Below are 114,671 nucleotides of genomic sequence, written 5' to 3'. Positions count from 1 at the left end.
ATCAGGTTCGAGTCCTGAAGATAGCCGACCCGGATCGCGCAGTCATATCCCTCCGTGACGAGATCGACGAAGCGGTCCGTATAGCAGGTCTGGATCTGAATCAGGGGGTGACGCCGCGCCATGTCCGCCAGCACCGGCGCGAAATGCGTGGGGCCGAAGGAGAGCGGTGCAGCAACGCGCAGACGGCCGCGAAGGTCCCCTTCGGGCAGGATGGTTTCCCTGGCCACGTCGATCTCCGCACAGACCCTGGCGGCAGAGTCCCGGAATGTCGTGCCGGCTTCCGTAAGAGATGCCCCGCGGGTCGTTCGCGCCAGAAGCTGGACACCCAGTTCGGCTTCAAGTCGGACGAGACGCCGGCTGACCATCGATTTGGAAATGCCGAGGCGGAGTGCCGCGGAGGTCACTCCGCCTGCATCGGCAACTTCCACAAAGGTCCGTAGATCTTCGATGTCCAATTCCGCGTTCCCCATTCTGCGACACAGCTTGCCATAGTTGAGCACTACCGCACCGGGGACGGGAATGACAAGGTCCGTCGTGCAGGTAGCTGGCGCCCATCAGGCGCATGTGTCCTCGCAATTGAAACGCGACACCACTTAAAGATAGGATGTATTCATGACCTTTCGTAACGGCCTTGCGTCGCTCCTTCGCCCCGAAGACTCCGTCGTCGTCCTGATCGACCACCAGCCTTACCAGCTCACCAATGTGAACAGCCATGATCCGCAGATGGTCGTCAACAACGCGACGGCTCTGGCAAAGGCTGCCAAAGTGTTCAATGTTCCCACCATCCTGACAAGCGTGATCGCCGAGCGCGGCGGTCTTCTATTTCCGCATATCACGGACGTTTTCCCTGGCCAGGAGGTGATCGACCGTACGTTCATCAACACCTGGGAGGACAAGAAAGTGGTCGATGCCGTCAAGGCGACGGGTCGCAAGCAGTTGATCATCGCTGGCCTGTGGACTGAAATCTGCGTCGCGATGCCGGTTATCCAGGCCCTTGGCGAAGGTTGGGATGTCACGGTCATCACCGATGCTTCAGGCGCCGTTTCCGTCGAGGCCCATCAGGTGGCCATCCAGCGCATGATCGCGGCCGGCGCGAACATGATGACGTGGCTGGCGCTGGCGGCCGAATGGCAACGCGACTGGGCACGGACCGAGACCGCGTTCGCGCTGAACGACGTGATCAAGTATCATGCCGCCGGCAGCGGCATCGCCTATGCGTGGGAACAGCAACTGCTCAACACGCCGGTGCCGAAGACGACAAGCGGTCACTGAGACCTAGGCGGGATGGCGGAGATTGCGACGTCGCGCGAATGCGGACAGTGTGCCGATCTTTGTCGTCCCTTTTCCAGGCAAGCCGAAATATCTAAAGCGCCTGCCATAGTTGTGCGTGTGATGAACGTCAGGCGCGTCGCCGACGTGGACCCGAAAATGTGCAAGGACCTTCTATGGAAATCGGCATCGACAGTTTTGCAGCCATCCTCCCGGACCCGACGACAGGCAGGCTCCCTTTGGCCACCACGCGTATGGCTGAACTCATCGAAGAGGTCGTCGTCGCGGATCGTGTCGGGCTCGATGTTTTCGGCATAGGCGAGCATCATCGCGGCGAGTTCCTCGACTCCGCGCCGACCGTTATTCTGGCGGCGGCAGCGGCTCGGACCAGCCGGATCAGGTTGACGAGCGCGGTGACCGTTCTAAGCGCCGCCGACCCGGTGCGGGTTTTTCAGGAGTTTGCGACTCTCGATCTGATTTCCAAAGGTCGTGCCGAAGTCGTTGTCGGGCGAGGTTCTTTCGTCGAGGCTTATCCGCTATTCGGCCTCGACACGCGGGACTATGACGACCTCTTTGCGGAGAAGCTCGACCTGTTGCTCAGGCTTGGCGAGACGACCAACGTCACTTGGGAAGGTCGCTTTCGCCCGCCGCTTCAGGGGCAAGGTGTCTTTCCGCGTCCGCATCAGCCACAGCTCCCGATATGGATCGGTGTAGGTGGCACGCCGCAATCCTTCGCCCGCGCCGGTACGCTTGGCCTTCCATTGATGGTCGCGATCATCGGCGGGAGCTTCGAGCGCTTCCGACCACTTGTCGATCTTTACCGTGAAGCTGGCAAGCGCGCGGGACACAGCGCCGAGACGCTCAAGGTTGGCGTTCACGCGATGGGCTTTGTCGGAGAGACCAATACTGCAGCGAAGGACGCCTTCTTCCCTGGCTGGGCGCATCTGACAACGAATATAGGTCGTGAGCGTGGCTGGTCGCCGCCGACGCGGCAGCAGTTCGAAGCCATGGCAGGTCCGGAGGGCGCATTCCTGATCGGTGACCCGAAGACCGTTGCAGCCAAGATGTTGCAGGCCAGTGAGACACTTGGCGGCGTCTCACGCATGACCTTCCAAATGAGCACGGCCTCTCTCGACACCGCAGCGATGAAGACATCGATCGAACTTCTGGGCACGGAGGTTGCGCCAATCGTCAGGGCAACACGACGGGCATAGATCCCAAGCTGTGCCGCAAAACGGGGAACTCCGAGTGGACATCGAAATCTGCGGACTTTTGTCGAAGTTGCCGATGCCGCGGGCGTTTCTCCAGCAGCACGTCGACCGGGATCATTAAGTCAATGGGCGGGCTTGCGGAGCACCGCTCTGCCTTGCTCGCGTCGCCAAAGAAACTGGCAACGCCATTCCTCAAGGAGATCAACAGAATGCTGCAACGCCCTTCCGTCGAACACCATCGCACCGCGGTCACCGTCTTCTCCATAGCCCTCCTTGGCATCGCTTTATCGGGATGCGTGTCGGCTGAAGAGCGGCGGTACGCGGACGCAAATACCTGCCAGAGCTTCGGGGCGCCCTATGGCTCACCCGCCTATACCAATTGCATGCTCGAACAGCAGCGTCGGCGAGACAATGAGGAACTGGAGTCGCTCGAGCGGACCCGGCTGACGACCGAGATTGCGAGAGACGCTCAGATTATGGCCGATCGCGCGCGCAGGGAGCGTTGCCATCGGGATCCTGATCGGCGCGAGTGCCGTCGATAAGGAGCAACCGTCCGCTGATGCAACTATATGCCAAGCATCGCGTCAGCTATTATAGCCGCCGACTTTGCCTGTCGGGGCCGTCAGCGGACCGCAGCTCCATCAATGAGGTTTAGTCGGACGATGCGCCGTCGCGCGGTGGCATCTGGGCGGCGGTGTGTTCCGTTTATTGCGACACAGCTCACCGCGCCGCGCAGCTAGTCGTGACAGCGGCCACCCTTTAGTGGTCTCGCTCGAGATCCGCCGGGACAATGCAGTGGCTCCTGCGCACTACGCGGGTCCCGGATCTCAAGCACACAGGAGAGGTAAACACGCATGAGCTGGAACCCCGCAATTGAACCAGGTTATCCCGATGAAGTCGGCATCGACGCGATCGAAACCCTTATAGTGCCGAGGTCGCGCGACATTGGCGGTTTCGAGGTTCGGCGCGCTTTGCCCGCACCAAAGCGGCAGATGGTCGGGCCGTTCATCTTCTTCGACCAAGCCGGGCCGGCCGAGCTGTTGACCGGGCAGGGCATCGACGTTCGGCCTCATCCGCATATCGGCCTCGGCACGGTCACCTACCTTTATCGCGGTGACTTTCACCACCGCGACAGCACCGGGGCCGACCAGATCATCCGTCCCGGTGAATTGAACTGGATGGTCGCAGGGCGCGGTGTTTCTCATTCGGAGCGCACGACGGCAGCGGCCCGAACCGGGCCCAACAGCTTGTTCGGGATCCAGACCTGGCTCGCTCTGCCCGAAAGCCACGAAGACATGGATCCCACCTTTGAGCACCACGGCAAAGAGGTATTGCCGGTCATCGAGGACCAGGGCGCTTCTGTCCGCCTTATCCTCGGAAACGCTTACGGCGAGATCGCGCCCGCCACCATGTTCTCCGAGACATTTTACGCCGACGTGACCTTGGAACCAGGAAGCCGCCTGCCGTTGCCGGACAATCACGAGGACAGAGGCATCTACATCGTCGAAGGTTCGATCTCGATCGCCGGCCGGGACTACGAGGCACCGCAGATGATGGTTTTCCGCCCCGGCGACAAGATCACAGTCGCAGCGGGTAGCCGAGGCGCGCGTCTCATGATCCTCGGCGGTGCAACGCTTGCAGGGCCACGATACATCTGGTGGAACTTCGTAGCCTCTTCGAAGGAGCGTATCGAAGAAGCCAAAGAGGAATGGCGTGCGCAGAACTGGGGCAAGGGACGCTTTGACCTCCCGATCAACGACCGGGATGAGCACATTCCTCTTCCGGAGTGACAGCGCGGTACCGCATTCGCTCAAGCGAACTTGATTGATCCAGTGCGGCAAGCACAAGCTCGCATTTTAAATTCAACGAGATGGAGAAAGCGAATGAACAACGAATGGCCACGCCTCGATTATCTTAGCTGGCGCGAAACCTGTTCCGCCCTGCATCTTTACCTGCAAGTTGTCGGCAAGTATCGGCTGGCTCATACGCCGTGGCTCAACCATTCCTGGAACGCGACCTTCTACGTGACGCCTTCCGGCCTGATATCGTCCCCGATTCCCGATGGCCCTGGCATCGAGATCCTGTTCGACTTTCATGATCATGCGGTCGTGGGTACGAGCGGCGACGGCCGCCGGGCCTCTTTTGCGCTGGGGACATCCACGGTCGCGGAGTTTCATGCCAATTTCGCTCAGCTGATCTCCAAGCTCGGCGGTACCCCGGACTTCCACGGCCAACCCAATGAGGTGGCAGATCCTGTTCCGTTCGATGAGGACCATCGTGACCGCCCCTATGACCGTGATGCCGTTCGACGTTTTCATCAGGCGTTGATAGCAGTGGACGCGGTTTTGAAGGCGTTTCGGACGTCCTTTCTCGGGAAATCCAGCCCCGTGCACCTTTTCTGGGGAAGTTTCGATCTGGCCGTCACACGTTTTTCTGGACGGCGCGCTCCCATCCATCCCGGCGGCATTCCGGCATTGCCGGATAGCGTGACGCAGGAAGCTTATGATCGGGAGGTTTCCTCGGCGGGCTTTTGGCCCGGCGGCGGTGGCATCGATTATCCCGCATTCTATGCCTATGCCTATCCGCCACCAAACGGCTTTCGGGCTGCGTCCCTCCAGCCCGATGCTGCTTTCTGGCATGAAGGCATGTCGGAGTTCATCCTCCCCTATGATGCGGTTCAATCTGCCGCTGATCCTGATGTAGCCTTGATGTCCTTTCTCGTTTCGACCTACGAGGCTGCCGCCAATCTGGGAGGGTGGGACCGCGAACTGCTCGAGTGCACGCATGGACAGCGCGGCAAGGTTCGATTGCCGGACGCTGAGCGTCCGCAGAAGGCTGCGGCCAGCGAGACGGTTGAACGGGAGGATGGGCCCTCGAAGGGGCGATACCGCATCGTCGTCGATGGCGTCGAAGCGGAGATGACCTACAGTCGCGCTGGGAAAGAACTGATCATTATCGACCATACCGACGTTCCGGCCGCTTTGCGGGGCCGGAAGGTCGGTGAACGCCTTGTGCGCCAAGCGGTCGAGGATGCCCGGCGCGCAGGGGTCGCGATCATTCCCCTTTGCCCATTTGCCAAAGCCCAGATCGAGCGTCATCCAGAGTGGCAGGATGTTCTTCGAAAGTGACCAACCTGCCGAGCAGCGCTGCACCGGCATTTGAGGATAGCATGCAGAAAGAAACCTACCGTTTTCAGCAGGCAGATAAGGCCCTGTTGGCCGCTGTCGATGAAGCAATTGAGCGTGCCGTTGAGACTGCAGGGCATGAACTTCAGTCGCTCGGTGTGGGCAGATCACCATATGATTACTTTGCGGACGCCGCACTTCGTCACCTGTTTTTGCGTCTGTGTGGCGCCAATCCGGAAACCAATACGGGAGGAGATCCCGAAACAGCATGGAAAATTCTCTATGCGGGGCGCAATGCCGCGCGTCATTGGGAGAGGGAGCGCGGCGGTCAACCAGCGCTTCGGAAGAAGAAGGAACGCCGGGAGGATACCGAGAAAGATGCGAGTGAACGCCAGCAACTGGCACTCTCCGCACAGAATTTCGCGTTGAGAACTGTTATTCGCGCATTAGTCGACCACGCGCGCGCCTCGGATCCGCAGATCAACGACCGCCTACACGCGGCGATCGACGCTCGCCATGCGGGGCTTGGGAACGTATCCGACACCGACCGCGAGTTCGCACAGAAAGCAAAAAGCTATCTGTCGCTTCTCACCACCCCGCCAGAGTAGACGCAGTGGCTGCACAACCGGACACCTTCAAAGATTACGGAGTTAGTAGTGACAGAAAATTGCCCTGTTCTTACACCGGCTGAAAGACAGATCGCCGACGTCATTAAGCGTGCAGACAGGACGTTGGCTTCTGCGGTCTCTCTGGCTTTGGAAGAGGCGGCCAAACAGGTTGCCGAGGACATGCGAGCAATCGGTCAGGACGACGCCACGCCGGTTCTACAATATTTTGCAAGCGTCATTCATCAGCGAATGTACTGCCTGATGTGCGGTGCAGACCCGGACACTTTGAAGGAGGCAATCCGGATATCGCCTACCATGTCATCCGCAACAGTCAGACCATCGCCAAGCACTACTGGTCTGCGGATATCGAGCCCTACCCACCCAGGTAGTAGTGGGCTGTCTCGTGGCAGCCCGGCGCCGGCTGTTCAAGGGGCGCTAGTTCTGGATGAGCAAGGCGGGCAATGATGAGCGAGGGGACAAGTTGAGCACCGAACTGCCGACGGAATAGCGCTGATGCTTTGAGCTCAAGTTTCATAAATAGGCGTTATGCCTCGAGGTCCGATTTATCAAGCACTTGACTCACCTGAGTAAGGCGTCGCCGGTTCAGATCCTTCTAGAGCCTTTCCGGGTTAGATTGTAGTATTCTGTTGGCTCAAACGGAGCCGGCCGGTCGATCAGCCGGCCCGTTTCAGCCAACCCGAAGGGCCGGGCATCTTTCCGCCAGGATCAAAGGCGATCGGCTCAGACGTACCTTGGGGTATGCCCGTCGCCAATCGCCTTTGCCCTGACGAAAACCTGCTCCGGCAGAATGCTTCAATCTAACCCGGAAAGGCTCTAAAAGCTCGCTGCTGATCAGCGCATATCCTTACAGAACTGGGCTATGCGCGCGCAGCCTTCGCCGAGTTTCTCCATGCTGGTCGCGTAGGAAATGCGAAAGAAGGGGCTCATTCCGTAAGCCGCCCCTTGCACGGTCGCGACATGATGCTCTTCCACCAGCGCCATGACGAAATCGACATCGGTCTCGATCTTTCGCCCGCCCTTGCTGGTCTTGCCGATCAGCCCCGAGATATTCGGGTAGATGTAGAAGGCGCCTTCGGGCCTATGGCAGCGCAGCCCGTCCACTTCCGACAATCTGTCGAGGACGAAGTCGCGTCTTTCCTTGTAGATCGCGGCACGCTCCTTCAACAGATCCTGAGGCCCGTCCAGGGCAGCGGTCGCCGCAGCCTGGGTCAGCGTCGCGATGCCGCCGCCATTCTGGCCGTTGACGTTGCTGACGGCGGAGATCAGTTCTTTCGGCCCGGCGCAGAAGCCGAGCCGCCAGCCTGTCATTGCGTAAGCCTTGGAGATGCCGTTCATCGTCAGGACGCGCTCATAGAGCCTGGGCTCGACTTCGGCGATCGTGCAGAACTGGAAGTCGTCATAGACCAGGTGTTCGTAGATATCGTCGGTCATGATCCAGACATTGGGATGACGCAGCATAACCTCGGCGATGGCAGCCATCTCCGCCCGGGAGCAGGCGGCGCCGGTCGGATTGTTCGGGAAATTCAGGAAGAGCCACTTGGTGCGCGGCGTGATCGCCGCCTCCAGATCCTCGGGGCGCAGCTTGAAGCCGGTCTGCTCGTGGCAGGGGACGGCGACCGGGACACCGCCGGCGAACTTGACGATATCCGCATAGCTGACCCAGGAGGGCGTCGGAATGACGACCTCGTCGCCCGGATTGCAGGTTGCCAGCATGGCATTGAAAATCACCTGCTTGCCGCCGCCCGAGACGACGATCTGGCTGGCATCATAGTCGAGATTGTTGTCCCGTTTGAACTTCCGGATGATGGCGGACTTGAGCGCCGGCGTACCGTCCATTGGAGGATATTTCGTATCACCCGCAAGAGCGGCCGCATGGGCCGCCTCGATCGCGTGCGCCGGTGTGGGGAAATCCGGTTCGCCGGACGAGAGGCTGACGACCTTGATCCCTTTGGCGGCTAGTTCCCTGGCGCGCTGGGTCATGGCGGCGGATGCGGATATGGAGACGTTTTTCAGGCGGTCTGATATGGCGGACATCAAAATGGTCCTTCGATGAGGGATTGGAACGGGAGACCGCCAGCAGGCGATCAGGATTGTGTCAGTCGGCGAGTTCGGCAGCAGGCGCGAGCGTGGCGCCTGTGGCTTCGATCTCGCCGCGCACGATGCCGGCAAGCTCCAGGGCGCCGGGTGTGTCGCTGTGGACGAGAATGGAGCGGGCCGGCATCGCGATCACGGCTCCGTCGATCGTCTCGACGGTTCCTTCGAGGAGGAATTGTCGGACACGCGCTCGCACCAAGGCCTCGTCCTTGATGACGGCGCCAGCGAGCCCGCGCGCGACAAGTCTGCCCTCGGCATCATAAGCCCGGTCGGCAAGGAAAAGCGCCAGCGTCTTCAAACGCGCGCGGTTGGCCGCCTGCTGAATCTCGCTGCCATGGGTCACGAAGACGATGAGGCCGGCATCCACGGTGGCGATCGCATCCATCATCAGGTCGGCCAGCACAGGATCGCGGTTGACCATATTGCCCATGGCCGCATGGAAGCTGATATGGGAAACAGTGACACCCTCGGCCTTGGCGATCGCTATCAGTGCGCCGAGCTGATAGAGCATCTGCTGGCGAAGCTCATCTGCCGGAAACGGTATTTCGCGCCGGCCGAAGCCGAGTCGATCGGGCAAGCCCGGATGCGCGCCGATGCCGACGCCGTTGAGCTTCGCAAGCCGGACCATGCGCCCCATGATCTCGGGGTCGCCGCCATGGAAACCGCAGGCGATGTTGGCCGACGAGACGAGTTTCATCATCGCTTCGTCGTCGCACAGCCGGTAGGGGCCAAACCCTTCGCCCATGTCGGAATTCAGATCGATCTTCATCGGTTCCTCCTTTTGACGGCCTTTTGGGCGACACGCATTAGGCCATCGCCTTCAAGGCGCGCTTGACCATTCGGGATGTCTGCCTGACGTCTTTGACATAGCGGGCGACAGCCTGTTCCACCTTGCGCGCCTCCGCATGCGTCGAGCGAACGAACTTCAGGCGGGCGCCGATGCGGGCTTGCCCGAGCCGCCAGAGATCGCATTCGATCACGCCGGCGATCTTCGGATATCCGCCGGCGGTGTTGGCATCGCTCATCTGCACGATCGGTTCGCCACCGGGCGGAACCTGGATCACGCCGGGCACAACACCGTGGGAACGCATCTCGATGGACGCTGTCGGCGTGATCGGCTCGCCGGACAGGCGGTAGCCCGTCCGGTCGCTTCGGGAGGAAATCCTCCAGGTCTGGCTCCAGAAAGCTTCGCCATCGCCTGCGAAAAGATCGTGCTCGCCGGCCGGCAGGGCGCGGATCGGCAGCGTGCTGTCGATAGCAGCCGGGAAGACATCGCGCAGCGCCACGGACGGTTCGACGACGGCGAGACCAGAGGTCGGCAACATGACCATCTCTGCGTCCTCGCCGACCGCGATCCGATCGCCCTTCGCCAGGGGCCGGCCGGCATTGCCGCCGAAGCCGCCGCGGAGCGACGTGCTTCGCGAGCCCATGACAACGGGGATATCCAGCCCGCCTCCGACCGAGATATAGGAGCGCGCCAGCCGTGGAGGCTGTTTCAGTTCGAGAACCTGTCCGGGCTCCGCGACATGGGCGCACCAGGAAAGCAGTTCCGATCCGTCGAGATGAGGATTGCCGTCGGCACCGGTCACGGCAAAGACCACGCGCTGCTCGAAACGCAGGCTGAACGGGAAGGTCTGCACCTCTAACGCGGCGGCATTTTCGTCATTGCCGACGAGAATGTTACCGATCCGGACCGCCAGCGGATCCATCGCGCCGCTGGCCGATACGCCGATGTCGCGATAGCCGGGGCGGCCAAGATCCTGCACCGTGTTGAACGGGCCGCTTTCGATGATCTCGATCATAGCTCGATCCTTGCCGGCAGGAACCGCACCGTATCTCCCGGCGCCATCATGGCGGGGCTCGATGAGGCGGGGTCGAACATCTGCAACGTCACATAGCCGATGGAATTCCAGCCGTTCGGACCTGTGAGCATGGCGACGCCGGTCTGCATGCCGCCGATGGTCACGCAGCCCTTCGGCATCTTCAGCGAGGGCACGGTCTTTCGCGGCATGTAGATACGTGGATCGAGGCCATGCAGATAACCGAAACCGGGAGCGCTGCCCAAGGCGAAGACGCGGTAGGTTGCTTCATGATGGATGCGGACGACCTCGCGGTCGCTCAAGCCCGAGAGATCGCAAAGGGTCGGAAGATCCGTCGCATATTCGCCGCCATAATGGACGGGGATCTCGATGGTCTTGCCGTTGAGATCGATGCTGCGCGCATTCTCCCATGCCTCCAGCAGCCGGGCGACCACTGCATCAGGATCCTCGGGCGTCTCCTTGAAGATCACCAGCAGATTGGTCATGCCCGGAATGTTTTCCGCAAGGTCCGGCCAGCCCTCCACCGTCTGGGACAGAGCCCAGATCCGCCGCTGCGTGAGGAGATCGAAATCGCCTGGCGCCTCGAGCAGGAATGATCTGGCGCCGATCGAGGAAACCCGCGCCCGGCTGTTGGTGGCCGGAACGATCTCACGTTGCGATGCATGTCTGTTCGTCGTGGCGATCATGATGGGAGCTCGATTTCGAACAGAGGGTCGCCGAAGCCGACCAGTGCGCCGGGCTCGGCGAGCAGCCTGGTCAAAACACCGGAGCGGCCGGCGCGAAGGGGAAGCAGGATATGCCCTACCCCGACGAAGCCGACGATATCCGCTTCGGATACGGAGCGCGGCAGATTCTGCGGCGCGGCGGAAGCAGCCGGGTGTTCGATACAGAAGCGGCCTGCCATCGGCGCCGTTACGACGGTGGGTGCTGAGCCGGGAGCTCGTGGCTTGGCTTCTGTCGAACTGAGCCGAGCGCCGCCTTTTCCGGCGACGACGATGCGAAGCTGTCCATCCGGCCAGGAGATTTCGAGACCGTCCACACCGGCGGCCGTCAGCGCCTCGGTGAGCAATGCGATAGTCGCCGGATTGCTGAAATCGATCGTGCTCATGCTGCCCTCCGCAGCTTCAGCCATTGTTCGAGATAGTGAATATCAGTCTCGCCGTGCGCGAATGCGCCGTCCTCGAACAGGGCGCGCAGGAAGGGGATATTGGTGGAAATCCCCTCGACCTCGGTGCCGGCAAGTGCCTCGCGCATTCTTGCCATCGCTTCGGCCCGCGTCGGCGCATGGACGATCAGCTTGGCGATCAGAGAATCGTAATAGGGCGAGACCTTGTAGCCGGCATGAATATGCGTATCGACGCGGATGCCTGGCCCCGTGGGCAAAGCCAGATGGGTGACGACACCCGCCGACGGCAGGAAGGTTTCCGGATCCTCGGCATTGATGCGGCATTCGAAGGAATGGCCCTCGCATGTCACATCGCCTTGGGTGAGATCGAGAACGTGACCCTGAGCCGCCCTTATCTGCGCCTGGACGATATCGACACCACTCGTCAGCTCGGTGACGGGATGCTCGACCTGAAGTCGCGTGTTCATCTCGATGAAATAGAAAGCGCCATCCTCATAGAGGAATTCGAAGGTTCCGACACCCCGATAGCCGATCTGAAGGCAGGCCTGCACGCAGGCCATACCGACAGGCTGGATGATGTCGGGCGCGATTCCCGCCGCCGGTGCCTCCTCCACCACTTTCTGATGGCGGCGCTGCATCGAGCAATCCCGGTGGCCCAGCCACACGGCATTGCCGTGATCGTCGCAAATGACCTGTATCTCGATGTGGCGCGGATGCTCTAAGAATTTCTCCATGTAGAGCGAGGGTGAACCGAAGGCCTTGCGGGCCTCCTCCCGTGTCAGCGCAATTGCTTCACGGAGCAAATCGGCCTTTGGCACGACACGCATGCCGCGTCCGCCGCCGCCCCCGGCCGCCTTGATGATGACGGGGTATCCGATTTCCAGCGCTATGCGCTCGATCGTGGCGGGGTCATCGGGCAGCGCTGTATCCGGACCGGGAACGCAGGGGACGCCGGCTGCCATCATCGCCCGCTTTGCCGAGATCTTGTCGCCCATGATCGCAATCGAGGAAGATGTCGGACCAATGAAGATCAGCCCCGCCTTTTCGGCGGCGTCGGCGAAGGCGGCGTTTTCCGATAGAAAACCGTAACCCGGATGGATGGCGCCCGCGCCGGCGAGACGCGCCGCCAGAAGGATGGCATCCTGATTGAGATAGCTCTTGGCGGCACTCGACGGGCCGATGCAGAGAAAACTGTCTGCGGTCTTGCCGTAAGGCGCTTGCCTGTCGGCCTCGGAGCAAATGGCGACCGTCTTCAGGCCGAGCTCGCGGCAGGCGCGCTGGATTCGGACTGCGATCTCGCCGCGATTGGCGATGAGGACGGTATCGAAGCGGCCGGTCGCAGATTGTTCAGTCGTTTCCGGCATCAGCCAATCTCCGCCAGCAGATCGCCGGTCTCGACCTCGCCGTCGTCGATTTCGGTGAGGTGCGTAATGCGCCCTGATCGCGGCGCGGCGATCGTGTTGAAGACCTTCATTGCCTCGATGATGAAAAGGGTTTGCCCCTGCTCCACCTCGTCACCGATTGCGACGAATGGAGGTTCCCCGGGCGCCGGGGTCCGGTGCAGAACGCCGAAGACGGGTGCCTTCACCGCATAAGAGGTTTTCCCATCGCTTGAAGGCGTATCGAAGCCGGCATCATAGGCAAGGCTTGCGGGCGACCCTGCCTTTTGCGGGGGCTCGGCAGCAGCCTCCTGACCCTGCGACGTGCGGAAAATCCGAACCGTCACGTCCTTTTCAGTCACGATCAGCTCGGTAATGTTCGATCGTCCGACAAAGTCGATCAGCGTCTTGATCTTCGAGAGGTCCATGTGCGTGCTCGGAATTTCATATTCCACCGCGCATAGCTGAAGTTTCAGATCGCCCGGCGTTGTGATTTTCGTAGCACGACGCGCCGACTGATGGGGTCAGACGAAGTTTTGATGGAGCGCAATCGGCCTGCGGGAACCTATCGTCGGCGATGGCGTCCGTGTCAGAACCCTGCTTCCTTCTGATGCCGTACGGCGAGGATCGTCAAAATGTCGCCATCAATACGATAACGGGCGACGTATCCACTATCTCCAAAATCGATGAGCAACTCCCGGTATTGCTCAGGCAAGTCCTCGATGAGGCGTCCAATATGGGGATGTGCGCCGAGGACTCTCAAGCCGTTGAGGATAGTTTCGGCTGCGCGCTTCGCGGCGGATGGGTTTTTCAGCCGTAAGAACTCCCGGAGCCGCTCAAGGTCGCGGATTGCGGCGGGGGAGAACACTACTTGTGGCATTCGGGTGCGGACAACTCGTCGTCAGTTCCCCAAGTCGAAAGCCATTTTTCGACCTCGGCGCCCGTGACATGCAGTCCTGTCGCTTTAAATTCATTCCAGGCGTCAAGCGTCTCCTGTCGCAGTGCCTCACGCTTCTCTTCGCGCTCAACATACTGCGCAATAGCTTCACGCATGATCCAGTGGGACGAGCGGCGGCGAGCTTCGGCCAGTTGCTGAACGCGGCCCTTTAGCTCATCATCGAGCTTGAGCGAGGTTGGCGATGCCATCAGACCTCCTTAGTTAAAGGTATTACCTAGCGCTAACTTAAGCTTACCCGCGGTGTTTGTCTATGAATGCGTTCAACGAACGCACAATGCTTTTCTGACGGATCATGGCCGTTACGAGGCTTTCCGACCGTGAACTAAAGGATCGGTGACATCATTGACCGCGGCATGCGTTCCCATGTCCCCCTGTGCGTAGCCGGTTCCGGCTCCGTCAGCTCTTCGGAGCGGCGATGCTCTCCCTCGGGATCAGGTTGCTGCGGATGACGGTGCGAACCGCCGCCGTATTCTGCCTATGGCCAATGGCGTCGAGCAGGAGATCCACCGCCGCGCGCCCCATCTCTTCCACCGGCTGTTTGATCGTCGAGAGCGGCGGCGAGCAGAATTCGCAGACCGGGGAGCCGTCGAAGGAGACGACGGACACGTCACCGGGAATGCTTAGGCCCGTTCGCTGGATACGGCTGACAAAAGAAATGGCCATGTCATCGCTGGTCGCGATGACTGCTGTCGGTTTCTCGGTCAACTCGGCGAAGTCATCCGCCGCCTGGACACCAATGTCGAAGCCATGCTGATAATCGAGATGACCACCCGAGCGATGCACCGAGTCCTCGGACAATCCTGCCGCCTCGAGCGCCTCAAGCACGCCGCCGTAACGCTCCACATCATGATAATTGCCTTCGGGCCCTGCCAGATAGAAGAACCGTCGATGACCCAATCGGATCAGTTCGGCCGTGACGTCGCGCACGGCTTCGCGGTCGTTCGTAACGACGCTCTGCAGGCCGGCATCGCTCATATCGAGCAGCATTGACACGATCGGCAGGCCGGAATTGGCCAGCGAGCGCCCGTCCACCTCTGGAAGCTTCGACGACAGGATGATGGCGCCGCGCACGCTGCCGCCGAATGCCAGGTCGAGAATATGCCGTTCGGAAATCTCGTCGCGATCGAGGTTGGCGATCATCAGGTTGTAGCCGCCCTGGATCAGCGATTTATTGATACTCTGCAGCACCTGCGGAATGACCTGGGAAGCACCATAGTAGAGCGATCCCGGCAGAATGATCATGATGATGTTGGATTTTCCGACCCTGAGACCGCGCGCCATCGCGTTTGGGGTATAGCCCAGTTGCTTGGCCGCGGCATTGATCTTGGCGCGCGTCTTCTCGTTGACACGTCCGGGATTGGCGAGCGCCCGGCTGACTGTTGAGATCGCAACGCCGGCGAGCCGCGCGACATCGGCCATTAACGCGCCCGATGGCTCCTCTCCAGCCACATCCTTGTTTTTGTTCATGTTTATTTAATTCTCCCGGATGTTTCGAATTGCAACTTTAAGGCAGGGAGCGATTTATAGCAAACGTTTGCCAAAAATCGCTTGCTTAAAAAACCGGCTTGGCTATTATCTAGCCATGGCAAACGATTGCCATTTCTTAATGCATTGAAAATCCATGGCTTATTGGATGCGGAACTCTCCTTCCGCACGCGGGTAGGTCATGCCTCGAGAAATGGATAGGTTATGGCTACTGGCGACAGGCTGCGCTTCGGCGTCGATCTCGTGACATTCTTCCATCCCGGCTTCTGGGGTGTCGACAGCCATGATGCGATCGTCGACTATGCCCGCGCCGAGCCGCGAGCCTTCTGGGACAAGATTCTCGACGGCGTCCAGGCCTCCGGCGTTACTGGCGTCGAGCTGACCTTCTCTCCCTTCAACTGGCAGGACGCCATCAAGACCTACGGCTCCGTCGACGCCTTCGCAGCCGAACTGGCAAGACGCGGCCTGACGCTGTGCAGCGGCTTCTTCGCGGAATTGGAGGCGGCCGGCGATTTCGCTGAGCCCGAAGCCCAGCGCGCGCTGATCGACAAGGCGGAACGATATGCCGACTTCCTGAAAGCCTGCGGCAGCGACATCATGGTGACCGGCGCTCCGCTTCGCCAGACGCTCGGCGCCCAGCCGGTGCAGTTCCATGATTTCGACCGCGCCAAAGTGATCGCCGATTTTCTGAACCGACTCGGTGCGACCCTCTATGCCAGGGGCGTACGGCTGGCGCTGCACACCGAGGCGCACTCGATCTTTGCCGCCGCGCGCGATGTCGATCTGATGATGCTTCTCACCGATCCGGCCTATGTGCACATGTGCCCGGACACGGCCCATATCATCGTTGCCGGCTCCGATCCCGTCCAGCTCGTCGATCGCCATCATGAGCGCATGATCATCGCCCACTGGAAGGATGCGATCGGCCCCATGCCCGCCGACACACCGATCGACAAACATATCCATGAACGCCACCAGCCCTATTTCTGCAGCTTCGGCCTCGGACGGGTCGATTGGCCGGCCTGGATCCGGCTGCTGCGCGACCGGGCCTATCAAGGCTGGGCCATCCTCGAACTCGATGCCGCGCCCGATCCCGTCCGCGACATCGCCAACGGGCTCACGCTCGTCCGGCAGGCGCTCCTGCCGATCTATCGCTGACTGTCAGCCCTAAGACAACAAACGCCCCGCAAAGAGGGCATTTCAAGAGGTGGAACAATGAAGAACATGATGAAGCTTTTTCTTGCCGGCGCAGCAATCGTCGGCCTCTTCGCCTCGGCCCATGCCGAGGACAAGCCGACGATCGAGATCATGTCGTCCTGGACGTCGGGCGGCGAAGCGGCTGCCCTCAACGTCATCAAGACCGAGTTCGAAAAGCGTGGCGGCGTCTGGAAGGATTCCTCGATCGCCGGCTTCGGCGCGGCCGATGCCGCCTTCCAGAACCGTATCGTCGCCGGTGACGCGCCTGGCGCCAAGCAGGGCGTCATCGGTCTCGCTGCCGCAGATTTCATCAACCAAGGCCTGTTCAATCCGATCGACGACGTGGCCGCCGCCGGCAAATGGGCCGACGCCTTGCCGAAATCGATCCACGATCTCATCACCTATGACGGCAAGGTCTATCTTGCGCCGACCGGCGCCCATGGCGAAAGCTGGCTCTTCTATTCCAAGGAAGCCTTCGAGAAGGCCGGCATCGCGCAAGAGCCCAAGACCTGGGACGAGCTCTTTGCCGATCTCGACAAGCTGAAGGCTGCCGGCATGGTTCCGGTCGCCTGGGGTGGCCAGCCCTGGCAGCAAACCAAGGTCTTCAACATGATCCTGCTCTCGCAGGTCGGGATCGACGGCTTCCTGAAGATCTATGTCGACAAGGACAAGAGTCCGGCATCCGTCGAAGGCGTGAAGAAGACCCTTGAAATCCTCGGCAAGCTGCGTGGCTATGTCGATGCCGGTGCTGCCGGCCGCAACTGGAACGACGCGACCGCCATGCTGATCACCGCCAAGGCCGGCGTGCAGTTCATGGGCGACTGGGCCAAGGGCGAATTCACCGTCGCCGGCAAGGAACCGGGCAAGGATTATGGCTGCATGATCGTTCCGGAGTCGAAGGGCATGGTCTACATCGCCGACGCCCTCTGGTTCCCCAAGACCGGCAAGGCCGAGACCGACAAGGCACAGAAACTTCTCGCCGAAGTCGTCATGGATCCGGCCGTCCAAGTCGAATTCGCCCTCAAGAAAGGTTCGGTTCCGATGCGCGCCGACGTCGACAAGTCGAAACTGGACGTCTGCTCCCAGAAGGGCGTCGAGCTGATGGCAGCGGGTGCGATCGTGCCGGATCAGGCGATCGTGCTGACGCCCCAGCAGGTCGGCGCGCTCGACGACTTCGTCGACGAATACTGGAGCGGCGGCTCGAACGATACGGCCTCCGCGGCCGAGAATTTCTTCGCCGTCTTCGAGTAGGATAGTACCCGTGGCGCCGGCCTGATGTCGACGCCACGGCTGCCGGCTGCCGCCTCGCGCGGCGGCGCGAGCCCTGCTTTCCACTCCGTCAACGAGCTGGCCGATGTCCATCAAACGCAAGCCCAATCTTTCCGCGACCATCGCCCTTTTGCCGACCTGGTTCGTCGCGGTCGTGGTCTTCATCGGCACCATGGCGTGGTCGATCCGCCTGTCCTTCACCAATTCGACGCTTTTTCCGTCCTCGACCTATGTCGGCTTGGCGCAGTATTCGAAGCTCTTCTCTTCCGCCAAGTGGTTGGCATCGCTGCAAAACGTGTTGATCTTCGGCGTCCTTTACGTCGCAGGCTGTTTGCTGCTGGGCTTCCTGCTGGCAGCGGCGCTGGACCGCAAGATTCGCTTCGAAAGCGCCTTCAGGACCATATTCCTCTATCCCTACGCCATGTCCTTCGTGGTGACCGGGCTGATCTGGCAATGGATGCTCAATCCGACGCTCGGCATCCAGGCAAGCGTGCGTTCGCTCGGCTGGGAAAGCTTCGTCCTCGACTGGGTGGTCAATCGCGACATGGCGATCTATGCGCTGGTGCTTGCCGGCGTGTGGCAGGGCGCGGGGCTCGTCATGGTCATTGCGCTCGCCGGCATGCGCGGCATCGAGGCCGAGCAATGGAAGGCGGCGCGGATCGACGGCATTCCGGTCTGGCGGATCTATGTCTCGATCATCCTGCCCCAGCTCGGGCCGGCGCTGGCCGCGGCCGGTATGCTGCTCGCCATGGGCGTGATCAAGACCTACGACATCGTCGTTGCCATGACCAATGGCGGCCCCGGCAATGCGACGGAGGTGCCGGCGAAATTCATCATGGACAATCTGTTCGGGCGCCAGAACCTCGGCCTCGCCACGGCCGGCGCGACGGTGCTTGTCCTCGGCGTGATCATCGCAGTCGCCCCGTTCCGCTACGCGATGCACATGCGTGACAAAGCAAAGGGGGCCGCGTGATGGCCCGTCCTCCTCATCCGAACGGCCCGAAGCCGGCACAGATCACCGCCGGGCGCATCGGCCTCTATGCCTTCCTTTTCATCGCCGCGCTTTTCTTCCTTCTGCCGCTCTACACCATGGTCGTCACCTCGCTGAAGTCCATGGACGAAATCCGGCTCGGGCAGATCTTTGCCCTGCCGGCCACGCTCGATTTCTCCGCCTGGGCTACCGCCTGGTCCGGCGCCTGCATGGGAACCGTCTGCGTCGGCATTCGCAGCGGCTTCTGGAATTCGGTGGCGATCACCCTTCCCTCGGTCGCACTCTCGGTCTTTATCGGCGCCGTCAACGGCTATGCGCTATCGCTTTGGCGGCCGCGCGGGGCAAATCTGCTTTTTGGTCTGCTGATGGCCGGCGGCCTCATCCCCTATCAGATCTTCCTCTATCCGATGGTCCGGGCGATGGCGAATATCGATCTCTATAATTCGCTTGCCGGCATCATTCTCGTGCATGTCATCTTCGGTCTGCCGCTGGTGACGCTGCTCTTCCGCAACTATTTTGTCAGCGTGCCGGAGGAGCTCTGCAAGGCGGCGCGCGTCGACGGCGCGGGCTTCTGGCGTATCTTTTTCGAGATCATGCTGCCGATTGCCGTGCCGATGGTCGTGGTGGTGTCCATGCTGCAATTCACCGGCATCTGGAACGACTTCCTGCTCGGTCTCGTCTTTGCCGGGCGCGACAACCTGCCGATGACCGTGCAGCTCAACAATATCGTCAACACCACGATGGGCGAGCGAACCTACAACGTGAACATGGCGGCGACGATCCTCACCGCCATCGTTCCGCTCGCCATCTATTTCCTGTCCGGCCGCTGGTTCGTGCGCGGCATCGCGGCCGGCGCAGTCAAGGGGTAACGCTTCCATGCAATCTGCCGTCTCCGTCAAGGACCTGAAGATCGCCTATGGCGACCATACGGTGATCGAGAAGATGTCGATCGATATCGCGCCGCGGGAGTTCCTGGTGCTGCTCGGCCCCTCCGGTTGCGGCAAGTCCACGCTTCTGAACGCCATTGCCGGTCTCCAGGACATCACATCAGGCGAGGTCTGGATCTCGGGCAAGAACGTCAGCTGGGAGGAGCCGAAGGACCGCGGCATCGGGATGGTCTTCCAGTCCTACGCGCTCTATCCGCGTATGTCGGTCCGCAAGAACCTCTCCTTCGGCCTTCGCGTCGCACGCCTGCCGAAAGCCGAGATCGAGGCCCGTGTCGCCCGCACCGCCGCCCTCCTCCAGCTCGACAAGCTGCTCGATCGGCGTCCTGCCGAGCTTTCCGGCGGCCAGCGCCAGCGCGTCGCCATCGGCCGGGCGCTGGTGCGTGAAGTGGATGTCTTCCTGTTCGACGAACCACTGTCGAACCTCGATGCCAAGCTGCGCAACGAATTGCGCGTCGAAATCAAGAAACTGCACCAGCGCCTCGGCAACACCATGATTTACGTCACCCACGACCAGGTCGAGGCCCTGACGCTGGCCGACCGCATCGCCATCATGCGGGACGGCGTGATCCAGCAGCTCGCCCGGCCGGCCGAGATCTACCGCCGTCCGGCCAATCTCTTCGTCGCCGGATTCATCGGCGCTCCTGCGATGAATTTCGCCGAGGGCCGGATCGAGCGCGGCAACGGTGCACCGGTCTTCAGGAGCAAGGAGCTCACTGTCGATCTCTCCGGTTATTCCTTCCGAGCGGACGCAGCGGAAGGACCTGCAACGCTCGGCTTTCGCCCGGAACATCTTGTGCTCGATGGGGCTACAGACGACCTGCCCACCATTCCGGGCCGCGTTTCCGTCGTTGAGCCGATGGGTTCGGACGCCGTTGTCTGGTTCGACTGGACGGACCAAAGCCTCTCGCTCCGGCTCATGGGGGATGTCACGCTTGAGCCCGGCGACGCCGTGGCTCCCGGGCTCGATATCGCCAAGGCATCCCTCTTCGGCGCTGACGGATCGCGGCTGTGACGCGCATCCCTTTGTTTTCCCGCAATTCCTGACGCGCTCCGCGCCGTTTTGAGGATTGCTCCAGGACAGGATTTGAAAAGACATGTCTGAGATCGTCTATGATGCGCTGGTGATCGGCTCCGGCGCTGCGGGTTCCTTCGCGGTAAAAGAACTGACGGCACAGGGGCTGTCGGTGCTGCTGCTCGAGGCCGGCCCAGCCGTCGGGCCGAAGGATTTCGATCCCGCGCGCAAGAAAGCGCCGGCAAGCAGCATCAATATCTGGGAGCGCGCGCGGGCCACCCTCAAGGGTCAACCGATCCAGGCGCGCGCGGCGTTTTTCACCGAGCGCTTCAGCCATTTCTTCGTCAACGATCGCAAGAACCCCTATACCACGCCGAAGGGCGAGCCCTTCCTCTGGATCCGTGGCCGCCAGGGCGGCGGGCGCCTGCACAGTTTCGGCCGGGTGCTGCTGCGCTGGACCGATGACGATTTCAAGATCCGATCGCGCGCCGGAAAGGGCGTGGACTGGCCGGTCTCCTATGAAGAGTTGGTGCCTTTCTACGACGAGGTCGAGGCCTACCTCGGGCTCTACGGCAACAAGGACAACGTGGCCACGCTGCCGGACGGTATCTATGCGAAACCGGCAAGCCTGACGCCCGCCGAACAGATCTTCAAGCAGGCGATTGAAAACCGCTGGCCGGAAAGGCGCGTCGTCTCCTGGCGCTACATCGCGCCTGACGCCGACCGGATGCCGCGACCGCTGCGAGAAGCAAAGGAGACCGGCCAGCTGACCATCCGCTACGACGCCGTCGTTCGCCGCATCACCACGGATGAGAAGACCGGCCGCGCCACCGGCGCGGAATACATCGATCGCAACACGGGCGCGGTATCGACGGCTCGCGCCGCGACGGTGGTGCTTTCCGCCTCGCCGATAGAGAGCGTGCGGCTGCTCTTGAATTCGGCTTCGGCGAAACATCCCGATGGGCTCGGCAACAGCTCGGGCGCTCTCGGTCGCTATTTCATGGACCAGCTGCCGTGCCTCGCCTTCGGCTCCTTTTCCAAGGCGAAGGGCTGGGCGCCCGACGAATCCGCGCCGACCGACTCGTTTTACAATCCGTCGGGCGGGATCTTCATTCCCCGCTTCGGCGAGGGTGACGCCGCCCGCGGCGATTTCGACTACCAGGGAAGCGTCGGCCGGGCGCCGGTCTCCGGGGACAGAGATGCACGTCTCGCCTTCTTCGGTTTCGGCCGCATGCTGCCCTATGCCGACAACCGCATCACGCTCGATCTGAGGCGCAAGGATGCCTGGAACATTCCCGTGCCGCATATCCGCTGCGTCATGCAACAGGAGGAGCAGGCACTGCTCAAAAGGCAGGAGGAGACGCTGATCGCGATGATCAAGGAGATTGGCGGCGACCTCGAATTCATCGGCTCGCCCACCGGCCTCAAGGAAATGGGCAAGGGCGCCTTTCCCGAAGCCGATGCCTTCAGCCGCTTCATGTTCCGCAAATGGTTCCGCAAGACCATGTGCATGGGCGCGGCAATCCATGAGACGGGCGGCGCGCGCATGGGCGAAACTCCTGAGGCTTCGGTGCTCAACCCCTACAATCAGGTCTGGGATGCCCCGAACCTCATCGTCACCGACGCCAGCGCCTTCCCCGGCAGCGGCATCGCCGGCACCACGCTCACCGTCATGGCTCTGACGATCCGCGCCTGCCGGAATCTTGTCGACCAGTACCGGACGGGACGGCTATAGGCGCAGTTCAGCGGCTGAAGCGCATTCGACACCGCAATCATCGGCTTAAGAGATCGAGACGTCGCTGTTCCAGCTTTCGGTTAGCCGAACCGTCACACAAACTTCGCAGTGACATGCTCCTGTCAAAAAAAGGCAGGAAGGAAAAGCCCATGACTCAAACACCTCAGGACCAACTCAGCCGTATAAAGGCCGAAATCGCCGACAGCTTCGATGAAGAGCTGGAAATGCAGATGGAGGAAGACCGGCTCGACGATCTGGTCGCCGAAGGAATGTCGGAACCGGCGGAGCAGACGCTCGAGCGAAAGATCTACTTCCGGGAGCTTTTCCGGTTGCAGCACGAACTGGTGCGGCTGCAGGATTGGGTTCAGCATAAGAAGCTGAAGGTGGTGGTGCTGTTTGAAGGCCGGGATTCGGCCGGCAAGGGAGGCGCGATCAAGCGCGTGACCCAGCGGCTCAATCCGCGCGTCTGCCGGACGGTCGCGCTGCCCGCCCCTACCGAGCGGGAACGCCATCAATGGTATTTCCAGCGTTATGTCCCGCATCTTCCGACCGCCGGCGAGATCGTGCTCTTCGACCGAAGCTGGTACAATCGCGCCGGTGTAGAGCGCGTGATGGGGTTCTGCACCCCTGATGAACTCGAGGAGTTCTTCCGCTCGGTGCCTGAATTCGAGCGGATGCTTGTCCGCTCCGGAATCGTGCTGATCAAATACTGGTTTTCGATCACCGACGAGGAGCAGGAATTCCGCTTCAAGATGCGTATCCACGATCCGCTGAAGCAATGGAAGCTCTCACCGATGGATATGGAAAGCCGCGTCCATTGGGAGGAATACACCAAAGCCAAGGAAGAAATGCTGGCGCGTACGCACACGGAAGATACACCCTGGTGGGTGGTACAGGCCGTGGACAAGAAACGGGCGCGGTTGAACTGCATTGCTCATCTTCTCGAACAGATCCCTTACGAGGATGTTCCGAAACCGGAGATCCAGTTGCCGGACCGCATCCGTCACGCCGATTACAACAGGGCGCCGGTTCCGCCTGAAATGCATGTGCCGGAGCGCTATTGAAAGCATAGTCGCAACCGGCGGCGGGCTACCGCTTAATTCCCTAAATCGGAATCGATTTAGGGATTGCTACGCCACGCCGCGCAAGAGCGTGGCGTCGGATCGCCGGCGACCTTCAGGCGGCGACATCTGCCATGCGGTTCAATTCCGAAACGGCGTCATCCGGCAGCACGAGCGCGGCGGCGGCGAGGTTCTCCCTGAGATGGCCGACGGATGAAGTGCCGGGGATCAGCAGGATATTTTCGGCGCGACGCAGCAGCCAGGCAAGCGCCACCTGCATGGGCGTGGCATCAAGGCGTGCGGCGACATCGGACAGGGTGGACGACTGCAGCGGGCTGAACCCGCCGAGCGGGAAGAACGGCACATAGGCGATGCCGGCGCGCGCGAGGTCGTCGATCAGCCTATCGTCGCCCCGATGCGCCAGATTGTACTGATTTTGCACGCAGACGATATCGGTGATCCCACGTCCTTCGGCGATCTGCCTCGATGTGGCGTTGCTCAGCCCGACGTGACGGACCAGGCCTTGCCGCTGGAGATCGGCCAGCACCGTTAGGGGCGCTTCGATCGACCCTTCGGCCGGGCCGTGCACGTCGAACATGATCCTGAGATTAACGACATCAAGCACATCGAGGCCGAGATTGCGGAGGTTGTCGTGTACCGCCTCCGTCAGCTCTTCGCGCGAGAAGGCCGGAATCCATGATCCATCCGCGCCGCGCCGGGCGCCGATCTTGGTGACGATGACGAGATCGTCGCGATAGGGATGCAGCGCTTCGCGGATGATCTGGTTGGTGACGTGCGGGCCATAGAAGTCGCTGGTGTCGATGTGGTTTACGCCGCTCGCAACCGCCTCTCGCAGCACGGCCAAGGCCGCGCCATGATCTTTGGGCGGACCAAACACGCCAGGCCCGGCAAGCTGCATGGCGCCATAGCCAAGCCGCTTCACGCTGCGGCCGCCGAGGTTGAACGTGCCGGACTGATCGATAGTGGACATGATCCAACTCCTTTCAAGAGATGACGCCAAGATAGGCCCAAGATAAGCATTGTCGGAGCGCGTGAAAATTGGCTATAATCCGCACGGGCTGTGCGGAGTGGCGAACAATGAAAGCGGATCTGGATGATCTCAATGCCTTTGTTGCCGTGGCACGTGCCGGCGGTTTTCGCGAAGGCGCGCGCGTCAGCGGCAGCAGCGCCTCCTTCCTCAGCGAAGCGGTGCGTCGCCTGGAGGGCCAGCTCGGCGTCAGGCTGCTCAACCGGACGACACGCAGCGTCGTCCCGACCGAAGCGGGCAAGGGCTTGCTGGAGCGGCTCGGCCCTGCTTTGAGCGAGGTGGAGTCCGCCCTCGACGTCGTCAACGGATTTCGCGACAGGCCGGTCGGTGCCTTGCGCCTCAATGTGCCGGTCAGCGCGGCGCGGCTGGTGCTGCCCGCCATCGTTCCACCGTTCCTCGCCGCCTATCCCGATATTCGGCTGGAGGTGGTCACCGACGAGAGCTTTGTCGACGTGATCGCGGCCGGCTGCGACGCCGGCATCCGCTACGACGAGCGGTTGGAGCAGGATATGATCGCGATACCGATCGGGCCACGCGTCCAGCGCTTTGCCATCGCAGCCTCCCCCGACTACCTCGATCGCCGAGGCCGGCCGCAACATCCGAGCGAGCTGCTCGGCCATGCCTGCATATTGGGCCGTTTCGACAGCGGCGCGATGACGGCGCCGTGGGAGTTCGAGCGCGATGGCGAGATCGTGCGAGTGGACCCGACGGGGCCGCTGATCGTGCGGGTCGGCGGAGCGACCGATTTGGCCGTCGATGCCGCGATATCAGGAACAGGGATCGTCTGCCTCTTCGAGGACTGGTTGCGCCCGCATATAGACAGTGGCGCGCTCGAGCCCGTCCTCGAACCGTGGTGGCAGCGCTTCTCCGGGCCATTCCTCTACTATCCCGGACGTCGGCTGGTGCCGGCGCCGCTCCGGGCATTCATCGACTTTGTCAAGGCATCGGCTCCGGCATAATTCCTTAGCCGGAATCGATGTAAGGATAAAATGATGCAGCAATTCAAAGTGTTACAGCATCCTTTGCGCGTCTAAAAGATGCGGCGCTGTAAGCGGCCTTAATGGCCGACGATGCGCTAAAGCTTGACCTCGGCATTGTCGCCCATATCAGGTTTGGTGTTCGAGACCGCTGCGGCCGCCATCTTGATATAGCTGATGATCGTGCCCGGGCTGTCCCAATATTCGGCCGAAGACGGGGTAATCTTGAGGATGCGGATGGAAGGATCGTCGGGATTGTCCCACCACGCTTTTGCCGGCGTCGCCCATAATTCCCTGATTCTCTCCCGGTCGTTTTGCACCTCGGCCGTCCCTGATACGGAGACGTATTTCTGTCCCTTGGTGTCGGCAAAGGCGAGGCACACGTGTGGCCAGCGAGTGATTTCATCGTCCTTGTGGCTGCTGACATCGGTCAGAAAATAGATCGCATTCTCGAGCTGCGCGGTATAGGCGGACATCGGGCGGGCTCGCAGATCGTCGCCGCTGCGGGTCGTCAGCATGCAAAACCCGATCTTGTCGATCAATTCCCATACCCGTGTCGCGTCGTCTTGATTGGCCATCGTCATCTCCATCTGTGCAAGAGACGAAGTAACCATCTGCCGCGGCCGATGTTCCCAGCGGCGAGCCCTAATGAGCCCATTCCCAAGGTGATCGAGGCACGCAGTCGATCAATGGACGCTTGGGGTTCTCATGACCATTGCAAAGTCTTCGGCGACCAGTTCGCTGACGGCGATGAGAACTTCCTCCCGGGAAAAGCCCGATGTCAGAGCGCGTTGAATCAGATCCTGCAGATCCGGCTCCACGACATCGCGGCAATCCTCGAGGCGTTCTTCCGAAACGGTGAGGCTATTGAGTTCGTCCATTGTCTGTCCTTTCAGGGGAATGTAACCACCAAAGCCCGGGAAGGCTAGCGAGGATAAAGCCGCTAACGGGCGGCCACCGCCCGCTTCGAACCGGGCAGCAGGCCTTCACGCTGCATCTGCTTGCGTGCAGCCTTGCGATGTCGGCTGATCGCCTGCGCCTTTTCCCTGACGCGCCGTTCGGACGGCTTCTCATAGGCGCGCCGTTCCTTCATTTCGCGAAACAGCCCTTCGCGCTGCATTTTCTTTTTCAAGACTCTGAGCGCTTGATCGACATTGTTGTCTCTGACGAGTACCTGCATTTCGAGTTCTCCTTGTCTGGGATGGTGGCCCGATCGCCGCTCAGCCGAGCTGCTCGGCGATCAGAGCCTGCAATTCGCGGCGGGTGAGAAGGCAGGGAAACGGCTTCCAGCTCCTGGGAACGCTGCGGACAGCCTCGTCATCCTCACGCGGATTCGCCGCCGCAATCGCGGTGGCTGTATGTGTGTTGTTCAAAAAGAAATCCTTTGCCGGCCTTGGCCGGCGTTATCGATTGTTTGTGGGATTGCCCATCACGCAGCCTTATGGCGCGCGCCGATGCATAAGCGTCTCAATCAGCAGCCGGCAACGGCTTGGATTTCCGCTTGGATCGGGTACATCCAGCAACATAGGGCTCGGCGAGCAGAATTGCAACGGATAGCCCGGATGGCATGGCGCGGGCACCGCTAATCGCCTTCAGATATACTCGGTGCCATTTTATTCAAGTTAGCCGGGTATAGTTTTTGCCGAATTTTCTTCAATTTGGCGCGAGAGCGACATTATTCCGCCGGAATGGAAGCAACGCGAAGATCGGCATCGAAATTAACCTTCTGTTAAATAGCCCATTGACTTGTAGTATTAATAGGTTGTTAAAGGAGCCGCTCGCTGAGGTCGAAATTGACCCGCTAATAAACAATTTGAGGAGAGAGCAATGGCTTCGCCGATACATGCAACTGATGATAGTGCAACATTTCAAGAAACCGACGTTATTTCCGGAAATCTGCTTTCCAACGATTCCTCCGACAACGGCCACCTGTTCCTGCGCGCTTTCGACGGCGCAAGCGTAGGCGCCAAGAGCGGCAACAGCCAGGTTACCCAAATCCAGGGCGATTACGGCACCTTCTTCGTCAAGCCGGACGGCAGCTACACCTATGTCCTGAGCGACGCTGCCAAGATCGGCTTCGCCAACGGCGAATCGTTCCAGGAGAAGGTTTCCTACAAGATCTCCGACGGCAGCGGTCATACCGATGTCGGCCTGTTCACCCTGAACATCCAGGGCGTAACCCAAGTCAAGCCGATCGCAGTCGACGATACCTTCAGCTTCACCGAAGGCAGCGCCATCGGCGGCAACGTTCTGGACAACGACATTGCCGGCGACAACGGCAAGATGTTCCTGCGTCAGTTCCTGACCGAGCAGGTAGACGCCAAGGATGGCGCCGTTACCGACGTTGCCGGCACCTACGGCATGTTCCACGTCAAGGCGGATGGCACATTCACCTATGAACTGACTTCCGATCTGGATGCAGGTCAGACGTACACGGAAGTTCTCCGTTACTACAAGATCTCCGATGGCGAAGGCCACACGGACACTGCCAAGGTGACGCTCAACATCACCGGCACGGATGCTCATCCCGACGGCGTCGGTGTTTGATCCGCAGCGATAGATCAGTGAGACACGACGCCCGCCGCGCAATCGGCGGGCGTCCGCATATTCGCCACTCTGATACAAGGCTCGGCGGGACGCCGGTATATAATCCTTTTTAGCTAGTTCTTATAAATGCCGGCGTGGCGTAGTCTTGATGTTCGGAGGACACGCCGTTGACCGAACACATCGAACCCAGGCAAGTCGAAACAGACGATCTCACGAAAGTCTGGTCCGTGACGGAGTTCTGCGCTCGTCACCGCATAGATGCCGAGGAACAAGCGCTACTGCTCAAACTCTTCGGGCCGTTCGCGACTGCCTCCGAATTGCTTCACAATGCCAAGCGCGCGCCAAGGTTCAGATGAGGCCTCCTCCATTTCTTCAACGATCTTCTTACAAATCCCGGCAAATCATTCGGTAAACGAGACGGCGTTTTACGCCGATATCTGGGAGCCCCGTCTGCGGCAATCGTAAATTCTACAGCGCCGTGCGTCTTTTCGAGAGCCGCAAAGGACGCTGTAGCACTTTTGAATTATGCAGTAGCCATCTTCACACGGGATATGATTTGGAGATGCCGCCGCGTGACCTCATAGGTCCGGGCGATTTTCCTAAATTGCTGCTCACTCTCTGCGCAAAATCTGCAATCCGGCGCGGCATTCTTCCGCTATGAGCAAGAACGACATCCCGCCTCGCGTCACACCGCCCATTTTGCCGGATCGCCTCCGCAACGATGGATGGTGGCTGACGGAGGCAGGCTGGTCTCGAGAGGCCGTCTCTGAGGGCAGCCCGGTAAACATGCTCATCGTGATCGAAAAGCGGCATGGACCAGAGGAGCGGCAATGGACACAACCGACACGCTGACAGAAGCAATGCCCATTAGGCGTGGCAGTGGCCGGATTGCCGCGCTGTTTGCGCTGGTGGCGCTGGCTGATTTTCTGATCTTTGGTCAGATGCCCGGGATAAACCTTTTCCTGTTTGCGCTCGCCGTCTGCACCGGCATTCTACTTTCGGCCGGGAAGATCCGAGCGCCGTCAATGGCTGCTCTCCTGCTTGGGTTCTCGGTTCTGGCGTCGGCACCTCTGCTGGAAGCGCCCTCATTGACCGGCATCGCCCTTTGCTTCAGCGCGCTGATAGCGGTTGCTCTCGTCGGCGCCAGGCTTATGCCTCGCAGTCTGACCGGTCTGCCGCTGGTGTTTCTCCGTTTCACTCTTGTCATTCCCTTGCGGCTTGCCGACGATATTAGGAAATTTCTTAAGACGCCGGCCAAACGTTTCTCCTTCACCGTCGTTTGGCAGGGCGTCGGCCTCTGGATCATGCCGCTCGTTCTCGCAGCTGTCTTCGTGTTCCTCTTTGCGGCTGCGAACCCGCTTATCGAGATCGCGCTGCGCAGTATCCGTTTTGCCGTTCTGCTCCAGTTTCTCGACCTTTGGCGGATCGGCTTCTGGATGATGATCGCTACTGTGGTCTGGGCGATGTTGCGGCCGCGCCTGAAGCGGCGCACTGCGAGGTCGCAAGCCAGCAGGGCGTTCGTCATCGTGCCGACCAGAAATGCACCGTTCGGGCAGGCCTCCCTGCTGCGGTCGCTGCTCCTCTTCAACGCGCTCTTTGCCGTGCAGACACTTCTCGATCTCGTCTATCTCTGGGGCGGCGCAGACCTGCCCGATCACATGAGCCACGCCGAATATGCTCATCGCGGCGCCTATCCGCTGATTGCGACGGCGCTTCTGGCCGCCGGTTTCGTTCTCCTCGCCATGCGGCGCGGCGGGCCCGGCGATCAAAATTCGCTGATCCGCGGCCTCGTCCACGCCTGGATCGGCCAGAACGTCCTTCTCTGCCTGTCCTCGATGCTGCGGCTCGGGCTTTACGTCGAGGCCTATTCGCTGACCGAACTGCGCGTCGCCGCCGGTCTCTGGATGGGCCTCGTCGCTATCGGCCTTGTCTTGATCCTGCTGCGCATTCTGCTCAACCGATCCAACGAGTGGCTGATCGCCGCGAACCTCGCTTCCCTGATTGTGGTGCTCTACATCAGCGCCTTCATCGACTTCCCGGCTGTGATCGCCCGCTTCAATGTCGCCCATAGCCAGGAAATCAGCCAGGAAGGTCCGCCGCTCGACCTTGATTATCTCTCCTCGCTCGGTCCTTCCGTCATTCCGGCGTTCGATCTCTACCTCCTCAAGCTGCCGGATCACCTGATCGACAAGAGGAGCCAAGCGGCGACAGTTCGGTACTATCTCGCCAGGAATTTTGAGATGCGCCGGCGGGACTGGCGGAACTGGACCTTCCGGGCGGCGCGGTTGGAGAGTTATCTTCTGACTCCCATTGCAAGATAGAACGAGAACGATAACAAAAGGCACGACAAACCAATGCAGGACTGGTGATGGCGCGCCGCATTCTCGTCGTCGATGACGAACCTCATATCCGCGACGTGATTTGCTTCGCTCTTGAGCGCGCCGGCCTGGCATCGATGGCCGCCCGCAACGGCACCGAGGCGATGGCGGCCTTCCGCCGTGGCAACATCGATCTCATCATCCTCGATATCGGTATGCCCGACATGGACGGCCTGGAAGTCTGTCGCCAGATCCGCAAGACGTCGGGATTGCCGATCCTGTTTCTTTCGGCGCGTGACGAGGAGATCGACAGGGTATTGGGTCTCGAAATCGGTGGAGACGATTATGTCACCAAACCGTTCAGCCCGCGCGAACTCATCGCGCGGATCAAGGCGATTTTGAAGCGCAGCGGCAATGAAGTAGGGCCTGACAGACGCCACGCCACCCTTGTCGCCGGTGAACTCAGCCTGGATCGCCGCGGCAGGACGGTCATGTTTGGCGAGAGCACCATCGCAATGACAGCGCTCGAATTCGCAATCCTGGACGCATTATTGTCACGCCCCGATATGGTCTTCAGCCGCGAACAGCTGATGGAGGCGGCCTATGGCGCCGGAACCTATGTCGCTGACCGGACGATCGACAGCCATATCCGCAACATCAGAGCCAAGTTCCTGGCGGTCGGCGGTTCCGCGATCATTGCAACCGTCCACGGCATAGGCTTCAAACTCGGCATCGAAAGCGGGAGGAAGGCCTGATGTCGGCACCGAAAATCAGGACGAAATGGCGGCCGACGCTGGCGCTGATCGTCTATGTGGTGCTTCTCGCGGTCATGGCGCTGCCGATCCTGATCGTCATCTGGTTTCGTGCCGTGGAGGCGAATTCGAATAGGATGGCACCGGCGGAAATCGGCGCCCTCGTCGTCGCCTTCATGCTGACGCTCGGCGTTGCCTATGTGCTGACGCGCACCATCACCGGGCCTATCGACGCCTTGATCGCCCGCACGGAAGAGATCGCCCGCGGCGGCAAGGGAGCAATTCGGCCGCTGGAAAGCTATGGAACGCGCGAGATCGCCATGCTGTCGCAAAGCTTCCTCGATCTTGCCGGAAAACTGGTCGATCGCACCGAATATGTCCGCTCCTTTGCCGCTCATGTCTCCCACGAACTGAAATCGCCGCTGACGGCCATCCGCGGCGCGGCTGAGCTTTTACGTGACGATGACGTCGAGAGGCCGATGACGAAGGCGCAGCGTTTGCACTTTCTCGACAACATCGTCGCCGATGCAGTCCGGCTCGATGCATTGTTGCAGCGGTTGAGGGAGCTTGCGCAGGCGGAAACGCCCGTGGCCGAAGGCAGAAGCAGCGTCGCCGACATCTTATCCTCACTGCGCGAACGGTTTCCCGCCCTCCATATTTCCGGCGCAGGCGATACGGAAATATCGGTTACTCTTCCCCAGGAAGCAGCCGGCATCGCCTTTGCCAACCTTGCCGAAAACGCTCTTCAGCACGGCGCCACGCTGTTGGAACTGAGAGTATCGGCCAACGGCCGAACAGCGGTCATTCTTATCCGTGACGACGGCAGCGGTATCTCCGAGGCAAATCGCCAACGCATCTTTCAGCCATTCTTCTCAACCCGCCGCGAACAGGGCGGCACCGGCATGGGCCTCGGTATCGTCCGCGCCATGCTGAGCTCCCATGGCGGTACGATCCGCTTGCTGCAGACGACCGGCGCCGGCACCGAGTTCGAAATCACCATCCCCCTGCAGATCTTATCCGGCTGAGATCGCATCGACGCGATGCGCGGCCCGCAATTGTCTTCGAGGCCCACTCCACGATTATCAGACACGCAGGAGGGAGAGAAACTCCCCCCGACCAAGCGGCCGTGAGCCACCCTCCCCCAATCTCGTGTTCGCGTCTCACCGCGTCGTATAACCGCCGTCGATCACCAGCACTTCGCCGGTGACATAACTTGCCGCCGCCGAGCAGAGGAACAATGCGGCACCCGCCACCTCCTCCGGTTGCCCGACGCGTCCCATCGGGGTCATGCTGCGCCAGGTCGGGAACCAGTCGGGATTGTCGATGCCGCCGCGCGACAGATCGGTCTCGATATAGCCCGGCGCGATGGCGTTGACGCGGATATTCTCGGCGGCAACCTCGCTGGCGAGGCTTTTCGTCATCATGTGGACCGCCGCCTTGGAGGTATTATAGGCGACCTGGTTCTGGGGAATGTTGGACACGATGCCCGATATCGAGCCGATATTGAGGATGGCGCCGCCGCCCTGGCGCCGCATCGGTGCGAGTGCGGCGCGGCAGGCGCGAAAGACGGCATCGACGTTGACGGTCATGATCTCGCGCCAGATGGCATCGGAGAATTCGCCGCTGTCGCCGTGAATGGCGATGCCGGCATTGTTGACGAGGATGTCGAGCCGCCCAGCCCGTGAGAGGGTCTCAGTCACGAGTTCGTCGGCAGCGCTTTCCTTCATCAGGTCGGCGGCGATGAAATCGCAATCGACGCCGGCCCTGGAGAGCCGGTCTTCCGCCGCTGCATTGCGGGTTCGGCCCGTGATGATGACTTTGGCGCCCGCCTCGCCGAGCGCCTCGGCGATGGCAATCCCGATGCCGCGCGTGCCGCCGGTCACCAGTGCCACCTGTCCGTTCAGGCGAAATCTGTCGAAGATCATGGCCGTTTCCTCTTGAGTGGGTTTTCGCGAGTGTTGAAGGCGGATGCACTTTCGTCAGATGTCGGCGCTCTGCGGCAGGATGACGAGGTCGCGGATGGTGATGTTGCGTGGACGCGTCAGCATGAAGAGCACGGCTTCGGCCACTTCGTTCGCCTCCATCAGGCCACCTGCGGCGAGCGCCTCATCCAGCTTCTCCTGCGGCCAATCGCTGAGAAGGGCGGTGACGACTGGGCCTGGAGCGACGGCGCCGACGCGCAAGCCATGCTTGGCCACCTGCCGCCTCAGCGTATGGACGAATGCCTGGACGGCATGTTTCGAGGCCGTGTAGATCGGTTCCCAGACGACGGGGATCATGCCGGCGACGGAACTCGTCAGGATGATATCCCCGGTCTTGCGCTCGACCATATGCGGCAGAACGGCATGCACCGAACGGAATGCGGCGTTGATGTTCAGGTTGAGCATCCGGTCCCAGGCATCCGGGTCACCGCCCAGCACCTCGCCGCCGATATAGGAGCCGGCATTGGCGTGGAAGATGTCCAGCTGGCCGGCTTTTTCCAGAATCTCTGGCATCATCCGTTCGACGCTTTTCGGATCGGTGAGATCGATGACCAAGGGAATGGCGTTGGCGTCGAGTTTCGAGCAGATTTCCTTCAAGGCGTCTTCATTTCGGTCGACCAGCACGACCCGGGCGCCCGCGGCAAGCATAGTCTTGGCGCATTCCAGGCCGATACCCGACGCCGCTCCGGTGACGGCCGCGACTTTTCCAGACAGATCCTGTCCCATTTTCTTCCTCTGCTTTCTGGTTGCTTTAGGCTCGGCCGTGCGAAATCCGCGATCGGCGTGCCAGCGAGTCGACGATGACGGCGACGGCAAGGACAGCGCCGGTGATCATGTATCGAAGCGATGACGACAGATCGAGAAGCGTCAGCCCGCTGGCGATCGACTGGATGACGATGATGCCGAGAAGGGCCGAATAGGCACTGCCGCGCCCGCCGAACAGGCTTGTGCCGCCGATGACCGCCGCGGCGATAGCGTTGAGATTGACGTCGCCAGTGCCGGCCTGCTGACTTGCCGTCGCCAGCCGAGCGGCAGAGAGAACGCCGCCGGTTGCCGCAAGCAGAGCGCACATGACGAAGGCGCTCGTATAGATGCGCGATACGTTGATGCCGGAACGACGGGCAGCTTCCCTGTTGCCGCCGACGGCATGCATGGAGCGTCCCCATTTTGTGCGCGTCAGCGCATAATTCATGGCGGCGGCGAGCCCGACGAAAAGGCCGAACATCCACGGAATGCCGCGCGACTGGTTGAGATAGAATGCGACAGCTTCCAGGGCGAGTGTGATGATGACGGCGCGCAGAAGCAGGCCGCGGGCCGATTTCGCCGACAGGCCGGCCGCCCGCCGGCGCGCCGAGGTGCGGTAGCTGGCGAAGAAGTAGGCAATGCCCGCAAGCGCCACCAGCGCATAGGCGACCGGGTCCGGCATGACCATGATCTGGCCGAAACTCACGAGCCAGGAACCATAGGGAAGATTGATCGAACCGGTCGCTCCGAGGATATAGAGCTGCAGGCCGAGAACCGCGAGCAGCCCGGACAGGGTGGACACGAAGCTCGGCATGCCGAAGCGGTTGAAGACAAACGCGTAGAGCGAGCCAATCAGGGCGCCGACAATCATGGCGGCGAGGACTGCCAGAACCACCGGCCAGCCCTGGTTGACCCAGAAGACGCCGACCAGCGCCGAGGCGAAGCCGCTGACGGAGCCGACGGAAAGGTCGATCTCACCCACCATCAGGATGCAGACGATACCCAGTGAGATGACGCCGACCGTCGAGCAGTCGAACAGCATGTTGACGAGGTTGCTGCTCGAGAGAAACACTGGATTGAGCGCCTGGAACACCGTCCAGATGATCGCCAGGCCGACAATGACTGGCAGCGAACCGAGATCGCCGGAGCGGATGCGATCCCCAAAGGCGCGGATCGAGCCGGCAAGGCTATCGTCATGGTGCACTCTCTCGTCACGTCGGTCGAGGAGCGCCGGTGCTGCCGGTTCATTCTCGATGGTCTTCATCATGGCCTGCCCTCCTCGGTTTGTTGGCTTTGCGCCTTGCGGCGCATCGCGCGGCGGGAGACGGAATTGTTGGATGCGCCGGTGATGGCGCTGACGAGCTGCTCGTTGGATGCGTCGGGCAGCATGGTGCCGTTGTTGCGGCCGAGGCGAAGGACGACAATGCGATCGGCAACGGCGCGCACATCCTCCATGTTGTGGCTGATCATGATGACAGCGAGGCCGCGCTCGCGCACGCGTTCGATGAGGTCAAGCACTTCGGCGGTCTGGGCAACGCCGAGCGCTGCGGTCGGCTCGTCGAGCATGATCAGTTTCGGCTCGAGCAGCAGCGATCGGGCGATCGCCACTGTCTGGCGTTGTCCGCCGGACAGTGAGGCGACGGGCTCGCGCACACTTGGAATGCGCGCGGAAAGCTCGTTCAACAGCTGCCAGGCGCGGATCTCCATGGCGACCTCATCGAGCTGAAACGGACTGAGCTCCTTGCCGAGAAAGATATTGGCGACGACATCGAGATTTTCGCAAAGTGCCAAATCCTGGAAGACAGTTGCAATGCCGAGCCCGAGAGCAGCACTTGGGCTCGGCAGGTTGACCGGCTTGCCCTCGAACAGGATCGTGCCCGAGCTTGGCTGGTGCACGCCGGCCAGGATCTTGACCAGCGTCGATTTGCCGGCGCCATTGTCGCCCACCAGCGCCACGACCTCACCGGCATATACGTCGAGTTCGATATCGGTGAGCGCCGACACCGCCCCGAAGTTCTTCGATATTCCGCGCAGACTGAGGACAGGCTGACGGGAAGGGTCAGGAATATGAGAGGTTTCAGACATCGCCTGGCCTTTCGAAAAAGCGAAAATCGGAAGCGCGGCCGGTGGCCCAGCCGCGCTTTCTCTTGGCTCGATTACTTGGTGATGCCGAGCTTCTTGCAGCCGTCGGCATAGCGGCCGGTGCACAGCTCCTCGGCGGTGTTGATCTTCTTGTCGATGATCTCGGCCTTGAGGTTTTCGGCGGTAACGACGGCAGGGACGAAAAGCTGCGCGGGCGTGTCGTAGAGCGTCATTTCGGCCTTGATCGTTTCTCCGGCCAGAAGCTTCACGGCGACGTTGGCAGCGGCAGCGGCGACGATTTCGCTCGGCTTGGAAATCGTATTGTACTGATCCCCCGCGATGATCAGCTGTAGCGCGGCGATCGTCGCATCATTGCCGGTTACCGGCGGCACCGGATCGACACCGGCAGCCTTGAAGGCTGCGATGGCACCGCCGCCAGTGCCGTCATTTGCAGCGACCACCCCGACGATCTGTTTGCCGAAACGGGTGATCTGACCGCCCGCCCATTGCTGGGCGTTCGCGGGCTGCCAGTTCGGTGTGTCGAATTCGGCAAGCGTCTTGTATCCGCCGCTCGCGAGACCCTCGTGAATGCCATCCTTGATCAGCCCGGCAGCCGCATCGGTCGGTGAACCGTTGATCTGCAGGATGCCGCCGCCATCGGTCGGCACGTTCTGTGCCTTCAGATGCTGGACGAGCGATTCCGCAATCGCCTTGCCGATCGCCTTATTGTCGAATGAGACATAGAAATCCGCCTTGCCCTTCGGGATGGGGCGGTCATAGGCGATGACCTTGACGCCCTGGCTCTGTGCGAGCTGGACGAGCGATGCGGCGGCGGCCGAATCCACCGGGTCCAGCACGATGACCTTGGCGCCTTGCGTGATCGCCGAATTGAACTGTTGCTGCTGTTTTGCGATATCGGCATCGGCGTTCTGATAGAGAACCTTGCACGACGCGCAAAGCTTCTTCATTTCCGCGACGAAGCCCGGGTGGTCGTGCTCCTCGTAGCGGGTCGAGCCCTGGTCGGGCATGAGGAATGCCACTGTCGCATCCGAAACGGCCGTTTGCGCAAAGGCGGACGTACCGCCCAGCAAGGACAGGACAAATACCGCGGCGCCTGCCGCCTGTGTTGAGAATTTCATCATTTCCATCTCCTCCCATTGAAAAAATTGTGTAGTGATCGCACTGTTCTGCTGTGGCCGTTCGGCTGAAGGAACGGTCGCGCCTGTCCCGGCGGTTTGACGTTTTTGAGGACAAGCATCTCCGATCACGAGCCGCTCATCGCGTGCCGCGTTCAAGTCAGTGTCAGTTTTCTTCCTCCTCGTCCCTTGGACGTGCTCGTTCGGCCCCTCTAGGCCGCCTTTGCCACGTTGATATTGTCACCCAACAACCGTCGGAAACGGGAAGGCGTCATGCCTTTTTCCGCGAGAAACTGCCGGTTGAAGTTAGACAGATTGTTGAAGCCGACCTCGAAGCAGATATCGGTGATCGATGCGTGGTCATCGCTCATCAGGATCTGGCAGGCCAGGTTGATACGCAGGCGTTTGACATATTGCACCAGCGACATGCCGGTATGGCGGCGGAAGCCGCGCGAAAAGGCGCCTGTCGATTGTCCAGCAATCGCCGCGAGATCGGCTTCGTCGAAGGATTTGGTCAGGTGTTCCCTGATATAGGCGAGCGCTTTGTTGATGCCGGCCGACATGTAACCGGAGGGATCGGGCAGATAGCTCGGGCTGGCGAGAAGCTGCGCATCCTGTGCGCGGCTGAGCAGGCCGACGATCATCATGAAAAGCTCGATACGGCGCACACCATGAGCCTGCTGCACCTCGTTCATTAGAGGCGCAACCTGCCGGCTGGTATCGGCGCCGAAGAGCACACCTCGGCGGGAGGCTTCGAGAACAGGTTCAAATGGGCCGAGTTCGGCCAGCACCTTCATCGTATCGCTGATGAAGCCCTCGCTGAACTGGATGAGCTGGCATCGAAGCGGGATGCTCGATCCCGTCGGGACATCGCTGATCCAGTTATGTGGAAGATTAGGCCCGGCAAGCACAAGATTACCAGGCTCGAACTCGCCGATGAAGTCGCCGACGAAATACCGTCCTGTTGTCGCCACGACGAGATGAAGTTCGTATTCCGGGTGAAAATGCCAACGAACCGTATGGTAGGGATAGCCATGCGCCTTCGTTGCGAAAGATTCGCCCGGGCGGATCTGAATGACTTCCAAGTCAGGTTCCATTGTTTCCTCCTCCGAGGACGGTTCCAAGCCGCCCGCCAAATTCCCTTTTTGGCTTTATTGTTAAGGGGAGTGTAGTGGGCTCGTGTCATGCCCGCCACCACGATTCCCGGCTAAAACCGATACTTTTTTGACAATCGGCGCTGCGTAGCCGGTGTAAAGACGGCAGTAATCCGCTTTGCCCATCGTCCAAGGGCGGGCCTCAGGCGGCCAAGGCGGCAATCACGTTTCTGACTAGCGCAGAAGAAGACAGCCGGCTCGTGGCGCAGCTCGGGGTGCCGATCGCGCCGACACGCACGGAAACGCCGCCGCGCGCATTGGCGATCGCAAACATCGACTCGTCGGTCAGATCATCGCCGATGGTAATCGGGCAGCGGTTCTTGAAGGGGTCGGACTGGAAGAACCGCTCCAGCGCATCGCCCTTGCTCGACCGTGCTGGACGCAGCTCGAATACCATCTTGCCGAGCTGCAATGCCCAGTTTGGCCCGGCGAGCTCCGCATAGTAGTGCATGCGGTCTTCGAGCACCTTTTCATATTCGGGCGCGAGCCGGTAATGGGCGGCAACGGCCGCACCCTTATCCTCGATCAAGACTCCAGGATAGTGCTCGGCTTCCGCGGTCAGCGCATGCTTCAGCGCCTGAAACTCAGCTGTGGCCTCGATCGTCTGCATGCCCGCCGCGTTCCTGATTTCCGCGCCGTGAAGGCCTGCTGTCGGAAATGCAAAGGGTTTAAACAGCTCGTCTGCATAAGCAAGCGATCGGCCGGTGACCAACGCCAGGGCGCCGCCGAGCTTGTTCGACAGGCGGTGAAGTTGTCCGGGAAGCGCCTCCGGGACCTCGATCGCATCCGGTGTGGGCGCGAGATTGAGCAGCGTCCCGTCGATATCGAGAAACATCGCCCAATGATCCGGCTCTTCCAAGACCAGTGAAAGCATTTCCTGAGTAGCGTCGTCGTCCTGCACGGCATTCTCCAAACTCTGCAATCACTGAAGCTAGGTCGCTGGCCGACAAGGACAAGGTGGCTTTTCAGACTCCGGAACATCCGGAGGCTAGTCCGCGTTGTATCTCGCCGCCCGTTCGAGCACTCGCGCCGTAGAAGGTACATTGATGGCCAAAAGCAGTTCCGATCCCCGTGATGAGGTCAATGCCCCGTTGGCACATGGCGCGTTAAACCTGCCATTGGTGACGATCGACGATTACAACAACGAACTGCGTGACAAAGATGGTTTCGTTGGCGACAACGCCAACAAGAAGACTTTTCAGTTGAAGCTCGACGATTGGAGAAAACGCATCCGCAAGGTCGGAGACGATCCGCTCGGCAACGCCGCCACGGAGAAGCTTTCCAAGAAGAAGATCGATGCCTTTCTCAAGGGCGACGATATGGAGGCGGCGGCATTGGTCATGGGGGCGGTGGAGGACTTCTCCCAGGACTTTGCCGACGTGATCGGAAAGTTCCTGAAGGACAAGCGCTGGGTCAAGACGGAACGCATCGTCGTCGGCGGCGGCTTCCGGGAGAGCCGCTTTGGCGAGCTGGCGATCGCCAGGACCATGGTTATTCTCAAGGTGGCCGGCGTCGACGTCGAGGTCGTGCCGATCGTTCATCACCCCGATGAGGCCGGACTGATCGGCGCGGTCCACCTAATGCCGCGCTGGATGTTCAAAGGCCACGAGGCGATGCTCGCTGTCGATATCGGCGGCACGAATGTTCGCGCCGGCGTCGTTCAATTCGGAAAGGACGACGTGCCGAATTTTGCGGATGCAAGTGTCTGGGAATCCGCCATCTGGCGTCATGCCGACGATGAGCCAAGCCGCACCGCCACCATCGAGAAGTTGGCCGCGATGTTGCGGGATTTGATCGGCAAGGCCGAAAAGGCCAATCTCAAGCCGGCGCCCATCATCGGGATCGCATGCCCCGGCATCATCAAAGCCGATGGCTCCATCGAACGCGGCGGACAAAACTTGCCGGGCGGAAACTGGGAGAGCGACAGCTTCAACCTTCCTGCCGCACTGATGAAGGCCATTCCGGAGATCGGCGAGGACAGCACATTCGTGATGGTGCACAACGATGCCGTCGTGCAGGGATTGTCGCAGATCCCTTTTATGAACGACGTGTCGAGATGGGCGGTGCTGACCATCGGCACGGGCTTGGGCAATGCGCACTTTACCAATCGCGAGGGAACGAAGGCGCGGTAATAGAATCCTGCCTCGCGCAACCCTGCTAGCAAGGAACGGGGCTCGACCGGAGCCGTGGAGCATTATGGTAAATAGCAGGTAAACAAGAAGGAATTCCGCTGACGGAAGCGAACTCGCCAATAAGTTCCGCTAGGAAAGATGACCGCTTTGCCGAACAGGGTGAGATCTGGTTGATCAGGCTAGGGGCAAACGTCTTTACCGACGTATGATCCCGATTAGCAGTATCGATCTTACCCACCGCGACCTGATTCGCCTAGCATGCGCTGTTGTGATCTTCGCGGGGGATGACGCCCCCCGGGATATCGGAAACCTATTCGCGCACAACTGCCGGCATCTGATCGGACCGGTGTCATCTGTCTGGCCTGGCGATCGATCGGATCTCCGGACAAACGATCCCCCACCTTTCAACGCCCCTGCCCTCAGTATTCTGCCGACTTAGACCGGCAAGAAAATCCAGGCCACACCTCCCCTCCCCGATAGCACGTAGCAACAGCGCTCGCTGGAGTGAGCCCCACACTGAAATCTCGGAATTCCGGCGATGCCGCATGATCGGAGAACAACGCCGGTTCGCCGGTGCGCGGGCAAAGATTCAGTTTCGCACGGCAGTCCGCTCCTGCGCGCCACTCTTCGATCTTTGCGCGCAGAAGAGATCCGAGACGGCGAGCGTCGCTGCCGAAGGCCGCATTTCAGAGCGGCGCTTGAAGATGGAGGTCTCCCCTCCCCTTTCCCGCGTGGCATCGGAAAAGATGGTGATAACGCCGACGGGCGGTTCTCGGCAGGTTCAAATTGCGCTTATCTCTACGGCTTCACGCAATCGATGCGCAGACGAAAGATAGATCATGAACTTCAAGGGAATAAGCGCTCCGCTCAATGCCGGTCGTCTCGAACAAATGCTGAGCCTTGCTCAGCCACGCCGCGTTGCCCAAATCCAAGACGCAGATGACAAGGCCTCCGGCAGCGAATCCGTCCGCGGGCTGGAAGCCGAAAGCCCTTGCCGTTGTCTGCCTATAAATGAAAAACGGATTGCCTGATCCGGCGTGCCAAAGCGGCGGATGTTTTTTCAAGTGAGTCGGTAATGGCGCTCTGTCGTATCGAATATGCTGAAGTGCGTTAGGGCCGGCCGTCGATGGATGCGGACACGGCCGCCATTGTCAGCTGACAACTGAGCTAAGATTCCGGAATTCCACATGATTTTTTCGTCGAATCCGGTTTGTTATCCATTGGCTAACCAAGAAATCGCTTGACGGAATCGGCAGACTCACGATCATTTGCGCAAAATGACCCGATTTATCAGGATTTGCGTGAATGCCGACCAAGGCCGCGATTGTTGAGAAAGCCAAGAGAGCGAGTCGAGTTTCGATCGACGAGACGATCGCGCAGGACTCGACGATGCTCAGCAGTCAGTTGCAGGTGCTGTTCGAGCGGTTGTTTTCGCCCGATGCCCGCAAATCGCTACGGCGGTTCAGCAGCACAGAGACTGCCAAGCTGCTCGGCGTTACCGACAGCTACGTTCGCCACCTCGCCGCCCAGGTGGAAAGCATCAATCCGGAAAAGACGGCGGCCGGGCGACGGGTGTTCTCGCTTGAGGAAATCCATGCAATGCGCCACCATCTCGGGCGCACCAAACCCTCCTATCTGCCGATGCGCCGGCCGGGTGACCATCTGCAGGTGATCGCCGTCACCAATTTCAAAGGCGGCTCCGGCAAGACGACGACATCGATCCACCTGGCGCAGTTCCTGGCTCTTCGCGGCTACCGCGTGCTTGCCGTCGATCTCGATCCGCAGGCATCGATGTCGGCGATGCTCGGATATCAGCCCGAATTCGACGTCGGCGAAAACGAGACGCTTTACGGTGCCATCAAATATGACGAAACGCGACGCGACGTAGCCGACATCGTCCGCCAGACCTATTTTCCGGGGCTCGATCTCATTCCCGGCAATCTCGAACTGCACGAGTTCGAGCACGATACTCCAAAGGCGCTTGCCGACACCAACCGCGACGACAAGGACATGTTCTTCATGCGGGTCGGCAATGCGCTGCATTCGCTGGAGCAGAGCTACGATGTCGTCATCATCGATTGCCCGCCGACCCTCGGCTTCCTGACACTGTCTGCTCTCTGCGCTGCCACCTCCGTCCTCATCACCGTCCATCCGCAGATGCTCGACGTGGCGTCGATGAACCAGTTCCTGACGATGACCTCCGACCTTCTGGCCGTGGTCAAGCAGGCAGGCGGCAATCTCGATTATGATTGGATGCGCTATCTGATCACCCGCTATGAGGCCAATGATGGACCGCAGGCGCAGATCGTCGCCTTCCTGCGGAGTCTGTTCGGCGAGCGCGTGCTGACCTCGATGATGGTCAAGTCGACAGCGGTCTCGGATGCGGGCCTGTCCAAGCAGACAATCTACGAGGCGGGACGCGAGACGATGCATCGCCAGACCTATGACCGCGGGGTGGAATCCGTCGACAGCGTCAATGCCGAGGTCGAGCAACTCATTCGCAGTGCATGGAGCAGGACATGAGCCCAAAAGGACGCGACATCCTGAAGAGCATGGTCGGTGCCGTCGAACCGACACGACCGGAGGTGCCAAGCGTGCAACAGCCGCACCGGCCATCGGGAGCGGTCAAGGCGATGAACCTGTCGCTTGGACGGCTGGGAGAGGAAGCAGCCGCCGCCAAGGCGCTGCGCGAATCGCTGGCCTCCGGTGACAAGGTGCTGGAGATCGATCCGGCTGCCATCGAAATGTCCTTCATCCGCGACCGTATCCCGGTCGACAAGGATGCCGAGTTCGAGCGATTGAAGCAGTCCATCCAGGAAAGCGGACAGCAGGTTCCGATTCTGGTGCGGCCGGACCCGGTAAGGGCCGGGCACTACCAGGCCGCTTATGGCCACAGGCGCCTGCGGGCGGCTGCAGAGATCGGGGTTCCTGTTAAGGCCGTCGTGCGAAAGCTCACAGATGAAGAGCTGATCCTCGCACAGGGTCAGGAAAATGGCCCCCGTGTCGACTTGAGTTTTATCGAGCGGGCACTGTTTGCACGCCGCATGGATGAACATGGCTTCAGCCGCGACATGATCGCCAGGGCGCTGGCGACAGACAAGCCGGAAACGTCAAGGCTCCTGCAGGTGGCTCAGACGATCGACCCCGAGATCATTCTTGCCATCGGGCCGGCCCCCAAGGTCGGGCGCCCACGCTGGTTGGCGTTTGCCGAGAAATTCAGGGAGATGGGCGGGCAGAAAAAGGCGCAGGCCGTAATCAGTGCCGCTGGTTTCGGGACGTTGGAGACCAATAGCCGCTTCGACGTCATCTGGAAGGCGGTAGAGGAGAGGAGCGTACCGCAGCGGGCCGAGCAGACGCTCCGGACCCAAGGCGGCGCTCCACTTGCTTTGGTGGCCCGCTCTGGCAAAACCCTTCGCATCACCGTCAAATCGGCGGCGTTTTCGGAATTCCTGGCTCAGCGGTTGGTAGGCCTCGCCGCCGAGTTCGAAGAGGAAAATGTGGGAAAATGAGGCAGTTAGACCGGTTGTCAGCTGACAATTCGGACAGGAGATAACGCGCAAAAGAAAAAAGCCCCCGAACGTCACCGTCACGGAAGCTTTCCTCGTAGTCTTGAACACCTCCGAGAATCGCACTTCCGAGAATCGCTGTCAAGAGTTTTTGGCGCCGTTTTGGTGAGCGGATTTCTTTTGCCTCGTTGAGGTGGAAGATATGGAAACCGGAAGTGTGACGACGCCCTTTGGGCGGCGGTCGATGACGCTTGGCATGCTCGCAAGCCAGGTCATGGCCGGGGAGATCAAACCGGATCAGTCGGTCGATAAGTGGAAATTGTTTCGCGCGCTGTGCGAAGCAAAGCCGCTGCTCGGCATCGGCGATCGGTCGCTTGCCGTGCTCAACGCTCTTTTGAGCTTTTATCCGAAGAATGAGCTGGCCCAGGGAAACGGTTTGATCGTCTTCCCGTCGAATATCCAGCTTTCGCTCAGAACGCATGGCATGGCCGAACAGACTGTGCGGCGTCATCTCGCCGCGCTCGTCGAGGCAGGTCTTCTGGTGCGCAAGGATAGCCCCAACGGCAAGCGTTACGTCCGCAGGGACAGGGCAGGGGAGGTCGATGAGGCGTTCGGCTTCTCGCTGGCGCCGCTGCTTGCCCGTGCCGAGGAGATCGAGCAGCTCGCGGCCGAGGTGATGGCTGAGCGGCTGCATGTCCAGCGCCTGCGTGAACGCATCACCCTTTGCCGCCGTGACATTGCCAAACTGATCGAAGCGGCCGTTGAGGAAGAGATCCCTGGGGATTGGCAAGGCCTATACCGCGAATTCCGGGACCTGATCGATGGCCTGCCGCGATCGCCGACGACAGCGCAGCTTGAACTGTTGCTGGATGAATTGACGGCCCTGCGCACAGATATTCTTAACCGGCTGGAAATTCGGGTTAAATCAACAAAACAGCGCGGCAATGCCGATTATATCGAGCGTCACATACAGAATTCAAACCCCGACTCCTTCTCTGAACTTGAACCAGGCTTCGAAACGAAGCAGGGCGCGATAGCTGAGCAAGACAATGACCGAGGGGCCGGGATGCCAGAGAAGGGGAGGGGTGAGGCAGCCCACCCGCGCGGGCAGAAGAAGGAGGAAGAGCAAAGTCGACAGCCGGGCGCCCGCAATGACGGTGGCGGACTGAAATCCTTTCCGCTCGGACTGGTTCTGCAGGCCTGCCCGGAAATCCTTGCCTATGGGCCGGATGGCGAAATCCGCAACTGGCGCGATCTGATGGCCGCAGCCGTCATCGTTCGATCGATGCTGGGCGTCAGTCCGTCGGCCTACGAGGAGGCAGCCAATGTGATGGGTCCGGAAAACGCCGCGACCGTGATGGCATGCATCCTGGAGCGCGGCGGCCACATTAATTCGGCCGGTGGCTATCTTCGTGGCCTGACGCGGCGAAGCGAAAAGGGAGAATTCGCGATCGGCCCGATGCTGATGGCGCTTCTGCGCGCAAACGCCCCGGCGGGCCGGAAGGTTGGATAGTGTTCAACCTCCGTGTGGCAGCGTGTGGCTAAGCGCGGATAAGCCTTCGCTCCAGAAAACTCTGCATGTCGCGCCGGCCGTCTACGACGCAGTAGACGACGACATCCGTGCCCAGGATTCGATAGATCATGCGCCACGGCTTATGGTGCAGTTCCCGATATTCGGAAATTCCGATACCCGCCAATTCCTTCGGAATATTTCCGCGGGCGGGAAATTCTTCAAGCTCGGCGCAGGCGCTCTCGATTTCGGTGAGGATGCGCTCTGCCGTCTCGGCGCCGTCGCGGCTAGCGATGAAGCGATAGAGATCCTCGATGTCGCGTTCCGCGTCCTCAGCGAAAAGAACACGATATGGCATCAGGATTGGCTGTCCGCCAGACGTTTGCGGATGCGCGCGAAGGATTCCACAGCGGGGCGCAGTTTGCCCTCCTCGACTTGCCGGTTGGTGAGCGCCAGCACCTTCAGGAGCGCCAGTGTCTCCTGTGTTTCTTCATATTGGCCGACGTCCTGAAGGATGGCTTTCGCCTCTCCGTGAAGCGTAATGACGACCGGCTGCGGATTATCCTTCAGCGTCCGGATGATCTCCGGCGCATGCGCCTTGAGGTAGCTGATCGGCTTGACCTGTTCTGACAGCTTCATGCGATTACTCCCTTTCGACCAGAATATAGACCATCAAGTGGTCGATTGAAAGAAGCCTTTCAATGCCGGCGGCGCACATTCCCGGCATCCGATTTTCCATCTTGGGTGCGGCCGGTTTTTTCACTCAGCGTATTCGAAAGAGAATGTCATTTCTTATAATGAAGTTTGTCTACTGAAGCGTAATGGTTGGGAAGGGGCTAGCGGGAGAAATAACAAACGATATTTATAGACTATATAGATAATTGTTTTCGTGATTCGGCCGCTCCTGCGATCAGCAGGGACCGGTGAGCGACACGGGGCTTGAATGACGAAATGTCTCGATGACGTTCTGAGCTTCAGGGAGAATGTATTTGACATATGATGTTATCGTGGTCGGTTCCGGTTTTTCAGCGATCGCGGTTACCTGCAATCTCATCGAGCAGCTTCCCGCTTCGGCGAAGGTCGCCGTCGTCGGCGACGATCCTGGCTTTGGCCGTGGGACGGCGTACCGGACGGAGCTCTATCTCCATCGCCTCAATGTTCCCGCCGGCCGCATGAGCCTGCTGCCGCATCAACCCGACGACTTTGTCGACTGGCTGAAAAGCCATGGACGCCCGTTGCAGGCCGGCGATTTCGCCTCGCGCAGCGATTACGGTCTTTATGTCCGCGATACACTTGCACGGCTGCTTCGAAAACGGGACGGCCGTTGCCGGGTCGATTTTATCAAGGCCAAGGCGGCGGGATGCGTGGAACGTTACAGCAGCACGCTGGCCTTCCATCTCGGCAACGGCGACGAGATTGCCGGAAGGAACGTGGTGCTCTGCCTGGGCGTCGGGAACGCGACCCTTCCGGTCGCTCCGGACGGGGTCCCGGCATCGCTGCGATCGCGGATCATCGAGAACCCGTGGCGGCTTTCGTGGCTGAGGCGCGTCGCACCATCCGATGCGGTGTGTATTCTCGGATCCGGCTTGACGATGATCGATCAGGTTCTCGCGCTTCGCGCCCATGGCCATAGCGGCAAGATCGATGTGCTTTCGCGGCGCGGGCTCGCACCGCTCGGACACGCGTGGAAGCCGCCAGTGCCTCTGCCGATCGACGTTCAGAGACTTCCGGAGACGATCAGCGGCATATTGAAGACCCTGCGGGCAAAGAGCAGGACGGTTGCCGATTGGCGAGCCGTGATGGACGGTCTGAGGCCTGCAACGCAGGCTCTCTGGCAACGGCTTTCGAGCGAGGAACGCGCACGCTTCCTCAGGCATGCGCTTCCCTGGTGGAACATCCATCGTCACCGGGTCGCGCCTGACGTGTTCGACAAGTTTGAGAAGCTGGTCTTAGACGGAACCGTTCGTTTCCACGCGGGCTTCCTGAAATCGCTCGGGGCTGAGGAGGGCCGCTCGTTGCCAGCTACAGGGTCAGAGCGACGCGCGAGATCGCCGAGATCCGGGCGGACTGGCTCGTCAACTGCACGGGAATGGAACGGGCCGGGATCAGTCATTCACCGCTTTTGAAGGAGATGAGCCGCTTTGAGTTGATCGTCCCCGATCCTCTCGGCCTCGGGATCCAGGTGGATGCCGCTTCCGAGGTGATAGCCCCGTCCCGGATCTCGCCTGCCCGACTATTCGCGGTCGGCGCCCTGACGGCAGGACAATTCTGGGAGATCACGGCCGTTCCGGATATTCGGGTGCAGGCCAAGGCCGTGGTCGAGGAGATCGTTTCAAGAGGCTAGCTCCCGTCTGAAAAGACGCGCGGCGCTATAGCTCGGCACGGCGCTTGTTGAATTGCCGGCCGCCGACAGCTACAGTATCTGGTACGCCATAATACGATTCTTGCATTCGGCTACCGCGGCGGAAGTTGAGCGTGCAAAGTCCAACACTGAGGTACAGAATGAGCGGTGCTCTGAAGGACGCAATTAGAGTTGAGCGTCCTGCAAAGACCTTGCGGGAATTGGCGCTCGATAAGGTCCGCGAAGCCATCGTCAACGGATATTTCCGTCCCGGAGATCGCCTTGTCGAGCGTGACCTCTGCGCCCAGCTTGGCGTCAGCCGAACAGTTGTGCGCGAGGTTCTGAGACATTTGGAATCGGAAGGGCTTGTCGCCAATCTGCCGAACAAGGGGCCGATCGTCGCGCAGCTCGACATCGACGAAGCCAAACAGATCTATGAGATCCGCGGCGCGCTGGAAGGCATGGCGGCGCGGCTGTGCGCGGAGCGTCGCAGCCCCGAGATCGTCGCTGCGCTGGAGGAATCTCTGGCCGGGATACGCAACAGTTACCGCGACAACGACATGGCGGCTGTGCTGACGAACACCTCTTCCTTCTATCACACGCTGTTCACGATGGTTGACAGGAACGTTGCCTGGGGTGTCGTCAATCTCCTAACCGTGCGCATAAACCACCTGCGCTCGATGACGATCAAGACGGAGAGGCGCGGCATCGAAGGGCCGCTGCAGATGTCGAAGATCGTAGACGCCATCCGCCGCGGTGACGGCGAGGGGGCTTACCAGGCGGCGATGGATCACGTCGCCGCCGCGAGCGCGATTGCGGAAGCGGTGCTGTCGGCGAAGAAGCCTGCCGACTAGGGTCTGTTGAGATTCAGCGTTGATTCAAGCTCCTTTTGAAGAGGATGATTCGCACAGATTTGCCGGATAGGCAGTGGGAGAAGATAGCGCCCCATTGCCATGGCAAGGACACCGACCCCGGTCGCAGCGGCGGCAACAACCGCCTCTTTCTTGAGGCAGTCCTCTGGAAGGCTCGAAACCAACAGTCCCTGGCGCGTCAGCCCAGCGTCGGTAAGCGGCGCGAGCTCCTCGAACTTCAGGTGCTTCCAGCATCACCGATGCGCCGCTCGACGCCCACCGGCGCCTCGCAGAGGCAGCGCAACGCGTGCTCAATGGTGTGGTCCGCCTCGTCTCGGCCCTGGTGCGCCGCCGGTGCCGTAGAACAACTTTCACCGGATCAAGGGCCGTAAAAGCACCTTACCGGATTTAACCGCACCTAACCCCCATCTAGGGGAGAAAAGTATAAGACTTACTCCATCGCTGCACTCGTAATGCAAGGCACGGAGGAAGTCATGAGTAAGGGAAAAGTCGTGGTTCTTGGGTCGAACGCGACCCGGATCGAGACGAAGGGCGGTTATTGGGGCGTCACCGGCCAGTATCTCAATGAGACGGTCGTGCCGGCGATGGCCCTGATCGAAGCCGGCTATGAGGTGGTGCTTGCGACGCCGGACGGAACACCGCCGACGATCGACCGGGCGTCGGACGCAGCCGCACATTTCGGCGGAGACGAGGCGGCTTATGCCCGCGCGAAGGACTACTACGCAAACGACCCGTCGATGAAGGCGCGCACCCTGCGCTCGGTACTCGATGAAGGACTGGGCAGCTATGTCGGCCTGCACATTCCCGGCGGCCAGGCGCCGATCGTCGACCTGATGCAGGACCAGGGGATCGGCGAGATCCTGCGCCACTTCCACGAGCATTCTAAGCCCACCGCGATGCTATGCCACGGCCCGATCTCTGCCGTTGCGGCAATGCCCTATGCGCGCGAGTTCCGCGCGGCGCTGATCGCCGGCGATCCCGAGAAGGCGAAGGAATGGGCCAAGGGCTGGCAATATGCGGGCTACAAGATGACGGTCTTTTCGGCGACCGAGGAGAAGGTCATCGAGGACACCATCCTGCACGCCAAGATCTATTTCGACATGCCGCTCGCGCTAAACCTTGCGGGCGGCATCGTGAGCACCACGCCCGTCGACTTCGACCCCTATGTGATCGAGGATCGCGAATTGATCACCGGGCAGAATCCCCGTTCGGATCATCCGATTGCCGTGGCCCTGATCGCTGCGTTGGACCGGAAGCGCGCTGCAGCGTGACACGGCAGTGGCGCGTGGCCGCCTCGAAGCTCCCCGACGGCGATGGCTATCTCGCCGCGCTCATCAACTACCGCTTTATGGCCAATGGTGTGTGGAGCACCGACGGGACAGTCGAAAAACTCCTCGCCGCGGCCGAATAGTCGGCTCAACTCAGAGATTGATGGAGACACTGATGAAACGGTCAATTTGGAGATTACTCGCTGCCATGATTGCTCTTGCTCCGGTCGCCTCCGCCGCCGCGGAGAAGCCAGTCTCGATCGCGCTTGTGCATGGAGCGTTCGTCGACGCCTCCGGCTGGCAGCTTGTCTACAACTTGCTGTCAGCGGACGGATATGAAGTCCTGGTTGTGCAGAACCCCACGATCACCTTGGATGGTGATGTCGCGGCGACCAAGAGGGTCATCGCGAATGCCAAGCATCCGGTAGTGCTTGTCGGCCACTCCTATGGCGGGGGTGTTTGATCTGGCGACTGCGCCGACGCCAGGCGAAGAAGGGGCTCCGCTGCTACCGCCGAGTGACGGTTTCATCCTTGTCGATCCAGCGAAGTTTCCCGCCGCTTTCGCCGCCGACGTCGATATCTCGACGACGCGGTTTATGGCTGCAGCTCAGGTGCCTTGGGGGCTCGGGGCCGTTCGGACCAAGATAACCAGCCCAGCCTGGAAGCAGAAGCCGAGCTATTTCATGGTGACTGCGCTGGATCGCATGGTTCCACCGAGCCGACAGCGCTCCATGGCCGCGAGGGCTGGCGCGAAGGTTATCGAAATCCAGAGCAGCCATGCGGTGATGCTATCGCATCCCAAGGATGTCGTCGACTTCATCACTAGCGCTGCGGCCGGGCCAAAGTAGCTATGGTGCCCGGACTACTGCCGCCGTGCCGCGACGAGTGAAGCAAGACGGCCGTCTTGGCTCACTGCGTGGAGATTTCCTTCTAAATATTGGAATCGACCTCGCGCTCAGCTGCAACTAATTATGGAGATGAAAATGAACCGACTGATCATTTCCCTGGTGCTTGCTACCGTCAGCCTGGCGCAGGTTCCTGAGGCGTTCGCCGCTCCGGCTCAGAACTCAGCGGCCAGTCCCCGGACGCCAATCACCGTCTTCTATCGTTCGACCAAGATCGATGGCGTCGACATGTTCTATCGTGAAGCCGGCCCGGCCGAGGGCCCGGTCGTGCTGCTTCTGCACGGCTTCCCGACATCCTCGCACATGTTCCGCAACCTCATTCCGCTGCTGGCAGATCGCTATCACGTCATCGCACTCGACTATCCGGGCTTCGGTCAGAGTGATGCACCCGATCACACCAAGTTCGCCTACACCTTCGGCCACTATGCAGACATGGTCGATACGCTGATGACCCAGCTCGGCGCCAAGAAATATGCGATGTATCTCATGGATTACGGCGCACCGGTCGGCTACCGTCTGGCTCTCAAGCACCCGGAACGGGTGAGCGGGTTGATCGTCCAGAACGGCAATGCCTATGAAGAAGGCTTGCGCGAGTTCTGGGATCCGATCAAGGCCTACTGGGCCGACGATTCGAAAGAGAAGCGCGAGGCGCTCTCCAATCTGGTGGTCCTCGAGACCACCAAGTTCCAGTACACGGACGGCGTCAAGGACCTCACCCGCATCAGCCCCGACAACTGGGTTCACGATCAGGCCTTGCTCGACCGGCCGGGCAACAAGGATATCCAGCTCGATCTCTTCCACGATTACGGCACGAACGTCCCGCTCTACCCGCAGTTCCAGGCCTTCTTCCGCGAACGCAAGCCGCCGACGCTGATCGTCTGGGGTAAGAATGACAAGATCTTCCCGGAGGACGGCGCACATCCTTACCCGCGTGATCTTCCAGACGCTGAAATGCACCTCCTCGACACAGGCCATTTCGCCCTTGAAGACAAGCTGGATGAGATGGCGCCGCTCATTCACGATTTCCTCGATCGAAAAGTCGCAAGGCGTTAATCGGGAGTCATTGGCCACGCCCCGGCGCTCATTTCAGGCGGACACTGCAACACTTCCGCTCGCTTTGGACGCTGGCCAACTGGGGGCTCGGTATCAACTGCCACAGCCTTGATTGGCTTATGTCGGAGATTGAAAGGCTTAGTCCATGTCATCGCACGTTAAGATCACAGCAATCCTTACCTCTCGGCCAGACAAGGCAGAGAAGCTGCAGGCACTGCTTCTCGGAATGGCGACGGACTGCCGAGCAGAGCCGGGCAATCTGCGATGGGATATTTGGCAGGACCAGTCTCGTCCCGACCGGTATGTTCTCGATGAACTGTATGTGGATGGCGCAGCCGTCGCAGCTCACCGTGAGACCCACCACTATAAGAACTATCTCGCGCAGATCGGTGACTTAGCAGACCGCACCGCGTTGGTGCTGAGTCCGATCGAGGTCGGGCATGCGCGTGTTTAGCACTATATTTGCGAGATCGGGACGAGCCTTCCAGAGGCGTAACAGGGCAAACGCATGCTTAATCTCACGCTCGATCTCCGATACCTGAGAATGAGAATGTTAGCCACTATGCTATGGGGAACAAGCGATGAGCTGGCACCGGGTGCGATATAAGAAGGTCAATCTCGGTGAGGTGGAAATGTTTTATCGCGAGATAGGTGCTGAAGCAGCGCCTGTTCTGCTGCTTCACGGCTTCCCGACGTCAAGCCACATGTACCGCGATCTCATTCTCCAACTCGCGGACAGACACAGGATAGTAGCGCCGGACCTTCCAGAGTTTGGATCAACAAAGGCACCCGCGCGTGGTGCATACGCCTACACGTTCGGCAATCTTTATAAGGCCGTCTTGGCGTTGGTGGACACGCTGAAGCTTGAACGGTTCGGACTGATGGTTTTCGATTATGGCGCGCCCGTCGGTTTTCGTTTAGCCGCGGCATATCCGAACCGAATTTCCGCCATCATCACGCAAAACGGCAATGTCTACGAAGTGGGATTAAGGGAGGCCAACATACAGCCCATGCGGGATTGGGAAAATCCCAGCCCAGCGAATCGCGACGCGCTGCGTTCGTTCCTCACCGTAGACGCCACACGGTTTCAGTACACACATGGCGTGCCCGAGGACAAACTCGAACTCGTCAGCCCCGACGCGGTTGCGCACGATCAGGCCATTCTCGACCGCGATCCGGAAGTGCAACTCGACTTGTTCGGCGACTATAAGTCGAACATCGCTCTCTATCCACGCTGGCAAGAGTATCTGCGGGCGACGAGGCCGCCTGTTCTAGCCGTTTGGGGAAACGGAGATCCCTTCTTCGCCCCGGCTGGCGCACATGCCTTCCGCAACGATGTTCCCGACGCCGAGATTCATCTCTTCGATACGGGGCACTTTGCCCTGGAGACTGACGGACCGGAAATCGCAGCGCTGATCAGGGATTTTCTAGGTCGTAAGGGCTGCTAGGAGTTCGAGAATGAAGCGCGCAAGTGAAGGACGATCAATGGATCAGTCTGGATCGAAAGATAAGACGTTAATGATCTGCGGAGAGCTCCTTCACGAGCCGTTCAATGACTTGGGCAAGGAAGAAATAACCGCCTAAATATCGCTGGGTCACATCGCGACTCTAGAAATACTGGACCTCTCTTCGCTACTATGTCGCACTACAGGACCACCACCTATTCTCAAGGAGCATATCCATGTCCTTTCCGGGAATCCACCGCGTCGTCACCGGACATGATGCCGATGGCAAATCTATTGTCGCGATCAACGGCCCGCTGCCAACAGTCGTCGAATTGAATGCTATTCCCGGGATGATCTTCCACGAGGTTTGGGAAACGCGCGGCACACCGGCGCAAGTGGACAATGGTGCCGATCCGACCACCGGTGCGCTGATGCACCAGCCGCCGAAGCACGGCACCCGCATCCGCTTCGTCGACATGCCGCCAGACGCCGAATACCTTGCCAATGGCACATTGCAGATGAAAGAGCTGTTTAATGAGGTCAATGACCCCGGCGGTTTGACTGTAAAGTCAGATTCGCCGCACCCAATGATGCACCGGAGCGAGGCCATTGACTATGGCATCGTTATCGAGGGTGAGATGACGCTGATGCTCGACGATTCCGAAGTGCTGCTCAAGCCCTACAGTGTCGTAATCCAGCGCGGCACCAACCACGCGTGGGCGAACCGCTCTGGCAAAATGTGCCGCATGTTGTTCATTCAAATAGACGGACAATATGAGCCGTCGATCGCTGCGGCGCTTGCGCGTCGTTAAGCCGACGCCGATGCTCTGCTTTTGCGCCGGCTCGGGGAATTCTTTAGCAGGGAATCGAAGGCAGGCCGCTCGAAGGTCGGATCACGGCCGAGTTCTTAAGAGTGGCCTCGATTTCTCTGGGGAGTGCTGAGCGAGGCGAGGATGTCGGCGGCGGCAACAAGGTCGCGCGTCTCGAACCCCTCCGTGAATTCGCTGAATATGGGCAATAGCATCTGATAAGCATCGTCGGCCCTCGACTGAGCGCACCAGAGGCGTGCGAGGTCGAGGGCCGTACGCAACCGCCATGACGAGGCACCGATTGCCTGCGCAAGTGTCATTGACCTTTTGAGTTGCATCTCAGCCCTGTCCGCCTGGCCTTGGGCAAGCAGAATGGAGGCTTGGACTCGCGAGACCTCGGGCAGGCACCACAGGTCATTTTTCGCATCTGCTCGGTCAAGCGCGGCTCGGATCGTAGTCTCCGCGTCGCCAAGACGCCCACGCCGGGCTTGGAAGTCTGCGAGGACGCTTAGGTAGAAGGGCAATCGCGCTAGGTGCCTCGTGGAGTGGAATTCCGCAATGGCCCGCTCGAGGTCGTCAATACGTTGGGCCGCATCGTCGCCTTGCACGCATGCTAGCGCCGCACGATAGAACATCGCGACTGGACGCCGAACGTCGAATCCGTGCCGCCTCGCTTGGTCATCGAGCATGGTGACATAACGACCACACTCGTCATAATGTCCTGCCCAATAGAATACCGGACAGACCCATGAGAGCGCATTGCCCAGTGAAAGGTGATGCTTGGTCTTGGACGCGTAGTCAACCGTTGCCCGCGCGGTGTCCAGAGCGATGTCTGGTGAACCCGTCAACCATTGTGCATGCGACAATAGATTCGTCACATCGACAATCCTATCGGAGAGGTATCGCACGTGCCGCCTTAAGCGTTGGGTATCGCTGATGTCTTCCAGATTGAGCAGGTGACGACGTTCGAAGCGTTGCCGGACGTCGGGGAGCTGGCCGATGAAGAGTTTGCCGATCCCGAGGGCTACTTCCGCCTCCAACACGGCGGAAGGGACCTCCGCGGCTGCAACCGAGGCGAAGGTCTCAAGCGTGCGGACCGCGGCGTCGTTCTCGCCGCTGAAAAGTTCAAACACTCCGATCAACCGAAGGCAACGAACACGGCAATCGGTGTCGCCAATCTGAACGGCGATGTCCAACGCCCGTTGCATGGCGTCTCTCGCCTGAGGCATGAGGCCCTGCGTGAACATGGTAGCGCCACCAAGCCACACCTGAAGCTGCATCTCAAACACGCTGCCGGCGAGTCCCGCCGGGCCAAGTTCTTCAATCGCCTGCGAAACATGAACGCGGCATTCTTCGGTGAGCGACAGATGGTTCCAGAGCAGGAGTCCAGCGACGGTCAGCCGGATGCGCAGAGACTGGTTCACTGTATCCTGAGCTGCCCACGCTAACGCACCACGCAAATCGTCGAGTACACGCCCATAGGCGGCTTCCCATTCACGGGCAGGGCGCTCAGCCCATTCGGCCGTGGCCCGCTCGAGCACCGTGCACACATGCTCCGCGTGGCGTTGGCGAATTATCTGATCCTCGCCGCTGACCCGCAGTCGTTCGAGACAATAAGCTCGCGTTGTTTCAAGGAGACGATAAGCGACGCCGTCGGTGTCGACATCAAACGCAAGCAAAGACTTCGCCGCAAGCTGTGCCACGGCGTCCGCCGTTTCGGCGGGAGCGACGTTCGACACTGCCGAAGCGCCTTCGACATCGAAAAGACCTGCGAAAACGGATACAGCGCGTAGCAGCGCGGTCTCGCTTTCCGTCAGCAGGCCGTAGCTCCAGTCGAGCGTTTCAATCAGGGTGCGATGCCGCTCCGGGCCCGCCCGCCGCCCGACAAGAAGGCGGAATCGATCATCGAGTTGCTTCAACAGACCGCCGACTCCGAATGCATCGATGCGTGTCGCGGCAAGTTCTATTGCAAGCGCCAGACCATCAAGTCTCCGGCATATCTCGGCAGCGGCCGGCGCATCGACGTCATGCAGCTCAAACAGTTCGAAGCTGTCGGTTGCTCGGTCCACAAAAAGCTCAATGGCAGGGAATGACAGTGCTTCGGCGGCGCTCAGCCGAGACGAGCGCGGCGGCGCGCCTAATCCCGGCAGCCTTCGCACGCGTTCCCCTTTCACTCGAAGTGGTTCTCGGCTGGTGGCGAGGATCCTCACGCCGGCAACTTCAGCCAGGAGGCGGTCTGCGCAGGACGCCGCAGCGTCAATGATGTGTTCGCAACTGTCGAGCACGAGCAACACCTCGCGATCGCGCAAGGATTCACACAGGCTGGCAAGGGCGTCTGCAGAATGGACCGCCAGGCCGAGCGCCGTCGCTATGGCGTTGGGCGTTAGGGCCGGGTCCTGCAGAAGCGCCAGATCAACAAACCAGACGCCATCCTTAAACGCCTTAAGTTCGTGCTCGGCGACAGCGAGCGCCACTGTCGTCTTTCCGATACCGCCGGCGCCAACGACCGACACCAGACGGGATTCTCCTAGATCCCGTCGAATAGCATCAATCGTATCTGCCCTTCCAAAGATCGTCGACGTCGCAATCGGCAAATTGTGATTGCGTGGTGTTGGCGAACGAAAGGGCGCCGCAAGGCCCGATGATCCATGTCTCTGGACGGGAGAAGTGAACTGATATCCGCGCCCTGTCACGGTCGCGATATATTTCGCGGCGCCGGGTCCGTCCCCAAGCGTTCGCCGCAACGCCGCCATGTTGACCTTGAGGTTACCTTCGTCAACGATGATGTTTGGCCAAGCGCGAGCCATTAACTCGCGTTTGCTTACAAGTTCGCCAGGCCGCTCAACTAGTGCCGTCAGGATATCCAGCGCGCGGCCTCCTATCCGAACGGGCGCCTCGCCTTGCAAGAGCAGTTGGCGCTCGGGAATCAGCATGAACGGCCCGAAGGAGTAGGACCGCGAAGGCCGCTCGGCGAGGTCGCTTGTCATAGTTCCTTTCCTTCGAAAATTCCCTCTTGGTACGAATGAAAATTTAAATAGCACTTCGGTAAACAGTCATGCAGGGGGCAAACCAACATCTCGCCACATCTGGAGCTATACGGCTCATAAGGCCATTCGTGTTCCCCCTCTGAGTATCGATGCGATAAACCCGGTCGATCGACTAAGCGAGGCCACGGAGCACGCTACCAATAGGATGGCGCGGCGAAGAAGTATTCCTAAGATGTTAATGAAATGAAGCAAGAAATTTCCGAATTTTGGTAAAGATGAACTCGTATCAAGAGCAATCCAACTATAATAGTCGCCCTGCGGTGTTTTGACTAGTGCATGATGCCGAAACGTGTAAGCGGCTTTCGGACGACATCCTGTTCTAGGCGCGGCGGAGACTGCTGCGGTCTTCGTCAGCGGTGGATGGCAAAGCGCCGGCACCGAGCATCTGCCGATGTCACGCCAGCAGGCGCAATCACATTCCCAGGAATTCAGCAGACCCCGCACTCCAAGCTTGACACCCAACTTTGCTCAATGTGATGGTATGCCATATTCAATAATATGGGCGGTATCATATGAACTGGAATGGTCATGACTTCCAGATTCGGCCTGCGCCTGCGGCCTCGCCGGGTTGTTTGTCAGCTGACAACGCACTGAAGGACGAAAGCGCTGCGCGGAGAGTCGAGAGCGTACGCGCCACCGCCTCGGCCAGAATCTGCCGTCGGAAAGCCGACTTGACACTCATGTATGATGGTATACCATAATACACAATTGAGAAATGAGGTGCTCGATGGCCATTCAAATTCGCAAGACGGGACTGCAGATCGAAACGACGCTGATCGAAGGCGGCAAGGCCGCGGCGGTTCCGCTGAAGCTGTTTACCGCCTTCGCGGTCGTGAAGAATCCCTGGGCGGGTCGCGGCTTTGTCGACGACCTCAAGCCCGAAATTCACGCAGGCGCTCCGGTGCTCGGCGAGTTGCTGACCAAGATGATCATTGATGCGGTCGGGTCCGGCGAGGCTGTCGAGGGATACGGAAAGTCCGCTGTCGTCGGCCTGGACGGCGAAATCGAACACGGGTCCGCGCTCATCCACACGCTGCGATTCGGCAATTTTTATCGTCAGGCCGTCGGCGCCAAGTCCTATCTCGCCTTCTGCAACACACGCGGTCCGGCCAATGCGCCGATCATGATCCCGCTGATGGACAAGAACGATGAAGGCCGCCGTTCGCACTACCTGACCATCCAGACGTCGATCCCCGACGCGCCTGCTGCCGACGAGATCGTTGTGGCTCTCGGTGCTTCGATAGGCGGGCGCCCGCATCACCGCATCGGCGACCGCTACCAGGATCTGAAAGACCTGGGACAGGACGTTGCCAATCCTGCGGGCGTTTGAGGGAGCGCTCTGAGATGCTGACAGCCGGATCGACCACACGCACCGCTGCAGCAACAAACGCCGCCGGTGCCTTGCCCCGAAAGAAGACGGCAAGCGGAACAGCCTATCACGAGGCCGGCAGCGGCGAGCCGCTGGTTCTCATTCATGGCGTCGGCATGCGGCTCGAGGCCTGGGCTCCGCAGATCGCATTCCTGTCTGCAGGCCATCGCGTCATCGCTGTCGATATGCCGGGACATGGCGAGAGCGCAAAGCTGCCGGTGGGCAGTCGGCTCGAGGAGTTCGTCGCCTGGTTCGGACGCTTTCTCGACGATATGGCAATCGACACGGCAAATGTTGCCGGGCACTCGATGGGCGCACTGGTTTCAGGAGGGGCGGCCGCGACCTTTGGCGAGCGGATCAGCCGTGTCGCTTACCTCAACGGTGTCTACAAGCGTGACCCAGAGGCAAAGGCCGCCGTCCTTTCGCGCGCCGCGGCCATTCCGGTATCGGGTGTCGACAAGGAAGGCCCTCTGGCCCGCTGGTTCGGCGATGATGCGAACAGCGTCACTGCGCGTGAATTGACGCGAAAATGGCTGAACCTCGTTGATCCCCAGGGATATGCCGTCGCTTACGCCGCCTTCGCGGGAGGAGACGAGACCTATGCTGACGGCTGGAAAGACGTGGCTGGCCCGGCCCTGTTTCTGACGGGGTCCGATGATCCGAACTCGACGCCCTTGATGGCAAGGCAAATGGCAGAGCTTGCGCCGCGGGGCTACGCCCGCATCGTCGAAGGCCATCGTCATATGGTGAACCTGACCGCGCCTGATATCGTCAATTCGCTGCTCGCTGAGTGGCTGTCGTTCGGGGAGGATGAACGATGACAATCCAGACTGTAGACCCAAGAGCACTGCGAGATGCATTCGGGGCCTTTCCAACCGGGGTGACTGTCGTCACCGCCTGTGACGGGGATGGAAATCCGATCGGCTTCACGGCGAACTCCTTCACCTCGGTCTCGCTCAATCCACCGCTTCTCCTCGTCTGCCTTGCCAAGACATCGCGCAATTTCGCCATCATGACCGGAGCGCAGCATTTTGCGATCAACGTGCTTTCGGAAACGCAGAAAGACGTGTCGAACACCTTTGCGCGACCGGTCGAGGATAGATTTGCGGCGGTTGAGTGGGCGAGGGGATCGGCAGGCTGCCCGATATTCTCAAGCGTGGCGGCCTGGTTCGAATGTGCCATGGAGCAGGTCATCGAGGCCGGCGACCACGTCATCTTGATGGGGCGCATCGAAGCTTTCGACAATAGCGGCCGCAACGGTCTTGGCTATGCGCGTGGCGGTTATTTCACGCCGACGCTCGCAAGCAAGGCAGTGTCCGCGGCAAGCGAAGGCAATATGGAACTTGCGGCCGTTGTCGAGCGCCGCGGGGAAGTTCTGCTGCTCGGCGAGGATGTGCTCTCCCTGCCAAGCGTCGACGCCCATGGCGGCAGCCCGACCGATGCACTGCAAAAATACCTGGAGACATCAACCGGGCTGAAGGTCAGCATCGGCTTTCTCTATTCGGTTTATGAGGGCAAGAGCGACGGCAAGCAGCACATTGTCTATCACGCCGTTGCCGGAGAGGGCGAGCCTGCCGGCGGCAGGTTCATGAAGCCTGACGCATTGGTTGCGGCAAAGTTCAAGACCAGTTCGACCGCCGATATTATCGGCCGTTTCGCGATGGAAAGCTCGATCGGCAATTTCGGGGTCTATTTCGGCGACGAGACCGGCGGCACCGTTCACCCAATTCCAGCCAGGGACGCAAAAGCATGAAGTTCTCCCTCTTCGTCCATATGGAACGGCTCGACGCCAGCCAAAGCCATAAGAGCCTCTACGAGGAATTCATCGCGCTCTGCGAGATCGCCGACAAGGGCGGCATGCATGCGATCTGGACGGGCGAGCACCATGGCATGGATTTCACCATTGCGCCCAATCCGTTCGTGACAATTGCCGATCTGGCGCGCCGCACATCGCGGGCACGGCTTGGAACGGGGACAGTGATTGCCCCCTTCTGGCATCCGATCAAACTCGCCGGCGAGGCGGCCATGGCCGACATCATCTGCGACGGACGACTCGATATCGGTATCGCGCGCGGGGCTTATTCCTTCGAATACGAGCGTCTGCTGCCCGGTCTCGATGCCTGGGGTGCTGGCCAGCGCATGCGCGAGCTCATCCCGGCGGTCAAGGGCGTATGGGCCGGCGACTACGCGCATGACGGGGAATTCTTCAAGTTTCCGTCGACCACGTCGGCGCCGAAACCGCTGCAGCAGCCGAACCCGCCCATCTGGGTTGCCGCGCGCGATCCGAACTCGCATGAATTTGCCGTCGCCAACGGCTGCAACGTTCAGGTGACGCCGCTCTGGCAGGGCGACGACGAGGTTCAGTCGTTGATGGAGCGCTTCAACGACGCCTGCGCCAAGCATCCCGATATCGAGCGACCCAAGATCATGTTGCTGCGCCATACCTATGTCGGCTCGTCAGAGGACGATGTCGCGCAGGCCGCCCATGAACTGAGCGTCTACTACAATTATTTCTTCGCCTGGTTCAAAAATGAGAAGCCGGTTACCCAGGGTCTGATCGAACGGATCCCGGACGAACAGATCAGAGCAAACGCGATGCTGTCGGATCAGGTCATGCGCACCAACAATGTCGTTGGCGACGCTGAGACCGTCATCGCCCGGCTCAAGGCGTATGAAGCGCTCGGTTATGACGAATATTCCTTCTGGATCGACACCGGCATGAGCTTCGAGCGCAAGAAGGCGTCGCTCGAGCGCTTCATCACCGAGATCATGCCAGCATTTCAGGAGTAAGACCATGCGGCGTTTCCAGCACTACATCGACGGCGAATTCTCAGATGGCGAGGCCAGCTATCCGAGCATCGATCCAGCCTCCGGCGCGGTCTGGGCGGAAATGCCTGAAGCGCGCGAAGGCGATGTCGATCGGGCTGTCAACGCGGCCGACAGGGCGCTTTACGAAGGCCCCTGGTCGAAAATGACAGCCACGCAACGCGGCAAGCTGCTCTACAAGCTGGCCGACCTCGTTGCCGCCAACGCGCAGATCCTCGCTGAACTGGAGACACGCGACACCGGCAAGATCATTCGCGAAACCTCGGCGCAGATCGCTTATGTCGCCGAATACTATCGCTACTATGCCGGCATCGCCGACAAGATCGAAGGCGCCTACCTGCCGATCGACAAGCCCGACATGGATGTCTGGCTTCGCCGCGAGCCGATCGGCGTTGTTGCGATGGTCGTGCCGTGGAACAGCCAGCTCTTCCTGTCCGCGGTGAAGATCGGCCCGGCGCTCGCGGCCGGCTGCACGATGGTGGTCAAGGCCTCGGAAGACGGGCCGGCGCCGCTTCTCGAATTTGCACGGCTCGTGCACGAGGCAGGCTTTCCTGCCGGCGTCGTCAACATCATCACCGGTTTCGGCGCCTCCTGCGGCGCCGCTCTCGGCCGGCACCCGAAGGTCGCGCACGTCGCTTTTACTGGCGGCCCTGAAACCGCCCGGCACGTCGTTCGCAACTCGGCCGAAAACCTCGCCTCCACCTCGCTTGAACTTGGCGGCAAGTCGCCATTCATCGTCTTTGCCGACGCAGACCTCGAAAGTGCGGCCAATGCCCAGGTCGCGGGCATCTTCGCCGCGACAGGGCAGAGCTGCGTTGCCGGATCGCGCCTCATCGTCGAACGCAGCATCAAGGACAAATTCGTCGCCATGCTGCGGGAGAAGGCGGAGGCGATCCGGATTGGTGCTCCGCTCGATATGGCGACAGAAGTCGGCCCGCTTGCCACCAAGCGCCAACAGGACAATATCGGCGCCCTCGTCGCCAAGTCGATTGAAAGCGGCGCCCGCCTCGTCACGGGAGGACGTAAGATCGACGGCGAAGGCTATTATTTCCCGCCGACGATTCTCGACTGCGACGATGTCGCCTCGCCGTCGCTGATCGAGGAATTCTTCGGGCCGGTCCTGTCGGTCGTGTCCTTCGAGACGGAGGCCGAGGCACTGAAGCTTGCCAACGATACCCGTTATGGCCTGGCTTCCGGCGTCTTCACCCAGAACCTGACCCGGGCGCACCGGCTGATGAAGGGGCTCCGTGCCGGGATCGTCTGGGTCAACACCTACCGCGTGGTATCACCGATCGCGCCGTTCGGCGGTTTCGGCCTGTCGGGCCATGGCCGGGAAGGCGGCATGGCCGCGGCGCTCGACTATACCCGTACCAAGACGATCTGGCTCAGGACATCGGACGATCCGATCCCCGATCCCTTCGTGATGAGGTAGCGCCGATGTTTTACGAGATCCGCACCTATCGGCTGAAGAACGGCACGATCCCGCAATATCTCAAGGTCGTCGAGGAGGAGGGGATCGAGATCCAGAAGAGCCATCTCGGCACGCTCGTCGGTTACTTCTTTTCGGAGATCGGAACGATCAACGAGATCGTCCACATCTGGGCCTTTGCGAGCCTGGACGACCGGGAGGCGAGGCGCCAGAGGCTTTTAGCCGATCCCCGGTGGCAGGCCTTCCTGCCCAAGATCCGCGATCTCATCGAGGTGGCGGAAAACAAGATTATGAAGCCAGCTAACTTTTCTCCCAGGAGCGAGGCGCACTGACGGCATAAGGCATACCCCGTAGGACAAACCAGAACAGGGATAAGGGAACATGAAAACAACATTTGCTTTCGCGGCGGTTGCCGCATTCGTGGCTGTGTCCGTACCGGCACACGCCGATAACATGGTCTTCTCGAGCTGGGGAGGAACGACCCAGGACGCGCAGAAGGCAGCATGGGCCAGCCCGTTCACGGAGAAGACCGGTATCACCGTCGTACAGGACGGACCGACGGATTATGGCAAGCTCAAGGCGATGGTCGAGGCTGGCCAGGTCACCTGGGACGTTGTCGACGTCGAAGGCGACTATGCCGCCCAGGCCGGCAAGAATGGCCAGCTCGAGAAGCTCGATTTCTCCGTCATCGACAAATCCAAGCTCGATCCGCGCTTCGTGACCGATTATTCGGTCGGCAGCTTCTATTATTCCTTCGTGATCGGCTGCAACGCCGATGCCGTCAGCGCCTGCCCGAAGACATGGGCGGACCTGTTCGACACGGCAAAGTTTCCGGGAAAGCGCACATTCTACAAATGGTCGGCTCCCGGCGTGATCGAAGCGGCGCTGCTTGCCGACGGCGTGGCTGCCGACAAGCTCTATCCGCTTGATCTCGACCGCGCCTTCAAGAAGCTCGATACGATCAAATCGGACATCGTCTGGTGGTCGGGCGGCGCACAGTCGCAGCAGCTGCTGGCATCCGCCGAGGCTCCCTTCGGCAGTATCTGGAATGGCCGCATGACCGCGCTTGCGGCGAGCGGCATCAAGACCGAGACCTCATGGGAACAGAACATCACCGCTGCGGATTCGCTCGTCGTGCCGAAGGGTTCGCCGAACGTGGAAGCCGCGATGAAGTTCATTGCAATGGCGACCTCGGCCGAACCGCAGGCCGCCCTTGCAAAGGCCACCGGATATGCACCAATCAACGTTGACTCGGCCAAGCTGATGGATCCGGAGACGGCCAAGACCCTGCCGGATCAGCAGACGGCCAGCCAGGTGAATGCCGACATGAACTACTGGGCGGACAATCGCGATGCCATCGGCGAGAAGTGGTACGCATGGCAGGCGAAATAGCCTGAAACTTGAGATGAACGGGCACGGCGAATGTTCGCCGTGCCTCCTGCAGCGTCGGTCCCCGTGCGTTGGACCTCGGCGGCTGCGGAAATTGACGGGTGGGAAGGACTGTCATGTCGACATATAGCGATGCCTCCGGCGTAATTGCGCCCCTGCCAAAGGCGCGCAGGGCAACAGGGTTCGGCGGGGTCCTTCCGGCTCTCGCCTTCGTGGCGATCTTCTTCATCGCGCCGGTGGCGGTACTCTTGCTGCGCAGCGTGCTGGAACCCGTGCCGGGCTTTGGAAACTATGCGCAGCTGATCGGGTCCGCGACCTATCTCAAGATTTTCGCCAACACCTTCATCGTCTCCGGTCTCGTCACGGTGTTTTCGGTGCTGATCGGATTTCCCGTTGCCTGGGCGCTGGCAATCATGCCCGGGCGCCTGACCTCGGTGATCTTTGCGATCCTGCTCCTGTCGATGTGGACCAACCTGCTTGCCCGCACCTATGCCTGGATGGTGCTGCTGCAGCGGACGGGGCTCATCAACAAGATGCTGATCGGAATGGGGCTGATCGACAAACCCCTGGCGCTGGTCAACAACCTGACCGGGGTGACGATCGGCATGACCTATATCATGCTGCCCTTCATCATCCTGCCGCTCTACGGCGTGATCAAGAAGATCGACCCGTCGACCCTGCAGGCGGCAGCACTTTGCGGCGCCAACCGGTGGCAGTGCCTGACCCGCGTTTTGCTGCCCTTGGCCATGCCGGGCATGGCGGCTGGTGCCCTCATGGTCTTCGTCATGTCCCTTGGTTATTTCGTCACGCCGTCGCTTCTTGGCGGCACCGCGAACATGATGCTCGCAGAGCTGATCGCGCAATTCGTGCAGTCGCTGGTCAACTGGGGAATGGGAGGTGCTGCGGCGCTGGTTCTCCTCGTGGTGACCCTGTTGCTTTATGCCGTGCAACTGCGCTTCGTCGGCAACCAGAACCCGGGAGGGCGTTGACATGTTGCTCAATTTCGACCGTCTCGGCTGGTGGAAATACATCCTGCTGACGATAACGGTTCTGACTGCGGCCTTCCTGCTGCTGCCGATCGTCTTTATCGCCGCCCTGTCCTTCGGCTCCTCGCAGTGGCTGATCTTTCCACCGCCCGGCTGGACGTTTCAATGGTACAGCGAGCTCTTTGCCGATCCGCGCTGGCTGGAATCGGCCTGGACGAGCTTCAAGATCGCGGTCATCGTGACGATCCTGTCGGTGCTGCTCGGGCTTGTGACCTCCTTCGGGCTGGTGCGCGGCTCGTTCCTGTTCCGCGACGCGCTGAAAGCGCTGTTCCTGACGCCGATGATCCTCCCTGTCGTGGTTCTTGCGGTTGCCCTTTATGCCTTCTTCCTGAGGATCGGCCTTGGCGGCACATTGGTAGGCTTCGTCATTTCGCACCTCGTTCTTGCGCTGCCCTTCTCGATCCTCTCCATATCCAGTGCGCTGGAGGGCTTCGACAAGTCGATCGAGGATGCGGCGGTTCTGTGCGGGGCCTCGCCTCTGGAAGCAAAGATCAGGGTCACCCTGCCGGCGATCAGCCATGGGCTGTTTTCGGCGGCCGTCTTCTCGTTCCTGACATCCTGGGATGAGGTGGTGGTGGCGATCTTCATGTCCAGCCCGACCCTGCAGACGCTGCCGGTAAAAGTATGGGCGACGCTGCGGCAAGATCTGACGCCGGTTGTCGCTGCGGCGTCGACCCTTCTCATCCTTTTGACGATCCTCTTGATGGCGCTGGTTGCCATCGTGCGTAAGGTACTGAAACAATGAAAGAACCATTCCTTCAGATCCGCGGAATACGCAAGGAATACGGCCCGGTGGTCGCCGTCCACGACGTCAATCTCGACGTCCGGCGCGGGGAGTTCCTGACCTTTCTCGGACCGTCCGGATCCGGGAAAAGCACGACCCTCTACATCCTGGCCGGTTTTGAAACTCCGACGAAAGGCGACATCACGCTGGAGGGCAAGACCCTGCTCGCCACGCCGTCGCACAAGCGCAACATCGGCATGGTGTTCCAACGCTACACCCTGTTTCCGCATCTGACGGTGGGCGAAAACATCGCATTCCCGCTGAAGGTCAGGCGCAAGTCCAAGGCCGAGGTCGACAGCAAGGTGAAGGAGATGCTGCGCCTCGTCAGGCTCGAAGGCTTCGAGGATCGCAAGCCCGCACAAATGTCCGGCGGCCAGCAGCAGCGCGTCGCCCTTGCCAGAGCCCTTGCCTATGATCCGCCGGTGCTTCTGATGGACGAGCCGCTGTCGGCGCTCGACAAGAAGCTGCGCGAGGAAATCCAGCACGAGATCCGCCGGATTCATCAGCAGACCGAAGTGACGATCCTCTATGTCACGCACGACCAGGAGGAGGCGCTGCGGCTCTCCGACCGCATCGCCGTCTTTTCCAAGGGCGTCATCGACCAGATCGGGACAGGCCCGGAACTCTACGCCAATCCGCGGACCCGCTTCGTTGCCGAATTCATCGGCGACAGTGACTTCATTTCATGCGACCTGCTGTCATCTTCCGATGGGCAGGCCACCATTTCGCTTGGCGGCGGGAGCGTCTTCAATCATATTCCGGTGCATGGAAAAGGAACATCCGGGACGAGGGCGGCCCTGATGCTGAGGCCGGAGCGCATTCGGTTGTCGCGAAATCAGGCGGCCGGAGCGGGTCTTGCCGCAACGGTCAGCGACATTACCTTCCTCGGTAACAATATTCACGTCTCGACCGAGACGGCGACAGGCGAGGCACTGGCGGTTCGCCTACCGTTCGGTCATGAGGCTATCGCGGGGCTCAGCCGTGGAGATATAGTTCATCTGAATTTCGATCCCGATACCGCTCACGTATTCTGTTGAAAGTTGTCATATGAAGCTCAATGATCCCTCGCTGTTCCGTCAGGCATGCCCCATCGCCGATCGCTGGATCGAAGCGGAAGGCCGCAAGGCGGCGACGGTCCGCAATCCGGCGACAGGCGAGCCGCTGGGGGTGGTCCCCGACCTCGGTGCGGCGGAAACGGAAGATGCCATCCGCGCCGCCGTGATTGCCCAGAAGCTTTGGGCGAAGAAGACCGCCGGGGAGCGCGCCGCCGTTCTCAAGGCATGGCATCGGCTGATGATCGAAAACCGCGACGATCTGGCTATGATCCTGACGCTGGAGCAGGGAAAACCCCTGGCCGAAGCCAAGGGGGAGATCACCTATGGTGCGAGCTTCATCGAATGGTTCGCCGAAGAGGCGAGACGCATCAACGGCGAGGTCGTACCGGGACATCAGCCGGACAAGCGTATCCTCGTCCTGCGCCAGCCGGCAGGCGTAGTGGCCGCCATCACGCCCTGGAATTTTCCGAACGCGATGATCACCCGCAAGATTGGCCCCGCGCTTGCCGCCGGCTGTGCCGTCGTTCTCAAGCCGGCGCTCCAAACGCCATTCTCCGCCATCGCCATCGCCGTTCTCGGTGAGCGTGCCGGCCTGCCGCCGGGGCTTCTCAACATCGTTACGGGTGACGCAGCGGCAATTGGCGGGGCGCTGACGGCAAGCCGCGACGTTCGGGTCCTGACATTCACCGGCTCAACCCGGACGGGCGAGCTGCTTTACCGGCAATGCGCGCCGACGATCAAAAAGCTCGGCCTCGAACTTGGCGGCAATGCACCCTTCATCGTGTTCGACGATGCCGATCTCGACGCTGCCGTCGAAGGCGCGCTCATTGCCAAGTTCCGCAACAACGGCCAGACCTGCGTCTGCGCCAATCGGCTTTATGTCCAGGACGGCGTCTACGAGGCGTTTGCCGCCAAGCTCGCCGCGGCGGTTTCGGGCTTGAAGGTCGGCAACGGTCTCGACAGTGACGTCGTGCTTGGCCCGCTGATCGATGACAATGCCGTCGCCAAGGTCGAAAGCCATATTCGCGATGCCGTCGCAAAGGGTGCCGGGATCGTTTCCGGGGGCAAGCGCCACGCGCTTGGCGGCCATTTCTTCGAGCCGACAATCCTGCGCGATGTCGCTGCCGGCATGCAGGTCGCCCGCGAGGAAACCTTCGGGCCGCTTGCACCGCTTTTTCGCTTCCGCGACGAAGAGGACGTCATCGAACAGGCAAACGACACCGAGTTCGGGCTTGCTTCGTATTTTTACGCCCGCGATCTGTCGCGGGTATTTCGCGTCGCCGAAGCGCTCGAATATGGGATGGTCGGCGTCAATACCGGTCTCGTCTCCACAGCCGAGGCTCCATTCGGCGGCGTGAAGATGTCGGGTCTCGGTCGCGAAGGATCCAGGCACGGATTGGACGAATATACCGAGCTTAAATATGTATGCCTGGGCGGCATTGCCTGACCTGGTCGATGCTTGCGCCTTGTCGCAGGGAAAGACCAGAATGCCTCTCGTCAGCATCGCCATGTATGTCACATCGGAGCCGCTCGCGGATGCGACGGCTGAGCTATGGTCGTTCCTCCGGCATTATCTCTCGAATGCCGGCCTCAAGGACTTGCCTGAAAAGCTCGATCAGACAGTTCCCTACGACGAAGCCTGGCTGAGGCCGGATCTTCTTCTGTCGCAGGCATGCGGCTATCCCTTTGCCAGGAGCCTGCGTGGCAGGGTCCGCCTGGTGGCGACGCCGGTCTATGGCCATCCCGGCTGCGACGGCCCGCTGATGCGCAGCTTCATCATCGTCCGCAAGGATTCTCCGCTTCGCTCGCTGGAGGATTTGCGCGGCACCTCGGCTGCGATCAACAGCCCCGACAGCAATTCCGGCAGCAATCTCTTTCGCACAGCGGTCGCGCCGCTTGCCGGCGACGGCCGCTTCTTCGGCCGGATTATCGAAACCGGCAGCCACCGCGGCAGCATCGCTGCCGTTGCCGAGGGCAGGGCGGAGAGTGCCGCCATCGATTGCGTCACCTATGCGAATATTCGCCGCTTCGATCCCGGTCATATCAAAGCGGTTCGCATCATCGCCGAGACGCCCAAAGGCCCTGGGCTGCCATTCATCACCTCAGGCGATGCATCGGACGACAGGCTTCTTCTCCTGCGAAATGCGCTTAGCGCCGCGATCAAGGAGCCATCGCTGGCCGCCATGCGCGCCACACTCGGCCTCGTTGATTTTTCAGTGCTTTCAGAAGCAGATTATCAGCCGCTTTTATCATTGGCCGGCGATGCATTGCCGCAAATGAGAGCTTGAGTTCTCCGGATTCCTATCCGTCCCGCGAGATGACGGAGGCACGAACCATCAGGTCCCGATCGCTGCGATGATGCCGATCTCCACGGAAAATTCCGGCCCGGCGAGCTTTGCTTCGACAGTGGCGCGCCGGCGCATGGCCCGAAGGCACCCAGGCGTCCCAGACGATATTCATCTCTTCGAACTCGGACATGTCAGCAAGCCAGATCGTCGCGCTGAGGATCCGTGTCGGATTGCTGCCGACGCTTTCCAGCAGCCGCGTGATCCGCGCCAGGATGTTGGTCGTCTGTTCGCGGACGGACACGCCAGGTGCGTCGATGGCGACCTGGCCTGCGAGGAAGACAAAGCCGCCATAGGTCACGGCCTGGCTCATCCTTTTTCCGGTTTCGTAGCGTTCGATCTGCATGCTCAACCCCCTGAATTAATCCCTATGCGCAATCTTCTGGCGTTCGGCGCGTCGCTGCAGCCATTGGATCGTGGCGAGGAACAGCGTCGAAAACAGGATGAGGAGCGTGGCGACGGCGGCGATCGTCGGGCTCAGCGTTTCACGCACGCCGCTCCACATCTGGCGCGGCAGCGTGCGTTCTTCGGAACCAGCGATGAAGAGTGCAATCACCACTTCGTCGAATGATGTCACGAAGGCGAAGAGCGCGCCGGACGCCACCCCCGGTGCGATGACCGGCAGCATGATGCGCAACGTCGCTTCGACCGGGGCTGCGCCGAGACTGGATGCCGCCCGCATCAGATTGTGATCGAAGCTTGCGAGCGTGGCGGTCACGGTGATCACCACGAAGGGCGCGCCGATCGCCGTATGCGCCAGCACCAGCCCGGTCAGGCTGTTGAGCAGCCCGACGGCGGCGAAGGCATAGTAGATGCCGACCGCCGAAACGATGACCGGCACGATCATCGGCGAAATCAGAATGGCGGTCAGCGTTGCCCGCGCCGGGCAGGAGGGCCGGCTGAGGCCGATCGCGGCAAGCGTGCCGAGAAGGGTCGACAGAAGCGTGGCGAAGACGGCGACGATGATGCTGTTCTTCAGCGCCAGCTGCCAGACATTGGAATCGAAGAATTCGCGATACCACCGGAGCGACAGGCCGGGCATGGGATAGGTGAAGAACGGCTCGGCATTGAAGGACAGCGGCACGATCGCCACGATCGGTGCGATCAGGAACAGGATCACGAGGCCGCCAGCCAGCCACAAGAGGATCGAAAATAGCCGCGGGAAAGAAAGGAAGTTCGTCATCAGCCTATCCTCAGCCGGTCGATACCGACAATGCGATTGTAGACGGCATAGAGGATCAGCACTGCCACCAGCAGGATCGTGCTCAAAGCCGCCGCCATGCCCCAGTTCGTGACCTGATTGGAGTAATAGGCGATGAAATAGCTCACCATCTGGTCTCCCGGCCCGCCGACCAGAGCCGGTGTGATGTAATAGCCAAGCGCCAGGATGAAGACGAGCAACCCGCCGGCGCTGACACCAGGCATGCTCATCGGCAGGTATATGCGAAAGAAGGCCGACATCGGCGGCGCGCCAAGCGACGAGGCGGCACGCAGATAGACCGGAGGTATGCTCTTCATGACGCTGTAGATCGGCAGCACCATGAAGGGCAGCAGAATATGGGTCATGGCGATCAGCACGCCGATGCGATTGTAGATCAGGTCGAGGGGATGTGCGGGGTCGATCAGGCCCAACCAGATGAGCGCCGAGTTGATCACGCCGCGTCCCTGCAGCAGGACGACCCAGGCGCTGGTGCGGACCAGAAGCGAGGTCCAGAACGGCAGGAGCACCAGGATCAGCAGCGTGTTGGCAACCGCCCCTTTCGACCGGGCAATCAGCGCGGCGAGGGGATAGCCGAGAAACAGGCAGATCACGGTCACCGAAGCGCTGACGACGAATGTGCGGATCAGGACATCGACATGCACCGCATTCTCCGCCGAGACCCTGCCGATGGCGCCCGACGCGTCTCGCTCCAGGTCGAGCGAGGCGAGCAGGTAGTAGTCGGTGAAGGGCGGTGACGCATTCTTGATGAGCGTCCAGTAGTGCGGGGTCTCCCACTTGGGATCGATGGCAACGAAGGCGGCCTTGTAGGGCGGCTTCGCGTCGCGGATCGTGCGCGCGGTTTTCAAGAGCATCGAGCGCATGCCCGTCTCGTAATAGTTGAGACGCTTGGCCACCTCGGCGATCTGGTCGCGCGGCGATTGTTTCAGATCGGTGGCAAAGGCAGCAAACAGTGCTTCGTCGGACGGGGATTTTTCATCCCAGCCGGAAAGGGCCGACATCGTGTAGGGCAGGGCGGCGGAAGCCGCCCTGTTGTCGACCGCGCGTGTCAACAACAGGGCAATGGGCAGGACGAAGACGAGCAGCAGGAAGATCAACAGAGGCGCGACTAGGAGCAGCGCTCTCAGCTGCGCCTTGCTTTTCGCACTGCCGAGACTTTTCACCCGCGTGCGGGCGGCAATCACAGAGCCGTCACCTTCATTTATTGTCGCGATCACCATCGCTCGTGCCTTCCTGCGGTAGAGAAAGGGGCGGACGAAGCCAGGGAGACACTCGCCCACCCGAAGAGGTTACTGTGCGAGCCACTTGTTGAAGCGTTCGGTCAACTCCTCATCATGGTCGGCCCAGAACTCGGAGGAGACGACAAAGGCCGTCTTCGTGTTCTCCGGCGCGGTCGGCAGATCGACGAGAATATCCGCCGGAACCTTGGCGATGGCCGCTTTCAGGGTCGGGCCATAGGAAATGTATTTGGACTGCTGCGCCATCACGTCGGGATTGACGATGAAGGCGACGAATTTGTCCGCCAGTTCCTTGTTCTTCGAGCCTTTCGGCTCGGCCCAGAGATTGAAATCCATTCCCTGGCCGTCCCAGACGATCTTGAAGTTCTTGCCGCTGTTCTTGACGGCATCGTAGATGCGGCCGTTCCATGCGGTGGTCATCACGACTTCGCCGTCGGCGAGAAGCTGCGGCGGCTGCGCTCCGGCGGTCCACCAGACCTTCACATCCTTCTTGATCGTGTCGAGCTTCTTGAAGGCGCGGTCGACGCCCTCCGGCGTCCCGAGCACGTCGTAGACCTCGGCGGGTTTGACGCCGTCAGCTATCAGCGCGAATTCCAGCGTTGTCTTCGGCGACTTGCGCAAGGCGCGCGGCCCGGGGAACTTGGCCGTATCGAACAGATCGGCCATCGTCGTCGGCCCGCCATTCGGGAACTTGGCGGCATCATAGGCATAGATGGTGCCGAAGACGATCGTCGCGACCGCGCAATCCATCGCAGCACCATCGATGAAGGCGTCCTTGCCGCCGAGCTTCGAATAGTCGATCGTTTCAAGCCAACCTTCGTCGCAGCCTTGCAGCGCATGGCTGGGTTCGACATCGACGACATCCCAGGTCACCTGGCCGGTTTCGACCATGCCCTTCAGCTTGGCGGTCGAGCCGTCCCATTCATCCTGGAGAATCTTGGTGCCGGTTTCCTTGGCGAAGGGCTTGAAAAAGGCCTCCTCCTGGCTCTTCGTATAGGCGCCGCCCCAGGATGTGACGGTCAGCGTATCCTCGGCAAATGCCGCTCCTGCGATGGCAAGAGTCATGACGGAACTGAGAAGCATGCAGTTTAAACGCATCATGGTGGTTCCCCTTTTTGTTGTTGCGTTTGCGAAAGAATGAGCGCCCGGTCAGGAGAGCGCGAGCGCGCGGCAATCCTCCGGCGCCCAGCCGATGACGGCAGTGGAGCCTAGCGATTGAACCGGAATGTCCTTAGCCGCGGCGACTTTGATGAAGATGTCGTCACAGCCGCAGGCCGAGACGCGCAACCTGACATGGTCGCCGTGATAGATGATTTCCTTGAGCGTCGCGGTGAACCGGTTGGGAATCTCGGTTGCGGGCGCCAGCTGAATCCGCTCGGGCCGCAAGACCAGCGTCGCCCGCGCGCCTTCCTTCAGCCCCTCTCCGGCATGGCCGGTGATGATCGAACCATCGGGGGCGCGAATCCGGCAGACGGCATTTTCGATCGAGACGACTTCGCCTGATATTGCATTGTTCTCGCCGATAAAGGTTGCGACGAAGGGGTTTGCCGGCGTCTCGTAGAGCTCATGCGGCGGCGCGATCTGCTGCAGGATGCCGTCATTGAACACGCCGACCCGATCCGACATGGTCAGCGCTTCGCTCTGGTCGTGGGTGACGTAGACGACATTGATGCCGAGGCGGGCATGCAGGTGCTTGATTTCGAGCTGCATATGTTCGCGAAGCTGCTTGTCGAGCGCACCGAGTGGCTCGTCCATCAGCACGAGCTGCGGCTCGAAGACGAGAGCCCGGGCGAGCGCGATGCGCTGCTGTTGTCCGCCGGAAAGCTGGTTGGGTCGCCGTGTTTCGAAACTCGCCATGCGCACCATGTCGAGGGCGCGGCGCACCCGCTCGGTGATCTCAGCCTTGCCGAGCCGGCGCATTTTCAGTGGGAAGGCGACGTTTTCGCCGACGGTCATATGCGGAAAGAGCGCATAATTCTGGAAGACCACACCGATATTGCGGCGATGTGGCGGAACACTGTCGATCCTGTTGTCGGCAAGGGTGATCGTTCCGTCGGTCGGCGCTTCGAAACCGGCCAGCATCATCAGCGTCGTGGTCTTGCCGGACCCGGAAGGGCCGAGAAGGGTCAGAAACTCGCCTTTGGCGACGTCGAGGTCCAGGCCGCGCACGACATAGCTGACGCCGTCATAGGATTTACGCACGCCCTCGAAAGCAATGAAGCGCTCGCTCATGAAGTCCTCCTGTTTGCATCGGCCGGGTCCCTGCCTCTTTGTCTCGATGCCGGGCTATATTGTCTCGGCCGACTTCGGCTTGTCAAGCCACACAAATAATTTTGTGTGGTAGCGGCGGCGAGGTCTCGAAAACACTGGGAAAGCGTGCTATGTCGCACGAAAGCAAGCTGAATCGCAGCGTCCCGGTGATTGGTGCGCGTGTCCGGCTTATGGAATTTATGTCGCTGTTACAGGAATTGTATGTCTGAAAGATCGGAAGTGACCCGGACAAATCAGGAGCGGGAAACGCGGATACCGGCCTATCTGGAGCTCGCAAACGAGCTCGAGGCGAGGATCCGCTCGGGCGCCTTGCCCCCCGGCAGCCAGCTCCCACCGCAGCGCGACCTGGCGCGGGAGCGGTCGCTCAACGTCTCCACCGTCACGCGCGCCTACCGCGAATTGCAGAACCTCAACCTTGTGATAGGCAGCACCCGGCGCGGCACCATCGTCATGGGCGACGGCGCCATGCCGCGGGTTGACCGGGCGGCGAACCCGACTGGTGTCATAGACCTGACGGTCAACCGGCCGGCCGTCGACGATTTCCAGCAGCGCCTCGCCCAATCCCTGCCGGACCTTTCATCGGACCGGCGCTTTCGCCAGATGCAGGAGTATCAGCCGCCGGAAGGCCCGGCCTGGGCGCGCCACGCCGCGAGAAAATGGATATCGCTCAACGGCTTCGATCCATCCGAAGACGATATCGTGGTCACCAGCGGCGCCCAGCACGCTTTGCTGGCGGTGATCAGCAGTCTGATAGAGCCCGGCGACACCATCGTCTGCGATCGGCTGACCTATTACGGCCTGATCGCGCTTGCCCAAATGTTCCGCTTCCGCATTATCGGCATTGGAAGTGACGATCAGGGCATGTCGGCGGCGGAGCTTGACGATATCTGCGGCCGGGAGAGCGTGCGCGCCGTGTTCACGGTTCCCTCCATGCACAATCCGACCGTCGTCACCATGAGCGAGGCCCGCCGGCGGGAATTGGTCGACGTCGCGGAAAAGCACGATCTCGTCATCATCGAGGACGATGTCTATGGACCGATGCTCGGAAGCCGGGCGAGCGCCCTGATCACGCTTGCGCCGACCAGGACCTATCATATATCAGCACTCTCCAAGGCGTTGGCGCCGGGTCTGCGCGTCGGCTATCTCACCTGCCCGCCCGGCCGTGCGCTGCTGTCTGCCGAGGCGGTCCGCACGACCGCCTGGATGCCCTCTCCGCTGCCGCTGCTGCTTGCGACCCGCTGGTTGGAGGACGGCACGGCCGAAGCGATCCTGAAGGCCCAGCTTGCCGAGCTGCGCGCGCGCCATGCGATCGTCACGACGATCCTTGCCAGCCATTCCTTCTCCGCCGATCCGCGCTGTATGTTTTTATGGCTGAGGTTGCCGGCCCCTTGGCGATGCGAGGATTTTGCCGCCAATCTGCGTGCCCATGGGGTTGCGGTCATGGCCGCCACCGCCTTTGCCTGTGACCGCCAGCCGGTCGAGCATGCCGTGCGCGTCAATGTCGGCTGCGCATCGTCGCGGGACGAACTTGCAACGGCGCTACGCATCATCGCCGCCACGCTGAACGATCGTCCCCGCGCCTTAGCAGGCCTGGTCTAGGCGATGAACACGCCGCTTCCCGACCTTCAGCCCTTGCCCGACGCCGAGCGCCGGCATGTGGCTGTGGTCGGTGCCGGACTGGTGGGCCTCTGCTCGGCACTCTGGCTGCAAAGAATGGGACACCGGGTCACGATCATCGATCCGGCGCCGCCCTTGGGCGATGCATCTTACAGGCAGGCCTGTTCCTACGGAAATGCCTGTACCTTTGCGCCACACGGCGTCGTTCCCGTCGCGACGTCAGGCGTCATCTGGCGAGTGCCGGGCATGCTACTCAATCCCCTCGGTCCGCTGGCGATCGTCTGGAGATGCCTGCCGCAACTGGTCCCGTGGCTGCGCGCCTTCCTGGCATCGAGCACGAAAGCCGAGGTCGAGCGGATCGCCGGCACCCTGGCGGTGCTGCTTTCCCACGCCGATGCTGCCTGGCAACCGCTTGTGGCGCAGGCAGGCGCCGAACGGCTGAAGCGGCATGACGGCTGCCTGTATCTCTATAAGAGCGAAGCGCAATTCCGGGCGGCTGACGCCGAGAACGGGCTGCGTGAGCGCCATGGCGTCGCCATGAACCAGCTGGACCGCGCCGACATAAAGAACATGGAGCCCAATCTTGCGCCGCTCTACCACAAGGGCGTGCTGTTTCGTGACGCCTATGTGTTTTCCAGCCCCAGGCAACTCGCCTTTGCGCTCGCCCAGGCGGTTATAAACGGCGGAGGAGCGATCGTCAGCGGTGAAGTCTCTGCCATCGAGCCGCGCGACAACGGCATCGGCCTGCGGATCGTGGGCAAGGAAATTCTCGCCGACCACGCGGTTGTGGCTGCCGGCGCCCATTCGCGCAAGCTCACCGCATCGATAGGCGATCGCATCCTGCTCGACACCGAGCGCGGTTATCACGTCCTGTTCCCGCAAGCGGGCCACCTGCTGTCGCGCCCGGTCTGCTATCCCGAACACGGCTTCTACATGGTGCCGATGGCAGATGGATTGCGCGCGGCCGGAACGGTCGAACTCGGCGGGCTTGCCGCTCCGTTGAACCCCAAGCGGACCGCGATGATCCGCGACGGCGTGAAAATGCTCCTGCCGGCGGCCGGGCAGGGGAACGATGAGTGGCTGGGCTTTCGCCCGTCCATGCCGGATTCCCTTCCGGTGATCGGCAGCTCCCGGCACTTGCCCCGCGTCACCTATGCCTTCGGCCACGGCCATCTCGGCCTGACGCTGTCGGCTTTGACCGGCTATCTGGTTTCCCAACTTATCGCCGGTCAGCCTCCGGCTGTCGATCTGGCTCCCCTGCGTCCCGACCGGTTCTAAGCCGGATGCATAGAAGCCGGCTCATGGGTCGGTGCTCTTTCTTCGGTTGGAGTGAGCCACGCACGAACAAGGCCAGTGAAGGCAAAGTGAAGGCAAAGTCCCTATCACTCGAACCTTGAATGTAAGGAAAAATTCCATTACTTTTGTATTGGTTTAAAGTAGGAGATTTTCCATGGCTTCCCTTGCCGTCACAATGAAAGGGCAAATCACGCTGAGACGGGATTTGCTGACGCACCTCGGGGTCAAACCGGGGGAGCGGATCGAATTCGACAAGCTGCCTGGGGGCGAGCTGCGGGTAAAGGCTGCTCGTCCAGCGGGGACCATCGACGACTTTATCGGTCGGCATGCTGGCAAGATGAAAAAGCCGTTGACCATCGAAGAGATGAACGAAATCGGGGCTTCGGGCTGGGCCGGCGAGGAATGAAAGTCTCAGTCGATACCAACATTCTTGCTCGAGCCGTCCTGCAGGATGATGCTGAGCAGGGAAGGGCAGCGGCAAAGCTCCTCAAGGAAGCATCGCTGATCGCGGTTTCCCTGCCGAGCTTATGTGAACTGGTCTGGATACTGCGTCGCGGAGCCAGGCTATCAAAGGAAGATGTTTCACAGACCATCCACGACCTGCTCAACGCCGGTAATGTGGCGATGAACCGTCCCGCGGTCGAAGCAGGGCTGGCCATGCTGGAGGCGGGTGGCGATTTTGCAGATGGCGTGATTGCCCATGAAGGAGCATGGCTTGGCGGCGAGAGCTTCGTATCTTTCGACAAGCAGGCGGTCGAACTGGTAATCCGCCAAGGCCAACCCGCGCGTCTTCTCGCCTGAAATTCCGCAGGCCCATGAGCGAGACGGCGGGCGGGCGTTAGCTTCAGAACCGATGTTCCGCTCCTTCGACCGGATTTGCCCAGACCGTCATACCAGGCGCAAACGGTGTCTCGCCTTCGGCGCGCACCACCATCTCGCCGAGTTCGGGGACGTCGAGGTAGAGGATCGCGTCGGCGCCAAGCCGCTCGAGGTGCCGGATCCTGCCCTGCCATTGCCCGGCACCTTCCGAAAGCCTGATATGCTCAGGGCGGATGCCATAGGTGGTGCAGTTCAATCGCCGCGCTATCTCGCCGCCATAGAGGTTCATCTTCGGGCTGCCGATGAAGCCGGCGACGAATGGTGTTGCGGGATTGCGGTAGAGTTCCATCGGGCTGCCGATCTGTTCGACCGCGCCGCCGTTCAGGACGACGATCCTGTCCGCCATCGTCATCGCTTCGACCTGGTCGTGGGTGACATAGATCATCGTCGATTTCAGGCGGGCGTGCAGATCGGCGATCTCAAGGCGCATCTGGGCTCTGAGCGAAGCGTCGAGATTGGAGAGCGGCTCGTCGAACAGGAAGACCTTGGGATCGCGGATGATCGCGCGGCCGATGGCGACGCGCTGCCTCTGGCCGCCGGAGAGTGCTTTCGGCTTTCTCTCCAGCAACTGGGTGAGCTGCAGCGTTTCAGCCGTCGCCGCGACCTTGGCGGCGATTTCCGCCTTTGGGCGGCGGGCGAGTGAAAGGCCGAAGCCGATATTCTCGGCAACGGTCATATGCGGGTAGAGCGCGTAGCTCTGGAACACCATGGCAATGCCGCGCTCGGAGGGTTCGGCATAGGTCACCTCCTTGCCGCCGATCGTCAGCGTGCCTGATGTCGTTTCCTCCAGGCCGGCGATGATGCGCAGCAGCGTCGATTTTCCGCATCCCGACGGGCCGACGAAAACGACGAACTCGCCGGAGGCAACCTCCAGATCGATCCCCTTGATAACTTCAAGGGCGCCAAAGCTCTTGCGAACCTGCTTGAGAGTGAGCTCAGCCATTCTGCTACCCTTTGACTGCGCCGGCCGTCATGCCCGCGACGATCTGCCGGTTGAAGAAGATGAAGACGATCAGCGGCGGAATCGTCACGAGGAGGATATTCATGAAGAGCAGATTGTACTGGCTCGTATACATGCTCTGGAAATTATAGAGCGTCAGCTGCACGGTCACGTTCTCCCTGCCGGGAAGATAGTAGAGTGGGTTGGTAAAATCGTTGAAGATCGCGATCGACTGCACGACGATGTTGGTGACGGTCACCGGCTTCAGCAGCGGCAGAATCACTCTGAAGAAAATCTGGCGGGGCTTGGCGCCATCGATCAGCGCCGCCTCGTCGAGGTCGCGTGGTATGGTCGAAATGAACGACCGGTAGAGCAATGTCGAGAAAGAGAGATTATAGGCGACCTGGATCAGGATCATCCCGGTCATGGTCTTGAAGAGACCGATCTCCTGCAAGAGGCCGATGGTGGGCACGACGGCCGGCGGCATCATCAGACCCATGAACAGGGCAACGGAGGCCACCCTGTTCCAGACGGTCTTGCGGCGCTGCATCACATATCCGACCATTGCCGACAGCAGGATCAGGATCGTGACGGAGACCACGGTGATCAGCGTGGAGTTGAAATAGGCGAGCGCGAGCTGGTAGTCGCGCGCCTTGAAGACGGCGATCAGATTATCCCAGAACAGCCAATGCTCCGGCAATTCGAAATCGAGGCGAGAGGCTTCGGATTTCGATTTGACCGCCTGGAGAGCAACGAACACGAAAGGCATGACGAAGATGACGGCCGCCACCGCAAGGGCTATCGCGCCGGTCACGTAAGGGCGGACGCTTCTCATTCTTCGACCTCGCGCCGGTTGAACCACAGGGTGAATGGCAGGATGATCACGGCGATCAGCGCGAACAGGATGACGTTTCCGGCCGTCGACAGACCGTAGAAACCCGCTTGGTACTGCTTATAGATGACCGATGCGATCACATCGGAGGAGAAACCAGGCCCGCCGCGGGTCATGGCCCATATCAGATCGAAGGATCGAAGCCCGCCAATCAGCGACAATGTCACCACGATGACGGTGGCGGGACGCACGAGCGGCAGGGTGATCCGGAAAAATTGCTGGAGACGCGTGGCCCCGTCAATCCTCGCAGCCTCATAATAATCGAGGCTGATCGCGGCAAGCCCGGCGATGAAGATCAGGGTGGCGAGGCCGACACCCTTCCAGACATCGACCAAAGCCACCGAAAAAAGCGCCAGCGCCGGATTGGTAAGCCATCCCGGGCCGGGAATGCCGAGCGTCTCGAGCGTGACATTGATGATGCCCCTGGTCGGATGCATCATCACCGTGAAGGTGATGCCGATGCCGATCGTCGAGACCAGGACGGGAAAGAAGACCAGCGTGCGCAGGAAGCCGCGGGCGAAGATATTGCTGGTCAGGAGCACGGCAAGCAGCAGCCCGCAGACCGTCTTCAGGCCGGATGTCGTCACGGCATAGATCAGCGTATTGACCAGTCCCTTGACCAGGAATGGTTCGGAAAAGAACTGCTGAAAGTTTTCGAGCCCGATGAATTCGGCGGTCGACAGATCCCAGCGTGTGAGGCTGAACCAGAGAGAGGATACCGTGGGAACCAGAAACAGCGCGCCGTAGATGATTGCGGCCGGAATGAAAAACCACAGCGGGTAGGGCGATTTGCGCGAACGGGGGCGTGTCTCGGTCATGACTACCTCTTCAATCGGGTGAACCTCGCCCCTTTAGGAGCGAGGTTAATTGACCCGAAAGACCGCTACCAGTTTGGAAGACCGAGCTGCTTGGCCTGCTTGCGCACGTCGTCGTCATAGAGCTTTGCCGCGTCGGTCGGCTGGCGAATACCGGAGCCGACTTCGACGGTGATCTGCTCGAGAGCCGGTCCCTTGATTGGCGAAACGAATTCCAGCGCCGGGGTCGTCTTGTCCTTGGCCTCGAAATAGGGGAGCATGTCCTTTATCGCAGGCGGTACGCTAGCTGGCAGGTCGCAGCCGTCGATCAGGGAAGGCCCCTGAACGGCATTGGTTTCCACCATGATCTTGCAGGCCTCGACGCTTCCGGCGAAATCGACGAATTTCCGCGCTTCCTCGGCGTGCTGGCTGGTCGCGGGAATGTAGAGGGCTGGCGGCATCCAGACCGTCAAACCGTTGGTTGCGGCGTCGTCGCTCGGCTGCGCGAAAAAGCCGACATCGTTGAGGTTTTCGGGATAATTCTGTTTGAGCGCGCCGACCGCGAAGCTCAGCATCGGATAATGCGCTGCCTCGCCGGTTGCCACCATTCTCAGGCCATCGTCGTAGCTTGCCGCGCCAAAATCTTCGTTCATCAGGCCGGCGTCGTGAACGTCCTTCAGCCGTTCGAAGCCCTTCAGGGCCGCAGGCGTCTCGGCGTATTTTGCCTTGTTGGCGGTATAGTCTGCGGCGAAGTTCGGCACGGCCGCGTGCAGGTTGTAATAGTCAGCCAGAACGAACAGCTGCGAGGTCCAGGTATCGCGATAGGTCTGCGCCACGGCGACCTTTCCGGCAGCTTTGACCTTCGCGTTGTTCGCCATGAAGTCCGCCCATGTCTTCGGGACGGAGAGGCCGAGGTCCTGGTAAATTTTCCTGTTGTAGAGGATCCCGCCCGCCATCGCCGTGCCGAAGGGAACGCCATAGATCTTGCCATCGGCACGGACGACCGATTTGAAGCCTTCGTCGACCTTCGCTTGCGACGAGAGATCGCTCAGATCGACAAGCGTCTGTGTCGGCTTCAGCGCCTGTAGCAGCGAGCCGGAATTGTAGAGAAACACATCGGACATCTCCCCCGTCGCCAGGCGCGTCTTGATGATGTTGTCGCCTTCACCGCCACCGGCCCGCGGCTCGATTTCGATCGTCACGTCGGGTGCCTTTGCCCGATAGGCGGCAACCAGTGCCTCGGCCGCCGCGACGGTGTCCGGGTTGTTGTCGATCAGGAATGACAGGGTGGTGTCTGCATGCGACGGGCCGGCCGCGACCAGTGCCAAAAGCGCGGACGCGCCCGCAAGAATGAGTTTTATCCGATGTGTCATGACGTTCCTCCTCTGAACGGTGTGACGTGTATGCTCCTCAAGAACTGGGTAGGGAAAAGACCAGCTGGTGCGTCCCGGAGGGAAGAATGGCTTCCCCGACAACAGGCTCTCCGTCGAGCGACGGGTTTTGATGCCGTTTTCCGGGTCGGAACCGGCCGATGCAGCCCGCCGGAAGGGTCAGCACATAGGTGACCTTGTTGCCGTCGCACTGCCAGCCGGCCTCGATGCGTCCCTGGCTGATATCATGATAGGCCGAAACCGGCGAAAGGGACGGAATCGGCGCGGGATCGACGATCACCTCGGCAAATCCGGGCGCGCTCGGACTCGGCGAAATTCCGGCGACGCTTTCGAACAGCCATTGGCAGACGGCGCCATAGGCATAGTGGTTGTAGCTGTTCATGTCGGGTTCGTAGATGGTGCCGTCGGGCGCCATGGAATCCCAGCGCTCCCAGATCGTCGTCGCTCCCTTCGAGACCTGGTAGAGCCAGCCCGGTACATCCTCCTGCAGGAAGACCTTTTCAGCCAGATCGTCCATCCCGAGCTTCGTCAGCGCCGGCAGCAGGGCAGGCGTGCCGATGAAGCCGGTGCCGATCTTGTAGTCGGCATCGATGATCACCTGTCGGAAATGCTGCTGTGCGGCTTGCATGTGGTCGGCCGGTATCAGCTCGTGCAGGAAAGCCAGCGCATAGGACGTCTGATCGTTATGCGCGAGCCGTCCCGATGGCGTGATGAACTCGTTGGTGAATGCCAGCCGGATTTCGTCGGCGCGCTGTTTCATTCGCTCTTCAAGCGCATGCTCGCCGAGCGTGGCTGCGATCCTTGCCAGAAGGTCGGTCGAGATGAAGTGGTAGAGTGTGGCCGCACAATCGTCGGCGATGGTCGGGCGAGGCTTCCGGTTGTCGCCGACCGGCTGCAGCCAGTCGCCGAAGGTAAAGCCGCGGTCGCCCCAGCGCGACGGCGGGCGCACGAGCGGACCATCCGAGATCGACCAGACGAAATCGACCCAGCGCACCATCGAATCCAGGCATTCTGCCAGAACCGCCCGATCGCCGTAATGGGTGTAGAGAACCCAGGGGATGACGACGATCGCGTCGCCCCAACCGGTCGAGCCGGCATAGCCCGGGAAATTGGCCGGATGCAGACGTGTCGGATCCGGTGAAAAATGCGAGACGGCGCCATCCTCGCGCTGATCAGCCATCACATCCCGCAGATACTTTCTCAGGAAGGATTGGCTGTCGCTCAGCCAGCAGGCGGTTGCGGCAAACACCTGCGCATCGCCCGTCCAGCCCAAGCGCTCGTCGCGCTGCGGGCAATCGGTCGGCACTTCGACGAAATTGGCGCGCTGCGACCAGATGGTATTCTCGACGAGGCGATTGACCAGTGCATTGCCCGAGGTGAAACCGCCGGCGGGTTCCGGTACCGACGAAATCGGGACGGAGGCGATCGCCAGGACCTTTGCTTCGCCTGTGATGGTCACCCTGGCATAGCGGAAGCCATGGAAGGTGAAATGCGGCGCGTAAGTCTCCTCACCGTCGCCGCGCAGCGTGTAGACGGTGTGCGCGGCGGCCGTGCGATAGTTGCGATTGTCGAAGTGACGATCGGGGCCGAGAACTTCCGAATGCTCCACCCGCACTTCGGCGCCGGCAATGCCGCGGACCGTATATCTGATATAGCCGCCGGCATTCTGGCCGAAATCGTAGACCGTCCTGCCGTCGTCGTCGATCCAGCTGTCGACCGGGGCGAGTGGCCGCAACTCCCGCACCGCCGCAGTTTCGTGCGCGACGAGCAATTCCCTTTCGAACGGCAATCTCTCGGTGCCATGCGTCTCGACGAGATTTGCCTGGCGGGCATCATAGACTTCCCCGAAGTAGATCCCCGACTTCAGGATCGGCAGAACACCGCTTCGCCATGAGGTGTCAGTCGAAAGAATGGTGCCATCAGGTCCGATCAGATCGGCGATAGTGCCGATCCTGTCGCCCCAGCAGTTCGGGATCGCTTTGGCGCCCCACATCAAAGGCGACCGGTACCACCCGTCGGCAAGCCAGATCTCGATGCGGTTCTGGCCCAGCTTGAGCAGATTCGAGACATCATATCGCTGATAGGCAAGGCGGTCGTCGTAGTTCGTCCAGCCTGGGGTCAACAGGTCGTCGCCGACGCGAACGCCATTGATAAAGCAGCGATAGAGGCCAAGTGCGGAGATGAAGAGATCGACGGGGAGCCCCGAGCCATCATGCTCAAAAGTTTGGGAGACGAAGCTTGCGGCCGTTCCCTGACCGCCATCCGATAGTGGCGCGATCATATCCCCGGACCAGATACGCGAAACGAGGTTGCCACTGATGGCTGCCGGCTGAAAGTTCATCAAGTCCTCCCGACGAGTTGTAGAACGTTCTCCATATAACGTTCTACATTTTCTTCGGAAGCGCAATAGAAATTTCATTGCCAGTCTGCCATGGTGGTTCCGCGGGCGCTGTTGACGACTCGCAGCCGCAAGCCAGAGATTTCATGCCCATCGAAGACAAACAAAAGCCGCAACGAAACGATCGCGTGACGATCCGGACCGTGGCAACCCATGCAGGCGTATCGGTCGCAGCGGTTTCCAAGGTGATGCGCAACGCCTACGGGGTGAGTGACGCGTTGCGCGCAAAGGTGACGGATGCCATCGAGGCGCTCGCATATCGCCCGTCGCGGGCAGCCAGGGGGCTGCGCGGCCGAAGCTTCACCATCGGCGTGCTCCTGATCGACATTCGCAATCCCTTCCTTCCGGAGGTGATTGCCGGCGTGAACGAGGTGCTTGGGCCTTCGCACTACCAGGCGATGATCGGCGTCAGCGATGCGCGCGTGCAGCTGGAGACGTCGTTGATCGAGTCGATGATCGACTACAAGATGGACGGCCTGATCCTCGTTGCGCCGCGCTTGCCCTCGGAGATCCTCGCAAAGTTCGCAGTCCAGATACCGATCGTCGCGGTCGGTTACCACGATGCCAGCGCTACGGCCTTCGATACCGTCAACGCAGACGATCAGCGCGGCGCCGAGATCGCCGTCGAAGCGCTTCTTGCCTGCGGCTATCGCGATATCGAGATGCTCAGCCTTGGCGAGCGCCAGGGGCACGCGGTCTCCGTCGTCCGCCAGCGTGAGATCGGGTTTCGCCGGGCGATGCAGCGTGGCGGGCTCGGCTCCTCGCCAGCGATCGGCAAAATTCCGATAGCCTCGCCAAAGCGGGAAGAGGCGATGCGAAAATTCCTATCGAGGAAGGACAGGCCGCGCGCCGTATTCTGCTGGAGCGATCTCGACGCGATCACCCTTCTGAGCCTGGCTATGGAGATGGGCGTGCGCGTCCCCGAAGATCTCGCCGTCATCGGATACGACAATTCGCCGACCGCAGCACTCGGCCTCGTCAATCTCGCAAGCATCGATCAGTCGGGCAGGGAACTCGGTCAGGTCGCAACCCGAGCCCTCATTTCCAGAATAGAAGGCCGCACCGCTTCCGAGCATATTTTCCAGATACCGTCACTGGTCAGCCGCAACAGCCTGACCCGTTCCGGCAGCGGCACGGATATGAAGCAAGGCTGATGGTCGGAGTGTCTGCCGCGATCGAGCGTGGCTGGCTCTCACCTGAAAGTGGCGAGAGATAGAAAGGCCGGCAGCAGCTATCCGCGTTTGCCGGCCCAGTTGTTTCAGGCAGCCTGGCGAATCTTCGAGGGACGCGTGGCGGCGGCCTTCTCGACCATGGCGGTGACTTCGGCGCGGCGGGCGCCCGAAAGCGGCAGGCGCGGCAGGCGGACGCGCTCAGAGCCGCGGCCCATGATCTGCTCGGCAAGCTTGATCGACTGCACGAGGTCGTGTTCGGCATCGAGGTGCAGAAGCGGCATGAACCAGCGATAGATTTTGCGGGCCTCTTCCCAGTCGCCGCGTTCGGCGGCGGCAACCAGCTGCACGGATTCCTCCGGGAAGGCGCTGGTCAGGCCGGAGACCCAGCCCTTGGCGCCGAGCATCAGGCCTTCGAGCGCAACGTCGTCAAGGCCGGCGAAGATATCGAAACGATCGCCGAATTCGTTGATGAGATCGGTGAAGCGGCGCGGATCCGGTGCGCTTTCCTTGACGGCCTTGATGTTCGGCACGTCGGCAAGCACCTTCAGCACATCGGCGCCGATGTTGACGCGGTAGGCCGGCGGGTTGTTGTAGAGCATAATCGGCAGCGAGGTCGCTTCGGCGACGGTGCGGAAATGCGCGATCAGCTCTTCCGGCTTCGGCACATAAACCATGGCCGGCAGCAGCATCAGGCCGTCGGCGCCGAGCTTTTCGGCATCGCGGGCATAGGCGACGGCACGGCGCGTGTCGAATTCGGACACGCCGGTGACGACGGGTACGCGGCCGTTGACGACCTCGACGGCGGCTTTCAGGATCGTGCGCTTCTCATCGGGATCGAGCGAATTGTTCTCGCCGCATGTGCCCATGACGATCAGCCCGTTGACACCGTCGTTCACGAGCGCGTCCTGGACACGCTGGGTGGCAGTCAGATCCACGGAAAGATCTTCGTTGAATTGTGTCGTTACGGCGGGAAATACGCCCTTCCATCCTGTTGTCATCGATCAAACCCCGTTGAAATCGGTTGCGTTATATACAAACTGTCGACAAGATTCAATCGTCTGGATTCTGAAATTGAAGGCAGGAAGACCGCCGTTGCGGGAATCGGCCGAAACGCAATACAAGGCTCTGATGTCAGGGGAGGGATGGATGCAGGACGACGTGGAGAATGTGCGGGTGCGCGGTTCCGGCACGCAGAGCGTTTACGTCACGCTGCGCCGGGAAATCCTGTCGATGGCGCTGGAACCTGGCAGTCCGCTCGATGAAGTGCGGCTGTCGGAGCGCTTCAGGATGTCGAGGACCCCCATTCGCGAAGCGCTGTTGCGGCTCGCAGCCGACGGGCTGGTCACGACCCTGCCGAACAGGAACACGATCGTTGCGACGATCGATTTCGCAAGCCTGCCCACCTATTTCGAAGCACTGACACTGATGTACCGGGTTACGACGCGCGGGGCCGCGCAGCGGCGAGATGGCGACATCATGAAGACCATCCGCCTGCATCAGAAGGACTTCGCCGCCGCCGTTGCCGCGCGCGACGCCTATGCGATGATCGAGGCGAACCGCGAATTTCACGTGGCGATCGCCGAGCTTGCCGGCAATTCCTATTACACGGCCTTCTTCGCCAGGCTGCTCGACGAAGGCCGGCGCATTCTTCGCCTGTACTACTCGACATTCGACGACCGTCTGCCGCGCCAGTATGTCGACGAGCATGAGGAGATCATCGCCGCGATCGAGGCTGGCGACGCCGAGCGGGCCGACCGTCTGGCGATCGCGCACGCCGCGCAGATCGTCCGCCAGATCCAGGAATATATTGCCCGCGATCTCGACCGACCGCTGGCGATCAGCATAACCTGAAACGACTGGGGGTCAGGAGGCGGAGGCTACCCTCCTGCACATTCGCGATATGGTGGGCCGTTTCTCGCGGCATCGGACGTATCGACCGGACCGAGGGCTGCCGGCAATTCGATGCGTTAAGTATTCATTCAGAAACGTTACTTGCTTTCTGGCGTGCTACACGATTGACTATGATCAAACCTATAGTCACGAGGATAGGATGATGGATTTGTTCAGAAAGGAGGACGATGACCCTGCTCAACAGCGGAAAATGACACTGCCGGGAAGATATAGAAATATAGCATCGATGCTTTCGATCACAGTGGTTGTCTTGTCGGTATTCTTGATATCGCTTGGCGCTTTAATTGAGTTTTTTCAACCTGAGTTTTTTCCAAATATCATTCTCGATAAAGTCCCTTTGCACTACATTGCCTGGTTCATGATTACTTTCGGGATAATTATCGCCGCCATCAATGTGGTTTTGGCGGCAAGACGGGAGATCGAGCAAGAGCGAGCCGAAAGCATGCTTCCATCGGACGCAGTCGAGACCAAAAGGCAGACTTTGCGTGACCTTCGAATACATCGAAACGGCTATGCGCGCTCCTCTAAGGTCAGTCAGCATCTCTGGAATTTCCTCACATTGGGGATCATCGTTTTGAGCGGTCTCTCATCGTTGTTTTCGGCCTATGGCCCAGTTGTCCCCAAATGGCTGCCAATGACGGCCTCCGCGCTCGTCGCACTCTTCGGCGTGATAATGGTTCAATTTCGCGTCAGGGATGTCTGGCAGTTGAGAGAGCAGGGAAGGATTGAAGCGGAGATGCTCGTCGCCGATGCCCATCTCATAGAGACAACAGACAACCTTGCAACGCTCAAACAGGCCGTTGCCCTTAGAAAGCGCGCCCATGCACTCGATATGAAGCAACTCAACCAGCTTTTCGTGGAAACCACCGAAGCCAATCCGTAAGCCACTGTCGGCATCCGGCGGGACCGACCGAGCCGTTTATCTGAACGGGCACCATCTCCCGCCCGCTCAGGCAGCACCGGTTTTCAACTGGCTGTCAGGCTGGGCAAAAATACCTCGTACAGCAGGGCAGCAGGTGCTCGCCATTGGTCGGGAGAATCGTAATTGCCTGTAGTAATGGAAAGGACGAAGTTAAGACCCGGGAAAACAAACAGCCGCTGCCCGCCATTCCCAATTCCGGCCACAAAGCGCTCGCCATAGGTCCCTGTCTTATCTGTAATGGCTTCCTCGCCCACATACCACAGATAGCCGTAATGCATTCCCGGCCAACCGATATCGACTATAGCGGCGGGCTGGAAACTCTGGTCAAGCCAGGATTTGGGAACGACAGAACGACCGTCAGATCTGCCACCGTCCAATATCATCTGCCCAATTCGAGCAAGCGAGCGTGGTGTCATCCGCAGCCCCGATGCGGCCGACGCTTTGCCGTCTTGGCCCCGGATCCACTCGATGGTGTCGATCCCGAGAGGGGAGAACAGCTTTTCGCTTGCGAATGCCGGCAAGGATTGACCGGTGCCTCGCTCAATGATCTTGCCAAGCAGTGCAACAGCCCCGCCACTGTAGATCCATCCGCGTCCGGGCTCCGTAAGGATCGGGCGATCTAGGATGAAGCGATAGCGATCCTGCGCCTGCTCCATGGCGATCTCGCTGTTGGCCGCATCGGTATAGGGGGCATTTTCGTTCCACTCCATAGCAAGCGTCATCGACAAGGCATGTCGGATGGTCAGGCGTTTGCGCTGCGGGTCACCGGCAAGGTCGGGGTATTCGGGAAACTGCGCGACGATTGGCTCATCAAGCGCTGGCACGCGACCCTCTTCAAGTGCGATGCCATAGAGCAGACCGACGATGCTTTTCGTGACGGACCTGATATCGTGGAGCGTGTCCAGCCCGAATCTGACATTCCCGAGTGGCTGCCCCCACTTCATATCGTTGCCGTCGATATACCGCTCGAAGACGATACGACCGCCGCGAAGGGCTACAACCCCGTGCAGGCCCGCAAGCCTTCCGCTTTTCTCCAAATCGTCAAAGCGTTTTACCGGATCGGACTTGAATCCTGTCTCGCCCGAGGCAGCAATCTGTAGGTCGGTATGCTTTCCATACGCGATGGTCGGTGTCGTGCTCACCACTATCGTTGCTCCATGTACTTGAGGATCTTGCTGCAATTTATTCGAGTGGTCATTGCTAGCCGATCCTGGCGCGAAATTCCATTGGGCTTTGCCGAGCTTAACCGGGAAGGCATCGCCACACCCGTCCGAGGTCATCAAGCACGTTACCCCGCTCGGCTGGCAGCACGTCAGTCTCACCGGCGATAATATCTGAACCCCGAACGGCGGCCTCGATCTCAGGCCGCCGCGGCGTGAAGCTTTCGTCCTCGCAGCTTGATCATGTTCTCAAAAGTCGGACTGATTCATCACTTTCGTGTCGTGATGCCAGCTGCATCTCAATCCTGAATGCCAGCCGCGCTCCCCGCCTTGAGCTTGACTTCGATGACCGGGACCACGATCTGAGGTCGGCGCACCGGCAGGACGAATGTCATTTGATCCTCACCGACGGGGAACTGGGTGTTCGCCCACAAGGTATTGGCGGACGGGCGCAGCCAGGTGACCTCACTGCCATCATGCAGGAATTGCGCATATTCGACTTTCCCTGCCAGCGCATCGAAATGCAGATGGCGATAGGGCCAGTTGAAGAGGTGGATGTAGAGACGATCGCCATTCTGGGTCAGGCGGCAGTCGGCCGGAGCGGGGAAGTCGGACTGGGTGCAGCCGACGATGCTGCGCTCGTGCAGTGCCATCCACTCCTCGTAAGCGGCAAGGGCTGCAATCGCGCGGTGGTCGAGCGTGCCACGCGCCGTTGGGCCGACATTCATCAGCAGATTGCCGCCCATGGCAACGGTACCGACCAGCATCTGCACCAGTTGTTCCGTGCTTTTCCAGGTGTCCTCGTCGCGGTGATAGCCCCAGGAACCGCTGAGCGTATGGCACGCTTCCCAGACGACGCGCCTGCCATCGCGAAGCGGCCGGGCGCGCGGCATATATTGCTCCGGCGTGACGATGTCGGGCTGCAGGCCGGCGAGATCGAGCCGGTTGTTGATGATGATATCGGGGGCGAGTTCGCGCACCAGACGCACGAGTTTCTCGCTTTCCCAATCCTGATGGCCCTTTCCGACCAGCTCCCCGAGCTTCCATTGCGGATAGCTGAAATCAAACCACATGATGTCGATCTGGCCGAACTCAGTCAGCAACTCGCGGACCTGCTCGCGCATGAAGGCGGCATAACGCTGCATGTCCCGGCCTTCATTGATTTTCAGCGCATCGGGATGATTGCGCTGCGGGTGGCGCGGATCGACGGTGAAGTCGGGATGATGCCAGTCGATCAGCGAATAGTAGAACCCGATCCTCAGGCCCTCCGCACGGAAGGCGTCGACGAACGGGCCTAGCAGATCCCGCCCATAAGGCGTGTTGGTCACCTTGAAGTTGGTGGCCTTGGTATCCCAGAGGCAGAAGCCTTCATGGTGCTTGGTCGTCAGCACCACATATTTCATGCCGGCAGCTTTCGCGCGTCTGGCCCATTCGCGGGGCTCGTAGAGATCGGGATCGAAATGATCGAAATATTTCTGGTAGTCGGCGTCGTTCAGTTCTTCGCGGCTCTTGACCCATTCATGGCGTGCCGGCAGCGCATAAAGCCCCCAGTGCACGAACATGCCGAACCGGTCGTGAACGAACCAGGCCTTCTTCTCCTCAGGCAGGGCCAGTGACTGCAGATTGTTGATATCCATCGGATATTCCTCCTGTTCCAAACTTTAAGAGTTGGAGCATGATGTCGTCCGAAAACCGCTCACACTTTTCGGCATCATGCTCCGTGGCGTTCATGTCGTTTCGCGGACGATGAGCTCGGGCACGATGACGATGCCGTGCTGGCGGTTTCTGGTGGCGATGCGGCTGAGCAGCAGACGCACGGCTTCCTCCCCCATTTCGCGTTTTTGCACCCGCAAGGTGGTGAGCGCCGGGGACAGCAGTTCGGCAGTCGGAATATCGTCGAAACCGATCAGGGCGATTTGTCCGGGGATAGAAACGCCGGCAGCCCGGCAGGCCTTCATGGCGCCGATCGCATTGAGGTCGTTGTAGCAGACAAGAGCATCGATACCGGGTGCTTCCGCCAGCAATTGCGCGGCGGCCGTTTGCCCGCCCGCTGCGGTCGGATCGCAATAAACGATGCCCTGTGCCTTGAGCCCGTGGATCGCCAGCGTCTTGCGAAAGCCGACAAGCCGGCTCTTGCCGCCAAACGAACTGCGCGGCCCGGCGATGATCGCTATCCTGCGGCGTCCGCGCTCGACCAGATGGTCGATGGCACGCGACGCTCCCGTCTCGTAGTCGGTGACGATCGTTCCGGCGACCTCGTTGGGCGCCTCGCGGTTGATGAGCACCACGGCACGGTGGGGCGCAAGGGCCTTGTGAAGCGCAGCGTCGGGCAGTCGCGGGCTGCAGACGATGATCCCGTCGACCCGGTGCCGCAACAGCGTTTCGATGAGTTCTTCCTCCCGCTTGCTGTTCTCGACGACATTGGACAGAAGCAGGTTGTAGCCGGCAGCGCTCGCGGCATCCTCGGCTCCCCTGATGACTTCGGGAAAGAACGGATTGGTGATGTCGGGAACGAGAAGGCCGATGGCCTTCGATCGATCGGACCGCAATCCGCGCGCAAAGGGATTGGGCCGGTAATTGAGTTCGCTCGCCGCTAAAATAATCCGCTGACTGGTCTCCGCACTGGCTCCGCCCCGATCATTGAGCACGCGAGATACCGTCATCGGCGACACCCCTGCGGCGCGGGCGACATCGGCGATGGTTATTTTGGATTCTGGCTCTTTGGGGCGGCTCAACGGGATCGTCTCATCAAAAGGGGCAGGAATTTACGATAACGATAACTAACATAATTTCGGGGAAAGCCAAGGCTGATATGGGCAAAGATGAGGTGCCGAGAATCTCTTTGACAAGATTGAACGGTAACGATAACGTTGCAAAAGAGGAGAATACGTTAACGATAACCTAGAGCGGAACATTGGGAGGAAAGAATGCAACACGTCAGAATTTTAAGACGGCAGATTGTCTCGACCGTTGCCGCGGCGATCCTCATGGGTGTCGGTTGGGCCGGTGCCGCATTCGGCTTTGAGGAGTCGCCGGAACTGAAGGCGCTCGTCGATGCCGGCAAGCTGCCGCCGGTCGAAAAGCGGCTGCCCAAGGAGCCGCTGGTACTCACTCCGCTTGAATCGGTCGGTACCTATGGCGGCACCTGGCGCACGGCCACCTTTGGCGGTGGCGACAGCGAGATCGAACGTTCGATCGGTTATACAAGACTGGTCCGCTGGAATCCAGAATGGACCGAGGTGATCCCCGATCTCGCCAAGAGCGTCGAGGTCAATGCCGATGCCACCGAATATACGTTCACTTTGCGGGAAGGCACGCGCTGGTCGGACGGCGAGCCCTTTACCGCGGACGATCTTGTGTGGTGGAACGAGAACGTGCTTCGCAACACCAAGATCACCCCTGCCGCACCCAGCTGGTTGACCGCGGGCGGAGAGACCGTCAAGGTCGAAAAGCTCGCCGACGACAAGGTCGTCTTCAAATTTGCCGCGCCGAACGGCCTGTTCCTGATGAACATGGCCACTGTGCGCGGCTCCGATATTCTGGCGGCCGCACCGGCCCACTACCTCAAGCAATTCCACAAGGATTTCAATCCCGACGGTGTCGACGCCCTGGTGAAGGCAGCCGGCGCAACCGACTGGGTCCAGCTCTTCAACAACAAGATCGGGTTTCCCGGCCGCTGGCGCGATCTCGGCCGTCCAACGCTCGATGCCTGGGTGTTGACCGCGCCCTATAATGGCACCACCCAGGTCGTTGGAGAACGCAATCCATACTATGCCAAGGTGGATACCGCAGGAAACCAGCTGCCTTACTTCGATCGGATCACCATCGATGTGATGCAGGATACCCAGGCAATCATCCTGAAGGCGATCAGCGGCGAAATCGACATGCAGAACCGCTTCATCGAGACGACGGACGCCCGTACGGTGATCGTGCAGAACCAGGAAAAAGGCGGTTACGGCCTGTTCATCGCCCGGCCGGCGTGGTCGAACGCCCTGCTGATCACTCTCAACCAGACCCACAAGAATCCGGCCTTGCGCGCCGTCTTTTCCAACAAGGATTTCCGCATCGGCCTCAGCTACGCCATCAACCGCGAAGAGCTCAACCAGCTGATCTATGCCGGACAGGCCAAGCCTTATCAGGCAGCACCGCGTGAAGGCACTGCGCTCTACGACGAGAAGACGGCAACGCAGTATCTGGAGTATAATGTCGATCTCGCCAATCAGTATCTCGACAAGGCCGGCCTTACCAAACATGACGCCGAAGGCTATCGCCTCGGCCAGGACGGCAAGCGGATTACATTTGCGATCGATGCCTTGACCGGAAGCCCGATCCAGGTGGACGCCCTCGAGATGATCCAGCGCTACTGGCGGGCCGTCGGCATCGACATGCAGCCCCGCCCGGCCGAACGTTCGCTGATCTTCTCCCGCCTGCAGAATAATGAGAATGACGGCCTGGGATGGGTCGGCGGCGGTGGCTACGATTTCCTCGGCCTGCTCGATCCCAAATGGTATTTCCCGCACGAATACGAATCGAGCTTCGCGACGGCCTGGGGCCTCTACTACCAGAACCCTAAAGATCCGAACGCGCAGGAACCGAGCCCCGCTGCCAAGAAGCAGATGGATCTCTACCGGCAGGTGAAGGAAGCGCCGACGCTCGAAAAGCAGTTGGCCGCGATGAAGGAACTGCTGGCGATCACCCGTGACGAATTCTACGTCATCGGCACCAACCTGGAGCCGGACCGCGTCGGCATCGTCAAGACCAATATGCGCAATGTCCCGAAAGTCATTCCCAGCACATCGTTCTACATGACGCCGGGACCGGCAAAGCCCGAGACCTTCTACTACCAGCAATAACGGAACGCGACCGACAGGGATGGCGCCCGCGGGCGCCACCCGATCGACACCAGCCCAGTCCCAATCATCCGATCGGCGATCGCCGATTGAAGGAGCTTGACCATGGCCGGCTTCATCATCAGACGCCTGCTTTACATGATCCCGATGATGTTCGCGATCTCCGTCGTGACCTTCATCATCATCCAGTTGCCGCCCGGCGATTTCCTGACCGCGATGACCGCGCGTCTTGCCTCCCAGAACGAAACGATCGATCCAAGCGTCATCGCCGGCCTGCGTGAACGTTATGGTCTCGATCAGCCCTGGGCGGTCCAATACTGGAAATGGATCAGCGGCATCCTGCTGCGCGGCGATTTCGGCCAGTCCCTCGATTGGAACAAGCCGGTCAGCGAGCTGATCTGGGCCCGCATGGGCCTGACGATGGTGGTCTCGGTCACCACACTGCTCTTCGTCTGGGCGGTGGCCTTTCCGATCGGCATCTATTCGGCGGTGCGGCAATATTCGGTGGGAGATTACTTCGCCACCTTCTTCGGTTTTCTCGGCCTTGCCATCCCGAACTTCCTGCTGGCGCTGGTGCTGATGTATGTTTCGGCACAATATTTCGGCCAAAGTACCGGCGGGCTGTTTTCACCCGCCTATATCAATGCCGTCTGGAGCTGGGCCAAGCTCGGCGATCTCATGTCGCATATGTGGATCCCGGTCGTCGTTCTCGGCACCGGCGCCACGGCAGCGCTGATCCGCATCATGCGCGCCAACCTGCTCGACGAGCTCAACAAGCCCTATGTCGACATGGCCCGCGCCCGGGGCTTGAGCGAAATCCGGCTGTTATTGAAATATCCGGTGCGGGTGGCGCTCAACCCCTTTGTCTCGACCGTCGGCTGGGTGCTGCCGCACCTCGTCTCCGGCTCGGTGGTGGTCTCCATCGTTCTCAGCCTGCCAATCACCGGACCGCTGCTGCTCAACGCCCTCTTTGCCCAGGACATGTATCTGGCCGGCACGTTCATCCTGCTGATGAGCATGCTGACGCTGATCGGCACGCTGATTTCGGACCTGCTGCTCGCCTGGCTCGATCCACGCATTCGCAACGGCTGAAGGGACGATACCAATGACCGATCAAGCCATCGCGCTATCACCTGAACGGATCAAGAATTCCGACGCGGTCGCCGGGCAATGGAAGCTCATCTGGCGGCGCTTCCGTCGCCATCGGTTGGCGCTGGCGGCAGGCGTCGTCATCTTTTTGATCTACCTGGTCGCCCTGTTTGCCGAGGTTCTCGCCCCGGTTTCGTCGCAGACCTACGATTCCCGCTACACCTATGCGCCGCCGCAGCAGATCAAGTTCGCCGGCTACGACGCGACCGGGCAGTTTCATCCGCTTTACGTCAACGGTTATTCGATGAAAGTTGATCCGATCGCGCTTAGCCGCAATTACGTGCCCGATCCGGCCGTCGTCATCCCCCTCGGCTTCTTCGTCAAGGGCGAACCCTACCGGCTCTGGGGGCTGTTTAATTTCGACCGGCACCTGATCGGCCCGATCGAGATGGGCAAACCATTCTACCTGTTCGGCGCCGACCGGCTGGGTCGCGACGTCTTCAGCCGGACGGTCCACGGCACGCGCGTTTCGATGTCCGTGGGGCTGATCGGGGTCGCAATCAGCCTCATCCTCGGCATCGTCCTGGGCGGCATTTCGGGGCTCTACGGCGGCTGGGTGGACGATGTGATCCAGCGTTCCATCGAACTCATCAACTCTATCCCGACCATCCCGTTGTGGATGGGCCTTGCGGCTGCCGTTCCGATCAGCGCCGATCCGCTCCTGGTCTATCTCTGGATCACCATCATCCTGTCGCTGATCGGTTGGACCGACCTGGCGCGGGTGGTGCGCGGGCGCTTCCTGTCGCTCAAGACGGAAGACTTCGTGATCGCCGCCCGTCTCGACGGCTGTTCGCAGATGCGCATCATCTGGCGGCACATGGTTCCGTCCTTCATCAGCCATATCATCGCCTCGGTGACGCTCGCCATCCCGACGATGATCCTCGCAGAAACCGCGCTCTCCTTCCTCGGCATCGGCCTGCGCCCGCCGGTGGTGAGCTGGGGCGTGCTGCTCCAGGAGGCGCAGAACATTCTTGCCGTCTCGAGCGCACCCTGGCTGTTTCTTCCCGGTCTCGCGGTGATCGTCACCGTGCTCGCCCTCAATTTCCTCGGTGATGGATTACGCGATGCTGCAGATCCCTATGAATACTGATCCCAATTTTGCCGCAGCCGGCGGCCGGCACGGGGATCGTGACCTGCTGATCGAGGTCGATGATCTCAGGACCCATTTCTTCGGTGGTGCGGGCACGATCAAGGCGGTCGACGGCGTCTCCTTTTCCATCCCGCGCGGTAAGACGGTCTGCGTCGTCGGCGAATCCGGTTCGGGCAAGAGCATCACCGGCCGCTCGATCCTCAACCAGGTTCCGCGGGGAGGGCGGATCGTTTCGGGGGCAATCCGCTACCGGCCCGATCCGGCAGCACCCTCGGTCGACCTGGCGGCGCTCGATCCGCGCGGCCATGATATGCGGGCGATCCGCGGTGCCCAAATCGGCCTGATCAGCCAGGAGCCGATGGCCGCACTTTCCCCCGTCCATACGATCGGCAACCAGATGGTCGAAGTGATCCGCCTGCATCTGAAGATGGGAAGGAAGGAGGCGCGCGAACATGCCATCGAGACATTGGCTCTGGTCGGCATCCCGCGGCCGGCCGAGCGTATGGAAAACTATGCCTTCCAGTTTTCCGGCGGCATGCGCCAGCGCGTCTGCATCGCCTTGGCGCTCGCCTGCCGCCCCAAGCTGCTGATCGCCGACGAGCCGACGACGGCGCTCGATGTGACCACCCAGGCCAATATCCTCGATCTGCTGGCCTCGCTGCAGGCCGAATTCGGGCTCTCGGTCCTGTTCGTGACCCATGATCTCGGTGTGGTGGCCGAAATCGCCGACGAAGTCGTTGTCATGTATGTCGGCCGGGTCGTGGAGGCAGGCAATGTGGACACGATCTTCCACGCACCTGTTCATCCCTACACCAAGGCGCTGCTGCAATCGGTGCCGCGCATGCATGGGCAACCCACCGAACGGCTCGCGATCATCGACGGCATGGTGCCCTCGCGTTTTAACCGGCCCCAGGGCTGCAGCTTTCATCCCAGGTGCAAAGAGGCGAGGGCGGGCCTGTGCGATCAAAAGGATCCGCAGCCCGTCGCCATCGGCGACGGGCATGTCGCCAGCTGTCTGCTTTACGAAGGAAGACAATGATGGCCGATCCCATGACCCAACCAAGCCCGCTGCTCGAACTGACCGATCTCAGGATGCATTTCCCCATTCGCAAGGGCGCATTCCGGCGTGTGGTCGGACACGTCAAGGCGGTCGACGGCGTTTCGCTTCGTGTCGAGGATGGCGAAACACTCGGCATTGTCGGGGAGTCCGGCTGCGGCAAGTCCACGCTTGCCCGCACGGTGCTGCGCATCTATCAGCCGACAAGCGGCGAAATCCGTTATCGCAATCGCAGCGGCGGCACGGTCGATCTCGCGGCGTTGTCGGGTTCTGCCCTCGACGAAATCCATCGCGACCTGCGCATCGTGTTTCAGGATCCGCAATCCTCGCTCAATCCGCGCCTTCCTGTCATCGACATCATCGGCGAGGTGCTGAGCGTCAACGGCATCGCCAAGGGCCGGGAGCTCGAGCACCGGGTCGCCGAGCTGATGCAGAGCGTCGGCCTGCGGCCCGAATATATGCACCGCTATCCCCATGCTTTCTCCGGCGGCGAGCGCCAGCGCATCGGCATAGCCCGGGCGCTGGCCTCCAATCCGCGGCTGGTGATCGCCGATGAGGCCGTCTCGGCGCTCGATGTCAGCGTGCAGGCACAAACCATCAACCTCCTGCAGGACCTGCAGGAACAGTTCGGTCTGACCTATCTCTTCGTCGCCCACGACCTCTCGGTCGTCCGGCACATCTCGGACAATATCGCCGTCATGTATGTCGGCCGGGTCGTCGAAAAGGCGCCGACGGAGCAGATCTTCTCGCGCCCGCTCCACCCCTATACCGAAGCACTGCTCTCCGCCGTGCCGATCGCCGATCCGAGGATGCGCCGCCATGGCCAGCGCATTCGGCTGGCGGGCGAGGTCGCCGATCCCGCCCATCCGCCTCCCGGCTGCGCATTTCATCCGCGCTGCCGCTACGCCACCGAGCTTTGCAAGCAGGAGGTGCCGACCTTACGCACCGTCACGGCCGATGGGCACGCAGTGGCCTGTCATTACGCCGAATCCTTGTCGCTTAATCCCTTCGCCGACCGTACCGTTCCGGAGTTCAATTGATGCCCGAATTCATTCCACGCTCCGAGCAGCGCCCTATTGTGGATACCTCCTCCACGACGCTCGATCTCATCTACTTCGATCTCGTCACGCTCGCCGCCAACGAGCAGGACATCCGGCGGCTGCCCGCGCACGAAAGCCTCTACGTCGTGCTGTCGGGTCAGGTGGATATCGAGGTGGATGGCATCATGTTCGAAGCTGTGGGCCGGCGAGCCGATATCTGGGGAGGCGATGCGGACTCGGTTTACGTGCCGGTCGGCGCCAATGTCCGGATATCGGCTCACGGCGGACCTGCGGAAGTCGCGATCGCGGGCGGTCTCTGCGACACGCGCTACGCCCCGTTCCGAGTGACGCCCGATGAGGTTGACGCGGTCAATGTCGGCTCGTCGGACACGCACAGCCAGCGGCGGATCGTCCATCTGCTCGGCCAACGGCAGAACGGACGCTGCGGCAACCTGCTGGTGAGCGAACTCTATGCCGGCGAAGGCTGCTGGTCCGGCTATCCCCCCCACAAGCACGATACCGAAGACGGCGATGTCGAGACCCGGCATGAAGAACTCTATCACTACCGCTTCCAGCCCGAGACCGGCTTCGGCAGCCAGATCACCTATGACGAAGACGGTCCGGTCAAGATCCTCATGACCCGCAACGGCGACACTGTCCTGGTCGACCGGGGTTACCACCCGACGGTCACCTCGCCGGGGCATCGCGGCTATATCTTCACCATCCTCGTCGGCAAGCATCGTCGGGGGCTGATCCAGCGCTTCGATCCCGCCCATCAGCATCTGACCAAGACCATCCCCGGCATCGATGCGATGCGCGACAAGTTCAAATAATCCGGCTCCTGGCCTCGTGCGCCGGCATTGCGGCGCACTGCCAAACGTCCGCCCAAGGAGAGACGACCCATGCGTGAACGTACGCGAATAAACGTTGATGCCAGTGAAGCGGTGCGCCCGTTCAACCGGTTCTGGCGCGGCACCGGTTTTTCACCCGCCGAGCTGCTGCTCGAGCCCGAGATGCGCCAGATGCTTGCCTATATCGGCGGCCTGCCGAATGAGGGCATCAAGTTCCTGCGCGTGCATTATCTCTACAATCTGCTGAGCGCAAAGGGCGGGGCCGGCGGCTACGACTGGTCCCTGCTCGACCGCGCGCTCGATGTGATGATCGAACACCGGCTGAAGCCGTTCTTCGAGCTGATGGGCAACCCGTCGGGTGTGTTCACCGATTATGAGGATATGGATCAGGTCAAGCGCTGGCGCGATCTGGTGACGGCGACTGTAGATCGCTATGGCGCGCGTTACGGCATGGACGAATTGCGCACATGGTATTTCGAAACGACGAACGAGGCCGACTCCGGCTGGTGGACCTACGGGATCAAGGGCTACACCAACTACTACGACGCCTGCGTCGCGGGGCTCGATGCCATCGATCCGAGCCTGCCGATGGGCGGGCCTGGCACCGCCCGCACGCTGTCGCCGATCTTTCGCGCCCTCATGGCTCATTGCGACAGCGGTATGAGCTGCCTAACCGGCGATGGCCCGCCGCGCATCGACTACATCTCCATCCACGAAAAGGGCGTCAACGGCAGCAAGGAAGACCTGACCCCGAAAACCAACGGTATCGTCGACCGCACGCTTCTCGTCGTCGACTATCTCAAGGAGCATCACCCGCGCCTGGCGGGCCTGCCCATCATCAACGATGAATGCGATCCTCAGCTCGGCTGGAGCGATCACCATAGCTGGCATGGCAAAGCCTATTACGCCGGTATCATCGCCCGCATCATCGAACAGCACGACCGGCGCATCATCGCCCCGAAAGCGGCGAATTTCACCTTTCTCAGCAATGACCACGCCTTTATCGGCGGCTGGAGCCAGCGCACGATCTTTGCCTATTTCGGTTCGCGCAATTTCACCAAGGCGCAGTGGGAGCACAAGACCAATCTGGATATGCTGGTCACGGATGTCGACAGGGCGCCGCCCTTCGACATCATCAAGAAGCCCGGCATCACATCGATGGAACTGCTGGCAACGCTCGGCGATACCGTTTGCAAGGTGACCGCCGAACCACCGCTTGCGCCCGACCAGGATGGCCTGGCGATCCTGCCGACACGGCTGCCGGGCGGCGGTGTTTCCATCAGCCTCATCCATAGCGTCGATGCCATCAACCGCTCGGGCCGGACCGCCGTCCGTCTCGAAGTGAGCGGTTTGGTTCCCGGCCGCCACGCGCTTTGCCTGCTGCGCATCGACGAGGAATTCACCAATCCGATGGAGGTCTGGGAAGCCCAACGCGACGAAAGCAACCCGCGTGGGCTCTTCGAGCCGGTCGGCGCACCGCCCGCACCGACCGAGGCGCAGTTTGCCGAAATGCGTCGGGCGCAGGAGCCCGCCTTGCTGCATCCGATCAGCGTCGTCGACTGCGACGATGGCCGGATCAGTGTCGATCTCGATGTGCCATTGCCGTCGCTGACGCAGGTGCTTGTCGTTCCCGACACCGGCGCGGCCCCGGCTACACCGACCGGCCTTGTCGTCGAACGCTATCTCGGTCACGGCGGCCGGGAAGAACGCATGCTGTTCTGGGCTGCGGGCGATGCCGGGCCGGCCATTTTCTACGATATTCTGGTCAGCACCGATGGCGGGACTTTTGAAAAGGTCAGTTCCGCCCCGCTGATCTCGACAGCGTTCCTGCACATGTCGCCGCCTGAGGGCGTGCGTTATGCGGTGTGCGCCCGCGATGCATTCGGCCGCCGCAGCGAGCTTTGTATCGCCCGCTCATGAACAGCGCCTTTCTCTCTGGGGATCTGATCCATGGATATCGCCTATTTCACCAAGACGCTGGAGGGCCTGCCGCTCGAGAGGGCGGCCGAAATCACCGCCGGTCTGGGCTTCGACTGTGCCGATCTTCTCGTCCGCGACGGCCACACCGTTTCCCCTGACAGGCCGGAGGAGATCGTCAATGCGGTAAAGCTCTTTGCCGCGGCCGGCCTGCGCACGCCGATGGCGACCATCGATTCCACGCGGCCCGACAATGCCGCATCCCGACTGCTCGCTTGTTGCGGTGAGGCTGGCATCGGGCAGGTCCGGCTGGGCTTCTGGCGTTACGACCCGCTGCGACGCTGGCAGGTCCAGGTCGATGAGGCGCGGGGTGACCTCGACGGCCTCGAGCGTCTGGCCGAACGCTTCGGCATCAAGCTGACCATCCAGCTTCACGGCGGGACCTTGCACAGCTCGGGCGCGCTGGTCGTGCAATTGCTGGCCGGGCGCGATCCGATCCGGATCGGCGCTTATCCCGATCCCGCCAATCAGATCATTCGCGAGGGGAGCGAGGACTGGCGTCTGACCCTCGATATTCTCGATCCCTGGTTCTGCTGCATGGGCGTCAAGAACAGCGGTTGGTCGCCCGGTGCTTACGGATCCCACGGCCAGCGCGTCTGGCATTCGGACTGGTATGGGCTCGATGAAGGCATGGTGCCCTGGAACGAAATCGTCCCGCATCTGGTGGCCGCCGGCTTTACCGGCGTGCTCTCGATGCATTCCCAATACCGCGTCTCCCGAGAGCAGGCGCTCGACAAGGTCCGCGCGGATCTTGCCCATCTCAGGCGCTTGGTCGCCGCAGCGAAAGAGTAGAACCATGAAGGAACAGGCTCCCGTTATCGCCGTACTGCTGACCGAAAAGACCCGCCGGATGATGCTGGACGATGCGGCGATTGCCCAGTTGAACGCCCTTGGCGAGGTGCGTTGGCCGACCGCCACCACGATCGACGCCACCGATGTCGACCGCCTGCTGCAGGGCGCTGTCGCGTGCCTCACCGGATGGGGCACGCCGCCCTTCGATCCCGCCGCGCGCCAACGCCATCCGCAACTCGCCCTCGTCGCCCATTCGGCCGGCAGCATCCGCACGCTCGTTCCCGCCCGCCTGTTCGACGATGGCCTTCGCGTCACCCATGCCGCCTCGAAAATTGCCGCCTCGGTTGCCGAGTTCGTCGTCGCCGAAGCGCTTTTGGCCATGCGTGGCATTCATCGGCTGCATCATCAATTGCGCAACGGCGGCGAATGGCTCGACGTCCGCGCCGCCGTGCCGCAGAGATTGCTTGGCGCCAGAACGGTCGGCATCGTCGGCGCCGGATATGTCGGCCGGGCGGTCATGCGCCTGCTCGTTCCATTCGGCTGCCGCGTACTGGTCGTCGATCCCTTTCTCCATGATAGCGAGGCTGCTGCGCTCGGCGTTTTCAGTGTCGGGTTAAACGATATGCTGGCTCAGAGCGACGTGATTTCCCTGCATGCGCCTGTCCTGCCCGAAACGCGCCGCATGATCGGCGCTCGCGAATTGGCGCTGCTGCGCCCCGGCACGCTGTTCATCAATACGGCGCGCTCGCAGCTGGTCGATGAGGCAGCACTGCTTGCCGAAATCCGCTCCGGTCGCATCGAGGCGGCTCTCGATGTCTTTGACGACGAGCCGCTGCCTCCGGATAGCCCCTTCCGCGACCCCGCACTGGCCAATGTCACCATTTCGCCGCACGCCGCCGGTCACACCGAAGAGGCGCATCTCTCCCAGGGACAGGCCATGGTGGAGGAAATCGGTCGGCTGCTTCGCCGCGAACCGCTCCATCACGAAGTGTCCCGCGCCATGCTCGACCGCATGGCATGACCATGGACAGAAGCATTGGAGGTTCCGTGACGGCGCCCCGCATCAGAATCATCGAGATCGACGCCTTCGAGCGCGATGTCAGGCTGCGCCTGCCGTTCCGCTTTGGTGCGGCAACCCTCGAAACGGCGCCGCAAGCCTTCCTGAGGGTCCGCGTCGAGGATGAGGAGGGACGAACCGCTCTTGGCGCCGCCGCCGAGATGATGGTGCCGAAATGGTTCGACAAGAACCCGGCGCTGACGCCGGCGCAGAATGTCGATCAGTTGCGCACCTCGATCCGTACCGCTGCGGATGCTTCCCTCGAGCCGTCTGCGTCGACGACATTGTTTGCCGCCGCCCGCCTGAACGAGATGGAGACCGTGCGGCGCCTACCTGGAAATCCATTGGCCGCCTGTTTCGGCCCTGCGCTCATCGCCCGCGCCGCGCTCGACGCCTATTGCCGCCTTGCCGGCATTTCCTTCTTCGACGCGGTGCGGAGCAACCTCGTCGGCATCGGCGGCCCCATGCTGCCCGACGATATCGACGCGGATGTAGCGTTGGCGGTGCTTTCCGATCTTCGCCCTGCCGGCTCGATCTCGGCCCGGCATACGATCGGACTTGTCGATCCGATCAGCGAGGGCGATATCGTCCATCCCGTCGGTGACGGCCTGCCGGAAAGCCTCGAGGCGGTGATTACCCGCTATGGCAACCGCTGGTTCAAGATCAAGCTGTCAGGCGCGATCGATGCCGATATCGACCGCCTGACCAGGATCGCCGCCGTGCTGGACCGCCTGCCCGACTATCGGGTGACGGTCGACGGCAACGAACAGTTTGGCGCCGTCGAACAGCTCGCCGCCTTGCTGGCGCAAATCGAGGCGACACCCCGGCTGGCGAGGTTACGCGCGGCCATTGCCTTTGTCGAACAGCCGTTCGCGCGCGCGATTACCATGGAGACGCCGCTCGGGGATCTGGCGGCGCAATTTCCTTTCCTGATCGATGAGAGCGACGACAGCGACGGCGCCTTCGCCGGCGCCAGGCGGCTGGGATATACCGGCGTCTCCTCGAAAACCTGCAAAGGTATCTACCGCTCGCTCATGAAGGCGATCCGCATCAGAACCGGAACCGCGCCGGGACTGTTCCTCTCGGGCGAGGATCTGACCTGCCAGGCCGGGCTCGCCGTGCAGCAGGATCTGGCGCTGGTCTCGCTGCTCGGCCTCTCCCATGTCGAGCGCAACGGTCATCACTATGTCGCCGGCATGCAGGGGGCGTCGCAGGCGGAGAAGGCGCGCTTTGCCGCGGCCCATCCCGATCTCTACGAGCAGGGTGCCGAGGGACCGCTGCTGTCGATCCGCGACGGCCGGATCGCCATCGGCTCGCTCGGGGCGGTCGGCTACGCGAGCGGCGCCCTGCCCGATTTCGAAGCCATGACGCCATTGTCATGACGCCCGGCAATGTTCAGCATGAGATAGGGCCTGCTGCCCTGTTGAACTTTTCGATCTGTCCGGCAAACGCGCCTTGATCACCCGGAGCATCGATCACCCCGTTCCTCCAATTGAAATGTCTTCCAGTAGAGCATGACGCTCTATTCGAACGTTTTCTGCGCGGCCTGATTGGATCCCGGGACTTAAGAGAGCAGCAATTGAGATATAATTTTTTGAATCAAGCGTCAGCAACCAAATCTCGGCAAGTATAACTTTCCGCTCCGCGAAGCGGCAACGCAGAATATTTCGATGTGCCTTGGACACACGACACTCCGGATTGAACTGAGGTCGAACTCTAATAGCTGTGCGGATGTTAAGCGCGGTTAAGGAAGTGTAAAGTTTGGTAAAGGTTCTTTCTGCGACGCACGCGAGGTGCGCTGCTGGCAGAAAGCTCTATGCAGCCGAAAGGAACGAGGGCAACTGCAACCAAGGTGATGAGTGCTTGGACTATCGCTTTCCAGAAGATGCAGGACGCGCAGGCGGCACGAGGCCGCCTGCGGGGGATGTACGTCCCGCGGTCTCATTCCGGGGGAGGAATTCGACCGAAGAGGTTGCCATAAAAGCTGCCGGTGCCGCCGGTATCCGGCGCGGCCATCTTGCGAATAACTTGCCAAAAGCAGTCATCTCTGACCTTGCCCTCTCTTCGAAAGCTCTGGCTTGAAGGTGATCGCCGCGCGATCGTTGGATGCATGCGGTTCCAAGTCGGCGGTATCAGGCCCGGTCCGGTGAACGAGGCGCTTGAGCGCCTCGTTGAGGTCGTCGATGAAGGTGAAGATGACAGGGATGACGATGAGGCTGAGCAGCGTCGACATCATGACCCCGCCGATCACCACGATCGCCATCGGCTGCCGGAAGCTGGAATCGCCGCCTGTCAGGCTGAGAGCGACCGGAAGCATGCCGAATGCCATGGCGATGGTGGTCATGATGATGGGTCGCGCGCGCTTGTGGCAGGCATCCACAAGGGCATCGAACCGCGCCATGCCCTGGCGACGCGACATGATCGCGTATTCGATGAGAAGGATGGAGTTCTTGGTCACCACGCCCATGAGCATGAGCAGTCCGATGACGGCCGACATCGAGAAGCTGGTTCCGGTCACCACCAGCGGCACCAGCGCACCGCCGAGCGAGAGCGGCAGAGCCATCAGAAGGGTGAGTGGCTGCAGGAAGTCGTGGAAGAGCAGGACGAGGACTGCGTAGATGCAGAACACACCGATCGCCATTGCAAGGCCAAAGCTCTGGAACAACTCCGAACTGCGCTGAAGTTCGCCCTGTTCGACAAGGGTGACCCCCGGCGGCAGGCGCCGGAGCGCCGGCAGCGCCTGCGCCTCGCGGTTGACGTCGCCCAGGATGCGGCCGTTGAGCTCGACGGAAAGAGTGACATTGCGCATCCGGTCGATGCGGTCGATCTCCGACGGGCTGCCGCCGATCCGGATATCGGCGATCGATCCGAGATCGACATTGCCACTCGTTCCAGCCACCCGCATGTTCTTGATGTCGTCGAGCTTGGTGCGCGTCTCGGTGTTGAAGCGGACAACGATCGGAACCCGGCGCTGCGGCAGGTTGAGCTTTGGCAGATCGGCGGAGTATTCCCCGTTCGTCGCCACGCGCACGGCCTCGGCGACGGCGCTCGAGGTCACCCCGAGCGCTGCTGCGCGGGCGAAGTCGGGCGTGATCTGGATCTCGGGCGCCTGCCTGGCTGCGGTCGATGTCACCGCGCCGATGCCCTGCAGCGTGCGGAGCTGTTCTTCAAGCGCTGTGCTTGCACTGTCAAGCGCGTCGGCATCGTCACTGGCAAGGGTGATCTCCAGCTTCGTGCCGTTGCCGCCGCCGCCGACCGCGACCCGCACACCGGGAAGGACCGAGAGCGCCTGCCGGATGTCGTTTTCGATTTCCGACTGTTTGCGATCGCGCTCGCCGATGGGCGACAGCACGGCGACGATCGTGGCGGATCCGACGCTGCTCGTGGTGCTGGAGTCGGGGCCGCCGCCCGAGGATGCGGAACCGACCGAAGAAAAGACATGTGTCACGTCCTGAAGCTTGCCGATGATATCGGCCGCCTTCCTGGTCGTGGCATCCGTCTGCACGATGGTAGCACCCGGCTGCATGGTGAGCGTGATCTGAACTCGCGCGTCGTCGGAAGCGGGCAGGAAGCCGGATTTCAGGAGCGGGATGGTGGCAAGCGAAAGTGCGACGACGACGGCAGTCACTGCCACCGTGGTCTTCCTGCGGTTCATGGCGGCTTTCACGATTGCCAGATAGGCGCGCATGATGCGGCCGTCCTTTTCCTCGGTCGGATGGGCCTTCATGAAATAGGCGGCCATCATCGGCGTCAGCAGGCGTGCGACGACGAGCGAGACGAGGACCGCCACCGCGGCGATGATACCGAATTGGCGGAATATAAGTCCCGGTATGCCGCTCATGAAGGCCGTCGGCAGGAAGACCGCGACCAGCGTGAAGGTGGTTGCGATGACGGCGAGCCCGATCTCGTTGGCCGCCTCCAGAGCGGCGTCGATCGGCCGCTTGCCCATCTGCAGGTGGCGGGCGATGTTCTCGACCTCGACGATGGCATCATCGACAAGGATGCCGACCACGAGCGACAGGGCCAGCAAGGTGACGATATTCAGGCTGAAGCCGGCCAGGTACATGACAAGGAAGGTCGGTATGACCGACAGCGGCAGCGCCACGGCCGACAGGATCGTCGCACGCCAGTCCCGAAGGAAGAGCCAGACGACGATGATCGCCAGGATCGCGCCTTCGTACAGCATGTGCATCGAACCATCGTAGTTGTCGATGATCGGCCCGAGCGTGCTGTAGGCCTCCTCTATCTGGACGTTGGAATGCGCGGCTGCGAACTGTTTCATCGCCTTGTCGACGTCGGCCGCGACACCGCTGTCCGAAAACCCGTTCGAGCGCTTGATCTCGACCGCGACCACCGGTTTGCCGTCGAGATAGGCCATCGAGGACCGCTCCGCGAAGCTGTCCGTGACGGAAGCGACATCGTCGAGACGAACCTGCTGCCCGTTGGCCAGGGGAATTCTAAGCTCCTTCAGCGCATCGACCGATGCCACGGCGCCGAGCGTGCGCAATGTCTGACGGGTGCCGCCAATCTCCCCAAGGCCACCTGAAGTATCGGCCTGAACCGACTTCAATTGCGCCGACACAGTGGTCGCCGTGACGCCGAAGGCGGCCATCGTTGTCGGATCGAGGTCGACGTGAACCTCGCGGTCGACACCGCCGATGCGGTTGACCTGTCCGACGCCCGGTACTGACAGGAGCGCCTTGGTCAAATCGTTGTCGATGAACCAGGAGAGCTCGGTTTCATCAAGGGCGGCAGACTGGATGGCGTAGGTGACCAGCGCCGAACTCTGCACGGTGACTTTGGTGACGCTTGGCGTTTGCATCTGCGCCGGCAGATCGGCCGTTGCGCTGTCGACGGCGTTGCGGACCTCGTTCAGGGCCGTTTCGCTGTCCTTCTCCAGTTTGAAGGACACGCTGATCGACACAGTGCCATCGGTGATCGTCGTGGTGACGTGGTCGAGATAGCTCAGCGAGGCAAGATTGTCCTCGAGCGTGCGGGCGACCTCCGTTTCGAGCTGCGCCGGCGCGGCGCCATCGAGCGTCGCGGTAACTTTGATGGTCGGGAGGTCCATATCGGGGAAGTTCTGAACCGGTAACTGCTTGAATGCCAGCAAGCCGCCGACGGCAAGCATCGCAAAGAGCAGGATTGCCGGTACGGGATTGCGGATCGAAAATGCGGAAAAGTTCATCAACCTTCTCCCGCAGTCTTCACGAGATCGTTGTCGGACAGAAACGCTCCGCCCGACGTCACCACTCTCGCCGACTTATCTATGCCGGAGACGATCTCGACTTCGCCGTCGTTGCGGCGGCCGGTCTCGATCCGCACCCGCCTTACCCGCTTGTCCTCGCCGGCGGTGAAGACGTAGTTTATGCCGTCACGGAAAACGATCGCTGTCTCCGGAACCGTCAGTGCCGGCGTGGTCCTCAGTTCGATAGTGCCGGTGACATAAAGGCCGGTGCGCGGCTGAACATCCTGGGGAAGCGCGACATAGACGATCGCTCGGCTTGTATTGGTGTCGATCGAAGGTCCGACGAGCCTTACCTTGCCCTGAATGGGACGTCCGTCCGGCCCGTCGATGTCGACGCTCAATCCTTCCGAGATGCGTGAGAGGTAACGAGCCGAAACCTCGGCCTGCCATTCGACCCGCTGCTGGCGGACCAGGCGAAACAGTTCGGTGCCCGACGAGACGACCGCGCCGAGTTCGGCCGATCGCGAGGTTACGAGACCGTCGTCGACGGCCGTGACGGTTGTCTGGTCGAGCTTGATCTTCTGGCTGTCGAGCGCCGCTTCTTCAGACGCAAGACTTGCCGCCGCAGTCTGTTCGTCGGCGAAATATTCGACGATCTTTTCATCCGAGAGGGCGCCGGAAGAGCGTAGCTGCCGAGCCCGATCCGCATTGGCCTTCGCCTTTGTCAGGTTTGCCTTAGCGGTCACGACGGCCGCCTCCTGCTTGCGAAGGTCGGCCTGCACGCTGTCCTGCGACAGCCGGACGAGGGTCTGCCCCTTCTTAACCACGGAGCCGATGTCGGCCAGGATTTCGGTTACGCGCAGACCGCCCGTCTCGGAAGAGACGATGGCTTCCTGCCAGGGCTTCAGCCAGCCGCTTGCGGGAACGGTTTCCGGCCAGTCTCGCTCAGCCGGCGTCACCAACGAGACGGTAAGGGCGGGTGCGGCGGATTGATCCGCCATGGCATTGCGCAGGGGAAGCAGGAGCGCTGCCGCAACAAGAGCGGCAGCGAATATTCTGGGCGATTTTCTCAACGATGCACTCCTTGTGGTCAAAGGCCTGGGTGCCTTTTCCCGATCCGTGCCAACTCGATGAAGGATTGCGGCTCATGATGAGGCAACCCGATCCTGGCTCGTGGTGATGTCATGAAAGGATAAGTAACGGGGTGAACGTTAAGTGCGGTCAAGTTAGTGTTAAGTTAGGTAAAACACGCTCGCGCGACCGTGTTTGTGCTGTATGGCTGACCAGGATCAATGACGGACGAAGTGAATGAACAAGGTTCTCCTCATCGACGACGATGCCGAGCTGACGACGCTTCTGCAGGAATATCTGGTCGAAGAAGGATATGATGTCGTCACGGATACGGACGGGCGCGCCGCGATTGCCGCTGCTGCCGGCAATACGGTCGATATCATCGTGCTCGACATCATGATGCCTCGGATGAACGGGATCGAGGTTCTGCAGAGGATCAGGAAGCTCAGCCAGGTCCCGGTCTTGATGCTGACCGCAAGGGGCGATGACGTCGACAGGATATCGGGTCTCAATCTCGGCGCCGACGACTATGTGCCGAAGCCATGCTCGCCGGGCGAACTTGCAGCGAGGTTGCGCGCCATCCTCCGTCGGGCAGGTCAGCCGGCGGCCGGTCCTTCGACCGACACGATAAGCGCGGGAAAACTCGTGATCCATCCGGGCAGCAGGTTCGCCGAATGGCGCGGCGAGACCTTGGAGCTGACCGGCACGGAATTCAGCCTGCTCGAGGTCCTCGCCCGCAACGCCGGCCAGCTCGTGTCGAAGCAGGACATTTCGAAGCGGGCCTTCGGCAAGCCGTTGACCCCGTTCGATCGCCGTATCGACGTCCATATCAGCAGCGTTCGTCAGAAGCTCGGACTGAGGGAGGACGGACAATCCTGGATCCAGTCCGTTCGCGGCCAGGGCTATCAACTTCTCGTGGACTGACCATGCCCCGGCTTTTCTGGAAATTCTTCACGACGATCTGGCTGACGATGGCGGCGACAGTCGGCGTGATCTTCCTGCTCGTCAATTTTCTCCAGGGGGTTCCTTTTGCGCGCGAACTGGATGAAGAGCGGCGAGCGATCGCCCTGACCCTGACCGCAAACGTGCTCGCAAGAGATGGCGCAGATACCGCCACACATTTCGTGCGCACAAGCGAAGAGACGTTGCCGGCTGGTCTGGCGATTTCCAAAACTGCGACAGCCGGTGCCTGTGCGGTTCCAAAGACCGTCGATACAAGATTCGTCCTGAAGGACGGAGTTTGCTATCGGATTTCCCTGCCGGTTCGGGTCGCTTTGACCTTCGACAACCTTGGTCCGTTCATACCGTGGCTCGCGATCCTGATTTCGAGCACGATATCGGCAGGCGCACTTGCCCGGTACCTCATTCGTCCCGTCGTGCATCTGCGCGATGGCTTGAGCGCGCTCGCCCATGGCCGCTTCGACTTCCGCATCGGGGACAAAATGGCCGGCCGAAAGGACGAGGTCACCGCGCTTGCGCACGACTTCGATTCCAGCGCCGCGCGGCTTCAGGAGCTTCAGGATGCGCAGCAACGGCTGTTCCACGATGTCTCCCATGAACTGCGTTCGCCCTTGTCCCGTCTGCAGGCCGCCGTCGGCGTCCTTCGGCAGAGCCCCGCCAAACTCGGTGCCATGCTGGACCGCATGGACCGGGAGGTCGAACGGCTGGATGCGCTGGTCGGCGAAGTTCTGACGCTTGCTAGGTTGACCGCCGGATCCGGCCTTCCGCTGAAAACGCACACTCTCGATGTCATTGAGCTGCTGAACGAAATCCTCGGCGATGCGGCATTCGAAGCCCAGGCGCGGGACGTCTCGATCACGACGAGTGTCGAGGGCGCCTTCCGCGCCGAGGTCGAAGGTGAGCTGATCTACAGGGCGCTCGAAAACGTCGTCCGCAACGCCGTCAAGTACACGGCCGAGCATTCGCGCATATCAGTGGCTTGCGAGGCGGCGACCGACCGCCTCAAAATCTGCGTCACGGATCAGGGGCCAGGTGTCAGGCGAGACGAACTCGAACGGATTTTCCAGCCGTTCTCACGCGGGAACGAGGCTGTGCCGAGAGGCGGATACGGCCTGGGTCTCGCCATCACCCGGCAGGCCATCGAGCGCCATGGCGGACGCGTGCATGCGTCATTGCCTAACGCCGGAGGCCTGGCGATCACGCTGGAGCTTCCGAGGCGGCCGACGCCCTATGGTTCGGCTGACGATCAAGCATCCCGGGATTTTACCTAACTTTACAGTTTCTTTACCGCCATTAACGCTGGCCTCGCTAAGCCTGACTCTCCGATCCCGGTTCAGAAAGCTCGCCAGTGAGTCCGTCGCTCCGCACCAGACTATCATCCCTCCGCTACGCCACATCCGCCCTTGCGCTCCTGCTCGCAGGCTGCGTCAGCGGCCCGGATCACGTTCCCCCAGAGATGCTGCTTCCCGCCAAATTCGAAGAGGGTGGCAGCAAGAGCAACGGCGATGTCGTGACGGCGCAGTGGTGGACGGCCTATCGCGACAAGCGGCTCGACGGCCTGGTGGCCCATGGCCTCAGCGAGAACCTCGATGTGCTGGAGGCGCTCGAGAGCATCAACTCGGCTTCCGCCAATGTCACGGTTGCCGGCGCCGGCGGTCTGCCGAGCCTCAGTGTCGACGCATCGCACACGGTATCCGGCGAGAAGGGGCGGCTCCGCACGACGGTCGGCACCACCAACACGACAGCCGGCGGGGCCAGCCTTTCCTGGCTGCTCGACTTCTTCGGCCAGTACCGTCGCTCGAAAGAGAGCGCCATCGCCTCGCTTGGGGCCGCCTATGCAACGGCCGACAATGCAAAGCTCACCTTCCTGAAAGACCTGGTCGAGAGCTATGTCGACGCCCGCTATTATCAGCAGCGCATCGCACTTTCGCGGGCGAATTTGAAATCCCGCCAACAGACTTACGAACTCACGCAGCTGCAGCTCAAGGCAGGTGCGGCCTCCCGCCTCGACGTCGTTCAGGCCGAGGGCCTGGTACAGTCGACAAAATCCGACATTCCTGGCCTCGAACAGAGCTTCACCGAATCGGCCCATCACATTGCCACTCTGCTCGGAATGCCGGCGGCCTCGCTGATGGACGAGCTGCAGAAAAGCGCCGGCCAGCCGGTCTTCCGTGGCGACATCCGCGCCGGCATTCCGGCCGATCTCATCCGCAACCGTCCCGATATCCGCAAGGCCGAACGGGAGCTGGCGGCAGCCGTTGCCGATATCGGTGCTGCCGAAGCTCAGCTCTACCCGTCGATCTCGCTCACCGGCTCGATTTCGCCGAGCTGGGTCAAATCATCCGGTGCCAGCGGCGGAACCCTGACCAGCTGGTCCTTCGGACCGACGCTCAACCTGCCGATCTTCGATGGCGGCAAATTGCGTGCGAATGTCGATATCGAAAAATCCGATGCCAGGACCCAATATCTCGCCTGGAAATCGGCGGTACTGAACGGGGTCGAAGAGGTGGAAAACGCGCTGTCGGCCGTTCGCCGCGACACGCAGACGCTCGAACCGTTGCGCAGACAGGTGCAGACGGCGCAGGAGTCGCTTGCGCTTTCGACCACGAGCTACAAGGATGGCGCCTCGTCACTGCTCGATGTCCTGGACGCGCAGCGGTCGGTCTCCGATGCCCAGGAAAGCCTTGCGGCCACCGTGCAACAGGTTGCCAAGGACTATGTGGATCTCTACGTCGCCATCGGTGCCGGCTACCTCAGCCGAGAGAACGCCGCCTCCAAGCAAACCGCAAAGGCGGGCTAATTGGCGGAGCATTTGCTCTATCGCCCGGCCACATCGAGAATGCGGGTCGCAAGCTTGAGATGCGGCAAATCCAGCATGCGCCCGTCAAGCTGGACGACGCCCGCGTCGGGCCTGGCTGCGAAGGCGGCGGCGACTTTCTCGGCCCAGGCGATCTCTGAAGGATCCGGCGTGAAGGCGTGATTGATCACTTCGACCTGGTTTGGATGGATGGCCATCATGCCGGAAAAGCCGTCGCGCCGGGCACGGCCGACATAGGCCCTGAGACCGTTGAGATCGTGGAAATCGGGATAGACGGTGTCGATGGCCGGAACGGCGGCGGCATGGGCGCCGAACAGCACCAGCGAGCGGGCAAGCTCGTAAGGCGGCGTATAACGGCCATCCGTTCGCCGCGCGGTCGCAGCCCCCATCGCGGCCGGCAGATCCTCAGCCCCCCAGGTCAGGCCGCAGAGGCTCGTCGCGACCTCTCGGTAGCTGCCGATCTCGAAGATCGCGGATGGCGTCTCGGTCGCGATCGGCAGGATGGGGATAGCAGATGGAAGAGAGCCTGCGAGTTTCAGCACGGAAGCGGCCCCTTCGGCCTTCGGCAACATGAGCGCGAAAGGATGAAGGCCGCTTAAAGCGGCAAGGTCGTCTTCGAATTCTTGCGAGGCGAGGGGATTGATGCGGATAAGGAGAGGGGTCATGCCGGCATGATGCAGGACGAACTCATGCACGCTCTCGCGTGCTCTCGGCTTGTTTATGGGCGCAACCGAATCTTCCAGGTCGAGAATGACGGCATCGGCGCCTGAGGCAAGCGCCTTGTCGAAACGCTCCGGCCGGTCACCGGGCGCAAAGAGCAGCGAGCGCAGCCTCATGACGGTTTCACCTTCAGCATGGCCGTGCGCAGGCATTGGCAGACGATCTCGCCGCGCTGGTTCAGCGTGATATGCCGGAAGGTGACGATGCCGGCATCGGGGCGGGAGTTCGAGCGACGCAGCTCCATCACCTCCGTTTCCACCCGCAGGGTATCGCCGATGAAGACCGGTTTCGGCATCGTCACCTTGTCGTAGCCGAGATTGGCGACGAGCGTGCCGAGTGTGGTGTCGCCGACCGAAAGGCCGACGGTGAGCGCAAAGGTGAAGGTGCCGTTGACGACGATCCGGCCGAATTCAGTACCGGCCGCATAGTCGGCATCGAGATGCAGCGGCTGCGGATTGTGGGAGAGTGTCGTGAAGAGCAGGTTGTCGGTCTCGGTGACCGTGCGGCGGATGTCGTGGGCGATGCGGTCGCCGACCGTCCATTCGTCGAAATAACGGCCGGCCATCAATCCTGCTCCTTCACAACGCTGACGACGAGTTGATTTTCCGAGACCCTGATACCCAAGGAAACCTGCAGTTTTTCGACGACTCCGTCGAAGGGTGCGCGCAGCGAATGTTCCATTTTCATCGCTTCGACCGTCAGCAGGCGGTCCCCCTTGGTGACACGATCGCCTTCGGCGACATCCACCGAAATGACGAGGCCGGGCATGGGT

General features: G+C 60.9%; 107 protein-coding genes and 4 pseudogenes (2 of these 111 only partly in view). 66 read left to right on the top strand and 45 right to left on the bottom strand.

Annotated features, from left to right (window positions below; translation table 11 throughout):
* Positions 1-455: the 5' portion of a LysR family transcriptional regulator gene (locus B5P46_RS26115; RefSeq protein ID WP_129421259.1), read on the bottom strand. Its footprint begins 430 nt before the window's first position; the window shows 455 of its 885 coding nt (coding positions 1-455); the start codon lies at positions 453-455; its stop codon lies off the left edge, out of view.
* 157 nt (positions 456-612) lie between these two features.
* Between B5P46_RS26115 and B5P46_RS26110 the strand changes: the two genes are divergently transcribed.
* The 7 genes and pseudogenes from B5P46_RS26110 (at position 613) to B5P46_RS35145 (ending at position 6,602) form a co-directional block, all read left to right on the top strand.
* Entirely contained in the window at positions 613-1,272 is a 660-nt protein-coding gene (locus tag B5P46_RS26110; protein ID WP_129421258.1) for a hydrolase, read from the top strand.
* Between the two features lie 173 nt (positions 1,273-1,445).
* The gene (locus tag B5P46_RS26105) at positions 1,446-2,483 is read left to right on the top strand and encodes an LLM class flavin-dependent oxidoreductase (RefSeq protein WP_129421257.1); all 1,038 of its coding nucleotides are present in this window, start codon (positions 1,446-1,448) and stop codon (positions 2,481-2,483) included.
* 122 nt (positions 2,484-2,605) lie between these two features.
* On the top strand, positions 2,606-3,022 hold the full coding sequence (locus tag B5P46_RS26100) for a hypothetical protein (protein ID WP_245456287.1): 417 nt from the start codon (positions 2,606-2,608) through the stop codon (positions 3,020-3,022).
* 312 nt (positions 3,023-3,334) lie between these two features.
* Entirely contained in the window at positions 3,335-4,270 is a 936-nt protein-coding gene (locus B5P46_RS26095; RefSeq protein ID WP_129421256.1) for a pirin family protein, read from the top strand.
* Between the two features lie 93 nt (positions 4,271-4,363).
* A complete protein-coding gene (locus B5P46_RS26090) occupies positions 4,364-5,608 on the top strand; it encodes a DUF5996 family protein (protein WP_129421255.1) in 1,245 nt (414 codons plus the stop codon).
* Between the two features lie 41 nt (positions 5,609-5,649).
* The gene (locus tag B5P46_RS26085; protein WP_245456285.1) at positions 5,650-6,213 is read left to right on the top strand and encodes a hypothetical protein; all 564 of its coding nucleotides are present in this window, start codon (positions 5,650-5,652) and stop codon (positions 6,211-6,213) included.
* 48 nt (positions 6,214-6,261) lie between these two features.
* Positions 6,262-6,602, top strand: a pseudogene (locus B5P46_RS35145) (hypothetical protein).
* Between the two features lie 463 nt (positions 6,603-7,065).
* Here the strand turns inward: B5P46_RS35145 and B5P46_RS26075 are convergent.
* The 10 genes from B5P46_RS26075 to B5P46_RS26030 all read right to left on the bottom strand — a co-directional run bounded on the left by B5P46_RS26075 (position 7,066) and on the right by B5P46_RS26030 (position 15,078).
* Entirely contained in the window at positions 7,066-8,268 is a 1,203-nt protein-coding gene (locus B5P46_RS26075) for a pyridoxal phosphate-dependent aminotransferase (RefSeq protein ID WP_129421254.1), read from the bottom strand.
* 61 nt (positions 8,269-8,329) lie between these two features.
* Positions 8,330-9,097, bottom strand: a complete 768-nt coding sequence (locus B5P46_RS26070; RefSeq protein ID WP_129421253.1) for a 5-oxoprolinase subunit PxpA — start codon at positions 9,095-9,097, stop codon at positions 8,330-8,332.
* A 37-nt stretch (positions 9,098-9,134) separates the two neighbouring features.
* Positions 9,135-10,130 carry a biotin-dependent carboxyltransferase family protein gene (locus tag B5P46_RS26065; RefSeq protein WP_129421252.1) on the bottom strand — a complete coding sequence of 332 codons (996 nt, stop codon included), beginning with the start codon at positions 10,128-10,130 and terminating at the stop codon, positions 9,135-9,137.
* Positions 10,127-10,834, bottom strand: a complete 708-nt coding sequence (gene pxpB / locus B5P46_RS26060; protein WP_129421251.1) for a 5-oxoprolinase subunit PxpB — start codon at positions 10,832-10,834, stop codon at positions 10,127-10,129. Before pxpB ends, B5P46_RS26065 begins: the two co-directional genes overlap by 4 nt.
* On the bottom strand, positions 10,831-11,256 hold the full coding sequence (locus B5P46_RS26055) for an acetyl-CoA carboxylase biotin carboxyl carrier protein (protein ID WP_129421250.1): 426 nt from the start codon (positions 11,254-11,256) through the stop codon (positions 10,831-10,833). The genes pxpB and B5P46_RS26055 overlap by 4 nt, the downstream gene beginning before the upstream one ends.
* Complete coding sequence (locus tag B5P46_RS26050) at positions 11,253-12,638, bottom strand: acetyl-CoA carboxylase biotin carboxylase subunit (protein WP_129421249.1); 1,386 nt, start codon at positions 12,636-12,638, stop codon at positions 11,253-11,255. Before B5P46_RS26050 ends, B5P46_RS26055 begins: the two co-directional genes overlap by 4 nt.
* The gene (locus B5P46_RS26045) at positions 12,638-13,081 is read right to left on the bottom strand and encodes an acetyl-CoA carboxylase biotin carboxyl carrier protein (RefSeq protein ID WP_129421248.1); all 444 of its coding nucleotides are present in this window, start codon (positions 13,079-13,081) and stop codon (positions 12,638-12,640) included. Before B5P46_RS26045 ends, B5P46_RS26050 begins: the two co-directional genes overlap by 1 nt.
* 161 nt (positions 13,082-13,242) lie before the next feature.
* A complete protein-coding gene (locus B5P46_RS26040) occupies positions 13,243-13,533 on the bottom strand; it encodes a type II toxin-antitoxin system RelE/ParE family toxin (protein ID WP_129421247.1) in 291 nt (96 codons plus the stop codon).
* On the bottom strand, positions 13,521-13,799 hold the full coding sequence (locus B5P46_RS26035; protein WP_017958252.1) for a CopG family ribbon-helix-helix protein: 279 nt from the start codon (positions 13,797-13,799) through the stop codon (positions 13,521-13,523). Before B5P46_RS26035 ends, B5P46_RS26040 begins: the two co-directional genes overlap by 13 nt.
* A 208-nt stretch (positions 13,800-14,007) precedes the next feature.
* Positions 14,008-15,078, bottom strand: a complete 1,071-nt coding sequence (locus tag B5P46_RS26030) for a LacI family DNA-binding transcriptional regulator (protein ID WP_129421246.1) — start codon at positions 15,076-15,078, stop codon at positions 14,008-14,010.
* A 222-nt stretch (positions 15,079-15,300) separates the two neighbouring features.
* Here B5P46_RS26030 and B5P46_RS26025 point away from each other — a divergent pair, with 222 nt between their 5' ends.
* From B5P46_RS26025 to ppk2, 7 genes are all read left to right on the top strand, one after another.
* Positions 15,301-16,254: a sugar phosphate isomerase/epimerase family protein gene (locus tag B5P46_RS26025; protein WP_129421245.1), complete on the top strand. Its 954-nt coding sequence runs from the start codon at positions 15,301-15,303 to the stop codon at positions 16,252-16,254.
* A 57-nt stretch (positions 16,255-16,311) separates the two neighbouring features.
* Positions 16,312-17,544, top strand: a complete 1,233-nt coding sequence (locus B5P46_RS26020) for an ABC transporter substrate-binding protein (RefSeq protein WP_129421244.1) — start codon at positions 16,312-16,314, stop codon at positions 17,542-17,544.
* 103 nt (positions 17,545-17,647) lie between these two features.
* Complete coding sequence (locus B5P46_RS26015; protein WP_020047809.1) at positions 17,648-18,535, top strand: carbohydrate ABC transporter permease; 888 nt, start codon at positions 17,648-17,650, stop codon at positions 18,533-18,535.
* Complete coding sequence (locus B5P46_RS26010) at positions 18,535-19,422, top strand: carbohydrate ABC transporter permease (protein WP_129421243.1); 888 nt, start codon at positions 18,535-18,537, stop codon at positions 19,420-19,422. The genes B5P46_RS26015 and B5P46_RS26010 overlap by 1 nt, the downstream gene beginning before the upstream one ends.
* Before the next feature lie 7 nt (positions 19,423-19,429).
* Positions 19,430-20,512 carry an ABC transporter ATP-binding protein gene (locus B5P46_RS26005; protein ID WP_129421242.1) on the top strand — a complete coding sequence of 361 codons (1,083 nt, stop codon included), beginning with the start codon at positions 19,430-19,432 and terminating at the stop codon, positions 20,510-20,512.
* Positions 20,513-20,594: 82 nt separating this feature from the next.
* A complete protein-coding gene (locus tag B5P46_RS26000; RefSeq protein WP_129421241.1) occupies positions 20,595-22,247 on the top strand; it encodes a GMC oxidoreductase in 1,653 nt (550 codons plus the stop codon).
* Between the two features lie 149 nt (positions 22,248-22,396).
* Entirely contained in the window at positions 22,397-23,311 is a 915-nt protein-coding gene (gene ppk2 / locus B5P46_RS25995; RefSeq protein ID WP_129421240.1) for a polyphosphate kinase 2, read from the top strand.
* 112 nt (positions 23,312-23,423) lie between these two features.
* Here ppk2 and B5P46_RS25990 read toward each other — a convergent pair whose 3' ends face one another.
* Positions 23,424-24,299, bottom strand: coding sequence for an aldo/keto reductase family oxidoreductase (locus tag B5P46_RS25990; protein ID WP_129421239.1), 876 nt, complete (start codon positions 24,297-24,299; stop codon positions 23,424-23,426).
* A 107-nt stretch (positions 24,300-24,406) separates the two neighbouring features.
* On the opposite strand from B5P46_RS25990, the gene B5P46_RS25985 reads away from it, so the two are divergent.
* The gene (locus B5P46_RS25985; protein ID WP_129421238.1) at positions 24,407-25,315 is read left to right on the top strand and encodes a LysR family transcriptional regulator; all 909 of its coding nucleotides are present in this window, start codon (positions 24,407-24,409) and stop codon (positions 25,313-25,315) included.
* Positions 25,316-25,431: 116 nt separating this feature from the next.
* Here the strand turns inward: B5P46_RS25985 and B5P46_RS25980 are convergent, their stop codons facing one another.
* The 4 genes from B5P46_RS25980 to B5P46_RS34605 all read right to left on the bottom strand — a co-directional run bounded on the left by B5P46_RS25980 (position 25,432) and on the right by B5P46_RS34605 (position 26,706).
* Positions 25,432-25,911, bottom strand: coding sequence for a pyridoxamine 5'-phosphate oxidase family protein (locus tag B5P46_RS25980; protein ID WP_129421237.1), 480 nt, complete (start codon positions 25,909-25,911; stop codon positions 25,432-25,434).
* Positions 25,912-26,019: 108 nt separating this feature from the next.
* Entirely contained in the window at positions 26,020-26,214 is a 195-nt protein-coding gene (locus tag B5P46_RS25975) for a hypothetical protein (RefSeq protein ID WP_129421236.1), read from the bottom strand.
* A 62-nt stretch (positions 26,215-26,276) separates the two neighbouring features.
* Positions 26,277-26,513, bottom strand: a complete 237-nt coding sequence (rpsU, locus tag B5P46_RS25970; protein WP_072642174.1) for a 30S ribosomal protein S21 — start codon at positions 26,511-26,513, stop codon at positions 26,277-26,279.
* Between the two features lie 40 nt (positions 26,514-26,553).
* Positions 26,554-26,706, bottom strand: a complete 153-nt coding sequence (locus B5P46_RS34605) for a hypothetical protein (RefSeq protein WP_164986553.1) — start codon at positions 26,704-26,706, stop codon at positions 26,554-26,556.
* Positions 26,707-27,160: 454 nt separating this feature from the next.
* Between B5P46_RS34605 and B5P46_RS25965 the strand changes: the two genes are divergently transcribed.
* From B5P46_RS25965 to B5P46_RS25940, 5 genes are all read left to right on the top strand, one after another.
* Positions 27,161-27,880, top strand: coding sequence for an Ig-like domain-containing protein (locus B5P46_RS25965; RefSeq protein WP_065284571.1), 720 nt, complete (start codon positions 27,161-27,163; stop codon positions 27,878-27,880).
* Positions 27,881-28,047: 167 nt separating this feature from the next.
* Positions 28,048-28,236 (top strand): hypothetical protein, encoded by a 189-nt coding sequence (locus tag B5P46_RS35140; protein WP_003555203.1) that lies wholly within the window; start codon positions 28,048-28,050, stop codon positions 28,234-28,236.
* 474 nt (positions 28,237-28,710) lie between these two features.
* Entirely contained in the window at positions 28,711-30,201 is a 1,491-nt protein-coding gene (locus B5P46_RS25950) for a DUF4153 domain-containing protein (RefSeq protein WP_129421234.1), read from the top strand.
* 47 nt (positions 30,202-30,248) lie between these two features.
* Positions 30,249-30,953 carry a response regulator transcription factor gene (locus tag B5P46_RS25945; RefSeq protein WP_129421233.1) on the top strand — a complete coding sequence of 235 codons (705 nt, stop codon included), beginning with the start codon at positions 30,249-30,251 and terminating at the stop codon, positions 30,951-30,953.
* Positions 30,953-31,975, top strand: a complete 1,023-nt coding sequence (locus B5P46_RS25940; RefSeq protein ID WP_129421232.1) for a HAMP domain-containing sensor histidine kinase — start codon at positions 30,953-30,955, stop codon at positions 31,973-31,975. The genes B5P46_RS25945 and B5P46_RS25940 overlap by 1 nt, the downstream gene beginning before the upstream one ends.
* Before the next feature lie 135 nt (positions 31,976-32,110).
* Here the strand turns inward: B5P46_RS25940 and B5P46_RS25935 are convergent, their stop codons facing one another.
* The 7 genes from B5P46_RS25935 to otsB all read right to left on the bottom strand — a co-directional run bounded on the left by B5P46_RS25935 (position 32,111) and on the right by otsB (position 38,970).
* Positions 32,111-32,875 (bottom strand): SDR family NAD(P)-dependent oxidoreductase, encoded by a 765-nt coding sequence (locus tag B5P46_RS25935; RefSeq protein ID WP_129421231.1) that lies wholly within the window; start codon positions 32,873-32,875, stop codon positions 32,111-32,113.
* Positions 32,876-32,929: 54 nt separating this feature from the next.
* Positions 32,930-33,658: an SDR family oxidoreductase gene (locus B5P46_RS25930; protein WP_020047785.1), complete on the bottom strand. Its 729-nt coding sequence runs from the start codon at positions 33,656-33,658 to the stop codon at positions 32,930-32,932.
* A gap of 25 nt (positions 33,659-33,683) precedes the next feature.
* On the bottom strand, positions 33,684-34,943 hold the full coding sequence (locus B5P46_RS25925; RefSeq protein ID WP_129421230.1) for a sugar ABC transporter permease: 1,260 nt from the start codon (positions 34,941-34,943) through the stop codon (positions 33,684-33,686).
* Positions 34,940-35,761, bottom strand: a complete 822-nt coding sequence (locus B5P46_RS25920) for an ATP-binding cassette domain-containing protein (RefSeq protein WP_129421229.1) — start codon at positions 35,759-35,761, stop codon at positions 34,940-34,942. Before B5P46_RS25920 ends, B5P46_RS25925 begins: the two co-directional genes overlap by 4 nt.
* Positions 35,762-35,832: 71 nt before the next feature.
* Positions 35,833-36,906, bottom strand: coding sequence for an ABC transporter substrate-binding protein (locus tag B5P46_RS25915; RefSeq protein WP_206735403.1), 1,074 nt, complete (start codon positions 36,904-36,906; stop codon positions 35,833-35,835).
* Between the two features lie 200 nt (positions 36,907-37,106).
* Positions 37,107-37,991 (bottom strand): helix-turn-helix domain-containing protein, encoded by an 885-nt coding sequence (locus B5P46_RS25910; protein WP_129421228.1) that lies wholly within the window; start codon positions 37,989-37,991, stop codon positions 37,107-37,109.
* A gap of 199 nt (positions 37,992-38,190) precedes the next feature.
* Positions 38,191-38,970: a trehalose-phosphatase gene (gene otsB, locus B5P46_RS25905; protein WP_206735402.1), complete on the bottom strand. Its 780-nt coding sequence runs from the start codon at positions 38,968-38,970 to the stop codon at positions 38,191-38,193.
* Between the two features lie 124 nt (positions 38,971-39,094).
* On the opposite strand from otsB, the gene B5P46_RS25900 reads away from it, so the two are divergent.
* The 5 genes from B5P46_RS25900 to repC all read left to right on the top strand — a co-directional run bounded on the left by B5P46_RS25900 (position 39,095) and on the right by repC (position 45,199).
* On the top strand, positions 39,095-40,180 hold the full coding sequence (locus B5P46_RS25900; protein ID WP_129421226.1) for an ROK family protein: 1,086 nt from the start codon (positions 39,095-39,097) through the stop codon (positions 40,178-40,180).
* 839 nt (positions 40,181-41,019) lie between these two features.
* Positions 41,020-41,211 (top strand): hypothetical protein, encoded by a 192-nt coding sequence (locus B5P46_RS25895; protein WP_129421225.1) that lies wholly within the window; start codon positions 41,020-41,022, stop codon positions 41,209-41,211.
* 274 nt (positions 41,212-41,485) lie between these two features.
* The gene (gene repA / locus B5P46_RS25890) at positions 41,486-42,703 is read left to right on the top strand and encodes a plasmid partitioning protein RepA (RefSeq protein WP_017958286.1); all 1,218 of its coding nucleotides are present in this window, start codon (positions 41,486-41,488) and stop codon (positions 42,701-42,703) included.
* On the top strand, positions 42,700-43,689 hold the full coding sequence (gene repB / locus B5P46_RS25885; RefSeq protein ID WP_129421387.1) for a plasmid partitioning protein RepB: 990 nt from the start codon (positions 42,700-42,702) through the stop codon (positions 43,687-43,689). The genes repA and repB overlap by 4 nt, the downstream gene beginning before the upstream one ends.
* A 199-nt stretch (positions 43,690-43,888) precedes the next feature.
* Complete coding sequence (gene repC, locus B5P46_RS25880) at positions 43,889-45,199, top strand: plasmid replication protein RepC (protein WP_129421224.1); 1,311 nt, start codon at positions 43,889-43,891, stop codon at positions 45,197-45,199.
* A gap of 28 nt (positions 45,200-45,227) precedes the next feature.
* Here repC and B5P46_RS25875 read toward each other — a convergent pair whose 3' ends face one another.
* Positions 45,228-45,554, bottom strand: a complete 327-nt coding sequence (locus B5P46_RS25875) for a type II toxin-antitoxin system RelE/ParE family toxin (RefSeq protein ID WP_027682968.1) — start codon at positions 45,552-45,554, stop codon at positions 45,228-45,230.
* Entirely contained in the window at positions 45,554-45,835 is a 282-nt protein-coding gene (locus B5P46_RS25870; RefSeq protein ID WP_129421223.1) for a type II toxin-antitoxin system Phd/YefM family antitoxin, read from the bottom strand. The genes B5P46_RS25875 and B5P46_RS25870 overlap by 1 nt, the downstream gene beginning before the upstream one ends.
* 344 nt (positions 45,836-46,179) lie before the next feature.
* Here B5P46_RS25870 and B5P46_RS25865 point away from each other — a divergent pair.
* The 9 genes and pseudogenes from B5P46_RS25865 (at position 46,180) to B5P46_RS25820 (ending at position 53,892) form a co-directional block, all read left to right on the top strand.
* Positions 46,180-47,540 (top strand): annotated as a pseudogene (locus B5P46_RS25865) (FAD/NAD(P)-binding protein).
* Positions 47,541-47,698: 158 nt separating this feature from the next.
* Positions 47,699-48,391 (top strand): GntR family transcriptional regulator, encoded by a 693-nt coding sequence (locus tag B5P46_RS25860; RefSeq protein WP_129421222.1) that lies wholly within the window; start codon positions 47,699-47,701, stop codon positions 48,389-48,391.
* Between the two features lie 491 nt (positions 48,392-48,882).
* Positions 48,883-49,680: a DJ-1/PfpI family protein gene (locus tag B5P46_RS25845; RefSeq protein WP_129421221.1), complete on the top strand. Its 798-nt coding sequence runs from the start codon at positions 48,883-48,885 to the stop codon at positions 49,678-49,680.
* Between the two features lie 14 nt (positions 49,681-49,694).
* Positions 49,695-49,820 (top strand): hypothetical protein, encoded by a 126-nt coding sequence (locus tag B5P46_RS35300; protein ID WP_261336569.1) that lies wholly within the window; start codon positions 49,695-49,697, stop codon positions 49,818-49,820.
* 65 nt (positions 49,821-49,885) lie between these two features.
* Positions 49,886-50,525 (top strand): annotated as a pseudogene (locus B5P46_RS25840) (alpha/beta fold hydrolase).
* 135 nt (positions 50,526-50,660) lie between these two features.
* Positions 50,661-51,635 (top strand): alpha/beta fold hydrolase, encoded by a 975-nt coding sequence (locus B5P46_RS25835; protein WP_129421220.1) that lies wholly within the window; start codon positions 50,661-50,663, stop codon positions 51,633-51,635.
* A 145-nt stretch (positions 51,636-51,780) separates the two neighbouring features.
* Positions 51,781-52,089, top strand: a complete 309-nt coding sequence (locus B5P46_RS25830) for a putative quinol monooxygenase (protein ID WP_105010318.1) — start codon at positions 51,781-51,783, stop codon at positions 52,087-52,089.
* A 127-nt stretch (positions 52,090-52,216) separates the two neighbouring features.
* On the top strand, positions 52,217-53,083 hold the full coding sequence (locus B5P46_RS25825; RefSeq protein ID WP_129421219.1) for an alpha/beta fold hydrolase: 867 nt from the start codon (positions 52,217-52,219) through the stop codon (positions 53,081-53,083).
* A 233-nt stretch (positions 53,084-53,316) separates the two neighbouring features.
* On the top strand, positions 53,317-53,892 hold the full coding sequence (locus B5P46_RS25820) for a cupin domain-containing protein (RefSeq protein WP_129421218.1): 576 nt from the start codon (positions 53,317-53,319) through the stop codon (positions 53,890-53,892).
* Between the two features lie 95 nt (positions 53,893-53,987).
* On the opposite strand, the gene B5P46_RS25815 is transcribed toward B5P46_RS25820, so the two are convergent.
* Positions 53,988-56,876 carry an ATP-binding protein gene (locus B5P46_RS25815; RefSeq protein ID WP_129421217.1) on the bottom strand — a complete coding sequence of 963 codons (2,889 nt, stop codon included), beginning with the start codon at positions 56,874-56,876 and terminating at the stop codon, positions 53,988-53,990.
* A 787-nt stretch (positions 56,877-57,663) separates the two neighbouring features.
* On the opposite strand from B5P46_RS25815, the gene B5P46_RS25810 reads away from it, so the two are divergent.
* From B5P46_RS25810 to B5P46_RS25755, 12 genes are all read left to right on the top strand, one after another.
* The gene (locus B5P46_RS25810) at positions 57,664-58,266 is read left to right on the top strand and encodes an amino acid synthesis family protein (protein WP_003538313.1); all 603 of its coding nucleotides are present in this window, start codon (positions 57,664-57,666) and stop codon (positions 58,264-58,266) included.
* 14 nt (positions 58,267-58,280) lie between these two features.
* Positions 58,281-59,126 carry an alpha/beta fold hydrolase gene (locus B5P46_RS25805; RefSeq protein ID WP_129421216.1) on the top strand — a complete coding sequence of 282 codons (846 nt, stop codon included), beginning with the start codon at positions 58,281-58,283 and terminating at the stop codon, positions 59,124-59,126.
* The gene (locus B5P46_RS25800; RefSeq protein WP_129421215.1) at positions 59,123-60,058 is read left to right on the top strand and encodes a flavin reductase family protein; all 936 of its coding nucleotides are present in this window, start codon (positions 59,123-59,125) and stop codon (positions 60,056-60,058) included. Before B5P46_RS25805 ends, B5P46_RS25800 begins: the two co-directional genes overlap by 4 nt.
* Positions 60,055-61,095, top strand: a complete 1,041-nt coding sequence (locus B5P46_RS25795; RefSeq protein ID WP_129421214.1) for an LLM class flavin-dependent oxidoreductase — start codon at positions 60,055-60,057, stop codon at positions 61,093-61,095. The genes B5P46_RS25800 and B5P46_RS25795 overlap by 4 nt, the downstream gene beginning before the upstream one ends.
* A 4-nt stretch (positions 61,096-61,099) precedes the next feature.
* Positions 61,100-62,563 carry an aldehyde dehydrogenase gene (locus tag B5P46_RS25790; RefSeq protein WP_129421213.1) on the top strand — a complete coding sequence of 488 codons (1,464 nt, stop codon included), beginning with the start codon at positions 61,100-61,102 and terminating at the stop codon, positions 62,561-62,563.
* Positions 62,564-62,568: 5 nt separating this feature from the next.
* Positions 62,569-62,892 (top strand): NIPSNAP family protein, encoded by a 324-nt coding sequence (locus tag B5P46_RS25785; protein WP_003538302.1) that lies wholly within the window; start codon positions 62,569-62,571, stop codon positions 62,890-62,892.
* Between the two features lie 49 nt (positions 62,893-62,941).
* Positions 62,942-63,952, top strand: coding sequence for an ABC transporter substrate-binding protein (locus B5P46_RS25780; protein WP_017992525.1), 1,011 nt, complete (start codon positions 62,942-62,944; stop codon positions 63,950-63,952).
* A gap of 113 nt (positions 63,953-64,065) precedes the next feature.
* Positions 64,066-64,938, top strand: a complete 873-nt coding sequence (locus tag B5P46_RS25775) for an ABC transporter permease (RefSeq protein WP_129421212.1) — start codon at positions 64,066-64,068, stop codon at positions 64,936-64,938.
* A gap of 1 nt (position 64,939) precedes the next feature.
* Complete coding sequence (locus tag B5P46_RS25770; protein ID WP_129421211.1) at positions 64,940-65,740, top strand: ABC transporter permease; 801 nt, start codon at positions 64,940-64,942, stop codon at positions 65,738-65,740.
* The gene (locus tag B5P46_RS25765) at positions 65,737-66,816 is read left to right on the top strand and encodes an ABC transporter ATP-binding protein (protein ID WP_129421210.1); all 1,080 of its coding nucleotides are present in this window, start codon (positions 65,737-65,739) and stop codon (positions 66,814-66,816) included. Before B5P46_RS25770 ends, B5P46_RS25765 begins: the two co-directional genes overlap by 4 nt.
* Before the next feature lie 10 nt (positions 66,817-66,826).
* Entirely contained in the window at positions 66,827-68,281 is a 1,455-nt protein-coding gene (locus B5P46_RS25760) for an NAD-dependent succinate-semialdehyde dehydrogenase (protein WP_129421209.1), read from the top strand.
* Between the two features lie 40 nt (positions 68,282-68,321).
* Positions 68,322-69,122 carry a phosphate/phosphite/phosphonate ABC transporter substrate-binding protein gene (locus B5P46_RS25755; RefSeq protein WP_129421208.1) on the top strand — a complete coding sequence of 267 codons (801 nt, stop codon included), beginning with the start codon at positions 68,322-68,324 and terminating at the stop codon, positions 69,120-69,122.
* A 48-nt stretch (positions 69,123-69,170) separates the two neighbouring features.
* Here the strand turns inward: B5P46_RS25755 and B5P46_RS25750 are convergent.
* The 5 genes and pseudogenes from B5P46_RS25750 to B5P46_RS25730 form a co-directional block, all read right to left on the bottom strand.
* A pseudogene (locus B5P46_RS25750) lies at positions 69,171-69,525 on the bottom strand (RidA family protein).
* A gap of 15 nt (positions 69,526-69,540) precedes the next feature.
* Positions 69,541-70,362, bottom strand: a complete 822-nt coding sequence (locus B5P46_RS25745) for an ABC transporter permease (protein ID WP_129421207.1) — start codon at positions 70,360-70,362, stop codon at positions 69,541-69,543.
* On the bottom strand, positions 70,362-71,618 hold the full coding sequence (locus B5P46_RS25740; RefSeq protein WP_129421206.1) for an ABC transporter permease: 1,257 nt from the start codon (positions 71,616-71,618) through the stop codon (positions 70,362-70,364). The genes B5P46_RS25745 and B5P46_RS25740 overlap by 1 nt, the downstream gene beginning before the upstream one ends.
* Positions 71,619-71,687: 69 nt before the next feature.
* Entirely contained in the window at positions 71,688-72,737 is a 1,050-nt protein-coding gene (locus B5P46_RS25735; RefSeq protein WP_129421205.1) for an ABC transporter substrate-binding protein, read from the bottom strand.
* 48 nt (positions 72,738-72,785) lie between these two features.
* Positions 72,786-73,868, bottom strand: coding sequence for an ABC transporter ATP-binding protein (locus tag B5P46_RS25730; RefSeq protein ID WP_129421204.1), 1,083 nt, complete (start codon positions 73,866-73,868; stop codon positions 72,786-72,788).
* Positions 73,869-74,108: 240 nt separating this feature from the next.
* Here B5P46_RS25730 and B5P46_RS25725 point away from each other — a divergent pair, with 240 nt between their 5' ends.
* The 4 genes from B5P46_RS25725 (at position 74,109) to B5P46_RS25710 (ending at position 77,621) form a co-directional block, all read left to right on the top strand.
* On the top strand, positions 74,109-75,506 hold the full coding sequence (locus tag B5P46_RS25725) for a PLP-dependent aminotransferase family protein (protein WP_129421203.1): 1,398 nt from the start codon (positions 74,109-74,111) through the stop codon (positions 75,504-75,506).
* 3 nt (positions 75,507-75,509) lie between these two features.
* Entirely contained in the window at positions 75,510-76,802 is a 1,293-nt protein-coding gene (locus B5P46_RS25720) for an NAD(P)/FAD-dependent oxidoreductase (RefSeq protein WP_129421202.1), read from the top strand.
* A 172-nt stretch (positions 76,803-76,974) separates the two neighbouring features.
* Positions 76,975-77,226, top strand: coding sequence for an AbrB/MazE/SpoVT family DNA-binding domain-containing protein (locus tag B5P46_RS25715; RefSeq protein WP_129421201.1), 252 nt, complete (start codon positions 76,975-76,977; stop codon positions 77,224-77,226).
* On the top strand, positions 77,223-77,621 hold the full coding sequence (locus B5P46_RS25710; RefSeq protein ID WP_029873484.1) for a type II toxin-antitoxin system VapC family toxin: 399 nt from the start codon (positions 77,223-77,225) through the stop codon (positions 77,619-77,621). The genes B5P46_RS25715 and B5P46_RS25710 overlap by 4 nt, the downstream gene beginning before the upstream one ends.
* A 43-nt stretch (positions 77,622-77,664) precedes the next feature.
* Here the strand turns inward: B5P46_RS25710 and B5P46_RS25705 are convergent, their stop codons facing one another.
* The 5 genes from B5P46_RS25705 to B5P46_RS25685 form a co-directional block, all read right to left on the bottom strand.
* Positions 77,665-78,642, bottom strand: a complete 978-nt coding sequence (locus B5P46_RS25705) for an ABC transporter ATP-binding protein (RefSeq protein WP_129421200.1) — start codon at positions 78,640-78,642, stop codon at positions 77,665-77,667.
* 4 nt (positions 78,643-78,646) lie between these two features.
* Complete coding sequence (locus B5P46_RS25700; RefSeq protein WP_129421199.1) at positions 78,647-79,474, bottom strand: carbohydrate ABC transporter permease; 828 nt, start codon at positions 79,472-79,474, stop codon at positions 78,647-78,649.
* Positions 79,471-80,349 carry a carbohydrate ABC transporter permease gene (locus B5P46_RS25695; RefSeq protein WP_129421198.1) on the bottom strand — a complete coding sequence of 293 codons (879 nt, stop codon included), beginning with the start codon at positions 80,347-80,349 and terminating at the stop codon, positions 79,471-79,473. The genes B5P46_RS25700 and B5P46_RS25695 overlap by 4 nt, the downstream gene beginning before the upstream one ends.
* 65 nt (positions 80,350-80,414) lie before the next feature.
* Positions 80,415-81,698: an ABC transporter substrate-binding protein gene (locus tag B5P46_RS25690; protein WP_129421197.1), complete on the bottom strand. Its 1,284-nt coding sequence runs from the start codon at positions 81,696-81,698 to the stop codon at positions 80,415-80,417.
* 37 nt (positions 81,699-81,735) lie between these two features.
* A complete protein-coding gene (locus tag B5P46_RS25685) occupies positions 81,736-84,057 on the bottom strand; it encodes an alpha-L-rhamnosidase (protein ID WP_129421196.1) in 2,322 nt (773 codons plus the stop codon).
* Between the two features lie 143 nt (positions 84,058-84,200).
* Between B5P46_RS25685 and B5P46_RS25680 the strand changes: the two genes are divergently transcribed.
* Entirely contained in the window at positions 84,201-85,268 is a 1,068-nt protein-coding gene (locus tag B5P46_RS25680) for a LacI family DNA-binding transcriptional regulator (protein WP_129421195.1), read from the top strand.
* A 104-nt stretch (positions 85,269-85,372) separates the two neighbouring features.
* On the opposite strand, the gene B5P46_RS25675 is transcribed toward B5P46_RS25680, so the two are convergent.
* Positions 85,373-86,284: a dihydrodipicolinate synthase family protein gene (locus tag B5P46_RS25675; protein ID WP_129421194.1), complete on the bottom strand. Its 912-nt coding sequence runs from the start codon at positions 86,282-86,284 to the stop codon at positions 85,373-85,375.
* Between the two features lie 148 nt (positions 86,285-86,432).
* Between B5P46_RS25675 and B5P46_RS25670 the strand changes: the two genes are divergently transcribed.
* Complete coding sequence (locus tag B5P46_RS25670) at positions 86,433-87,137, top strand: GntR family transcriptional regulator (RefSeq protein WP_129421193.1); 705 nt, start codon at positions 86,433-86,435, stop codon at positions 87,135-87,137.
* Between the two features lie 202 nt (positions 87,138-87,339).
* Positions 87,340-88,080 (top strand): hypothetical protein, encoded by a 741-nt coding sequence (locus B5P46_RS25665; RefSeq protein WP_129421386.1) that lies wholly within the window; start codon positions 87,340-87,342, stop codon positions 88,078-88,080.
* Positions 88,081-88,163: 83 nt separating this feature from the next.
* Here the strand turns inward: B5P46_RS25665 and B5P46_RS25660 are convergent, their stop codons facing one another.
* The 3 genes from B5P46_RS25660 to B5P46_RS25650 all read right to left on the bottom strand — a co-directional run bounded on the left by B5P46_RS25660 (position 88,164) and on the right by B5P46_RS25650 (position 92,014).
* On the bottom strand, positions 88,164-89,399 hold the full coding sequence (locus B5P46_RS25660) for a serine hydrolase domain-containing protein (protein WP_245456300.1): 1,236 nt from the start codon (positions 89,397-89,399) through the stop codon (positions 88,164-88,166).
* 179 nt (positions 89,400-89,578) lie between these two features.
* Positions 89,579-90,916, bottom strand: a complete 1,338-nt coding sequence (locus tag B5P46_RS25655) for an alpha-L-fucosidase (protein WP_129421192.1) — start codon at positions 90,914-90,916, stop codon at positions 89,579-89,581.
* A 90-nt stretch (positions 90,917-91,006) separates the two neighbouring features.
* Positions 91,007-92,014, bottom strand: coding sequence for a LacI family DNA-binding transcriptional regulator (locus tag B5P46_RS25650; protein WP_129421191.1), 1,008 nt, complete (start codon positions 92,012-92,014; stop codon positions 91,007-91,009).
* Positions 92,015-92,206: 192 nt separating this feature from the next.
* On the opposite strand from B5P46_RS25650, the gene B5P46_RS25645 reads away from it, so the two are divergent.
* The 10 genes from B5P46_RS25645 (at position 92,207) to B5P46_RS25600 (ending at position 104,524) form a co-directional block, all read left to right on the top strand.
* On the top strand, positions 92,207-94,132 hold the full coding sequence (locus B5P46_RS25645; protein WP_129421190.1) for an ABC transporter substrate-binding protein: 1,926 nt from the start codon (positions 92,207-92,209) through the stop codon (positions 94,130-94,132).
* Positions 94,133-94,234: 102 nt separating this feature from the next.
* Positions 94,235-95,221 (top strand): ABC transporter permease, encoded by a 987-nt coding sequence (locus B5P46_RS25640; RefSeq protein WP_129421189.1) that lies wholly within the window; start codon positions 94,235-94,237, stop codon positions 95,219-95,221.
* Between the two features lie 13 nt (positions 95,222-95,234).
* On the top strand, positions 95,235-96,368 hold the full coding sequence (locus tag B5P46_RS25635; RefSeq protein ID WP_129421188.1) for an ABC transporter permease: 1,134 nt from the start codon (positions 95,235-95,237) through the stop codon (positions 96,366-96,368).
* Positions 96,358-97,407, top strand: coding sequence for an ABC transporter ATP-binding protein (locus B5P46_RS25630; protein ID WP_129421187.1), 1,050 nt, complete (start codon positions 96,358-96,360; stop codon positions 97,405-97,407). Before B5P46_RS25635 ends, B5P46_RS25630 begins: the two co-directional genes overlap by 11 nt.
* Entirely contained in the window at positions 97,407-98,465 is a 1,059-nt protein-coding gene (locus tag B5P46_RS25625; protein WP_206735400.1) for an ABC transporter ATP-binding protein, read from the top strand. The genes B5P46_RS25630 and B5P46_RS25625 overlap by 1 nt, the downstream gene beginning before the upstream one ends.
* Entirely contained in the window at positions 98,465-99,298 is an 834-nt protein-coding gene (locus B5P46_RS25620) for a 5-deoxy-glucuronate isomerase (protein WP_129421185.1), read from the top strand. Before B5P46_RS25625 ends, B5P46_RS25620 begins: the two co-directional genes overlap by 1 nt.
* Before the next feature lie 69 nt (positions 99,299-99,367).
* Complete coding sequence (locus tag B5P46_RS25615) at positions 99,368-101,236, top strand: GH39 family glycosyl hydrolase (protein WP_129421184.1); 1,869 nt, start codon at positions 99,368-99,370, stop codon at positions 101,234-101,236.
* Between the two features lie 30 nt (positions 101,237-101,266).
* Positions 101,267-102,085: a sugar phosphate isomerase/epimerase family protein gene (locus B5P46_RS25610; protein ID WP_129421183.1), complete on the top strand. Its 819-nt coding sequence runs from the start codon at positions 101,267-101,269 to the stop codon at positions 102,083-102,085.
* A gap of 4 nt (positions 102,086-102,089) precedes the next feature.
* Positions 102,090-103,106, top strand: a complete 1,017-nt coding sequence (locus tag B5P46_RS25605; RefSeq protein WP_129421182.1) for a hydroxyacid dehydrogenase — start codon at positions 102,090-102,092, stop codon at positions 103,104-103,106.
* Positions 103,103-104,524 carry a mandelate racemase gene (locus tag B5P46_RS25600; RefSeq protein WP_129421181.1) on the top strand — a complete coding sequence of 474 codons (1,422 nt, stop codon included), beginning with the start codon at positions 103,103-103,105 and terminating at the stop codon, positions 104,522-104,524. Before B5P46_RS25605 ends, B5P46_RS25600 begins: the two co-directional genes overlap by 4 nt.
* A 659-nt stretch (positions 104,525-105,183) precedes the next feature.
* On the opposite strand, the gene B5P46_RS25590 is transcribed toward B5P46_RS25600, so the two are convergent.
* On the bottom strand, positions 105,184-108,330 hold the full coding sequence (locus tag B5P46_RS25590) for an efflux RND transporter permease subunit (RefSeq protein ID WP_129421180.1): 3,147 nt from the start codon (positions 108,328-108,330) through the stop codon (positions 105,184-105,186).
* A complete protein-coding gene (locus B5P46_RS25585; protein WP_129421179.1) occupies positions 108,330-109,403 on the bottom strand; it encodes an efflux RND transporter periplasmic adaptor subunit in 1,074 nt (357 codons plus the stop codon). The genes B5P46_RS25590 and B5P46_RS25585 overlap by 1 nt, the downstream gene beginning before the upstream one ends.
* A gap of 235 nt (positions 109,404-109,638) precedes the next feature.
* Here B5P46_RS25585 and B5P46_RS25580 point away from each other — a divergent pair, with 235 nt between their 5' ends.
* The 3 genes from B5P46_RS25580 (at position 109,639) to B5P46_RS25570 (ending at position 113,161) form a co-directional block, all read left to right on the top strand.
* Positions 109,639-110,325: a response regulator gene (locus B5P46_RS25580; protein ID WP_129421178.1), complete on the top strand. Its 687-nt coding sequence runs from the start codon at positions 109,639-109,641 to the stop codon at positions 110,323-110,325.
* A 2-nt stretch (positions 110,326-110,327) separates the two neighbouring features.
* Positions 110,328-111,632 carry a HAMP domain-containing sensor histidine kinase gene (locus tag B5P46_RS25575; RefSeq protein WP_129421177.1) on the top strand — a complete coding sequence of 435 codons (1,305 nt, stop codon included), beginning with the start codon at positions 110,328-110,330 and terminating at the stop codon, positions 111,630-111,632.
* 77 nt (positions 111,633-111,709) lie between these two features.
* Positions 111,710-113,161: an efflux transporter outer membrane subunit gene (locus tag B5P46_RS25570; RefSeq protein ID WP_129421176.1), complete on the top strand. Its 1,452-nt coding sequence runs from the start codon at positions 111,710-111,712 to the stop codon at positions 113,159-113,161.
* A 17-nt stretch (positions 113,162-113,178) separates the two neighbouring features.
* Here B5P46_RS25570 and B5P46_RS25565 read toward each other — a convergent pair whose 3' ends face one another.
* The 3 genes in view from B5P46_RS25565 to B5P46_RS25555 are tightly spaced (each overlapping or abutting the next) and all read right to left on the bottom strand, a layout consistent with a single transcriptional unit that may run on beyond the window.
* Positions 113,179-114,015 (bottom strand): HpcH/HpaI aldolase/citrate lyase family protein, encoded by an 837-nt coding sequence (locus B5P46_RS25565; protein WP_129421175.1) that lies wholly within the window; start codon positions 114,013-114,015, stop codon positions 113,179-113,181.
* A complete protein-coding gene (locus tag B5P46_RS25560) occupies positions 114,012-114,464 on the bottom strand; it encodes a MaoC family dehydratase (protein WP_011654322.1) in 453 nt (150 codons plus the stop codon). Before B5P46_RS25560 ends, B5P46_RS25565 begins: the two co-directional genes overlap by 4 nt.
* Positions 114,464-114,671, bottom strand: the final stretch of a protein-coding gene (locus tag B5P46_RS25555) for an acetyl/propionyl/methylcrotonyl-CoA carboxylase subunit alpha (protein ID WP_129421174.1). Its footprint extends 1,658 nt past the window's final position; 208 of the gene's 1,866 nt are visible here — the last part of the coding sequence; its start codon lies off the right edge, out of view; it ends in the stop codon at positions 114,464-114,466. Before B5P46_RS25555 ends, B5P46_RS25560 begins: the two co-directional genes overlap by 1 nt.

The organism is Rhizobium leguminosarum (assembly GCF_004123835.1).
GTDB classification, from domain to species: Bacteria; Pseudomonadota; Alphaproteobacteria; order Rhizobiales; family Rhizobiaceae; genus Rhizobium; species Rhizobium leguminosarum_M.
This window is presented reverse-complemented; position numbering and strand designations above follow the sequence as displayed.

Coding starts and splice junctions, on each gene's coding strand:
- B5P46_RS26110 (WP_129421258.1), top strand. CDS start 613: ATGACCTTTCGTAACGGCCTTGCGTCGCTCCTTCGCCCCGAAGACTCC.
- B5P46_RS26105 (WP_129421257.1), top strand. CDS start 1,446: ATGGAAATCGGCATCGACAGTTTTGCAGCCATCCTCCCGGACCCGACG.
- B5P46_RS26100 (WP_245456287.1), top strand. CDS start 2,606: ATGGGCGGGCTTGCGGAGCACCGCTCTGCCTTGCTCGCGTCGCCAAAG.
- B5P46_RS26095 (WP_129421256.1), top strand. CDS start 3,335: ATGAGCTGGAACCCCGCAATTGAACCAGGTTATCCCGATGAAGTCGGC.
- B5P46_RS26090 (WP_129421255.1), top strand. CDS start 4,364: ATGAACAACGAATGGCCACGCCTCGATTATCTTAGCTGGCGCGAAACC.
- B5P46_RS26085 (WP_245456285.1), top strand. CDS start 5,650: ATGCAGAAAGAAACCTACCGTTTTCAGCAGGCAGATAAGGCCCTGTTG.
- B5P46_RS26075 (WP_129421254.1), bottom strand. CDS start 8,268: ATGTCCGCCATATCAGACCGCCTGAAAAACGTCTCCATATCCGCATCC.
- B5P46_RS26070 (WP_129421253.1), bottom strand. CDS start 9,097: ATGAAGATCGATCTGAATTCCGACATGGGCGAAGGGTTTGGCCCCTAC.
- B5P46_RS26065 (WP_129421252.1), bottom strand. CDS start 10,130: ATGATCGAGATCATCGAAAGCGGCCCGTTCAACACGGTGCAGGATCTT.
- pxpB (WP_129421251.1), bottom strand. CDS start 10,834: ATGATCGCCACGACGAACAGACATGCATCGCAACGTGAGATCGTTCCG.
- B5P46_RS26055 (WP_129421250.1), bottom strand. CDS start 11,256: ATGAGCACGATCGATTTCAGCAATCCGGCGACTATCGCATTGCTCACC.
- B5P46_RS26050 (WP_129421249.1), bottom strand. CDS start 12,638: ATGCCGGAAACGACTGAACAATCTGCGACCGGCCGCTTCGATACCGTC.
- B5P46_RS26045 (WP_129421248.1), bottom strand. CDS start 13,081: ATGGACCTCTCGAAGATCAAGACGCTGATCGACTTTGTCGGACGATCG.
- B5P46_RS26040 (WP_129421247.1), bottom strand. CDS start 13,533: ATGCCACAAGTAGTGTTCTCCCCCGCCGCAATCCGCGACCTTGAGCGG.
- B5P46_RS26035 (WP_017958252.1), bottom strand. CDS start 13,799: ATGGCATCGCCAACCTCGCTCAAGCTCGATGATGAGCTAAAGGGCCGC.
- B5P46_RS26030 (WP_129421246.1), bottom strand. CDS start 15,078: ATGAACAAAAACAAGGATGTGGCTGGAGAGGAGCCATCGGGCGCGTTA.
- B5P46_RS26025 (WP_129421245.1), top strand. CDS start 15,301: ATGGCTACTGGCGACAGGCTGCGCTTCGGCGTCGATCTCGTGACATTC.
- B5P46_RS26020 (WP_129421244.1), top strand. CDS start 16,312: ATGAAGAACATGATGAAGCTTTTTCTTGCCGGCGCAGCAATCGTCGGC.
- B5P46_RS26015 (WP_020047809.1), top strand. CDS start 17,648: ATGTCCATCAAACGCAAGCCCAATCTTTCCGCGACCATCGCCCTTTTG.
- B5P46_RS26010 (WP_129421243.1), top strand. CDS start 18,535: ATGGCCCGTCCTCCTCATCCGAACGGCCCGAAGCCGGCACAGATCACC.
- B5P46_RS26005 (WP_129421242.1), top strand. CDS start 19,430: ATGCAATCTGCCGTCTCCGTCAAGGACCTGAAGATCGCCTATGGCGAC.
- B5P46_RS26000 (WP_129421241.1), top strand. CDS start 20,595: ATGTCTGAGATCGTCTATGATGCGCTGGTGATCGGCTCCGGCGCTGCG.
- ppk2 (WP_129421240.1), top strand. CDS start 22,397: ATGACTCAAACACCTCAGGACCAACTCAGCCGTATAAAGGCCGAAATC.
- B5P46_RS25990 (WP_129421239.1), bottom strand. CDS start 24,299: ATGTCCACTATCGATCAGTCCGGCACGTTCAACCTCGGCGGCCGCAGC.
- B5P46_RS25985 (WP_129421238.1), top strand. CDS start 24,407: ATGAAAGCGGATCTGGATGATCTCAATGCCTTTGTTGCCGTGGCACGT.
- B5P46_RS25980 (WP_129421237.1), bottom strand. CDS start 25,911: ATGGCCAATCAAGACGACGCGACACGGGTATGGGAATTGATCGACAAG.
- B5P46_RS25975 (WP_129421236.1), bottom strand. CDS start 26,214: ATGGACGAACTCAATAGCCTCACCGTTTCGGAAGAACGCCTCGAGGAT.
- rpsU (WP_072642174.1), bottom strand. CDS start 26,513: ATGCAGGTACTCGTCAGAGACAACAATGTCGATCAAGCGCTCAGAGTC.
- B5P46_RS25965 (WP_065284571.1), top strand. CDS start 27,161: ATGGCTTCGCCGATACATGCAACTGATGATAGTGCAACATTTCAAGAA.
- B5P46_RS25950 (WP_129421234.1), top strand. CDS start 28,711: ATGGACACAACCGACACGCTGACAGAAGCAATGCCCATTAGGCGTGGC.
- B5P46_RS25945 (WP_129421233.1), top strand. CDS start 30,249: ATGGCGCGCCGCATTCTCGTCGTCGATGACGAACCTCATATCCGCGAC.
- B5P46_RS25940 (WP_129421232.1), top strand. CDS start 30,953: ATGTCGGCACCGAAAATCAGGACGAAATGGCGGCCGACGCTGGCGCTG.
- B5P46_RS25935 (WP_129421231.1), bottom strand. CDS start 32,875: ATGATCTTCGACAGATTTCGCCTGAACGGACAGGTGGCACTGGTGACC.
- B5P46_RS25930 (WP_020047785.1), bottom strand. CDS start 33,658: ATGGGACAGGATCTGTCTGGAAAAGTCGCGGCCGTCACCGGAGCGGCG.
- B5P46_RS25925 (WP_129421230.1), bottom strand. CDS start 34,943: ATGATGAAGACCATCGAGAATGAACCGGCAGCACCGGCGCTCCTCGAC.
- B5P46_RS25920 (WP_129421229.1), bottom strand. CDS start 35,761: ATGTCTGAAACCTCTCATATTCCTGACCCTTCCCGTCAGCCTGTCCTC.
- B5P46_RS25915 (WP_206735403.1), bottom strand. CDS start 36,906: ATGGAAATGATGAAATTCTCAACACAGGCGGCAGGCGCCGCGGTATTT.
- B5P46_RS25910 (WP_129421228.1), bottom strand. CDS start 37,991: ATGGAACCTGACTTGGAAGTCATTCAGATCCGCCCGGGCGAATCTTTC.
- B5P46_RS25900 (WP_129421226.1), top strand. CDS start 39,095: ATGGCCAAAAGCAGTTCCGATCCCCGTGATGAGGTCAATGCCCCGTTG.
- B5P46_RS25895 (WP_129421225.1), top strand. CDS start 41,020: ATGAACTTCAAGGGAATAAGCGCTCCGCTCAATGCCGGTCGTCTCGAA.
- repA (WP_017958286.1), top strand. CDS start 41,486: ATGCCGACCAAGGCCGCGATTGTTGAGAAAGCCAAGAGAGCGAGTCGA.
- repB (WP_129421387.1), top strand. CDS start 42,700: ATGAGCCCAAAAGGACGCGACATCCTGAAGAGCATGGTCGGTGCCGTC.
- repC (WP_129421224.1), top strand. CDS start 43,889: ATGGAAACCGGAAGTGTGACGACGCCCTTTGGGCGGCGGTCGATGACG.
- B5P46_RS25875 (WP_027682968.1), bottom strand. CDS start 45,554: ATGCCATATCGTGTTCTTTTCGCTGAGGACGCGGAACGCGACATCGAG.
- B5P46_RS25870 (WP_129421223.1), bottom strand. CDS start 45,835: ATGAAGCTGTCAGAACAGGTCAAGCCGATCAGCTACCTCAAGGCGCAT.
- B5P46_RS25860 (WP_129421222.1), top strand. CDS start 47,699: ATGAGCGGTGCTCTGAAGGACGCAATTAGAGTTGAGCGTCCTGCAAAG.
- B5P46_RS25845 (WP_129421221.1), top strand. CDS start 48,883: ATGAGTAAGGGAAAAGTCGTGGTTCTTGGGTCGAACGCGACCCGGATC.
- B5P46_RS25835 (WP_129421220.1), top strand. CDS start 50,661: ATGAACCGACTGATCATTTCCCTGGTGCTTGCTACCGTCAGCCTGGCG.
- B5P46_RS25830 (WP_105010318.1), top strand. CDS start 51,781: ATGTCATCGCACGTTAAGATCACAGCAATCCTTACCTCTCGGCCAGAC.
- B5P46_RS25825 (WP_129421219.1), top strand. CDS start 52,217: ATGAGCTGGCACCGGGTGCGATATAAGAAGGTCAATCTCGGTGAGGTG.
- B5P46_RS25820 (WP_129421218.1), top strand. CDS start 53,317: ATGTCCTTTCCGGGAATCCACCGCGTCGTCACCGGACATGATGCCGAT.
- B5P46_RS25815 (WP_129421217.1), bottom strand. CDS start 56,876: ATGACAAGCGACCTCGCCGAGCGGCCTTCGCGGTCCTACTCCTTCGGG.
- B5P46_RS25810 (WP_003538313.1), top strand. CDS start 57,664: ATGGCCATTCAAATTCGCAAGACGGGACTGCAGATCGAAACGACGCTG.
- B5P46_RS25805 (WP_129421216.1), top strand. CDS start 58,281: ATGCTGACAGCCGGATCGACCACACGCACCGCTGCAGCAACAAACGCC.
- B5P46_RS25800 (WP_129421215.1), top strand. CDS start 59,123: ATGACAATCCAGACTGTAGACCCAAGAGCACTGCGAGATGCATTCGGG.
- B5P46_RS25795 (WP_129421214.1), top strand. CDS start 60,055: ATGAAGTTCTCCCTCTTCGTCCATATGGAACGGCTCGACGCCAGCCAA.
- B5P46_RS25790 (WP_129421213.1), top strand. CDS start 61,100: ATGCGGCGTTTCCAGCACTACATCGACGGCGAATTCTCAGATGGCGAG.
- B5P46_RS25785 (WP_003538302.1), top strand. CDS start 62,569: ATGTTTTACGAGATCCGCACCTATCGGCTGAAGAACGGCACGATCCCG.
- B5P46_RS25780 (WP_017992525.1), top strand. CDS start 62,942: ATGAAAACAACATTTGCTTTCGCGGCGGTTGCCGCATTCGTGGCTGTG.
- B5P46_RS25775 (WP_129421212.1), top strand. CDS start 64,066: ATGTCGACATATAGCGATGCCTCCGGCGTAATTGCGCCCCTGCCAAAG.
- B5P46_RS25770 (WP_129421211.1), top strand. CDS start 64,940: ATGTTGCTCAATTTCGACCGTCTCGGCTGGTGGAAATACATCCTGCTG.
- B5P46_RS25765 (WP_129421210.1), top strand. CDS start 65,737: ATGAAAGAACCATTCCTTCAGATCCGCGGAATACGCAAGGAATACGGC.
- B5P46_RS25760 (WP_129421209.1), top strand. CDS start 66,827: ATGAAGCTCAATGATCCCTCGCTGTTCCGTCAGGCATGCCCCATCGCC.
- B5P46_RS25755 (WP_129421208.1), top strand. CDS start 68,322: ATGCCTCTCGTCAGCATCGCCATGTATGTCACATCGGAGCCGCTCGCG.
- B5P46_RS25745 (WP_129421207.1), bottom strand. CDS start 70,362: ATGACGAACTTCCTTTCTTTCCCGCGGCTATTTTCGATCCTCTTGTGG.
- B5P46_RS25740 (WP_129421206.1), bottom strand. CDS start 71,618: ATGGTGATCGCGACAATAAATGAAGGTGACGGCTCTGTGATTGCCGCC.
- B5P46_RS25735 (WP_129421205.1), bottom strand. CDS start 72,737: ATGATGCGTTTAAACTGCATGCTTCTCAGTTCCGTCATGACTCTTGCC.
- B5P46_RS25730 (WP_129421204.1), bottom strand. CDS start 73,868: ATGAGCGAGCGCTTCATTGCTTTCGAGGGCGTGCGTAAATCCTATGAC.
- B5P46_RS25725 (WP_129421203.1), top strand. CDS start 74,109: ATGTCTGAAAGATCGGAAGTGACCCGGACAAATCAGGAGCGGGAAACG.
- B5P46_RS25720 (WP_129421202.1), top strand. CDS start 75,510: ATGAACACGCCGCTTCCCGACCTTCAGCCCTTGCCCGACGCCGAGCGC.
- B5P46_RS25715 (WP_129421201.1), top strand. CDS start 76,975: ATGGCTTCCCTTGCCGTCACAATGAAAGGGCAAATCACGCTGAGACGG.
- B5P46_RS25710 (WP_029873484.1), top strand. CDS start 77,223: ATGAAAGTCTCAGTCGATACCAACATTCTTGCTCGAGCCGTCCTGCAG.
- B5P46_RS25705 (WP_129421200.1), bottom strand. CDS start 78,642: ATGGCTGAGCTCACTCTCAAGCAGGTTCGCAAGAGCTTTGGCGCCCTT.
- B5P46_RS25700 (WP_129421199.1), bottom strand. CDS start 79,474: ATGAGAAGCGTCCGCCCTTACGTGACCGGCGCGATAGCCCTTGCGGTG.
- B5P46_RS25695 (WP_129421198.1), bottom strand. CDS start 80,349: ATGACCGAGACACGCCCCCGTTCGCGCAAATCGCCCTACCCGCTGTGG.
- B5P46_RS25690 (WP_129421197.1), bottom strand. CDS start 81,698: ATGACACATCGGATAAAACTCATTCTTGCGGGCGCGTCCGCGCTTTTG.
- B5P46_RS25685 (WP_129421196.1), bottom strand. CDS start 84,057: ATGAACTTTCAGCCGGCAGCCATCAGTGGCAACCTCGTTTCGCGTATC.
- B5P46_RS25680 (WP_129421195.1), top strand. CDS start 84,201: ATGCCCATCGAAGACAAACAAAAGCCGCAACGAAACGATCGCGTGACG.
- B5P46_RS25675 (WP_129421194.1), bottom strand. CDS start 86,284: ATGACAACAGGATGGAAGGGCGTATTTCCCGCCGTAACGACACAATTC.
- B5P46_RS25670 (WP_129421193.1), top strand. CDS start 86,433: ATGCAGGACGACGTGGAGAATGTGCGGGTGCGCGGTTCCGGCACGCAG.
- B5P46_RS25665 (WP_129421386.1), top strand. CDS start 87,340: ATGGATTTGTTCAGAAAGGAGGACGATGACCCTGCTCAACAGCGGAAA.
- B5P46_RS25660 (WP_245456300.1), bottom strand. CDS start 89,399: ATGACCTCGGACGGGTGTGGCGATGCCTTCCCGGTTAAGCTCGGCAAA.
- B5P46_RS25655 (WP_129421192.1), bottom strand. CDS start 90,916: ATGGATATCAACAATCTGCAGTCACTGGCCCTGCCTGAGGAGAAGAAG.
- B5P46_RS25645 (WP_129421190.1), top strand. CDS start 92,207: ATGCAACACGTCAGAATTTTAAGACGGCAGATTGTCTCGACCGTTGCC.
- B5P46_RS25640 (WP_129421189.1), top strand. CDS start 94,235: ATGGCCGGCTTCATCATCAGACGCCTGCTTTACATGATCCCGATGATG.
- B5P46_RS25635 (WP_129421188.1), top strand. CDS start 95,235: ATGACCGATCAAGCCATCGCGCTATCACCTGAACGGATCAAGAATTCC.
- B5P46_RS25630 (WP_129421187.1), top strand. CDS start 96,358: ATGAATACTGATCCCAATTTTGCCGCAGCCGGCGGCCGGCACGGGGAT.
- B5P46_RS25625 (WP_206735400.1), top strand. CDS start 97,407: ATGGCCGATCCCATGACCCAACCAAGCCCGCTGCTCGAACTGACCGAT.
- B5P46_RS25620 (WP_129421185.1), top strand. CDS start 98,465: ATGCCCGAATTCATTCCACGCTCCGAGCAGCGCCCTATTGTGGATACC.
- B5P46_RS25615 (WP_129421184.1), top strand. CDS start 99,368: ATGCGTGAACGTACGCGAATAAACGTTGATGCCAGTGAAGCGGTGCGC.
- B5P46_RS25610 (WP_129421183.1), top strand. CDS start 101,267: ATGGATATCGCCTATTTCACCAAGACGCTGGAGGGCCTGCCGCTCGAG.
- B5P46_RS25605 (WP_129421182.1), top strand. CDS start 102,090: ATGAAGGAACAGGCTCCCGTTATCGCCGTACTGCTGACCGAAAAGACC.
- B5P46_RS25600 (WP_129421181.1), top strand. CDS start 103,103: ATGACCATGGACAGAAGCATTGGAGGTTCCGTGACGGCGCCCCGCATC.
- B5P46_RS25590 (WP_129421180.1), bottom strand. CDS start 108,330: ATGAACTTTTCCGCATTTTCGATCCGCAATCCCGTACCGGCAATCCTG.
- B5P46_RS25580 (WP_129421178.1), top strand. CDS start 109,639: ATGAACAAGGTTCTCCTCATCGACGACGATGCCGAGCTGACGACGCTT.
- B5P46_RS25575 (WP_129421177.1), top strand. CDS start 110,328: ATGCCCCGGCTTTTCTGGAAATTCTTCACGACGATCTGGCTGACGATG.
- B5P46_RS25565 (WP_129421175.1), bottom strand. CDS start 114,015: ATGAGGCTGCGCTCGCTGCTCTTTGCGCCCGGTGACCGGCCGGAGCGT.
- B5P46_RS25560 (WP_011654322.1), bottom strand. CDS start 114,464: ATGGCCGGCCGTTATTTCGACGAATGGACGGTCGGCGACCGCATCGCC.